Genomic DNA, 115343 nt, shown 5'->3' on the forward strand with positions numbered 1-115343 from the left:
ACCGCGCTGGCCGCCTCGTACGGCGCCGGTCAGCTCGGTGACGCCAACGCCCTGACCACCGGTGTGTCCGCCGCGTTCATCGGTGCCGCCGGCATCGCGATCGTGGGTGCGCTCATCGCTGCTGGGACGTTGCGCGGCAGCCGAGCGGCTGCCCCGGCCGCCGAGCGCGAGTCGGCCAACGTCTGAATGATCCACCTCGGTTGCCGCCCGCCTCGCCAAGGCGGGCGGCAACCCACCCGCTTCAGGAGTTCCACATGCGACGAATCCCCGCCCTCGCCCCAGCGGACGCCCCAGAGAAGTCTCGCGAACTGCTCACCGACATCATCACGCGACATGGTTCGGCCGGCGACATGGTGAGCACGATGGCTCATTCACCCGCACTGCTGCAGGGTTACCTGGACTTCTCGCGAGCGCTCAAGCGCGTCAAGCTGCCGCGCGCTCTCAGCGAGAAGATCTCCCTCGCAGCGCAGGAGTGGATCGGTTGCGGCACCTGCTTGGCAGCGCACACCGAGGCTGCCCGTGCGAACGGAGTCAGCGACAGCGATATCGTCCTCGCCCGCCAGGGCACCGCCGTCGATCCACGCGAGGCGGCACTGATCGCCTTCGCCGTGCGCGTTCTCGCGGAGCCGTCCGGCATCTCGGACCACTCGCTGCCCAGCACGTACCGAATAACTGTTGATATGTCCGTAGATCGCCGTCGTCCTGTCGGTGTGCACGATCTTCACCCACAGCCCGAAACCGCTGGCCGGCCCCGCTTCCGCCACGACACCGTCCATCACGGACACAACGGGCGTGCCGATGCGGTTGGCGATGTCGAGACCGTCGTGCATCGCGCCCCAACGCGGCCCGAAGTTCGATGTGACAACGCCCCGCGTCGGAGCGAACACCCTTGAACTTCCCGACCTCGCAGCACCACCGGAAACGGCCAGCTCTGGGCGGTTCGCCGCTTCCAATCCGAGCATGTCTCTCTGATCGGGAGTCATCCAGTCGAGCGCTGTGCGCACTTCTGTGAGCCGCTTCGCCAGTTCGTCGCGCCGGCGCCGCAGGTCTGCGGCGGCATCCTCAACTGCCTTGTCCGCGGCGTCGGACTTGCTACGTGCCGCGTTACGCGCCGTGCCTGCGGCCTCAAGGCTTCGGCTGCTCTCCGTAACCAAATCGGGTGCGACCACCTCTTCGCGATCGCTCGTACCGCTCACGTGCAGAAGCTCGGCTGTGAAGCCCTGCACAGCATTCGTGATCGCTTGGTTGAATCGAACAGCCTGATTCCGCCACTCCGCGTCTGCCGCGCGCTCGACCTCTGAGGCGCTGGTGGCGGCCGCCAACAATTCGGCGTGTGTGGACTCGGCTGCCGAGACCTTCTTGTGCGTCAGCTGGGCCTGTCTCCTGAGCTCCAGGTAGTTGACCATGATCCCGCCGAGCGACACCACGGGCTGAGCGACGGCAGGCGCCGTGCCCAGCAGGAGCAGTCCGGCGACGAACACCGCCAGGAACCGTCCGGCTCGAAACATGGTGACCACTCCGATCGGCGGAACGTCGCGACGGTGTTCCGCACGCTCAGTTGGTCGTTCTGCGGCAGCGATGCGTTTCCTCTGGCTACCAGTTTTCCGTTCAGGAGGCCATGACGGAGCGCACATCGAGGCAGAACGTGGGGCAGGAAGGAGCGCAATCAACACGCACAGCATCGGCCAAGCCACGGTCCGTCACGGTCGATAGAGGCTTCTGCCCCGTTCCATGCCTGCGCGGCCACCTGGACTACGTGCACTCGGCACAGGTCCCGGTGATGGTCACGCGCACGACCACATCGGTGAAACCCGTTGCCTCCTCGGTGACCCAAGCCGGCAGAGGTGACGAGTGAGCAGGGATCTCGACCGTTGAGTGGCACATCGAGCAGACGAGGTGGTGGTGCGGTCGGCTGGAGCAGCGGCGGTACCACCGCTGGCTGTGCTCGCCGACCATCACATCGACGAGTTCCCGCTTCACCAGGTCCCTGAGCGCGCGGTACACAGTGGACATTCCTATCGGTCGACCAAGGTCGTGGATCCGCCGATGAAGCTCGTGTGCCCTGATGAACGCGCCGTCGCGCCCGAGGACGGCCAGCACGAACCGCATGTTGATGATCTGCTGGCTCTGGTTCATCTGATGGAACTCCGTAGCTTGCGGGAAAGCCGTAGTGCCACTGCTGTGGTCCTGCTCCTCGTCGGCGGAGTCGCCGTGTTGCCGCCGACCGGCCTGCTCCAACGACTGAGCCTGTGGCCATCAAACGACTTACGGCCGCGCTGCTGACTGCGCCCAGAGGCCGCGAAGCCGGTATTGAAAATCAATTTCATAACCGTTAGCGTATGCGGTCCGATGCGCATAGACGATCTCGCGGAAGGGGACCGATGGAGATCGATCACGTGGTACTGGCCGCCCGGACCAAAGCCGATGCCGAGGAGGTGCTCAGCCAGGCCGGACTGGGTATCGCCCGCGGCCGAGTCATTCCGGGCCTCGGACTGTCCAACCTCGTCGTACCACTGGGGCAGGGACTGCTGGAGATCCACTACCCGAACGGTGAGCCTCTCTCGCCAGGATCCCCGCCACTGCTCGACTTCGACAAGGAAGCTCTCGCCACACACTCATCGGCAGCGTTGGTCCCGATGGCGTGGCTGGTGTTGATGGAGGACGAGCGGCGCCTGCGCGAGCTCGCCGCCACGAACGACATGTCCGTGCTCGAGGTGTCCGCTGAAGGCCCCGGTTTCCCGCCATACGCGCTCGCGGGCTTCGGTGCGAACTTCGACCGGCGATGGTTGCCGTGCCTCATCCATTGGCCAGAAGGACCGCCGGCACTCAGCGCCGCACACCGACGTCAACCCGTTGGTATCACTCGTATCGACGTGGCAGGTCCGGCGGGCGACATTCGAGGTTGGTGCGGAGGAACGCCCCGTGGCCTGAACGCCGTGCCCGGCACCGCGGGTCCGCTGCGGGTCGAGATCGGCTTCGCCGACGGAACGACCCTCACCCTGGGCCTCGACGACTAGGTTCCGGCCTTTCCTCGCTTTCAGCGGCAGAACTCACCCATTCGAGGCGCAAATACCGTGCTGTGTGGTGTATTTGCGCGCGCCACCCGCCCTCCGCGAGTTATCCGCACAAAGGGGGCCCACGATGGCTGGACCGGTCAGACGAAATATCGCCCACCTCACGCCAGCCGAGCGGCAGGCGTTCATCGACGCGCTGCTGCAGGCCGACCTGCACGCCTTCCCCGGAGGAGTGTCCTACTGGGACAAGCAGGACGAGATCCACCAGTCGACCCACAACCACGGCGGCAACTCCTTCCTGCCGTGGCACCGCGAGCTCTGCAACCGGTTCGAGGCGCTGCTGCAGCAGTCGAACCCTGATGTCGCCCTGCACTACTGGGACTGGACCCAGGACCCGCGCGCCGCCTCCGACGGTCAGGGCGGCACCGTCGACCTCTCCTCCAGCACCCTCTACGGCACGATGAACGGAATGGTCGACGGACCGCTCGCCGCGCTGCACAACGGTGGCGTGCTCGCGGGCAGCCGCGAACAGACCGGAAACCCGGCCGATCCACCGCAATCCGTCCAGCGCAACGCAGGCGCCGGAGCACCGGAGATCAACTCCGACGCGTCGATCATCGGCAGCGCCGACGCCCTGGCCCAAGCCCAGCAGTGGGAAGCGTTCCGGAACGAGCTGGAGGGGTGGCACGGCACCGCGCACGGTTACGTCGGCGGCGACATCGGTGGCCAGCACCAGGCATTCGAGGATCCGTTCGTGTTCCTGTTGCACAGCAACGTGGACCGGTTGTTCGCGATGTGGCAGGCGCAGCCGGGGCAGGACTGGCGGCTCGATCCGGACCAGGTGTACGGCGACCAGTCGAACACCACCGGACCCGGCAGCATCCTGGACCCGATGCAGCCCTGGAACGGCACCGTCCAGTTCGGCTCGCCGCTCGACCCGTGGGTCGGCGCATCGCCCGCCGTCGAGAGCAAGAACTGCCGCCACCCGTCCGTGGTGCGCCCGCCCTGCTACGACACCCTCCCGCTGACCGTGGAACAGCTCTCGCCCGTGGCCGGCGACCCGATCCGGTTCCTCGACGTCATCGAGCACCTGCCGACCGCCCGCGCGTTGCGGCTGCGTGTCCGCGGCTGTACCGAGGTGACCGCCACCGCGTCGGTGACCGCCCCGTTCACCGTCCTGTCCGCCTCGGTCACCTCGCCGCACCCCAACGGCTTCGAGGCCACCGACCTGCTGGTCTGGGTGCTCTACACGCCGGGCACTGCGGGCTCTGCGGATTCCGGCACGCTGACCGTCACCATCACCGAGACAGGCGACGTGTTCGCGGTCCCGGTGACCGCGACCGTCGTGCCGAACCCGACCGTCGGCACGTCGCTGGTCCTGGATCAGTCCGGCAGCATGAGTCTCCCCTCGGGCCTGCTTGGCAAGACCCGTATGGATGTGCTGCACAGCTCCGCGCCGCTGTTCGTCACGCTGCTCGATGACAACGACGGCATCGGCGTCGTCCGCTTCGACACCGACGCAGCCGAAGCCGCCCCGGTCGACGATGCCGGTCCCATGATCGGCGGAACAGGCAGGCTCGCCGCTTCCACCGCGATCACCGGAACGCTTACCAACCCCGCCGGCCTCACCGCCATCGGCGACGGCCTGGAGAGCGCCGCCGCCCAGCTTGCACCGATCACGATGGACTACGACCACACCGCCACCGTGGTGTTCACCGACGGCCACGAAACGGCCGACAAGACCATCGCCGCCGCCGCGTCCTCCGTGCACAGCCGCGTCTTCGCCATCGGCCTCGGAACCGCCGACCAGCTCAACCCCGGCGCCCTGGCCGACATCGCCAACGGCACCGGCGGCTACCTCCTGCTCACCGGCAACCCCGGCGTGGACGACCAGCTCCTGCTGCAGAAGTACTTCGCCCAGGTGCTGGCCGGAGCGACGAACGCCGCCATCGTGGTCGACCCCGACGGCTTCGTCCCGGTCGGCGGCAAGGTCGTCGTCCCGTTCCTGCTCACCGCCGCCGACATCCGCGCGGACGTGCTGGTGCTCGGTGAGACCGCAGGGGCTCTGCGCGTGGAGCTCATCGCACCGGACGGCTCCACCGCGAGTCCGGTGGAGGTCGTCGGCGAGGCCTACCGCGTGCTGCGCGTGGCAGGTCAGGCGGGGGAGTGGCAGGCGGTGCTGTCCGTCGACGACCGCCAGCTCAGCAAGTGGATCACCGAACTGCGCAAGCGCCTCGCTGACCGCAAACGCGGCGGGCAGCTGTTCGAGCGGATCGTGACGGGGATCAAGGCGCACGGCGTGCCGTTCACGTTGTCGGTTCAGGCCCGCAGCGCACTGCGGCTCGGCGCGGCGCTGAGCCAGGGCTCCCGGCTGCCCGGCACCCCAGCACACCTGACGGCGACGCTGACGGACAGCGGGATCCCGTTGTCCTCCGCGGCCGTGAGTGCCGTAGTGACCGGTCCCAGCGGAGGTCAGGCGGTCATGCCACTGTCCGGGCAGGAACCTGGGATGTTCGCTGTCTCGATTCCCACCGCGGAGCCGGGGGTGTACCGGGTGCTGGTCCGTGCGAGAGGCGCGGATCTGCGCGGCACGGCGTTCACACGCGAGGAGCTCCGCACTTTCGCCGTCTGGTCGCGAGGTGACCAGGCGCCTCCGCTGGTGATCGACCCCCGTCCGCGGCCGGGCCGCGATCTGGACGGCTGCGCGTTCCTGCTCTGCCTGCTGGAGAACGACGGCGTGCGCCGGCTCCTGGAACGGAACAAGATCGACCCCGACCGCGTCGCCGCCTGCGTCAAGTCCGCTTGTCGTTAGGTGACGGCGTTGCTGATCACCTGAACAGGCCACCGTGCTCGACGACACGGTCGACCGCGGTGGCCTCACTGGTTGCATCGTCGAACCATCTGGTTGTACGGTCGAACCATGCAGAGCGGGGAGACGGACGCGGCGCAGGAAGCCCTGATGCGGTTCGTCCGCAACTTCGGCCTCCATCAGCCCGACCGCACGCCATGCGGACAGCCGCTTCCGGTCTCGGAGGCACACGCCATGGTGGAAGTCGCCCGAGAGGGACGGATCCGTCAGGTGGAGCTGGCTCGCCGGTTGCGGTTGGAGAAGAGCACCGTCCATCGACACCGGCACCGTCCGACCGGCAGACCGATGTCGCCGAACGGGGCGCGTCGGTCATGCCGTTCGACCTGGAGCGCACCACCCACCAGTTCACCAAGACCGACACCGGCGGCGTGCAGACCGTCATCGCCGACGACCCGCAGGACACCACCCAGATCACTCTGATCCAGCAACACCTGACCGCGGAGGCCGACCGCTTCCGGCGCGGCGACTTCACCGATCCCGCCCGTATCCACGGCAACGAGATGCCCGGCCTGGAAACGCTCCGCGCCCACGACGGACGAATCACCATCGACTACGAGAACACCCGTGACGGAGCACGCGTCACCTACACCACGACAGGCACCGACCTTCGCAACGCCCTGCACGCCTGGTTCGACGCCCAAAGCGGCGACCACGGCCCGCACGCCACCCGCTGACACGACAGCTCGGGGCGGTGTCCAGCACCGAGCAGTTCCGCGCAAGCTCAGCACCGGCACACTGCCCTCCTGACCATGACCGAAGCATCACCGACACAGCGGTCATGATCGCGAGAACCCTGACGCCGCGGAGGAAGGTGTTGGTGCGCTCAAAGTCTGTGCCAGCACGGTTCCGGCGGTCTCGACGGAGGCCATGAGGACACCCAGCAGTGACTTCGGGATTGATCCGGCGTCGAGGCCAGCTCGGTCCATCAGGCCCTGCAACGTTCCGGCCTGGCCTGCTGTCATTCTCGTGCGGCATGTCGCGTGGTTCAGTAGTTCACGGGCGGCGTAGGCATCGGTGGAACGTTCGGCGTCCTCGATCAGCTCGGCGCACAGGGGGTCCGTTTCGACTTGCTGCGCCGCCATACAAAGGTCCAGCGCGGTGAGGCCGAGACGAATGCAGAACAGCGTTGTTGACCTGTCGGTGGGCTTTCGGGCGAGCCTGACCGCGGCGAGCGTGGCGGCAACGTCGTCGACGCTCAAGCGTCCGTCCTTCAGATGCGCATAGCTGCGAAGACAAGCCGCCAGTGCGTACTCGTGCGGCTCGGTCATCACGCTGCTGTCGATGAGCCTTAGTGCGTCGTCGACACGTCCGTTGGAGGCGTACGCGATGACGCGCGTCTGGCGGGATTCACGGAGCATCTCTTCGGCTTCGTCGTGTTGTTCCGCGTGTTCTGTGGCTTCTGTCCATTTGCCCGCGGCGGCCAGAGCTCGGGTGCCGTCCTCGCGCAGCAGTACCTGAAGCCAGCGATCGAGTTCGGATCGATCGCCGTCGGTGGCGATGAACTCGTCGAAGGGGATCGACGTGCCGTGGATCGTGGCGTTGCCGCCGTGGCGGGCGGCTTGGTCGATCGCGTGAAGGGCACGGTAGGCGCCTTCGGGGTCGCCTGCCCGGCTGGTGAGGCGGGCGAGGTTGACCAGTGGCTGGAGCGAGGCGATGGCCGTGCGACCGGATACGGGCCAGGCGGCGTGGAAGATCTGAAACTGCCGCTCGCACAGTTCGACCGCTAGGTCGGGCAAACCGCAGTCGGCGGCGATCAATGCTGCCAGGTTCCAGACTGAACAGGCTCTGTCGATCCGGTCCTCGGGTTCGGCGGGGTTCTGGCAGGTATCGGCGAACTGGCGTACTTCGCGCACCCGTGCTTCCAGGTCGGCGCAGCGCCGACGGCCCTGAAGTACCAGCGGGAACCTCCTCATCGCCAAATCCGCGGCGGCTTCGGCTGCTGCGGTGAGAGTCACCTGTTGTGCCGAGCCCGCAGGTGGTGAAGCCGCTGGACCGGCGGTCGCTGCGGGGGTGTCCAGGATGGCGGAGCGAGCCGCCCAGGCGAGGATGCTCTGCGTCCTGGCGGGTAGTCCCAGGCGGTTCCAGTGAAAGATCACCAGATAGCTCACGACCTCGCGCAGTCCGCGCCGCAGCGTTCCTCTGCGAGCGGCGGACCCCAGGGTTCGGCCGGCCTGACGGAAGGCGTCCGCCCACTCGGCGGCGGAGGCCAGGGGGCCGTTCGTGCCCAGTAGCGGTCCGTCCGGCGAGACGTCGGCGAGCATCAACTGTTTGAGGTCGCCGGCCATCGCGGTCACCTTCGAGACCGGGACGTCAGCGGGGAGGTGCCGTTCCTGTGCGACTCGGTGCCAGACGTCGCCTTGCTCGTACCACTCCAGCCCGGCGGCGCGCATCAGGGTGGTGCACAGCAGAAGGGACAGCTCGCGGCGGCCGAGCCCGATTCCGCCGTCCCGGAGGAGATTTACGACGGCGCGGCTGTCGGCGCAGAACAGTTCGTGGGCGAGATCCATGCCCACCTGGCCACCGAACGCCATGGTCTCAGCCTCGTAGATGCCTGGCCGCCACCCGGTGATCTGGCCGTTGGCCGTGAGGTCGTCGAGCGCCGTACCGAAGCGGTGTCTCATGGTGCGCCCGGCCGATCCTGGTTGCAGGCGCAGTCGCCAACAAGGGTGTTTGCGCATGAACCACCACGCGGTGATCACGCCCTCGTCTTCGGCACTGTGGAGTAGGGGTGCGAGGTGATCGGCGACGGCGCGTTCCGCGTCGTGCCAGTCGGTGAACTGGATGTAGAGCTGCCACCAGCCGGAGGCGATCTGTTGTTCGAGGGCGTGCTGTCCGGCGCGCCGGTAGACCTCGGCGGCCTCTGCGAGATCCGCCGAGTCGAGGGTCTCGGCGCGGGCGGCCTCGGCCAGCGGTGTCCCGGTCAACACGGTGAGCACGGCGCGTTCGGTGGTGCGTACGACAGCCGACTCGTCCGTCGCACCGGCGGCTTGTGTCGAGGCTTGCGGAGCTAGTCGATCAGCAGACATGCGTCCCATCCGGAGATCGGCGCGACATTGTGCGCAGCGGTGTGCAGGGCCAGGGCGGTTCCTGTCTCACCCTCAAGAAGCCCTGTTCCGGCCTTAGCGATGGATCGCGTGTAAGGGATCAGGTTCTCGGCCAGACGCGGCAGGTGGTCGGTGAGCGCCGGGGTTCGGCTGTCCTGGGTGGCCCGCCACACGGTCTGATAGATCCCGGCCCAGCCGTGGCACAACCCAGGGTCGGTGATTCGGGCCTGCTGTGCGGGGTCGTCGAGGCACCGGACCAGTGCTTGTTCGTACTCCTGCTGGAGACGCACGTCGTTGGTTGCGATTCCGGCTAATTGCCCGGCACGGGCGATCCCCGGCGTGCCGTAGCACCAACTGGGGCGAGCCGGGCCAGGCTGGCTGGGGTGACCGCTGCGCAGGTCGGCCAGGGTGATCCATTCCGGCCACCACGGTCCGGCCTCGCCGTCCTGTTGCCAGGCATCGAGCCATCCGCAGATCGTGGCGATCGCCTCGTGGTGCCCGTCCACGGTGACCCCGCGCCGCATCGCCTGGCTCAGCAACGCCAGAGGGCCGCCGACCCCGTGTGCTGCGCCCAGGTTTCCGTGGCCGTCGCGGTAGGCGCTAGAGGACCGGCGGTGCGGATCGTGACCCACCCACCACCCAGGCAGTGCGTGGCTGTCGATCTGCAGTGGCAGAGTCAGCGCTACGAGGTAGTCCAGCACTCGCTGCATCGCGCTGCCGCCGGGATCGCGGCGCAGCAGCAGCGCACCGAGCCCGCTCAAGCCGAAAAACACGTCATACTCGCGGAACCCAGGAAGTTCGCCTGCGCTGATACGTGCCATCGCGGACTCGACTCGCCGGTGCGCAAGCGCGGCCACGTGCACATCGACGTCCGCGAGGGCCTCGCGGTAGCGGCTGGTGGCGCCCGCTGCCGCCGCGTCGAGCATGAGCGTGACCGCCGGTGCGCCCAGGTACAGGCCGGTGGTGTTCGTGGCGCTGACCTGACCGGCCACCGCGTTCACGATCCAGCGATGGGCTTGCTGCCACGTCCCTGTCCCGGCGTGAGCGCGTTCGATGTGCAGCAGCGCGATCCCGGCAGCGCCTCTCGTGAGGGACTGAGCTACCCAGGGCTCGTTCTCGGGAGGCGGCCCCGGCAGCGCGAGTTGCTCGGCGTAGCGCTCGGCCGCTTCCGCGAGGGTGGCTGCGGGGTTCGTCAGGGCGGCCAACTCAATGTGCTCCGCGGCGTGCGGTGTGGCGCAAAACGCATGCCCGCGCGAGCCGGCCTGTGACCCGTTCGATGGCCGGGTCGACGCCGACTGCGCGAATGTGGTGCAGGTGCAGCAGTGATCCCAGGACGGACAGAGGGTTTCGCTGTTGCACCAAGTCTTCCCGATAGGCGGTCAGCGCCTCGGCGCGCGCCTGCCACGCGGCCACGACGTGTTCTCCGCCGGGTAGAGAACGCAATGTCGTCCACGCGCCGTCCGGATCAGCCAGCTCCAGTGCCTGGTTGCGCAGTGCCGGATCGACCCGTCCGTGCTCTTGCCGAAGTTCACTGATCAGCCAGCCCAGTCCGTCGTGGGTTGTTCGCGCGAAGCGCACGGTGAGGTCGACCATGCTGGCGGCGGCGAGGGCCTGTGGATGGCCCCCGGTTTTGACCGCAGCGCTGATCTGGGCGAGTGCTGCGACCGAGTCGGTGGCGAAGACGTCCTGTGCGCGGTCCAGCGCGGAACCGTGGCCGTAGCGGCCGGTCTGGGGTTCGTGGGTGGCGAGAGTGAGATGTGAAAGCAGTCGGTCTCGGTGCAGGCTGTCCGCCCACGTGGCGACCCGTTCGGCGGCCGAGCCATACGCGGATGCGTCGGACAGACGCAGGTATACGGCGAGGTACTGGTCGACTTCGGGGCGGCGCATCTCGCGATGCCGGCGGAACCACCAGGGCGGCGCTTGATCGCCGAAGGCGTCGATCAGGCCCGGCACACGCTCGATCAGAATCTCGTCGAAGCGTGCCGGATGCCCGTAGATCTGTGCACAGAGGACCGTGGAATTCCCAGGAAGGTGGCCCGCGGTCCGAGTGACGGCGCGGGCCACACTCGCGACGAACGAGGGGACTTCGGGCGAGGGCGCGTCCAGAACCAGGGGCATGAGCACCTCATGAGCGCGGCCCAACCAGGCGAGGTCCTTGGGTGCCGACGTTTCGCGGAGTTCGAGGCGGTCGGCGCGCTCCAGGCGGGTGCGCAGCAGAAGCCGGTGAAGTGGGTGACCGAGGTCCACCGGTTGCCGTCGGTCGTGGTCAACCAGCGCGACGCGCTCGGGTACGCGCCACCTGGCCCGCCAAGAATCCAGCCCAGCCTGCCACTCGGCCATCGAGGCGTCATGGCCCGGAAGATCACCAGAGGCGAGCAGCCACCGTGCCGGGGACAGAATGGTTCGCCGGTATCGAATCCGCGGAAGGTACGGGAGTTGGGCAGCGGCGCCGAAATGGAACGCCTTGTAGACCGCGGACCGTGCGGTGGTGATCTCGGCGAGGAACCTCGCCAACGGCGGCGTCTGAACCCCAGCCTCCAGGGCGTGGGTGACCCGCGGCTCGACCCGACGACCGGTGGACAACTCGATGAGGTGGAACCGGCTCTCGTCCGTGGTGATCGCGAGGCCCGCCAACGGGATCAGGTGCTCGTCCGTTCCGCGGTGTTCGGCCACGGGGATCACGTGCGGCAGCAGCTGCCCGGTGCGGGCCACGTTCTCATTGCGGCGCCGGCGCGGGGCAAAGGACAGTTGGGCGGCAATCGTGCCGGGCCCGGCCGCGGTGTAGGTACCCGCGAGAATCTCCCGGCCTTCGTCGGGCAGCAGGTAGGCGTGGCGACCGGCCATGCTGCTGCCAGGCCTGGGTGTTCCGGTCATCGCCAACCCGAAACGCCCGCGCGCCAGCGCCTCGACGGACTCCGCCCGAACTTCCACGGCCACTTCGACACGAGGCGGAAGGTGCACCAGATCCGCACGGTCGCCGGCCGTCAGGTCCTCGATCACCTGATCGGTCAGCACGATCTCACCGCTACCGTCCATTATGGCCCGCTGGATCAATGCCAGGAGCTTCTCGTCGCGTTCACTCACCTTGCGCGCCGCACGCCCGTGTGCGGAGCCGAGATACTCGGCCGGAAGGCCGAGCCCGCTGTCGGCGACCAGCTCCAGCACCGGCACGAGCGCGCCGGTTCCGTAACGGGAACGAAACCGTGTGTGGTAGTCGCGCCACGCTGGATATCCGAACGCGTACGGGGAAAGGCGAAGCAGGACGCGGACGGCATCGGAGGCTTCCTGAGCCACCTGTTCGGGGATCAGAACGTCACAATCCAAGATCGTGTCGACGACCAGTGGCACCTTCGCGGCGGTGCTCAACGCCCTCATCCGATCGGCCACAGCCGACGTCGGCGCCACAGCTGATCCGCCGGTGGACAGGTCCCGGTGAATCGCGGTCAGTTCGTGCACCGTGCCCCTGATCTCGGCGATGGTGAGGGCGTCGGCGGCCTTCAACACCGCGCAGGCGTGGCCGAGCGCGTCCAGACCCGTCATCGGCGCCCACAGGCTGCTGATCAGTAGTCCTTCGTCGAGCAAACCGCGAAGCACGCGGTCGATCTGGTGCTCACTGGCAGTGGCGAACTGGCTCAGGAGCACAGCGCGCAGCGCGGCGAAAGGTATAGGTGCACGGGCGGCTTCCAGTGCGGCGCGAACCGGGCGGCTGTGGCGCACGGACACCTCGACGGGGGCCAACGTTGTGGCAGCTCCGACCGGTGGTGACCCTGGTGCTGCGAATCGGTCACCTCGCACGGTTCCGGCGTCGTTGACGACCACGGGCAGCCGGTCCAGTAGCCCTTGGCATCGGTGCAAGCGGGTGAGAATGTCGCCGAGCCAGCTTGCGTCCGCTCGGACTGCGACTGAGTGCTCGCGGCCCCACTGAACCTTGGCCCCGGTCCCGATCCGGGCCATGCCGACCCCTGCGAACAGACCGAACGGGGTGGGGCGCTGTTGCCACCGCACCAGATAGGACGCCAGCGAGAGCACGGCGCGGTGCATCGTCCGAGCATCGCGGCTCGGGGCGGACAGCAGGTCGTCAATCTGCCGGGACAAGGCGGGGCTGGCATGGACAACCGCGGCGCGAACATCCTCGCGCTGCCACACCTGCGACAACCACGTCTGGCATTGCTTCGCGGCGTCCTCGCCGGGCAAGTCCAGGGTCGTGGGCAGGTCCAGTCCGCCTGGATCAGTGCTGGCACGTAGTAGTGCCACGCCGGACCATCGATATACCGGTGATGCAGATGTGGCGGCCACGTCGTGTCTCCCCCTCGGAGCTCTTACCGGACCCCTGCTGCTGCCGGTGCACAGTGGCACCGGCAGCAGCAGCAGCCGTCAGGACGGGTCGTCTGCGAACGAACCGCAGCTACTGGCGTCGCCCTCGCAGGTGTTGCCGCAGCCATCGTCAGTGGGGCAGTCCCCCATGACCGGGCCGTAGGCCACGACGACCCGCACATCCAATGCGAACTCGTCGTCCTCGGCTGGCCGTTCGGCCAGCGCGGTCGCGCCGCCCGAAAACTGAACCTCCGACATCTAGGCCACTCTCCTCACTCGGTTGGGTGTTGCAGGGCACCCTGACCTGCTGCGGTGATCGCCGCCTGCGGCCAGGAGATCGTGACCCGGCTGTGCTTCTTGTCGATGACACGTCCCTCGGACAACTGGTCGTCGGGGGTGCCAACCGGGTAGACGCGGAACTGCGGGCCGGGTCCACCTCGGTGCTCCCTGCCCCAGATCCGGAGCAGTTCGGCTACTTCCTCGCCGAGATCGTCGGCGTCGGGGCCGAAGGCGTGCACGCCCCACTCGAGGTTCTCCTCGTCGGCGCGACGGGTCGTCACGTAGGCGAAGCTGCCGCCGGCAACGACGGCCGACGCCCCTGACTGCCGCCCCGGTGGGGTGATCACACCGGAATCGAGCTTGCGATCCAGCACGACGCGGCAGAAACCGGGCAGTGCCGACGCCAGCCACATGTGCGCGTCGGCCCACAACTCGAACCGCCCGATGGTCGCCCCGCTCCAGACCTCCACCCGCGGCGTGTCGAACAGACCCTGCAGCGCGGTCGCGTCGACAGGGAACTCGTCGTCGAAGCGCAAGGTGACCTCGCCCCCGCGCATCACCAACTGCTTGCCCTGGTGTGCTCCGGCGCCCTGCATCGGCACGAAGCCGAACAACCGCGACGACCTGCTGATCAGGAAACCATCGGCACGCTCAAACGCGAGCGTGCGTGACAGACCCCTTACCTGCAACGGAACCAGCAGGCGACCACCCTCGGCCAGCTGCGCGATCCAGGCAGGCGGGATATCCCACGTACCCACCGTGACCAAGATCCGGTCGTAGGGCGCGTACTCGGGCACACCACCCTCGGCGTCGACGAGGACGACATTCACCTGCGAGTAGCCGGCTTCCGCGAGCTGGCGCTCGGCGCGGTCGGTCACGTCTTTGTCGATGTCGACCGTGGTGACCTGACCGGACGGACCGACGAGCTCGGCCAGCAGCGCGGCGTTGTAGCCGCCCGAGCCGATCTCCAGGATCCTCATGCCGGTGGTGATTTCCGCTTGCTCCAACATGTGCGCCTGGACCTGCGGCGCGGAGATGGAACTGGTCGCGTTCCCCTCCGCGTCCCGCTTGGTGACGAAGCCGTTGTAGCAGTGGTAAATCTCGTCCAGGTCCCCGCCTGGAGCGAACAACTCCCGGCGGACCTTGCGCATCGCCTCTTCAACCGGTCCCGAGACGATCGTGCCCTCGGCGATGAGGTCATCGACCACCTGCTTCCGAAGTTGCGCGGCGCGATCCGAGTTCGCAACCTCGCTAGCCGTGTCTTCGTGAGTCGTCCTGTCGGTCACTAAGGGCTTCCTTGTCCTGGTGCGGTGCGGACGGTGAGAGGGGACGCCCTCGCGGTGCGTTCGAGGGCGGCAAGTCGTATCCGTGAGATTACTCTCAGCAACCGTTTGCGCCGGTTCGATCTGGGCGTGTCGGTCAACCATCGCGTCGCTTCTGGTCGAACCACCCGTCCCGAGCCTGGGGTGGTGGTCGGTGGGTCAAATGCCGGAGACGCTCGTGTAGGTCCGGAGGTACGAGATCGTCAAGCCGCAGTCCGATGGCTTGCGCGCGCTGCGCTGCGTCGCCGAACTGCGCGCAGGGCCAGGGTTGAACAGAGCAAAGCGGACATGTATGGGGCGTCTCTGGAGCTGGCAGATGCGCAGCGACGTCATCGACCGCTCGAGCAGCCCGCCCGAGTCGGCTGTCCGCTGCGACGATCACAGCTATGACGTTCCGTATCGCGCCCATGCGTCACACCGCCGCCGCATGCCCGGCATCCACCGGCTGAATGAATCCCGCGAACGAATCTGACGTGCCATCTCCAGCATCGACAATCGCGAACCTCGGCGACCACGACCAACGTGGCCGGACGCATCGGATGTTCGGCACATCCCTCCTTCCGTCACAGCACGTGGTTCTCCCGAGGCAGAAAGTCAACACCCCAAGATCGTGACTAGATACCGTCCACGGCCCGTCCATCCACCATCCGGTGTGCCCTCCCGAACGCCGTGCACTGTCGTCCGGCACCATGGGGGGAGAGCAGCACATCGTGCGGGGGAGGAACTCCGGGTGGCAAGGATCGAAGCGGTCTTCTTCGACGTCGGCGAGGTACTGATCGACGAGACCCGCGAATACGGAACCTGGGCAGACTGGCTCGGAGTTCCGCGCCACACGTTCTCCGCCGTGTTCGGCGCCGTGATCGCCCAAGGGAAGGACTACCGCGAGACCTTCCAGGTGTTCAGGCCGGGGTTCGACCTCGCTGTAGAACGCGAACTCAGGGCTGCAGCAGGGCAGCCGGAGAGCTTTTCCGAGGAGAACCTGTACAGCGATGCGAGGCCCTGCTTCCAGGCCCTTCAGAGTTCCGGCCTGCGCGTCGGTCTCGCCGGAAACCAGACCGCACGGGCAGAACAGATTCTCAAGGCACTCGAGTTGCCGGTCGACGTGATCGGCACATCCGACGGCTGGGGAGTCGAAAAGCCGTCACCGGAGTTCTTCGATCGGGTGGTCGAAGAGGCCGGCGTTCCCGCGAGTTCGGTGCTGTACGTCGGAGACCGGCTGGACAACGACATCAGTCCGGCTCAGGACGCTGGCATCGCAACGGCTCTCGTCCGCCGTGGGCCATGGGGACACATCCTCCGCAAGCCCGAAGTCGAAGAGCGGTGCCTGTTCCTCCTCGACAGCTTGGCCGAGTTGCCTGCTCGGGTGGCGGCTCATAACGCCGACCACAGCTGAGTCAGGCTCTCTCGCCCACGCTGGCCAGCGCGCGGACCTGCTCGTCCAGCAGTTCGACGTGGTGCGCTGTGCTCAGGGCGGCACGCAACTCGGGTACACGCTGGAGCGCGGTGGCGTAGTGGGTACGGCCGACCACGTCGCACGCCTGCTGCGCCGTGGCGAGCGCTCGGTCAGCGTCGAGTGGCGCCTGCGCTGCAGCGAGGTCGAACAGTAGGACGGCTTGTTGCTTGCCGGCGGTCTCGGCGAGGGTGTCGACCGCCTGTTCCAGCCTGCATGCGGCACCGCGGTTCTGGCCCGCCAACAGCAATGCGTTGCCGGCAAAACCGTCGAGTCGAGAAGCATCGAAGTAGTCGAGCCAGACCGGATCGGTTCCGGCCGTCGTCAGCGCGTCCTCGGCCGAGCGAATACGTGCAAGGCTCGCTTTCGGCTGGCCGGTGCGGGCGGATACCTCGGCATCAACGCAGTGCAGCCACGAGCGCAACAACGGCCCGGTGCCGTAGCGCGCGTGCGCATGCGCGGCCTTGAGAAAGCCGCGCGCAGGTTGTTCCTGCCCGGCGAAGCCAGGGACGAACGCTCGATGGGCCAGCACCGCGACCGCCAGAGCGTGATCTTGTGACGCAAAGGCGGCGTCCTCTGCCAGCTGAAAGAACGGTCCTGCGGCATCGGCACGGTTCAGATCGAAGAAGTTGAGACGTGAGGCGAGAAGGGAAGACTCCGCCACAGCGGCGGCCAGTCGCCTAGGCAACGGTCCATCGACGTCCGACACCGACTCGAGCATGCCGGCGCCGAGCTGAACGTGCGCAGCGACGGACTGCAAGAGATCCGATGCCGGGGTGGTCCAGTAGAGCTCACGGTGCGAGGCGGTGATCGCGGAGTACGCCTCGATTGACTGCGGGTCCAGCCGAGTCCGCTGTTCCTTGGCCAGAGCATCGACGCCGTCGGGAATCGCGAGTCCGTTCGACAGCAACGCACCCAAGCTCAAACCGAGCAGCCCCTTCAGGAACACGTGTCGGCCAAACTCGGGTTTGCCGCCCAGCAGCACCAGGATCACCTTCTCCGCCACCGCATCGACGAGCTGCTCGCTCATGGGTATGTAGGTCGCTGCACTCGGGCCAGGTCGGTGCGTCGGACACATCGCCGACTCCTCCTCGGACAGCAGACCGAGTTCGTCGGCGAGCATTCCGAAGACCAACACGAGGTGCTTCCGGTACCGCGGCTCAGGCTTGCGGTCCCCGGTTTCCCATCGCCGAACGACATCCGCGTTGAGGCCCGGCCCCGCCTCGTCGCACTGCTTCATGCTCCGCTTGATCTGCTCCACCAGCTCCTCGCGACTCCACCCACGCTGGAGGCGTTGCCAGGTCAACCGGGTGTTCGGCGGGTGCTTGGGGGCAGACGTCCGACGTGATCCCACCTCATGTCCCTTCGGTCGACTTGACGATGTCTCACCGTGCCCGAGCGTAGGAGCCGACACCGCCATTTCGCGACGCTGGTCGAGCCATGGACGGGCAACGGACGGTTCGTGGACGGTAGTCAAACGCAGCGTCTGGAGGTTTGATCAACGGTGGACAACTACCAGGCGCGAACCTCGGGGGCGTTGACGATCGTGGGCGAGGAGCTGCAGGTGCCGACATGCGGGCAGCGAGTCTTTCGCCGCCCGGTCGCTCTACTGCGGCAGTCGGAAGCTTCCCCGCCTTACTCCGCCACAGAACGCCTCCCACTCGCCGTGGTCGAAGACCAGGACGGCTCCGTCCGGGTTCCGGCTGTCCCTGAGACCGACGGCGTCGCAGGTGAAGGAGACCTCGACACACTGGTTGTCCGGCGGGCCGCTGAGGGGCGACTTCTGCCAGTCGACGAAGTTGGTGTCGAGGTGGCTCTTGTGGGTGTCCTGGATGTACATCAGTGGCCGTACTCCTCCCGATCTCCAGCCGCGCCAGCGGCTACAACGACGCGGCGATGTCGAGCAACATGCGCCGGGTCTGTTCGGGCCCACTGGCCACGGCCTTCTGGTAATCCCAGAGCGTCAGGTACCGCGCCGTGCGCTTGCTGTTGTCGACGTACTCACCGCCGTCATGCTGCTCAAGGTAAATGATGTCAACCAAGGGCTTCGTGTCATAGCCGAAGATCGTGTAGTCATGCCCTTGGCCCATGTAGTAGCCGACATCGAACGGCACGACCTGCAGCTCGACGTTCGGCCGGTCGATGGCCTCGACCAGCTTCATGATCTGCTTCTTCGTGACCTGGCCACCCTCGGTTCGGCGTAGCGCCGCCTCGTCGATGATGAACCAGAACTGCTGGTCGAGGTTGTCCAACACCTGCTGTCGTCCCAGTCGATTGGCTGTCGACTGGTCGATCTCCTCGACCGTCAACGATGGCCGCCACGCGCGGGCGTTCGACCGCATGTACTCCTCGGCCTGCAGCAAGCCGGGGATCATGAGGGCCTGGTACGAGAAGTACCGGTTGCAGCTGGGCTCCATGTCGACCAGCAACTGAAGATACTGGCGAAACCGCGTGCTGAACGCTCCGCGCTTGGTGCGGCGGTTGCTCTCTGCCTGCAGGTCTCGCGTATACGCCCGGTCGGCTTCGTTGGCGCCGACGTGATCGAGCAGCGCATTCAGCTCGATCAACTTGATCCCGCTTCCGGCTTCGATGTGGGCGATCTTCTGCTGGGTGCAGCCGAGCACCGCTGCGATGTCGTCCTGGGTCACGCCGACGGCTTCGCGCAGCCGAGCGAGCTGGTTGCCGAGGACGACCTTCATCACAGGCGGCGGCAACTGCAGGTGCTGCGTCACAGAGTCGTTCACCTCCACAGGGTGTCCGGTTGCGGAACGTGCACGCAATTCACCCAATCGGCGACAACCTTAATCTGTGTACACAAGTTATGGTTGGTTGCGCGGTAGCAGGTCCATAACCACGAGAGACCGGTGAACATGAGTACACAGATTACCGTCGCTGCGATGATCACCGTAGTCGCCACAGCGGTTGATGGACGTCGTGAGCGTCCATCGCGCAGGCGGCGCACCGTCGCTGGTATCGATCTCCGTGTCACCGGTCGATCGGATCGACGGGTTCCGACGCATGACACCACTTGAGGCCACAGTTCCGGTTGTCGTGAACCTGACCCTGTTGCAAGCCGCAGTGCTCGCCAGGGCAGCGGTGGTGGTCACTTCCGCACTGGACTGCAAGGACGCGAACGCCGCCGCACAAGGGCTGCTCATGTTCCGCCAAGCCGTCGCGCATGCCGTATCGAACGACACGACGCACCACTCGACCGAACAGCTGCGGCCGGTCAATCGGCCTCGCCGCCGTGCCGGCTAGCCATCGAAAGGCTGGAGGCCATGAGCAACCTGGTCTTGTTCGCGGGACTTCGTCAAAGTCTCGACGATCACCTTGAGCGGGTATCGCGTGTCGCCGTCGATGGTGATGCCGGATCTGCGCTGGCGGTGATGCGGCAGGACGTTCCAGGTCTGGTGGCCGCGCTGCGGGTGCTGGCCGACGAGCATCAGCCGGATGAGAACGGCTGCTGCAGGAAGTGCCGCAGCGGACCGTTCTGGCGCAGGGTGGCGGCGCCGTGCCGGATGCTGCTCAACGTGCACATCGCCGTCGGGGCGGCGATGGCGACAACACGCGCCTGCTCCAGTTCGCCGCGGCGGCACAGGTTACGAACGTCCTCATTGGACTGAAGTAGGTCGCCCTCGAAATCTTCTTACCAGTGCAAGGAACTCGGATATGCCAAAGAGGCTCTCGACCGCACGTGGTCGCGAATTCGGTGAGGGTATGCGAAAGGCGATCGCGAACGCTGGCCTGAGCGCACGCGAGGTCGCCGAGCTGCTGGACTGGGACGAGGCCAAAGTCTCGAACGTGTTGACCGGGAAGGGTGGCGTCAGCAAGCTCGAAGTCGCGTTGTTGCTGGGTGTGTGCAGGGTCGAGGCCGCTGAGCGCGATCGCCTCCTCGCGTTGTTCCCAGTGAGGCAAATTCAGGGCTGGTGGCAGCAACACGGAGCGTGCGCACCGATCCGGCCGAGCACTGCGCACGCGCACGTCGCCAAGGCGAAGACTCTGGTCTGCTGGCAGCCGCATGTGGTGCCGATCTTCCTCCGGACGGACGCCTACATGCGTGAACTGCTGGTCGCGTCCGCCACTGCGCCGGCGGATGAGCTTGAGGATCGCTTGCATGCGCAGTCCGAGTTGAGGGCACTGCTCGGCAACCGGCTGGCCTGCACCTTCTTCATCCACGAGTTCGCTCTCCAGCTTCAAGTCGGCGGACCTGCGGCACATGCCGACCAGATACATCACCTGATGTTCATGGCGAACTGGAAGAACATCGAGATCCGCGTCGTGCCCGCCGAGGTCGGGGCCCACGCGGGCGTCGCCGGTCCGTTCTGGCACTTGAAGTCCACGAAGTACGAGCCTGTGGTCTGGGTGGAGGCCGAGAACTCCAGCCTCTTCATCGAGAAGAAGGAGTCGATCACAGGCTACGAGGCGGTGGCTCGCGAACTCGACAGAGTGAGCCTGGACAGGCAGAAGTCGATCAAGTTCATCGACCGCCTGCACACAAGTTTGCGAGAACCGGCAGGACAAAGCGAACCAGGTTGTGACGAGGAGACAGAACAATGACCGAGACTGGAGTGCACCTGTTCGATGTCGCCGCGGTGAAGGCTGTGGCCGCGCAACTCAACGAAGCAACAGAGAGAGGGCGGCGGCAGGACCGTCGGCTGAGGCAAGGAGTTCGAGGTGAGGTCGATCAACTGATCCGCTTTGGACCGTCGCGTTTGCCTCAGACGTCGGTAGTCGTGGTTCTGCTTGCGCTCGCGGCGTGCGGAGCCTGGGGCTTCCTGTGGGGGGCCACAACGGGAAGTTGGGTGGCTGCGGCTCTCTTCGTTGTTCTTCTGACGTTGGGAGTCTTCCTCCTCGACCAGGTGTGGCTGATGCAGAAGCGTGAGGACGCACTGAAGGTCGGCCTCTACGTCGCAGCCACGAACCAAGACTGAGATCCCCTATGCCCAAAGACTTCCGGGCCACCACGCTCGAGCGTGCTATCGGGCGGCAGCTGGCCGCGTGGCGCGACGAGCGCGAGCTGAGCCTCAGCGAAGCTGGCCAGCGTGTGGGCTTCAGCAGCGCGAAGCTGTCCATGATGGAAAACGCGGTGCAGCCCTCGGCGCCTGTGGACGTCATGGCGCTCGGGTATGTCTACAAGGTGCCCACTCCGGAATGGCAAGCCGTGGTGCTTCGCGCGCAGCACGCGGCACGAGTCCGTACGAGCACGCTCAATAACGCGCTGCACCTTGATCCGGCCGCGGACTTCGCGAACCTCGTGTTCGAGGCGTCAAGGCTGCGTGCGTTCACGACCGATCTCGTTCCCACGGTCCTTCAAACTCCCCAGTACACGAACGCCGTGATGCACCACGATGACCCGGTACGCAGCGCGCGGCTGGCCACGGTGCGCGAGGCGTGGGCAACACGCCCTAACGGCAAAGATCCACTTGTAGTCGAGGCGGTCTTTTCCGAGTCCGTGCTGAGACGGGTGGTCGGCGGGCCACGAGCGATGAAGGCCCAGCTGTTGCACCTGATGGAGATCAGCGAGCATCCGACGGTGAGCGTCCAGGTCTTGCCACACAGTACTGGGGCCTACCCGGCGATGGGCTCGCCCTTCACCTTGCTCGACTTCCCACACCGCCAACACAACGACGTCGCGTACCTGGAGACGTTCATCAAGGCCGAGTACGTCGAGGACCCGGTGCTGACCGAGCAATGTGCTCAGCGGTTCACGAGCCTGCAGCAGCTTGCGCTCGACCCCGGCGAATCGCTGGAACTCATCGCCGAAGCCGCCGCTGAGCCGTGGTGGACAGGCATGCGTCGAGATTCTCCGACCACTGGCTGCTGAACGCCTCGCCACGGTAGTGAACACGTTGACTTGCTGTTGAAGGCAACAAAGGATGATTGAACGGGTCGGCGACCTGGAAGAGGCGGCGCAGATGAAGATGGTGCCCTCCTTGGGTGACGTTGGTCTGCCCGCGGAAGTCACCTGTTCGAGCGGCTGGTCACACGCGAAACCTTCTGGCCGCTGATCTTTCGTAACGTCGGTGAAAGATGACGTCACCTGCCTGACGTGAAATGGCCGACGCCCCATCCTCGGGTGGCGTGAAGGGCCTGCGGACCACCCGGCTGCGCTACTTGATCTCAGCTTGGCATGCGCCGGTGTCGCTCTTGTTGATGACCAAGTGGTCTGTCTCATCCGCGATCCAGCAACTAGGTGGGAGATACGCATCGTTTCCAGAAGCCTGAACCCTTACGACCGTTCCAACCGGAACGGTAAGCTTCTTGGTCCACACACCGCTGACGCTCTCGGGACCGCAAGTGGCAATCTTGTCGCTCTGGATGCACGTGTATCGGACCTGAACACCCACGAATGAGGTTGCTGCCCCGATCGTGATGGTCATCATTGGTGTCGGAGGTGCCGTAGAAGACGCCGCAACCGGCGAAGGTCCGCCGTTGGAACACGCGGCAGCGGCCAGCGCGATCACAGCAAAGGAGATCCCGGCTTGGGCTGTCGACTTGAACATGCGATCTCCTCACCAGGGGACTCGTGAGCCCCGTTGCTTGTCCTCCTGCCATCGCGCCAAGTCCTCTGGGCGTTATCTGCTGTGGCTGACTCGTCGTCGCGGTGTCACGCTCGCGCCATGAACGAGAGCTTGTACTTCCTGCTCCGAGGCGGACCGCATGACGGCAAGTTCTGGCCTATCGGAGAGGCTTCAGCGGACGGCAATTTGCTTCCCAGGAAGCAGATTCGGGACCAAACCCGCCTCGTTCTACGAACGCACGGAGGAGGCGCCGATGCTGGCGACGTCCAAGCCAGCACCGAGCAGTTCACGCCGGCGGAGCGCGCTCGCGTCACGATGTTGTGCGCGGACGCCTCCTCGACGGCGCGCACGCTAAGCAACCGCAGCCTTGGTGAGATCTCTGCGCCCAGATCTAGCGCCGCTGGCAGCGATCCCGCACCTCGGCGATGACTACCTTCTCTTGCGTATTGAGATCTCCGTCGACGGTGCCGACCCGTTCGGCGGCGTGGACAACGTCACTGAGATCCCCAGGCTCGGCGTCGACGCGGTGCCATACCTCGTCCGCGTCGATGTTGACGACATTGGCGAGTTGCTCGTCGTCGACCTGATGCCGTTCCCGGGCAAGCCTCGTCAGCTGGCGGAACAGCAGGCGCTCGGCATCAGTGATCTTGCCGTCTGAGTTGATCACCAGCCACGCGATCCACAGCATCAGCTGCGGATGCTGCGTACGTCGGATCAGAGTGTCAGCGAGTTCGATCACCTCTGCGTCGTCACGAAACACGGACTTGGCATGGCGTCCCGCCGCCAAGGTCGTGTAGCGGTTCATCAGGATGGTGAGAGGGATCCCGACGCCGGGAATGGCGAATTTGATGACGTTGCGTTGCAGGAGATGTCGTCCGACGAACGGAAGACTTCTCGCGGCGGCAAGCACCGGGCCGGAGTAGTACTTCTTGAGGACCTGCCGGACCACGCCAGGTACGAACTTGAGACTGCTGCGAGCGGCTTCTCCCGCCTTGATGCCGAATGCCACCCGGACGAGTTTCATCATGTCCTCGGGGTCGTCCAAGTCCAGGGGAATCCGGTAGATCACCGCGACGTCGTAGGCCAGGCGCATCTGCAGCTGGCTGATGTACGTCAGGTCAACCATGAAGGTGATGACGCCTGCCGGCACGGTGGCGGGACTGGCCCCACCTAACGTCCCGATGGTGGCGGCGACCGTCCCGGCATAGAGGCTGGAACTGATCCCGCCTGCGATCATGGCGTACTTTGCCGCCAGCTTGATCTGCTGCCCGGCGATACCGTCCGCGGGCACGCCCTCGTACTTCTGCTGAAAGTACTCCCACGTGGCTTTCTCGGTGTATGACCGTAGTGCCTGGCCGCAGAGTCTCGTGAACCAGCCACCCGACTTGATGTCGTCCGCGCTCAGCCCTGTGACAAACTCCCGCAGCTCGGCGCGCTCCTTGTCGACAGCTTCGCGGTCGTCATCGTTGACGGAGATGGGCGGTACTTCGGTCACAGCGGGTCTCCCAGATAGTTCAGCGACCTGGCAAGGTTGCAGATATGGGCAGAGGAGCCGTGGCACCCGCCCGATCCCGTCGCTCCTGGTTGGACGGAGGCAGGTTCGACATCGTCGGTGAGGTCGCGGACTGCCGTGTTCGCGAGCTGCAACAGGATTCTGTCCGGCGATCTACCTCGGCAGGGTGAGCGAGGTCTTTATGTCGGCAGCAAGGCGTTGCAACCTACGCTGGTAGAAGTGCATAAGGGCGCCTTCACGCTTGTCCGAGCGAGAGACAAACGCTTGATTTCCCAGGACCACTGGCCGACGCTGGCTCTTGCCGGTACCGACGTTGACAGAGAGCCGCTGCGCGATGTCGTCGACCGCAGCATCGACCATGCCTACCAACACGGCTGGCTCCGCCATCTTGACCTCCTCATCCATGACGAACGGCTGACCGTCTGGGGTTCGGGCGATGAGTTCGAGAACCTTGATCAGACTCTCGCGGTCTGGAATCAACTCGTTGTTCACAGGTGTCCTCCGTAGTAGGGGCCATATCGGCTGTACGGCGTGCAGACCGTAACAACTGTCCAGATTGGACAGCGTGGAGCGAACACCTCTCATGTTCACCACGACGCGGCGGCTGGCGCGTCGACCCAGTGCTTGAACCTCTAGTTGTCCTGACTGGCGATGTGTACGAACGTGACGCGTTCGTCGATCAGGTTGACGTGTGTGGCCTTCCAGCCGGCGTCGCGGATGGCTCGTCCGAGGGCGGTGCCGTCGTAGCCGTACCAGTGCGGGAGGTGGTTGCGTGCCGATGGAGGCAAGGGCCCGTCGAGGATCTGCTCGACCTGAGCGAAACTGAGTGAGACGTCCTCGCTCGGCTGCTGTCTCAGCCAACGCCACAGCGCTCGATACTTGCCGGTATGTGCCCCAGCTACTGCACCATTCAGCTCATCATCGCCGATATGGGCAACGAAGTCAGCGATAGCGCTTATTGACGACGCCTGTGGTCGAACCGCCTCTACAGGCCGGGACCAGATCGTAGCGATGCGGCCGACGAGCTCGCTGGCGCGATCGAGGATATCTTGCTCTGTCCAGGTGGCGTGGTGTTGTGCGACGAGGGTGGCGTTGAGTTTCAGCTGGCTGTGTCGGAGCAGATAGTCGCGTTTGCCTCCGCTGGCCAGTCCTCGCGCCGCGGTGTCCTCGTCGGTCCATGGCCGGTTCGACAGGGTGGGGTTGAGCTTGCCGTTGACGAGGGTGAGGTTCCCCAGTGAGTGCACGAGCTGATCACGCTGTGCTCCGGCGTTGTGGTCGCCGTCGATGTCGGCACCCCAGTGTTCGCGCCATGCTTGGGGCATGACGTGTTCGACGGTCAGGTTTCGTGGGCATGTCTGGCCTTCGCCGAGCGGTCCGCGAAGCGAGTCCTCTAGTGCCTCTAGCAGCATGCGCATGCGGGGCCTGGTCAGAATCTTGTAGATCGGTTGGGTGTCGAGCACGCGGTGCAGGGCGTGGTCGTCGGGCCAGTGCCGGGATTCCGCGTGTTGTGTGGCGAGGACTGTTTCGACGGTGTCACCGGCTCGTGCTGGCCCGTCGTTGTCCAATGCCCGCAGCAGATCGAGGATCATGCGGTTGAGGTCCTTGGCGGTGGCTCTGGTCAGGGCACGCCGGACCATCCAGCTCTCCAGCGCCGTGATCGCCTTGGTGCGCTGCTGAGCCGACATGGCGTCCGCGGGCCAGCGCAGAATCCACAACAGGAAAGGGCTGACCACAGCGGAGTCGAGCGCGCGGATGACCCGGTAGTGGAACACGCCTTCGATGCTGTCCGGCGCGAGGTTCTCCATCTGCTGGTACACCTGCGCGTCGGCCGCGAGTTCGGCGAGCAGGTCGGCGATGGCTGGATGGTGGGTGAACACGTGGTCGCGGAAGTCGGCGAAGACGCGGTCGCCCGCGACCTCACGCAGCAGCTTCATCGTGAGCCAGTGGTTGAGGAACAGATCAATCCTGGGCCTGTAGCGGCGGCCTTGGGCGACGGGCTGGCGCCAGTAGTCGCCGTCAAGGGGTTTCCAGTAGGTCTTGTAGAGGTGGGGGACGTCTGCGCCCTCGGCCTGCGCGAGCTGAAAGATCAGGTTCTTGATGAGGTCGGCCGCTAGCAGTGGACTGCCGCGATGGTTGAGTGTTTCGAAGATGACCTGCGCGTTGTCTCCTGGCTCCAGGTCGATCACGACGATCTTGAGGTGATCACGCAGAGCTCTGACAAGAGCGTTGAGCCGCTGGGCAACCTTGTCTGGGTCGCCGGTCACGTCGGCCCACTCGGTGATTTGGCCGGCGAAGAACATGTGTGCTTGGGCGATCTTTGATGTGGCCAGACTTGGTGGCAGCTGGGTGGCGTTGTCCATGACGGCGCGGAAGGAGTCCTGGTCGCGATCGGTCGGCCAGACCTTGAACACGTGGTCGGAGTGCTCGGCGAGGTTGGCACCGTTGAGGACCAGCGTCTTCAGTGCCTGGGCATCCATGTCAGCGCCGTGCTGTTCAACGACCCACTGGGCGGCGTCGAGCAGTAGTTGCAGCGTGGTCAGGCGTTGCTGTCCGTCGATGATGTGGCGCGTGGCGATGAATCCAGACGGGGTGGTTTGCTGGTCCAGCACGATGGCGCCTAGGAAGTGCGGAGGCAGAGGCGGCGCACCATACGCAGTTGGTGGAGCGTCGAGCAGGCGCTCGGTCAGGGTGCGTATGTCTTCCCACAGCGGCTGCCACTGGTCGTCCTCGGTCCAGACATACGGCCGCTGAAATAGCGGTACCACATATCGGATGTGATGGCCGAAGATGATCGCCGGCGTGTGGGTGTGTGCCTGCACCGAGCCTCCAGTGCTGCTTGTGAAGCCAGCGGCAGCTGGCTCACGAGTTTCTCAACGATGGTCGCCCACGTTGCGGGTCTGCAGCCCCAGGCACGACTCGGGTTGACGAGTCGGCGTGAACGTCCCCACAACAGGACCAGCACCGCGGACGCGGACCACCAGCCGCCGAAATGTGAGCTGCCGGTGTTCATGCTCAGCAGATCGACACCCGCATCACGATCGTTACGGGAGGACGAACCCCAGCGACAAGGTCGCCCGGAGCCGCTCCTCGTGTTACGGCCCAACGTTAGTTTCGAGCAGTGCCTGGGTGATGGACTCACACGGCTCAGCCACCTCCTTGGGCATCGTTGTGGCCGCGTCCTTCATCGCTTCGAATGGACGTGTGCACCAATGCGAGTGCGAGTGGCCAACCCTCGATGCATTCCATTCCGCATCGACCCGGCCGACGTCAGCTCACTCATCGAGGCAAACCGCCGCAGGTGGTCGTCGCGATCTTTCCTGGCCTGTTTGAGCCTGGAGGCGTTCGCAGATGCTGCACCAAGACGCGCTCATGGATCTTGCCGCGCCCATGCGGCCAGCAGCAGGCCTGGGCCAGCAACACGTTCAGGTCGGGACGTCCTAGACAGCGGAGCGCAGAGGTAGCTCATCGGTGCCGCGGGTTCTGGTCGCATCCGCAGAGTGTCCGCGGGCATCTCGGGTCGAACCCCACTGCACGGCTGGCGCGAGTTCCGCCAGCAGTGTTGCAGCCAACGGGGTCAGTTCGTACATAGTCGACTTCGGAAACCGTGCCGGTTGCTCGTGCCGCACGACGAGCTTCTTGTCCTCCATGCTGCGCAGGGTCCGAGTCAGGATGCTGTCGTGCAACCACCGATCCGAGTCGGGTTGCCCAATCGCGGTGTTGTGAATGGTCGCCAAGATCTCGCAGAAGTGCTGAGGGCCGTCAGCGAGTGCGCCGAGGATGGCCGGCACCCATTCGCCTTTCAGCAGCTGGAGCAGCTTGTACAGGCCGAACCAGTACGTCGGTTCTCGAGCTGGAACGACTGTGCGGCAGGTCATGCACGGCGTCGGTCGCTGCAGAGGCACGTAGTCGTGCCGAGACGATCCGGATTTGCTGTGCAACTCGTCGAGTTCGGTATCGAGTGCTGGCGAGGCGATGCGGATCGTGTTACGTCCTACGCGCTTGGCGCGCCGAAGGGCAGCATCGGCCTCGAACAGCAGCTTGTCGACGTCGACATCATCCGCACCTGGTGCGTGAACGGTGATGCCGATGGATGCACTGAATCCGCTGAGGCCCGCATTGATACCAGTGGCAGCGGCGGGGGCGAGGCTGATCGCGGCGATATCTGCATGGATGCGTCGCCCTACGGCGAAGGCATGTTCGGTGTCTGCGCCAGGTACCAGGACGACGAACTCGTCGCCACCGAAGCGCCCCACCAGGTCGGAGTCGCGCACGGCGTCTCGTAGCACCTGGGCGGTTGCACGCAGGACGGCGTCACCAGCCGGGTGACCGAATTCGTCGTTGACGGGTTTGAAGTGGTCGAGGTCGATGATGAGCAGCGTGACCGGCCGACCACGGCGTATGGCCTCGTCGAGGGCGTGTGGGGCGTGAACGTCCCAGCCCCACCGATTGAGCAAGCCTGTCAGTCGGTCCCGGTCCCAGCTCCCGTGCGGCTGCCCGCACGATGCGCACTGCCGGGGTGGCGTTTCACACGGTCGTGACGATGTGGCTATGGCTGTAGTTGGCGCAGTCATCCTGACGGTCCCCCGAACGGTTCTACCCGGCGTCACCCACCGGATTTGTACTGGATTGCTGATTCAGGTTTGTCACCCTTCAGGGCGGTTGAAGGCGAGTGCTCGTGACATTAGGCTGACAAGAGCAAGACTTCAACCAGAATGCGCCGATCTGGTGAAGGAGCAGCAATCCGGTACAAGCTTGGCGGGGTGGGGCGTATGGACGCAGCGACATGGCCTTCGTTCGCCGATGTCCTTGGCCAGCTGTGTTCCACTCAACGAGCCGACACCGGTCGGGCGTACTCCAACGTCGAACTTGGGCAAACCATCGGCGTCACCCATAGCTACATCGCGCATCTGCGCAAAGGACGCCGCGAGCCCACATTGCAGACCGTCCTCGCCTTGTCTGAGGCGTTAGACGTGCACCCGGCGTTCTTCGTCGGAGGCCGCCGTGATCGAACGCCAGACCTGCCTGGCCGTCCGTTCGCAGTCAAGCTCAACCGCTTGTTCTCGCTGGTGCATCCGCCTGGCCAGGGCGAGATCACGCCTGAGGCCGTGGCGACCGCGGTGCGCCGGAGGGCGGAGGCCATTGGCGACGACGGTTGGACGATCGCACCGAACACCATTCGCGACCTGCGCAGCGGCAAGAACCCCAGCCCAAAGCTCAAGCACGTGATCGCCCTCGCTGTCGCCTTCGGTGCGGAGCCCGCCTACTTCTTCGACGAGGAGCTGGCGTCCCGTGTGGAGGAGCAGTTGGAGACCCATCAAACGATGGAGCGCCTAGGAGTCAACGAAGTCATCCTGAGGGCGACAGCGACATCCCATTCGGCCGAGGTGCGGACCAAGGTGGTGCTCGCGCTGGTGCGCGCGTTGCGGCCAGAGGTCGAGTCCGAGGAGTTACGACGGCTGCTGGAGCAGCCCGCTCTTGACCCGTTCGGCGCTCGTGGCGAAGGCAAGCCTGAGGTGATTCGTGATGAAGCGGCCGACTGATGCCTGCGATCTCGCTGTGGCGCCGCGCCAGAGCTGGGGAGGGTGGTGATGCGGCTATGAAAGCTCGGCACCTGCGAGGTTTGCGCGACGAGTTGATCCGCGATTTGGATCTTGCACCCTCGGCGACGACCGAGACCGTGTGTCTCCGCCTGTGTGAGGTGATGGCTCAGCGCCTGCAGCGCGAGGTCAGACTGCGGTTCGACGATCTTGGCGCCGGTGTGAGCGGCCTGTGGGCGATCACCGATGACGATGTTCACGTGGTCATCGTGACCACCGCGCGCAGCTGGGTGCACCGGCTGCTGATTCTGTTGCACGAGATAGCGCACATGCTCTGCGATCACCGACCCATGCAGCTGACCGCGGAGGAAGCTCGTGCGTTGTTCTATCCCGATTTGTCTCCGGACATGCTTCGCATCCTCGCCGGGCGCACCACGCTTTCACGTGCCGAGGAACGTGAGGCTGACCAGGTCGCCGGCGCACTGACGCAAGGACTGATCGACTGGGCCCAGCGGCAGGACACCCCTCCATTCGAACCTGGCCGCGACGACCTGGCCACCAGGGCTTGGTACACACTCGGTTACTCCCCGCGAGGTCGCCATGGTTGACGGGCTCTTCTTGGTGGCAGCGCTGGGCATCGCAGCGTTGGGCTTGTACAAGTACCAAGCGCTGCGCCACGCTCCGGCCGATCGCAAACCGGCTATCCGGCCCGTCTGTGTTTCCTGCCTGTTTGCCGTTCCCGCAGTGCTGCTGGCCGCACCAGCGATCGGTGTAAACCTCGACCGAGTGACCGGTGTCCACAGCCTCTCGATCTTGCTGGGGTTCTGCTTTGCCCTGGGGTTTGTGTGTTCGGTACAAACCATGCTCGTCTACTGGCTGCATCCACCGGCGGCAGCGTGGCGGACCTCGCGGTGGTTGGTGCTGACCTACACGAGCGTTGCGGGCGCGATCATCGTGCTCTTCTTCCTCGGCGACCGTCCTGCCGAGCGTCACCTCGACTTCGCTGCCGCCTATGCACGCGAGCCCTACCTGGCAGAACTGCTGGTTCTGTACTTCCTGTCCTATGCAGTAGGCGTGGCCAACGTCGTCCGCCTGTGCTGGCAGTGGTCCCATCATCCTGAAACCACCGACCGACCTTGGTTGCGTCGAGGACTGCGCCTGACGGCAGTGGGCATCCTGTTCCCGGTCGCCTATGGCGTCATCAGCTTGGCCGCGGTGATCGGCAGCTGGTTCGGTGCCGAGTTGGACTCCTGGAGCAGCGAGATCGCGCCGGCGCTCTCCGTCCTTGGTGTGCCTTTGGTGATAGTCGGCAACAGCATCGCCGCCTGGGGCCCCGGCCTATCGTCGGTATGGGGTCGCGTCACACACCTCAGTGCCGACCTTCGCGACTACCGTGCGCTCGCCGACCTGTGGCGGGCCCTGCGGAGCGTCGAGCCGGAGATGGTGCACACGCCCGGTTCGCTGGCCGATCGGTTCAGCCTTCGAAGGCGACTGTTCTGGCGCGTCATCGAGATCAACGACTGGCTCCACCAGCTCTACTCGCAACGCGATGCCAATCTGACGGCAGCTGCTCGACAGGTAGCACGCCAAGCTGACCTTGACGAGGTGCAAACCGCGGCACTGGAGGAAGCCGTCCATCTCAAGACCGCGTTGGGCCGAACGGCTGGCGGCAGCAGCACCGAATGTCCAAATCAGACTCAGGTTGACGGCACCGATGACGCCGGACATGCCTTCGCCGGCGAGCGTCGACGACTCGTTCTCATCGCCCGTGCCTTCACCAGTCCGCTGAGCGACGAGGCCGTCCTGGCCGCGTCCCAGACAACTCAGTCCCTGCGCGCACAGTCGCATCCCTAAGCCCTGGCAGCCATTCGGGAAGGACGCTCGCCCATGCCCACCGGAGAGCCATTGCACGCAGTCGTCCTGGGAGGCGGGCTCGCGGGCACCCTTGCTGCGACTGTGCTGGCCCGTCATGCCGACGTGGTCACCATCATCGAGCGCGATCGACTGCCCGAAGGACCTGTCCACCGCGGTGGCACACCACAAGCCCACCACACCCACGTACTGGTCTCTGGTGGCGCCCGCGCGTTGGATGAGCTGTTGCCTGGCACTACCCGAGAACTGCTTGATCACGGTGCGCAGCACATCGGCGCGCCCAACCGCCTGCTCGCGTTGGTCTCGAGCGGATGGTACGAGCGCTTCGGGGAGATGCAGTTTCTTATCGCCTGCAGCCGCAGCCTGCTCGACTGGATCGTCCGCCGCCGCGTCCTTTCCGACCCCTGCATCAACGTTCGCCAAGCCACCGATGCCGTCGGTCTGCTCGGGGGTCCGAAGCAAGTCACCGGAGTGCGCGTTCGGGACAGGCCGACCGGGCAGACGAGCGAGATCGAAGCCGACTTCGTCGTCGATGCCACCGGCCATGGTTCCGCCGTCATGCAGTGGCTCGCTGCGCTCGGGGTACCGGCACCGGCCGAGGTGCACATCGATCCGCAGGTCTTCTACAGCACCCGCCTGTACCAAGCACCAGATACCGCCAGGGACGAATTCCCTGAAATCAACATCATGTCCGACCCGGCCCGCACCGACTACGTCAAAGCCGGGGTGCTGGTACCCATCGAAGACGGTCAATGGATCGTCACCCTCGTCGGCACCCGCGACCACCAACCGCCCACCGACGAGACCGGGTTCGCTGCGTACGCCCGAAGCCTGCGCCACCCCATCATCGCCGACCTCATCGGCACGGCCCGACCACTCACCTCACCTCGCGGCTTCCGCATCCCAGGCAACCGGCGCCGCCACTTCCACGATCTACCGGACTGGCCGAACGGACTTGTCGTACTCGGCGACGCCGCCTGCACTTTCAACCCCATCTACGGACACGGCATGGCGATCGCCGCCCGCGGCGCACTCGCCCTCGACGCCGGACTTCAACGGCACGGCATCGGGAACGGCGCTCATGACATCCAACGCGACATCGCCGACGAAGCCGACCTCGCTTGGGAGATGGCCACCCGCCAGGACCTGCGTTACCCGACAACTCTCGGGCCGCGTCCCGGCCCCGTGGCCCGCCTGCAACAACGGTTCCTGGATCGCGTGATGTCGGCAGCAACCGCGCGCCCGGCCGTCGCTGCCGCGCAACTGGATGTCTACACCCTTTCGGGACCTCCCAGCCGTCTGCTGGCTCCTCGCGTCCTTTTGGGCACCTTGCTAGGCCCGCGACGGCGTGCGCGGATCGAACCTCCTCTGACCGCCGACGAACGGCCCGCGTCCTCGCGACCGAGTTCGTAGCCGGCGGCAGGAACTAGGTAGGGCGCTACCACGGTGGTGCCGCTGTCCTGTCCCGAACAGCTCAGCGTTAACCCGAACGAGTGATCGCTCCTCCTGGACTCTCATACTGACTTCAAAGTCAGCGCCTTACGCACGTTGAAGCACGTAGGGGGTCACGGTGTAGACCTTGGAGACAGCTCCAAGTCTCAGATCCCAGAAGCAGGAGGAGGTGTCCCGTGTGGACGTTGACATCGCCGGAAGGCAGCATGTCGATCTTCCTGTTCTGTGGCTTGCTCGGAGCAGTCGCAGGGCCTACGGCCTTGATCCTCAGCCAGTCGATAGCACGCGACAAACCGCTGTCGTGGGATCTCGTTGCGATGATCGGCTGGGTGCCGCTTCTCTCGGCGGGAGCATTTCTCAGCGCCACGTTGATCTACGTGATTCGGGTGGTGCCTCCCGCGGCAGTGGCGGTCGTAGCCTGGCTGGTGATCCTCGGCTTCCTGCTTGCGTTGATCGATTGGAGTTGCCACCAGTTGCCACACCGCGTCGTCGCGGTACTGCTTGCTGGCGGACTTGTCCAGTTCAGCCTCCTTGGAGTCGCGGAGCGCAGTGTGGGACCGCTTGCTCGTGCAGGTGCGGCCGCGGTGGTGGTGTTCGTGGTGTGGTTTGTGATCTACCTTCGGCTTCGTGCGGACCTTGGGTTCGGCGATGTCACACTCGCAGCGACGTGTGCGGCTTTCCTCGGATGGTTCGGATGGCCGTACGTCCTATTCGGACTCACGGCAGGCCTCGTTCTCGCGGCGATCTCGAACCTGGCTCTGCTCGCTTCGAGGCGCATCGAGTCCCGCGACCGCACTGCTCTTGGGCCTGCGCTGATCGTGGGGTCCATTTACACGATTCTTCACGCGTGATGGAGGTGGCGTGATGTGTCTGCTGCTCAAAGGCGACAACCCCGTCACCGCGTACGAAGCACTGCGGGTGCTGCACCGCGCGACCACGATCTTCATGTCGACCGTGGAGGTTGCCCTCGCCGACTACCTCCGCCCGGACATCAGCGTCACGCCTGGTGTGCCGGTCGAGGTGGCCCCGCGCCCTCTCGAGGGCCACCTCGACACCACCTCTCACGTATCCCGTTTGGAGGCCACGATGAAAAGGGCTGTAAGCCTTCTCATTCTGGGAGGCGTGGTGAGCGCACTGACGGCATGCGATCAACGCGCCGCCGACCGTGCAAACGATGGTTCGGTGCCTCGGCCACCGTCGTCATCAACGGGAATTCCTGCTGTCGTCGCTCGAGATCACGCGGTATCGGCCTATCGGGAGATGTGGTCTGCCTTCGCCACGGCGGGGAAGACGTCTGATTGGCAGTCTCCCGCGTTGGGGCAGCACGCAACAGGAATCGCACTGGACAAGCTGACGCGCAGCTTGCGCGCGGATCAGGACAAGGGTCTGGTCACCAAGGGAAGTCCAACCCTCAGTCCTCAAGTGTCCGCTGTGGACCCAGCGAGTGATCCTCTGAAAGTGACGATCACCGACTGCGGCGATTCGACAAACGCGCTCAAGTACCGCAAGGACAACGGTCAGCTTGCCAACGACGTGCCAGGTGGCAGGCGGCTCATCAACGCCATCGTGGAGAAACAAGCGGACGGGAAGTGGAAGGTTACCGACTTCGGCGTCCATGACCTGGGGACGTGTAAGTGATGCGACGAACTACAACAGTGGCAGTGCTAGCAACGATAGGACTGTGCACGGGAACAGTGACGGCACTCGCCGACGACATCTGGGGCGGCACGAACTGCAACCAGTCGCCATCTCCGGTATGCGAAGTCTCGGCAGGTACTCGCCCCGACCACTCAACGAGCCACGGGCACAACAACACCAGCGGCAACGATGCCTCTGGCGACGAAGGTTTCGGCTGCCGCTATGTACCAGTCGACGGTCAGCCGCCGGAGGGTCAGCAGAAGGAGTCTGGTGCTTGGTTCATGGTGCTTTGCTCGCCGGATGGCAAAGATCCTGACTCGCACGGTCCGGTCTGGATTCCTGCTGGCGCACAGCGTCCCGCGACACTCTCACCTGAGCAGGTCGCACAGATCGCCCGGAAGCGGTTGCAGATGCCGCGGCCCACTATCTCGGCAAGTCCGGGCGGAACCCAATTGGTGAACCTCCCGACGTGGTTGTGGCTCTCAGGCGGATGGACGCCGGTCTCGGCCACTGCGTCTGTGCCGGGCGTGTCCGTGACCGCTGTGGCCAAGCCCGTCTCGGTGACCTGGTCCATGGGGGATGGCGGCTCGACCACCTGCAGCGCCTCAGGCACTCCCTACACCGCAGATCGCGATCCGAAGAGCACGTCGCCCGACTGTGGTTACACCTACCGGAAGTCTTCGGCAGGGCAACCTGCCGACGCATTTTCTGTCACCGCAACGGTGAACTGGACCGTGACGTGGTCCGGTGCAGGACAGGCCGGGACGTTCCCGAACATGACGACCTCAGCCGTAGTGGCCCTGCGAGTGGCCGAAAGCCAGGGGATCGCGGCCGGCTGAACGACGCCCCCGCCTGACGACGGCGGGCGCACGCAACGAATACCCGGTTGGAAACAAGGCACGTTTGACACCTCAGTCGACGCGCCGCGATGGCGTCATGCCTGAAGGAGGTAGGCGGTGACAACAACCGCAGCTTCGACCAGCACAGATACGGCGACGCGGAAGGCATCGTCGAACGCGTGGGCTGGCCGTGATGGCAAGGCTTCCTCGCGTCTGACCGGCGGTGCTCGGCGCCGCAGCGTGCCGTATCTCTTGCTTGGTGTCCTCCTGGTTCTCGTGTGCGCGGCCGGAGGCGTCTTCACCGGCATGCAGCTGGGTGACCGCGAGACCGTACTTGCACTGGCCCGCCCCGTTGCCGTAGGCCAGATCCTGTCTGCGCAGGACCTCGAGCAAATCGGCATGCCGAGGAATAGCGGCATGGACCTCGTGCCCGCAGCGGCTACGTCCGCAGTGGTGGGACAGCCCATGGCATTCAGCCTGCCCGCCGGTTCTCTGCTAAGCCGTTCCGTTCTCGGCGCACCGCTGATTCCCGTACTTGGCAAGGCCATCGCCGCTGTGGGACTCAAGCCGGGCCAGTTTCCACCTGACCTGTCACCCGGAACCACGGTGACGGTGCTGACCACGCAGGGGCAGAACACGACACCCGGAACGGCAACGGGAACCGGGCAGACATCGTCATGGACCGCAGTGGTGGCTGGCGTCGCGACGCGCGAGACAGAACAGACCACCGTGGTGTCCCTGCATCTGTCCGAATCGGACGCACGCGCCCTGGCTGCTGCCCCAGCAGGTCAGCTGAGTCTGGTCGTGATCGCAGGAGGAGTCCGCTAATGCTCATCGCCGTTTGCTCACTGAAAGGGGCGCCAGGCGTGACCACCCTGGCCACGGCGCTCGGCGCCCGCTGGCCGGGCCAGGAGAGCCCCATCGTGGTCGAAGTCGACCCAGCCGGCGGTGACCTCATGGCCCGCTTCCGACTGCGGGACACACCTGGTCTGGTCAGCCTGGCTGCAGCAACCCGTCGCCGCGGCGGTACCGAGCCCAACCTGGTTGCCCAGCACACCCAGCTCCTGCCTGGGGGACTGCGAGTGGTGCTCGGACCTGTTGGTGCTGAACAAGCTCGCGCGGCCCTCGGCGTCCTGGCGTCGGGTCCGTCGTCACCGCTGCGCCGCGCCGCTGACCAACCTGGCAGCACGGTCATCGCCGACTGCGGCCGGGTAGACCCAGACTCCCCGGTGCTCGCGATCATCCGCAGCGCTGACGTGATGCTGCTCGTCGCTCGTCCTCACGACGACGAGCTCGCACACGTCGCACTCAAGTTGCAGACTGCCCAGCAGTGGTCGCGCCGCCCGTGCTTCGTCCTGGTTGGAGACGGCTACCCAACCGCAGAGGTGTCCCAGACCCTCCGCATCCCCGTGATGGCTCGTGTGCCTCGCGATATCAAGGGTGCGGCTGCGTTGTGTGGTCAGAGCATTAGCGGCCGTGCCCCCAGCAGGTCCGCGCTCGGCCGTGCCGCCGCCAAGATCGCGCTTAACGTCCACGTGACCTCACAACAGCCGATCCACAACGGTACCTACGCATCGCACCTGCGGCCGGCACGTCCAGGGGAAGTCGCCTTGAGTGTCGCCCCGCAGTCGCTCGCGCCGAGCTCCGGCAACGGGGTGGTGGCACCATGACCCGCTCCGAGCTCGGCGACCCGCGCCTGACCACATCGGCCAGCGGCGCCGGCCCGAACCTGCTCGCGACACAACACATGCCAGGGCCCGCGCAGATTCCCTACCAGTCGGTCGACGAGACCGCGGCCATCGAACGACTGCGCCAGCACCTGCGTCATGAGCTGTCCGCCCAGCTCACTCAACGCATTCGTGCTGACGAGTCCGCCGGCCGGCCACCGATCGATGGTCCGCATCGCCGTCAGCTCGCCCAGGCAATCCTGACCGATGCTGCTGAGGCGCACGCTCAGGCCGAGCTCCGCAACTCCGCTACCGGCGGAATGCTCGTGCCGCCCGACGTCGAACAACGGCTGATCCATCAGGTTCTCGACGAAGTCTTCGGTCTGGCTGGACTGGAACCTCTGCTGGCCGACACCGACATCGAGAACATCAACATCAACGGCGACCGAGTCTTCATCAAGCGCGCTGACGGAAGCCGCCGCCGATTGCCACCGGTGGTCGGATCCGATACAGAGCTGATCGAGCTCATCCGCGACCTGGCCACCCGCAGCGGCGTGGAGGAACGGCGCTTCGATCGCGGCAGCCCGATCGTGAACTTCCAACTTCCCGGCGGAGAGCGCGTCTCGGCCGTCATGGCGGTGACCACACGGCCGTCGGTAAGCATCCGCCGTCACCGGTTCACCACGGTCACGCTCGCCGAGCTGCGGGGGAACGGCACCATCGACCTCGCCCTGGAGAGTTTCCTGGCGGCACTCGTGCGAGCCAAGCGCAACATCCTGGTCACCGGCGGTACGGCCATCGGCAAGACCACCTTGCTACGCGGCCTCGCATCGGCCATCCCACCGTGGGAGCGATTGATCACCATCGAGGACGTCTTCGAACTCGGCCTCGACGAAGACGCCGATGCGCATCCCGACGTAGTGGCGCTGCAGGCACGTGAGCCGAACATCGAAGGCCAGGGCGCGATCTCGCTGTCCGACCTGGTGTGGCAGTCCCTGCGGATGTCGCCGGACCGGGTCATCGTCGGCGAGGTCCGCGGCCCTGAGGTCATCCCGCTGACCAACGCGATGTCCATGGGCAACGACGGCAGCATGGGCACCCTGCACAGCAGCTCAAGCCAGGGCGCCTTCACCAAGCTCGCCGCCTACGCGGTGCAAGGACCTGAACGGCTGCCGATGGAGGCGACCAACCTGCTGGTGGCCGCCGCACTGCACTTCGTGGTGCACCTCGAGAAGCCGCGCGACGACTCGAGCAAACGCGTCGTCTCCTCCGTTCGCGAAGTCGTCGGAGCCGACGGCGCACAGATCATCAGCAACGAGGTCTGGCGACCAGGCCCAGATCTGCGCGCAGTGCCAGGTGCTCCACTGCGCACCGCCACCCTCGACGTGCTCATCGAGCTCGGCTACGACCCAGACTTGTTCGAGCGGCGCGACGGGTGGTGGACACCGTGACCGCGACCGCTGCCCTGTTTGGCTTGCTCGGCGCCGGCGCAGCCGCAGGTGTCTTGCTCATCGTGGCAGGGCTGAGTGGCCGCGCTGTGGGCCCGGCTACCTCGTCGCGGCTGAGCGTCTGGCTCGCTGCGCGCCCCGACCGCAAGCAAGTCGGCTGGCTGGTCGTGGCTGTCCTCGCCAGCCTGGCTGTCGGCGCGGTCACCGGGTGGGTGATCGGTGCTGTCCTGACCGCGTTCGCAGTCGTCGGCCTACCGCGGATCCTCGGCTCGGACATCGACCACAAGCACCACCTCGAACGCATCGAGGCGATCGCCGGGTGGACCGAGATGCTGCGCGACACCCTTGTGGCCGCTGCAGGTCTGGAACAGGCCATCCTCGCCACCGCCCCAGCCTGTCCCGTGGCCATCCGCGACGAGATCACCGAGCTCGCCGTCCGGCTGGAGCGCGGCGAACGCCTCGCACCCTCCCTGCGCCATCTCGCCGACCAGCTGCACGATCCAACGGCCGACCTGGTGATCTCCGCGCTCGTTCTCGCCGCAGAGCATCAGGCCCGCCAGCTGGCCGATCTGCTTGGTGAACTCGCGAGCGAGGCACGCGAACAAGCGTCGATGCGGATGCGCGTCGAAGCCGGCCGCGCCCGCACTCGAACCAGTGTGCGCGTCATCGTGATCACCACGCTGTCCTTCGCCGTCGGCTTGGTGCTGCTCAACCGTGGCTATCTCGCGCCGTACGACTCCGCGTTCGGGCAAATCATGTTGCTGCTCGTAGGCGCGCTGTTCGCTACCGCTTTCGCTTGGCTGGCAAGGATTGCGCGCCTGCGCGGATCCGAGAGGTTCCTGACCGAGCTGGGAGCGATCCGACAGCACGACACCGAGGTGGACGTCGACGACCTGCTCATCGGCAAGGGGGCGCCGTCATGATCAGCACGTTGCTGTGGGGAGCTGGGCTTGGTGTCGGATTGTGGGCGTTGGCGATCTATGCCTTCCCGCCGCGGCCGCCGCTGCGAGCGCTGGTCGACCGGTTGCACACGATGCCCGCGCCGCCACCGATCCTTACCGCGGACTCCGCCGGATGGGCTCTGCGCGTTGGCCGCCCGTTCGTCAAGCCGTTGGGCATGCTCGGATTGCCCAACCGCAAGCTGCGCAACGACCTAGCGGTCACCGGAAAGGGCATTGAGCACCATCTCGCCGAGAAGGCTGTGTTGGCGCTGACGGGGCTGCTGCTGCCGACTCTGGTCTACCTGATCTTCACCGTGGCTGACGTAGGGCTCGATTGGGAGATGCCGGCCATCGCGAGCCTCGTTCTCGCCCTTGGCGGATTCCTGTTTCCAGACCTCAGCGTTCGGCAGGAAGCCGAGCGACGCCGCTCCACCTTCCGCCACGCACTTTCGGCCTACCTCAACCTGATCCGAGTCCTGCTGGCCGGTGGCGCGGGAGTCGACGGTGCGTTGTCCGATGCGGTCGGCATCGGTAAGGGATGGGCATTCCAGCAGCTTCGCCGCGCGCTGATCACGGCCAAGCTGACCCGAACTACGCCTTGGTCCGTGCTCGGTCAGCTCGGCACTGAACTCGATGTGCACCAGCTGTCGGAGCTGGCTGCGTCGGTGAGCCTCGCCGGGACCGAAGGAGCTCGCGTGCGCTTAAGCCTCACAGCCAAGGCGGCCGCGCTCCGCACGCGTGAACTCACTGACGCTGAAGGAGAAGGCCAAGCCGCTACCGAGCGGATGAGCCTGCCCGTAGTGGTCCTTTTCGGGGCCTTCTTGATCTTCATTGGATTCCCAGCACTGGCAAGCGTGCTGGGAGGGCTTTGACGCGGTGATCTGTCGAGATAGGACTTTCTAGGGAGAAGAAGATGTTTACAGAGGTTCAAATCCTAGTCGCGCACATCCGCGTCGAACTGGAGCGGCTACGGAACGACGACCGAGGCTACTCGACCGAAGCCGTTGTAGTGACCGCACTGCTGGTCTCACTTGCTCTCGCCGCCGTCGCCGTCCTGGCGGTGAAGGCCATCCAGAAAGCCAACAGCATCAACCTTTAGGTCGGTGACCACCATGCCTCACGGAAACCGCCGAATCGACCAAAGGACGCCGCGCGTGCGTTCAGCCTGGATCTACGCGCGACGCGGCTTACATCGACTGCGGGCCGATCAGTGTGGGACCGGCACGGTAGAACTCGTCATCGCCATGCCGCTGCTGCTCCTGATGCTCCTGCTTGGCGCACAGTTCGCGCTCTACATGCACGCCACGCATATTGCCCAAGCCGCTGCCGCACAAGCTCTGTCCATGACGCGCGTCTCAGGCGGTAGCACTGCAGCTGGGTACACCAAGGGACAGCAGATTCTTTCCCAACTGGGGAGCGGTCCCTTGAGGGAGACATCGATGGAGATCCAACGTGGACCGGCCCGAGCGTCCGTGACAGTGACTGGAACGGTGATCGCCTTGATCCCGCTCACCACCTTCTCGGTGCAAGCCGAAGCTGTTGGTCCCGTGGAGAAATTCACTCCACCGACCGGTGACGAGGTGTCAGCACCATGACCGAACTCGTTTACCAATCAGCGTTCGCCCGTGTAACACATACCAGGTTCGTAGTGCTTCGGCGGGACGTGCGAGGCTCCGCCGCAGTTGAGCTCACTCTCGTGGCGCCACTGCTGATCCTGCTGTTGTTGCTCGTCGTGCTCTGCGGTCGACTGGCTGAGACCAAACTGCGGATCAACGATGTCGCGCACCAAGCGGCTCGTGCCGCAACCCTTGCTCGAACATCATCGCAAGCAGTCGCCAACGCCGAAGCCACTGCCAACGCAGCGCTGGCCTCCGCAGGGATCAGCTGTCAGGCGCTGTCGGTGTTCACTGACGTGAATGGCTTCAAGCCTGGATCCACGGTTACCGTCACCGTGTCCTGCAGCGTCGGCCTCAGTGACCTCACAGCGCTGGGCGTGCCGGGCACCAGGACCTTCCACTCCCGCTTCTCCTCCCCAGTCGATGTCTGGCGCGGTACGTCGTCACTCAACCGCACTGGAGACGTCTGATGAAGCCAGTCATGTTGGTGCGCAATGGAATGGACCGGCTGCGCGAAGACGAGCACGGCAGGGTGACAGCTTTCGTCGTCATCATCGCCGTCGCGGCACTCTTGTTCGCCGGCCTCGTACTCGACGGCGGACTTGCTTTGGCAGCAAAGGTTCGAGCGATCGGTGAGGCCCAGGAGGCCGCACGGGCAGGGGCTCAAGAGATCGACTTGGCCGCCTACCGCGCGGACGGAAGTCTGCGATTGGCACCGCAACAGGCCAGCGCAGCTGCCCGCAACTATCTCGCCGCCGCTGGGCACAGCGGCACTGTGTCGGTCAATGGCAACACGATCAACGTCACCGTCACCATCAACGAGCGAACCCGACTTCTCGGACTCGCTGGCATCGGATCGATCACGGTCACCGGAGCCGGGCAAGCACAACCGCAACGCGGTATATCCGGAGTTCTCCCATAACCCGGCTCGCTGCTCGAACCAAGCGCAAGCATCAACGCAGAAGGAGGCCACAATGCCTACTACAGAGGAGATCCAGCGTCGCGTCGAGGAAGCTGATGCCGCCCGCGGCGCCAAGCGGTCTGCAACAGCTGCGAGGGTCGGCGACCTCGCCAAGCGACGGGCCGCCGTCGCCGAGCAGTTGGCTGGCATCGACCGAGAACTCGGCGACGTAATCGCCGAGTCCAGCGATGTCATCGAGATCGACGAGCTGGCACGGTTCACTGACGTTTCGGCCGCGGATCTCACGCAGTGGCTCAACAGCCGGAAGGCGACTCGTCCGAAGCGCAAGCGGGCGACCACCGGCACATCCACCGCGAAGAGCGATGCGCGCCAGGGCGTTACCACGACGGACACTCCGCCGACGAGCCAACTGCCCACGTCGACAGAGCGCGCGCCAAGGCAGGCCGACGCCCTGCAAGCCTCCGCGCGTGTCCCCGCAGAGGTGGCATGACAGACGCCTCCGCTCCTTGTGGCGCACAGCTTTGAACGTACCCACACGGAAGTGATCGGCGAGCGATAGAACCCTTTCCTACCGAGGAATCGAGCACGTCGTGACCGCACACGCCACTCGTCGGAAGCCGACTCGGCACCACAACACTGGCCGCCGGGCTGGCTGGACACCGGCTGCGGCGTGGCAGTCTGTCGTCCGGATCATCCGCGGAATCCTTGCGGCTCTCGTCCTCGCGGCTCTCGTCATCGGCCTTCCGTGGGTTCTCGCGCACGTCGTGGGCTGGCCGTTGCCCGACCACATGCCGACCTGGGACGAAATCCAGGCGACACTGCTCAACTCGATGAGCCCCCAGCTCCTCCTCAATTGCCTCGCGGTGCTGTGCTGGATCGTCTGGTTCTTCTTCACACTCGACGTCCTCCGCTGTGCAATCGACGCCGCGCGAGGCGTCACCTGGCCACAAGTCCGTCCGCCGGGTCCGCTGCACGGGGTTGCCGCCGCGTTGATCGGCAGCATCGTGCTCACTCTGCTCGGCAACCGCACCCCCTACACCGCGACGGCGCCAGCGGTGGTCACCCTGACGAATGGGCTCGCGCCGGTCGCTGTCACTGCACCGCTGACTCCAGGCGTGACTGCCACCTCCGCCGAGACAGCGGCGGCCATGACGGCGCAGACGACCCTGGTGATCGACCGAGCAGCACCGGCACCGCCAGGCATGGTTCAGGCCAGTGAGGAAGTCCGGCTCCCGCGGTGTGGGATCTACGACAGCCTGTGGCGCGTCGCTGAACGCATCTACGGCCCCGGAGACGGCCCCCGCTGGCCCGAGCTGTTCCAACTCAACCGCGGTGTCGAGCAGTCGGACGGCCGTGCACTGGCCAACCCCAACCTCGTACGCCCCGGCTGGAAGATCACCGCCTACATCCCAGCACCGCCCGACGTACATCAACCGGACGAACACCAGCCGCAGGTTCCAACCGAGCAGCCGGCACCGCCGACGAGTACGCCACGTTCAACGCAGTCCCCACCGACACCGGGCGAGGCTGATCGGGCAGACGAACACGGTGCTGGCCAAGCGGAACCAGGGCTGAACTTGACTACTGGCGCCTTCGTCAGTCTCGGCCTGGCTGCGGCGATCACCGCAGCTGTCACGGCTGCCCGTCTGTGGCGCCGACGCCGCTACCGCATCGGCAGTGGCGACCGCGCCGACCTGGAGCGCACCATCGCGCCCGTGGTGCGCGCCCTACACGCCGCACATCAACCCGACGGCGAGGGGCACGCCTCAGGACCGATTGACGACATGGAGGTCGTCGACCTCGCGCCCGTTCCGCCACGCATCCACATCACCGCTGCCGGAGGCGTCGAACCCGTCGATGAACCGGCACCAGTTTCGGCACGGGCCGGCGTGCGCGGCGGACGCGAGCTCGCACTCAACCTCGCCAGCGCCCACGGACTTGGCCTGACCGGGCCTGGCGCGATGGCCGCTGCCCGCGCGCTGCTGCTGCACCTGCTCACCGCACCTGGACAACCAACCAGCGCTCACTGCGTGATCGTTCCGACCAGTGATCTGCTGCTCGTCTTCGATGGCACAAGCGTCGAGAAGCTTCCATCCACTGTTCTGGTGGTCGACTCCCTCGACGCCGCCCTCGAAGAGATGGAAACTGCTCTGCTCACCCGGACCCGCCACGTCATCGACGAGGCCGCCTCGCTGACCACCTTCGGCTCGCTCGTGCTACTCGCCAACCCTGCCCCGCACGCTGAGCGCCGCCTGCAGGCGGTCCTGGACAACGGCTCCGCCCTCGGTTTGGCCGGCATCCTGCTCGGCCAGTGGAGGCCAGGTGCGACCGTCCGGACTCGCCATGACGGCACCGTCAGCGCGACCAGTCCCGGCCTCGGCACCGCCCTTGCCGACACACGGCTCTTCACCCTGCCAGCCACCGACGCGAACGACTTGCTCCGAGTCCTCCGCGACGCTGAAGGCCCCGATCCTCGGGTGGCGAGCCACGATCGCGGGATGGTGAAAGACGAGATCCATCGCCCGGACGCCGTCCACAACACCACAATGTCAGCATCAGAGCAGGACGACCTCCAGGCTGCGCCTGACCCTCTCGATCAGGCACCGACAGCCGCGCCGATCGGATGCGAATTCGACCTGGGCACCGAAGACCAGGATGCGGGGACTGCAAGGGCCTCGTCATCACGGGCCGACGAACATCACCAAACCGTCAACGACGAGCTGGCATCACCGCGGCTGCCGCTCGCTGTTCGTGTCCTGGGTCGTGTCCAGCTCGTCCTGCATGACTACGGCGAGCGCGAGCTCGACAGCGCGCTCACCCCCAAGCAGCGCGAAGTGCTTCTCTACCTCGCCCTGCACCCTGAGGGCGTGCGGCGCGAAGCTCTCAACGACGCCGTATGGCCCGACAGCAAGCCGCCACGGCCGTACAACAGCTTCCACAACACACTCTCGCTCCTACGTCGCGCCCTGGGCAGCGCCACCGACGGCGCGTTGACCGATGTCGTCGTAAACGACGATGGCCGTTACCAACTCAATGCCGAGCTGGTCGCGGTCGACCTCTGGCAACTCCAGGATGCCCTTCAGGCTCCCCGACCTGCCGGCCGCGAAGCCAAGGCTCGACTAACCAAGGCAGTCGAGCTCTACCTAGGCGACCTCGCCGAAGACCTGACAGCGTCCTGGGTCGAGCCCTTCCGGGAATCCGTCCGCCGCGACGTACTTGACGCCCTCGGCGCCTTGATCCGCGCCTTGAGCGACAGCGAGCCGGAAACCGCACTCGCATTGCTCGAGCGCACTCGCAAGCTCGATCGCTACAACGAGAGCATCTACCGCGACATCATCCGGATCCAGGCCCGGCTCGGTCAGCACGCCGCCATCCCGCGCACCCTCGCACTGCTGACCACCACCCTTGAGGACATTGGCCAGTGCCCAGGTAGCGACACCCTCAACCTCGCTGAGTTCCTCCAACGCCGGAGCAATACTCGACGGCCGGCCTCTCGCGGCAACGCCGCGGCCAGCTGATCTCCGCGCGAGGGATCGGCAGACGGCGGCCCCTCGGCCGACGAACCGTCGTCGTCGCTCGGCCTCGGCTGCTCACCATGTCTCTGCGCGCTTTGCGTGCGCTCGATCGAGGCGAGGTATCCCTCCACTCAGTTGATGCGGCGCCGAGGTCTGGACGGCAGTTCCGTCGCCAAAGTAAGCAATTGGTGGCCGACCGCGGTAATGTCTTTTCGTGATCCTGCCCAACGGGCCTGCCCACGTCCACTCGCTGCAACGTCCGAACCAAAGCCTGGCTTTGAATCCTTCGCTCGTTGCCCGTTTACGGGTCGATCGTGGTCGAGCCTAGAGCGGTGGGTATGGAGCCCGCTATATTTCAGCGGACCGCACTCAATGCCACAGAATTTGCATCAGTCACTCACGTGTCAGCCAGGTGACGGATCCCGTGACCGCTGCGGGCTAGTAGATCAACAGCGCGCCTTGTGCGCCTCACGGAGCGTCGTGTCGAGCTACCGATACACGGTCCGATCTACCTACCTGTTAGATCGGTAGCCCATTGAGCTGGAGAATTGCCTGCTCAACAGGTCTGATACCCCTACCGATGCAACGCCCGACTCGGTCGCCGGCAGGCATATGAACAGTCGACTTGGGTGGGTGGTCGCCTGCCGTTCCTCTTGACTCCGTGGTCGCCTTGGCTGCGATGGTCACCATCTTCCGCGTACCCCACTTTCCGCCCTGTCGAGCCTTGCTCGCGCGCCTCCCTCGCTCATTCGGCTCGCTCACGCTTCGGCCTCTGCCTATCCATGATCAAATGTGCCCGAAATGCCGTCGAGTTTCAATCTGATTTCGATTGCGTGAGCGTATTGACAAGTGCGATTTCAATGTTCCTCAACCGCCCTCATTTTGCGGTTTCACGGATGAATTGTGTCGACCGAGATTCGATCCTATCGAATTCCGCGCAAGTCCAGAGCTAGGCGATTCTGCCAACTGAAATCCGAAAGACTCTTGGATCGAACGAGCTGCTGGTCGGTGGTCGCGTCGCTGGGCTCCGTCGTGCCGGTCGGTGGTCGCGTCGCTGGGCTCCGTCGTGCCGGTCGGTGGTCGCGTCGCTGGGCCCGCAGGTGGACAAGGCGTAGCCCTCGTACGCGCATGTCGGTTGAGCTGCACAGATCCAAGATCAGGTCACGGCAAGGTCACGACAAGGGGTGTCCCTCTTGCGGAGTGTCCTACTCAGATGTCTAATAGACATGTCAGCAGGACAGTTACCGAGGAGGCGACGTGGACCAGGGCACGGCGCCCTGCGAGTCGATCTCCACGGTGTCTTTCCTGATGGCAACAACAATAAGTCCCGCATAGCGCGGGCAGCGGCTTGGGCCGCGCGGACAGCAGCGAATCCGTGCAGAGCAGCGTGAAGAACGACGCGTAGCCAAACGCGCATTTCTAGTCTGGAATGCGTAGCAACTGCGCTTGCAGCTTCACTACTTAAAGCTCTTGCTATAGAGCGGAGTAGCGCGCATAAATGGCACGCCTGCCATAGGTGTGTCCCCAAGATAAGTCAATGGTGGTCTAGCACCGACAAACGTCGCAGTGCCTGGGCGTTCGGGGTTGTATTAGGCGGTTGCCGACATTGGGTTTTCTCTGGTCGGAGAGCATCGCTCTCGCCTGCCAATAGCACGCTAAACCCTTACGGGCATGGTTCCCTGCATTGCGCACTAGACGTAACGGCCTATTTCAACAGAGATCAAAAGATTTATGGAATGTATCGAGACGCGCAACCCGCGCCACGTGAGCAGTGCCGTATTGCCCGGATACAGGATGTGTCCCCTTTGCGGAGATCTCACAACGGTGAGGGTTGCGCGTTTCGGTACCAGCCCACAACTGGCCTGAATCACTGTCTGTCGACCACTTTTTGTACACGAAACGGAGTACCGCCATGACTATGACTCTGATCGATTGGTCCGCCCGGATTAGCGCCATGGCGGACGCTCTGTCCGTTCCGGACGGCGGGTTTTCTGTCGACCCTAGCGACGGTTCTGACGTTCGCGCCGGCTACGCCGTAGCCGTACACCCGGAACACGAACACGTTTTCGACGGTCGTGTCACTAGTAATGACCTTCACGAATACATCGTGCGTGCAAAAGATGCTCTTACGCTACCCGGTCGGGTTCTAGGGGGTTGGTGTGACCCTGACACCGGCCGTGTCTATCTAGACGTTTCCATCGTCACTGCCGACTTGTCCGAAGCAATGACGCTCGCGCGAGCAACGGCGCAGGTCGCGATTTTCGACTTTTCCGCGATGGTATCCGTTCCGGTCGCGGTTCCCGCGTGAATCGAGGGGAATCGTGAGTGCAGTCATCGTAATGATCAGCGACGGCCAAGCGCGACGTATCGCGTCCGATTGGCATGGCGGTATGTCATCCGCGCTGTATTCCCTGGCCTCATCCGGGACGGTTGACCTTGACCGCGTCCGAGACGAGATCTCACGCGAATTGCAGAATCTGGACGTCGGAGAGATTTGGCGCGAGTTGCTCGCGCTCGACAAATACGTACGAACGGTCGGCGAACGTACCGCCGTAGCGGAATGGTTCCGCTTGTGGGACGACTCGCCGGTGAGCGTGAATCACACGTAAGGACCTGATAGCAATGCTCACCCCCAGTGATCACCCATGGTTCCAGGTTCACCCCGTGAGCCACGAAAACATCGTGTGGCACTGGGAACAGGCCACACCCGACGAAACAATCCAAGGCATGCGTTGGTATATCGACGCGCACCACGTGGCAACCGTCATCGCCAACGGCAACGCCCATCTCGGTGCCGGAATGCTCGCGATCTACTCGCCACAACAGGGATGGATCGGAAACATTCTCAATGCCGCTCGCGTGCTCCGCGAGGGGCAGGGGATTGGCGGACCGGGATCCGGCGTATTCGCGTCCACGTCGCAGAAACACGCGGCCACTCGGTTGCTGTCCGGCGAACGATACGAAGACATTCTCGCCGGTCCGAAGATCCGCGATTTCGCTCACCTGATTGAACACGGCGGAGACAAAGACCCCGGAGACCCGCGCGTTGTCATCGATCGGCACGCGCTGTCGGTCGCGCACGGTCGCGCACTCAGTTCGGACGAGTACGGCTCGGCACCCCTGAAAGGGTTCAAGCGCCAAGACGGTTCGATCAGTCGCCGGCACTACGACTATGTGGTGAATCAGTACCACCGTGCTGCGGAAATGATCTCCGCGATCTCTGGTGACCGGGTTTCGGCACATCAGGTACAGGCGGTGACGTGGCTTGTCCGCCAACGACTGAACCAGCAAGCCGAACAGCAGCGCGGCCCCAACCGCCTTGACAAGGGCCGCAACCGGGCGCGCGCAAATTCGGAACAAGCCTGGCAAGCCTTCCGAACCAACCACTTTCCCGAGCTGGCGACATGCCCCGGCACCGGCTACCAGGCGGCTGCCTAATGGCTGGTCTCGCTACGAAAGGCGCATTCATGGAAACCGTTGTGAAACACACGTGCGGCGGACCTGTCTTCGGGCGAAAGACGCCCGGATGCCCCCGCTGTGATCAGCTTCTCGCTGGTGCCCAGCCTGTCGAACGGGCAGGAACGCGCAGCAGGAAAGACCGCGCGCGATACGAACAGCAAGACCGACTCGCGCGCCGCACGCATTTCGCACCTGGCGGACCACATGCTACCGGCAAATGTGGGTCAGTCTGCACCTTCGGAGACTGGTGACCAGTCGCAACCGGCTCATTGGTGTCGCGCGATCAGCGACCTACCCACAGGCTCGCGAAATGAGGACCTGAGAAGTGAGCAAAACGCAAACCAGTCGTGGCCGAATGACCGTAATTCGACCGGAAGACCTCGTCCTCATTGACTCGACGCCATACGCGCGAACACCGACGTCGGCTACTTCCTTCACGAGCTCGACCGTGTGCTCGCCGAACAGTGACTGGCCTCGTCAACACCTCCGGAATTCATCACCCGCCCGACGAAAGCGAATACAGGCATGACCGACGACCACTCGACCACCGTCGACACGCTGCGCGCGGAGCTCGAACGGGAACGCGCACGCGCCGATTCCTTCGAAGCGATCAACCGGGTGCAGGCTGCCAGCCTCGCCGAGTTGGCCAAGCGCGCGGCGAACCTCCGGTGCCAGGTTGCCGACCTGGCCGACGACGCCCTGAGCTCGAAACCCATGTCGGTACAGGGTTTGCGCAATGTCACCGGCCGGATGAACGGCTTGGCGGAGGCCCTGAGCAGTTCGGCACACGGCTACGCGAGCGCACGCACGACGGACATGCTGTACCCGACCGTTGATGATGATCTCCGCGCGCACAAGTGGACGCCTCGCCCCGTCCGGGGCCTGGACGGCACGTTGCCGCCGATTCCGATCACCGGGATGGGCGACAATCGGGGTTGCGCCCGCGGCTGGCACCGGGGCCCGCAGTGGATCACGTTGTGGTTCACCGGACCGCCTGCCTTGGCGTACGGGGACAGCAGCGACCACGGCCGGCTCACCAGCGTCGACGCCATGCGCGCCGTGATCACCTCCTCTCGATCGTTGTCCGCTTCGGCGCTGGCCGAGTGGGTCTCTGCCCGGCAGGAAGCGCACACCGTGCCGTTCGACGCCCCGTATGGCCGTGTGTTCGCACACCTCCAGGCGGGTCCGTGGTCCGCGATCGACGTTGACCGATGCGACGAATTCGGCATCCGCACGCCCACCGGCACCGGCAACACGTCCGTCTGGATCTGCCCGAGCGACGCCGATTTCCGGCTCTACGTCTGGGGAATCGGCAACGAACCGGCCCACGTCCGCTACTGGGCCGGCCCTGTGGTCGACATGGCCCACCTCGTCCAGATCACCGGTCAGTACCGCTGACAGGTGATCACCGGATCCGCCCCCCACGAGGTCCAACGGCGGGTGTCGGCTGCGCGCTAGCCGACACCCGCCGAATCCACCGACGCGTTCATCACGTCCCGAAGGAGACGTCGTCCCATGACCGACACCACGCACACCCACACCACCACTGTCGTGACATTGCCGGTCAACGGACGAGACTCCCGCGACGGCGTGGCGACCCTGACTCAGATCGTGGACGCGACCGGTGGCCACACCGTCCACATCGTCACGATCGACGAACGCGCCGCAGAGTGTTATGGCATTCAGCAGCCGGTCAGCGTCGTCGGTGGCCTCGTCCGGACGCGCGGCAGATGGTTACCCACCGCCTACCGCGACCGTGCGCACCTCCTCAACGGAGGTGGACTCGTCTACTTCCTGCCGAACGCCTCGAGCCGAGTCCGCGCGGTTCGCGCGTTGCTGCGCTGGTGGTTCGTGGTCGCCCGTCGCGCCCGCGATGGCGCCGATCCGCGCCATCTCGACCCGTGCCAGGAGTCGCCTGCGTCTCGCCGATGGCTGCTGGCCTAACCGCATCACCCTGTCCCATCTCGCTCACCGCGACGGTCGACGTCCCTTGATTCGGTCTGCCAGCTCAAGGTGGCTGGCTTACTGGCCGCGATCGCCGACGACTACCCACCGACCGCCTTGACCGCGCTGCTGGCCGACAGCCTCACCAAGGTGCTCGACCTGTGGACCGGCGCCCGCCGCAACGGCCGGCCCACGATCGATATCCGCCACCTCGACCGCGCCATCACCAGCGAACTCGCCGCCGTCATCAGCACATGGCGCACCGGCGACGCCTTCCCGCGCCCACGCCTGGCCGGCAAAGCCTGGCCCGAACCCGTTCCGAGGTGAACACCATGCCCATCAACGACCCCACGACCGCAACCCCGTCCGAGATCGACGAAGAGCTCAACAGGCTCGACATCGAGCACGCCAAGGCCAACGACACCCTCAGCAGGCTCACTACCCGCGCCCAGCGCCTCGTGAACGACGGCATGGCCGAGTACGCAACCGAGTTGCGGCCCCAGATCGAACAGGCCCGCCAGGCCATTGCCGAGTGCGAGGCAACGGAACGACCTCTTGAAGCAGAGTTCGAACGCCGTGGCGGCTGGACCCGCGCCTGGTTGGTCCTCAACACCGGTGGCCACGTGCACCGCACCACTGCCTGCCGCACCTGCTTCCCGTCCACGCGGTTCGCTTGGCTCACTCAGTTCTCCGGTCACGATGAGACCGAGATCGTCGAGCAGGCCGGCAAGGCCGCGTGCACCGAGTGCTACCCCAGCGCACCGGTCGACGTCCGCAACCGGCCCAGCCGGATCAAGACCCCCGAGCAACTCGCGCGGGAAGCGGAGAAAGCCGAAGGCGCTAAGGCCAAAGCCGCAAAGGCGATCACCGCACCGGACGGAACACCGCTGCGTACCAAGCAATACGGGCAGATCGAGACCGAGTTCACCGCGCGGCGCTCCTACATCGAGGCGCTGTCCTACGCCCGGCTCCTTACGAAGCGCAACGTGGCGTTTCACCGCAACACCATCGCCGAGTACCACGAGGATGCGCGGCTCATCCTGGCCGCGCTCGCCGCCAAACACAGCCGGACCGTGGACGACCTGCGCGCTGAACTGGCGCCCAAGGTCGAAGCCAAGTGGAACCGCGAACACAGCAACTGGGGCTAATCGCTCCCGTCAGGCAACCCGCTCACGAAAGGGCTTCAACCGATGATTTTGGTCGAAACGCTGGAAGACCTGGTCTGCAACTACCTCGAAGATTCCGCCCGGCCCGGTTCGGCCGTCGGCAAGGTCAACGCGCAAGACCTGGTCAGCCACGTCGTGCAGCATCTTGCCGAGCGTGGGGTCGACGTGGGTTTTCGGGACGGCTCGCGCCTTACGTTGCCAGGCAACACGCCCCGACAACCGGAACCCGAACGGCACCGCCTTCCCTTGGTACTCCAGGAAAACGGCGACGGATACGTTCGCATCTACTGCGACGGCCGCGGCTGCGTCTGGTCCTGGCCGCTCTACCAGCACGCGAGCACGCAGACCAACGGCGACACGATTACCAACGCCGTCGAACACGCCATCGGGCGACACCGTCACTCCTGACCGCTCCGTCAACCCGCGACGCTCAACGCGCTGACCGAAGTCAGTTGGCTCGTCGGCATCGCGGTGAAGAAGAACGAGGAGATCGTCGGAGCGCCATCGCCGTTGCGCAGCAAGCACTTATCGAAAGCCGTGGTCGCAGCAACGCGGCCTGAACGACTTACCGAAATTCCGCTTCTCTTGAAGGGATACCGCCATGGCTCGGTTCGACCTGCACCCTGCGCACATCGACGGACTCGTCAACGCCGGACTGCAATTCGGCGTGATCGGCGTCTTCGACGATCCCATGCCGATCGGCCAGATGCTGCTTCAGCAGCATCGACCCCATCGCGACATGGAGCAGAAGGACGGTGGGCCGCCGGACTACGTCGCGACGGTGACAGACCGCGCGCTGCATCCAGTCGCCGTACTGCGCCTGCTGGACTGCTACGAGTACCAGACCAGCGGCACGATCGGCTGGCATGTCAGCGAGGCGCACGCCTGGACAAACCGTATGCGCGAGAAGGTACTCACCCGGCTGCCCGCCGAGGCCGAAGCCAGTGTGCGCCACGGTGCCGACTATGTCCCGGCCTACCGGCTTCTCGCTGCCTATACCGAAACACCCTGGGGTATCACGGAACTTGACCAGATTCCCGAACTCGGGGACGGCGTCATCGAAGTGCCGGTCGTCCGGAAAGTACTGCGCGCGGAGATCCTGACCGGCCCGTTCCACAGCCCGAACAAGGGACTGTCCTCCCGCGTCCGCCACGTGACGGTCATCGGCGTAGGGGAGGAACGGACGCTGCCCGCGTTCGCCCAGATCTTCGAACCCTCCGACAACGCGCCGGGCGTCTACCTGCTGTTCGAGCACGGCCGCTACGTCGCACGCCCCGCTGACGCCCCGCCCGGCAAGTGGTTCATGGCCTCCGGGGCTCACCTTCACACCAGTGATTCCCGTTGGCACGAGCTGATCGGTCACAGCCTGCCCATCCCGCTGCACGACCGCACCGAGCCCTAGCCGGACCAGCGCCGCAGGCGCGGAACCACTTCCGAACCGCCAAACCGACCCTTCCAGGAGTTTGACCATGCCTTCACGCGATGAACTGCACGCCAGGCTGTTCCTGCTGCGAGCAGCCGAACCACCAGCACCCGCCATCCACCAGTACGTCGCCGTCCACGGACCGGTCGAAGCCGTCGCACAGATCCGGCACGGCACCGCTCCCGCAGCCGTCGTCAGCGAGATCACCCGGCCCGAAGCCCGGATCGACGACGACCTGCGCACCCTCGACGACGGCACGGCGTGCTTGCTCACGCCCGAAGACGACGAGTGGCCGCTCGGCCGGCTCACCAGCCTGGCGGCCCGTCACGGAGCTCCGCTCGCGCTGTGGGTGCGCGGCAGCGGCTCGTTGGCCGAGCTCACCAGTCCCGCGGTCACGGTCACGGGCGCCCGTGCGTCCTCGGCGTACGGAAACACCGTGGCCGGGGACATCAGCTACGAGCTCGCTCGCGCCGAGGTGACAGTCGTCAGCGGCGGCGGTCTCGGGGTGGACGAGGCGGCGCACCGTGGCGTGCTGGCCGCCGAGGGCAGGACGATCGTCGTGCTCGCGAACGGTGTCGACGGGACCTATCCGCACCAGCACGCCCGGCTCTACCAAACGGTGATCGACCAGGGCGGATTGCTCGTCAGCGAGTACCCCATCGGCACACCGCCGACTCGCATCCGGTTCCACGCGCGATGCCGGTTGCTGGCTGCGCTCAGCGCGGCGACCGTGATCGTCGAAGCCGGGCAGCGCAGCGGCGCACTTGCCGTTGCCCGCGCCGCTGGAGAGCTCGGCCGTCGGATCTACGGCGTGCCCGGTCCGATCCACTCCGTCACCTCGAAGGGCGTCAACGAGCTGCTGCGCGCCGGCGCCGCCACGGTAGCCACTTCCGTCGAGCACATCGCCTATCGGGAGGGACTGCGATGAACGGCCCAGACCGCTACCAGGCCGGCCTGGCCGGTCTACAGCTCCCGGACGAATGGCAGGTCGACGTAGCGATCCGTCCGCGGCGTCGCAGCGTCGGTATCGAGGTCAAGCCTGGCGGCACCGTCACCGTCCTGATTCCGCCCACGGCAGACCCGGACCAGGTCGTTCGCTTCGTCCGCAGCCGACGCCGCTGGATCACCGACAAGGTCGATACAGCCGCACGACTGGCACCCGAACACCCGGTCAAAGCACTGGTCGACGGCGCGGAGTTCGACCTGCTCGGCCGGCGCTACCGGCTCCAGCTCGTCACCACCCCGCCCGCGGGCACCGGGCAGCTGCCCGCAGCAACGGCGGACCGGATCCTCTACGTGCGTGCAGAGCCACCGGGACAGGTCCGCAGGACGATCATCGACTGGTACCGGGAGGTCGGACTCGCCTGGGTGAAGCGCGAAGGACGCCCCTACGAGCTGGACGGCCGGATTGAGGGCCTGCGCTACGAGGTACGAGATCTCGGCAGGCGTCACTGGGGGCTCTACCGCGGCATGCCCCAGCACATCACCGCTCTGCACTGGGCGGTCTTCGGCCTGCGCGTGCACCTGGTCGAGTACGTGCTCGTTCACGAGCAGGCCCACGCGACGAGGCCAGGCGGTCGTTCTCACGGATCCGCCTGGCAACGGCGCATGAACCTGTGGATGCCCGAGTGGCGGCAGCGCCAGGCCGAACTCGCCGAAGTAGGCCGTCACTGCTGGCTCGGGGACCACCAGGAGCGCGCCGGTCGTCAGCCAGCCGCTCAGTGAGACATCAAGCCAGTCGCAGCACTGGCGAGGGTGACGTCAGCCTGATCCGACGTCGCCCTCGCCATGTCCTAACAAAGGGAGTGATAGACATGTGTGATAGACGTACGCAGACCACGATGTGTCGTCGCGTACGACACTGCGCCCGGCAAGAGAGGCTCCCTGATGAGCGACCCCGAGGAAGTCCTTCAACTTCGGGCCAGCAGAGCTGAGGTCGAGGGGATCAAGAAGGAACTCGAAGCGGCCCGAACTCGGCAGGCCGAACTCGAAGAGAAGATCAACGGGTTGCTCGCGAAGCAGCGAGAGGCTCGCAAGAAGCGCCGCACGGCGGTGCTCGCCGCGGACGCTGCTGGAGTACCCCGTTTGAGGATCTCCAAGGAAGTCGGCATGCAGCGCAGCAACGTGTACAAACTCCTCGAAGGCGAGGACAGCGACTAATCCTCGGTGCCGTCGTAGCCGGTCGAATCTCTTGGCGAGCTGACGACTGCGAGCAGCGGTTCTGTTGGCTCAGCTGCAGAGCTCGATGCCGTTCTGGCGGTAGAAGGTGACGGGGTCGATGGCTTCGCCGCCGACTTCGATCTGGAAGTGCAGGTGAGGTCCGGTTGATTGACCTCGGTTGCCGACTTCGGCGATGGGTTGGCCCGCGAAGACTGCTTGTCCTGTGTGGACGTGGTTGCGGTTGTTGTGTCCGTAGGTGGTGATGGTTCCGCCGCGGTGTTGGATGCGGATCCAGAGGCCGTATCCGCTGGCGGGTCCGGCGTCGATCACCAGGCCGTCGCTGGCTGCGACGATGGCGGTGCCGAGGGGTGCGGCGATGTCCAGCCCGTGGTGGAACACTCCTTCTCGCGGCCCGAATCCGGAGCTGCAATGCCCCAGTGCGGGAACGGTCCATTCTCCAGCAGTGGTGGAGCAGGTGGCGTTGTGGACGGCAGCGACGATGATCCGTGCGGCGTGCTCGTGCCGGGCGTAGGCGTTGGGGAAACCGGAGCGTTGCACGGTTTGCGCGGCGTTGGTCAGGCTCATCGCCTGCCATCCAGGCACCGCGAGCAGATGCTTGTAGAACTGGGTGGCGCTGTAGGTGGGGTTCATGATCTGAGCGGGGGTGCCCCATCCCTGAGACGGACGTTGCTGGAAGAGCCCGAGGCTGTCGCGGTCGCCGTAGCCGAGGTTGCGTAGCCCGGATTCCTGCATCGCGGTAGCGATGGCGATCACCCAGCCTCGGGTTGGGACGATCATCTGCTTGCCGACTGCAACGATCGTGGCGGCGTTGGCCATCTGATCGGAGTCGTAGCCGGCGACACCGGTCGTTGTGGAGCCGACCGCGGAGCAGTCCGTGCGGCTGCTGTCGCCGAACAAGCCTGCGATGCCGCCGACCGCAGCAGCGACGAGCACGACAGACAGCAGGAACGCGACCGCGGCGATGATGGTGATCTTCTTTGTGGACAATGATCGACCTCCCCGTGTGGACGACAGCAAGGGATGCTCATGGAGGTGAGCAGAGCGGGCGTGCCGGCGCCGTCGATGCAGTGCGGAAGGTGAGCGGTGGTGAAGCTGCCTCAGCGGCGGCCTTGCCAGGTGTTCGAGGGCGTCGGGGGAAGCGGCTTTGGCGCGGTTAGCTCGGTCGCCGATGGTTGCTGCGCCTGCGGTAACGGCGAGAACGGCGTGGCGAGCGTTTCCAGCTGCGGCCAGACTTGGACCAGCTCAGCGAGCCGTAGTCGGCCGGGTGCGTGAGCCGGCCTATCGACGACCGGCAGCCACCGGCGAACGGCGGGATTGCCCGCGTGCGCGACGCCGGTGAGGTCTGCGGCACTCGTCGCGACCGGCACGAGCGCTGGACGGTCCAACTGGAGCAGAGCGCCAGCGAGCGCTCGGCGTGCACCGGTTTCTCGGCGGTTGCTTGGCAGCCACACGAGGACGGGCGTGGTGATTCCTGTTGCAGTGGCGAGCTTTTCGTAGCCGTAGAGCTTGCTGGCAAGTCGGCCGAGGTCCTCGGTGCCGAAGTCGAACTCGAGGAAGAACTCAATCTGGTGGCTGTCTTCGTGCCAGCGGCCGTAGGCGTCAGGGCGGACCATGTCACCGAAGAGGCGGCCACAGCGCAGTTCGGACCACCATGCAGTCAGCCGCCCGCGGGCGGCTGACTGACGGCTGAGTGCCACGAGCGCTGTGAAGAAGCCATTGACACCCACGGTGTGGGCCAGGCGCAGAGAATGGGCGATCCCGATGGCGTCCTCGTGGCGGTAGCCGAGTTGCCTGGGATCCAAGCCGTCCTCGTAGGCGAGGGCGACCGCTCCGGCGACGTCGAGCACGTAGTGCATGGGTGCGGTGCCGGAGCTGACGAACGGCTGGAAGCGGTCGACAACCCGCCACTTGAACAGATCGAGCAGGCGATGGTTGGCCGCGCGCATGGTCGGATAGCAGAGCTCGACGATCTGTGAGGTAGTGAAGACCTTGTGCTCGTACAGCATCCGGGCCAGCCACCTGTCCCGGACGGTGAGTCGGCTGGCGAGCTGGGCGTGGTGCTCGCCGGTGGCCGCAGCCCTCGGAGTCGGGCGCTGAGGCATGTGACCGCGCAGCTGCCGCTGAGGTGTGGGATTCGAGATCATGGGCAGGCACCTCCCAATTGCGGAGCGAATCAGGCCAGCACAGGTGGTTAACAGGAGCCAGCACGCGACCCGAGAAGCCCGCATCTGTTGCGGAGGAAGGCATTCGATCGATCAGGCAGCCCGCCTCGGATCTACAGATGGCTGGCCGGACCGGTCAGCGACGATGGTCGGGTCCGCGGTGGGTGGGCGAGTATTGACCTTGGCGGCTTTGCGGATGGCCTTGGCGCGTCCGGGAATTGCGGGCGGCAGCTTTTCGGTGACCGCGGTGAACGGCGGTGCTTCCTCGCCGCCCAGGACGAGGCGGGCGGCGACGTGGTAGACGCCGAGGTTGGACAGGTCGTGATCGGATAGCCGTGGCAGGGTGTGCCGCGCGAGCCGTTTGGCGTCCTCGGGCGAGGCGTTGAAGAAGATCTTCGATCGGGCGTTGGTGCTGATGCCCTCTTCCAGCTCTTTCGGCAACTGGCCGAGGTATTGGTGGGCCAGAGTCATCGAGAGCCGATAGCCGCGAGCCTCGGCCAGCATGTCCTCCATCGGGTAGGCCAAGTTCAAGAAGTTGTGGCACTCGTCGATGTACAGGCTGCAGTCGCGGCGCTTGCGCTGTGGGACACGGGCGCGGCGGGTGGCGGCCTGCCAGGTGCGTGCCACAACGATCGAGCCGACGAGACGCGCGGTCTCCATGCCCAGCGCGTCGCGAGCGATGCGAACCAAGCAGATGCCCCCGGTGTTGAGCACCTCGTCCATGTCCACTGTGGATTCTCCGCCTGCGATGGCGGCGCGGACGAAGGGCCGCAACAGGAATCCGCGGACCTTGTTCATCAGCGGCGCGATCACCTGTGCGCGGCTGGCTTCGGACAGGTCGTCGTACCAGGACCAGAAGCCCTTGAGCACCTCGTCGTCGATCTGGTCGCAGGCCCGAGCTCGGTACGCGGGCACGGTCAGCAGCTTGGGCAGGTCGACCAACGTGGGGGTGCCAGACATCCCGGTCAGAGTGAGCAGGCCGGCGCGCAGGATGTCGTCGGTGCGTGGCCCCCACGAGGAGGCGTAGATCCGGGAGAAGATGCTGACGAGGTTGTCGACCGCGCGGGCCTTGTCCGCTCCTTCCAACGGGTTGAGCACCGGTGGACGGGCTCGGGAGTCGGCATCGAAGAGCACGACCTTCTCGCCGAGCTGCGCGGGTAGACGCATCAGGATGTCCGAGACGAGGTCACCCTTCGGGTCGACGACGACCACGCCACGCCCGGCATCGGCGTCGGCCAGGATCATGCGTGCCATCAGCTCGGACTTGCCGGAGCCGGTGGCGCCGAGGATGTGCATATGGTGACGGGCGTCGGCGATGTGGAGGCCGACCGGGCGGGCGTGGCCGGAGTCGGACAGCCCGATGGGCCTGATCTGTTCGCCGGTCGTGGCGATGCCTGGTGGGGGTGGCACGGCCTTGGCGCCGGCTCGCTGCAGGCCAGGCGTGGAGTCGTCGATCGGCAGGTGCGCGATCGCGGCCAACTCCGGGATGGACAGCAGGTCACCCTTGCCCAGCCGCCGGTCGGCCAGCGCAGGGACCGGGTGGCGGAGCCGAATCCGCCGGTAGCGGTTGTGCTCGGAGTAGGCGGCGAAGGCCGATGCGATCGCGTGTCCTCGGCCCCGCAACACTTCCCGCACTGCGCGGACTTCGCCGGGGGCCGCGTTCTCGGAGACGGTGGTGGCCACGACGTAGCGGATGCGGGTCTCGAACTGGTTTCCCCTCAGCTTCTCGACGATGGCGCGGTCCTGGGCTGAGTAGGCCAGGCTGGTCTGCCGATCCAGCCCTGGTGTCCGCGTGCCGGTCGATGGCTTCGGCGTCTTGCCGGGTGTGATGACGTCGAGCAGTCGGCCGAGCAGGTGGACCGAGCTACCGCTGTGTACGCGACGGGCGGCCCGGCGGGCTTTGGTCACCCGGTGGCCGGCGACCGGCCGGGCGAGGATCTGCACGCAGGCCCGCTCATGCGGGCCGAGCCCGACCGGTGCACCGAGCAGAGCGCGGATCGGGTCGGCGGGGTGCTCGGTGCGGATCGGCAGCGCCTCGGGCAGTGCCAGGCGTAGCTCGCCTCCGACTGCTTCGATCCGTCGGCCAGCGGGAGCCCTGGTCGGGATCGGGGGTTTGGCGGGGTTGGTGCGGGTGTGTGCGCCGGGCCAGGCGGCCTCGATGGCGCGTTCGACCATGCCCGGTGGCACGAGGCCGGGGACCCAGAAACGGATCTGCACGCCGGCACCGGTGAACGTCAGCTCGAACGCCAGGTGCGGCTGACCGCCGAACCGGCGCAACCAGCCGGGTCGCAGCAGGCCGATCAGGTTGGACCACACGGTGATCGCACCCGTTGGATCGACTGTCGGCGGTGCCAGCACAGTGATCAGTCGGGCGTCGGTGATCAGGCGCTCGTGGTAGCGGCGGCGCCACCGCGACCGCGCGATCACTGCGGCGGTCGCTGCGATTGTGAGCATTGGCCCGGCGATCGGGCCCCACAGGAGGGCGAGGTCGCGCAGGGAGGCCAGCACGTGCTGGAAGGCGCCAAGCGGGTCGCGTAGGTAGTCGGTCACCGGCGAGGCGTACATCCCCACCGTCTGCGCACCGCGCGAAGGGGCGAGGGATGTTGCGGTGATTATCCAAGACATTGGGTTCCTCCCAATGGAAGAAGCGACAATGGACGGCCTGCGCGGCGACACGTCAGGCGGCGTGCGACTGGTCGACCTGGACCGCGGAGCCTTGCGAGTCGGGGCGCGTGTTGTCGACGGCGAGGCGCAGGTGCCGACGATCCCGGCGTGCGTTGCGCTCGGCGTCGATCTCGGCCTGCCATTCGGAGAACCGGCGCCCCGCCAACCGCTTGAGGTACGTGGGAATGCGGTTGGCCGGAACACCCACCAGCCGTGGTCCGAGCACCGCGAGCAGATCGCTGGCCTCCTGGGAGGCCCATCCAGCCGCCGCGATAGCGGCCTCGTTCGGGAACACATCCGCCAGGCGATCGGCAGCCGGATTCAGGGCAGCATCCTGTGTCCCGCCATACGAAAAGACCCACAGGAAGTTCGGCGGTGGATTTGGCTCGACGAGCCTGCGAAATCTCTCGACCTCCTTGCTGTAGGCGTAGAAGTTGGTGTCTGACCGAGCTCGGCAGATGCGCATCCACGCCTCGAGATACGCGTCGGAGAAGAAGTCGCCTGCGTCGTGGATCCTGATCCAGGCGCCGCGGAACTTGGCTGCGCCCAGTTCAGAGACCATGGCGGTCTCCCAGCCAGCCATGTCATCGAGGACGAAGGCGAGGTTCGAGTGGTGTTTGGCGCGCACGACCGGCCATGTGTAGGTGCCATGGCGGGCGTAGCAAGCCTGCGCGCAGACTCCCGCGCTCGGACAGGTGTTGTAGGTGCGGCCGTCCGGCAGGCGCCCAGCCCAGGCGGGCAACGACCAGTTCCACACGCCGATCTGGCGCATCTCGCGGTTCTGTGTGAGAAGCCGGCTCGGGCGGCGATTCGTTGCAGGAATGGGCAGTGGTGCAGACATGGGTGTCCCCTGGGTGCGATTCGGTGGATGCGGCTTGGCGCGGTGCTGTCAGGCGGCGTCGAGTTCGACGAAGGCGTTCGCGATTCCTGACGATTCGTCGGAATACTCGACGGTTTCTGAGGGACTAGACGTCACCAGGTAGTGCTCGGCGGGGGATGCGATGGCCTGGAAGGCCACACGCTGGGTCCCGGTCGACAACAGCCCCTGACCGCGGTCGGCGGAGAGCAGGAACTGCCTCTCGCCCATGGACAGGTCGAAGGTGCGGGTGATCTCGTCGATCGCTTGCGAGGCTTGCCGTAGCAGAATCTGCGTAGCGGCGTTGGCCACCACGGCTTTGCCGAGATCCGAGCCCAGCACGTCGGCGGTGTCCTGCGTGGCGACAGTGAGGCCGGCCCAGTGCTTCCTCGAGGCCTTGGCCATGCGGAACAGGAACTCGGCTCCGGCGGGCTCCTTCATGAGCAGCCACGCTTCGTCGACCACAACGAGACGTGGTCGACGGATGGCGGGATTGCTGACCTGCCGCCACACCGCATCCAGCGTGAGCAGGGTGCCGATGGGCTTGAGCTCGTCGGCGAGGTCCCTCAGTGAGAACACCACCAGGTGCCCCTCGGGATGCGTCGAGGTCGGTCCCGAGAACAGGCTGGAGAACGCGCCGGTGACATACGGGTGCAGCCGGGCCGCCAGCTCGACCCCAGCCGCGTTCCCGGTCTCGGCAAGGATCTCGGTTAGGTTGGCGAGCAGCGGCGCCGGGCGGGTCCACGTGCGTGGGTCGGAGGTAATGCCGACCCTCTGGTAGGTTGCGGTGATGGCTCGGTCCAGCGCTCCCCGTTCAGTCGCAGCGAGCTCGCTGCCCAGCAACACTGAGATGACGGTGTGCAGGAACAGTGATCGGCGGACGAGGGCGTCACGGGGCGCGGTGCGACGACCGTCCGGGCGGGTGTGGATCGGCAGATCCATCGGGTTGAGCCGGACGTGCTCGGCGCCGAGGTGGACGTAGGTGCCGCCGACCGCGTTGGCGAGGCGGGCGTACTCGTCTTCCGGGTCGATGACTTGGATCTCGATTCCGCGGTACAGCGACCGCAGCAGCTCGAGCTTGACCAAGTACGACTTGCCCGCGCCGGAGCGGCCGAGGATCACCGAGTTGTGGTTGTCCAAGGCGAACCGGTCGTGGTGCACGAGCCCTTGGGAACCGACGTTGAAGCCGTAGAGCACCCCGCTGGGGGCGCCGACGGAAGTCGGGTCCGGTGGTGGCAAATCCGGCGAGGTGAACGGGAACGCCGCGCTCAACGCCGAAGTGTCGAATGTGCGGCGCATCCCGACCAAATCCAGGCCCATCGGCAGGGTAGTGATCCAGCCTTGCAGGCTGCGGTACGTGGTCGGCTTGGCGTCCAGCAGCAGCGACGCCGCCAACGCCCGGACCGCAGCGACCTCGTCACCAAGAGCCTCTTCGGTCGGAGCGTGGACCGTGAGATAGAGGCCGAATCGGTAGAGCTTGCCTTCGCCACGGGCGACCCGAGCGGACAGGTCGTAGGCATCCTCGGTAGCGGCTTCGACTTGTGGGTCGAGCAGCCGGCCCTTGTCACTTGTGTGGCGCCGTCCGGACTCCAGTTTGGACAGTTGCTTCTTCAGGCGGCTCGCTGCCGTGACCGGGTCGATCGGCTCGACGTGTAGCGACACGTCGACCCTGCCTGGGTAGGTGAGCAGGGGCTGGAGCCACCCCGGATGCACCTCGCGGGGGTAGCCGGTAATCGCGAACGAGGCGACCCAGTCACCCCCGACCTCCAGTGATCGAGGACGGATCGAGATGGCGTCCGGAGTGAACGCTCCAGCTCGTCCGGGCACCGGTCCGGCAGGCGAGCGACGTGCGCGGCGCGTGGACTTGCTCATCATCGGCCGTACCTCCCCTCGAAGTCGTCGCGGTCGTCCGTGTCGTCCCACTCGTCATCTACTTCGTCCGGGGCATGCTCTGTGGCGGCGGGGACGGGGCGGCCGAACGCGCTGGGGTTCCAGGTCTCCTCGGGTGCAGTGGTGATGACTTCGTCCGACGCGGCCAGTGCCCTGGACGGTGGGATCAGTGAGTCGGGGTTGCAGGCAGCGGCCAGCACTGCGGTGGCCTGCCCGGCATCCAGGGGAGTCACGGTGATCCCGGTCGGGGACAGCAGCTCGACTGCTTCCCCGAGCCGTCGCACCAGTCGTGCTTCGGCAGCGCGCCGCGCGGCGTCGTCGACCGGACTCGCTTGCTTGGCGGCTTTACGCCGCGAAGTGAAGGCGGTCAGCGGCGAGGCACCGCCAAGCCCGTCGGTCGGCGTGGTGGCGTGCAGCGGTTCGCGGAGGATGAGCAGCACCTGGCGACGCAGTAGATCGGTCGCCCGGCGGAGCTGATCGAGGTAGTCGGCGTGCTCGCGTGCCGCCGCCTCGAGCGCCGGGTGTGGCAGGCCGCCGGCCTGCTCGCGGAGTTCGGCGATCTGCCCGGACAGGTCGAGTCGTTCGGTGCGCACCAGCACCTGTACCGGGGCGGTGAGGCTGTGCAGGTACCGGCCGAACGAGGCCACGAGACTCTCTTGCTCGGTGGGCGTGCGCAGCCCGAAGTTGACCGTCGAGCAGACGGCGACTACGGCAACGCCGTCGTTGCCGAGGTCGATGACGCCCGTCGTGCTGACCGCCTCGGCCGGCAGTCGCAACGCGGTCGGCGAGACCGATGCCGCAGCACCCAGGCCGCCACGATCCGTGCTGTTGACGGCGTGGGTGGTGAGCCACTCCGGGGCGGGCTGGATCCCTTCCGGCGCGGCCACCCGGTGCTTCGGGCTCAGCTGCTGGCGCAGCGCCGCGAGGGCCAGCTGGTCCAGCGACAGCCCGTCACGCTGCCCGAGGGCGAGCACGGCGGCCGATGCGCCAACCGGGATCGCGATGGCTAGAAACACCGGCAGCGGAACGAATGACCGCGTGGCAAGGTAGACGCCGTAGAGCACCAGCCCGACGACAGCGAGGATGGCCACCTGGCGCGCCGTGAGGTTGCCCAGCACGCGGTCCTCGCGATCGACGTCGGCGGGAATCCGGACAGGTTGGCTCATGGCCGCCCACCCCTTTCGGATGTGTCGTTACCTGGTGTGGGCGGCCGCGAGGGCGCCTGGAACTGCACGGGTGCTGGGGTGTGGGACCGAGCTCGTCGACCGTGGCCGCCGAGATCGGGAACGGCCTGCCGGAACACCGTCGGCGCGGGCGCACCGGTGGCCCGCATTGGCGCCACCTGCGGCGTGGGGGCAGCTGGACGGAACTGCAACTCGGCAGGAACGGCCGCGATGCGTAGCCGGGGCGGTGCAGTAGCGGCGGAGCCGGCCGCCCGCTTGGCAGACCGGAACGCAGGCACGCTGGGACGGCCTATCGGTCGCGCCAGCGGTTCGGCCCGGCCGGACACAGGAGTTGGCGGGCGGAACTCTGGTTCCACCGTGCTGCCCAACGGGTTCCAGCTCGCGATGTCGTGAGTGGGTGTCTGTGGCGCGGCCTGCTGGAAGCGCAAGTGCTGCTGGCCGGACACGGTGTGTCGCTGTGCAAGCTCGCGTGCCCGCTGTTGCTGGAGGCGCCTTGCGATCGCCTCGGGGGTGTAGATGCCTCCGACGCCGCCCCACTCCCGGATCGGCGCGGGCCACCGCGGCTCGGACGCTGACCGGCCACCAGCGCCACCAGATGCGGTTGCCACAGCGGTCCGCGTGGCGAGCCGGCGTCCACCGAGCAGGCCCATGGTCTTGCCGAAGACGAACGCAGACGCCAGACCGCCCACGAACGATCGCCGCCCGCCACCGATCCGGACCTGGTGCATAACCCAGGTCGGGATCTTCACCAGAATCCACACCAGGGCGATCAGGACGATGAGATTGATGAACCCGTCCGGACTGGGCATGCCGAAGAACGTGAAACCGCCAGGCTGCAGGAAGACCTTCAGGGCACAGATCAGCGCCAGGCTCTGTCCAATCTGGATGCCGAGCACGCCCGCACCGGCACGCCAGAACCACTGTGCAACGCCTTCGGTCTGCGGCAGACCATGACACATCAGCGCAAGGGGTGCGCCGGCGAGCAGAAGCACTGTGAGCGCGACCCGCACGACGTAGCCGATGAGCAGTCCGACCAGCAGGATGGTCAGCACCAGCGACAGGAACCCGGCAAACATGCCGCCGTCGAGCAGAGATCGCGCCACCATGGCGACGAACAGCTCGCTGATCGCTTGGCCGGAGGTCTGCGGGTCGAGGCTGTCGCCGAGGACTGCGACCGAGGCGGCGTTGGCGAAGCGGATGGCCTGGTCGCCGAGGAACAGGCTCAGGTTCGCGGCCAGAAATCCGATGACGATGCGGGGCACGATCTCCCGGATCGAGTAGTGAGACTGCACGCTCCCGTGACTCATCACGACGATTCCGGCGACGAGGACGAGCAGCGAGTAGACAGCCACCATGAACAGTCGGGATTGCTCCCAGATCTCGCCGATCCGCGGTAGCTGGTCCAACGTCGGTGTGGACAGCAACGTGCTGCCGACGAAGCGCAACAGCATGTTGAGCGACTCGCCCACCAGGCGGTTGATGAACGCGTTGATGCCTTCGCCGACACATGCTGTCGGGTTGGTGAAACCGCACTCCCCACCGGACGATCCGGTCGAAGGAAGACTCGGGGGAGGTGCCGTCGGCGACGTCGACGGCGAGGCGGTCGGTTGCGGCAGGCAACCCGGCGGGACTGGCTGGCCGGACTGCGGTGGTGGGCATACCAGAGACGTGGTCGGAGTTGGTGTGCTCGGCCGACACGGCGCAGGAGGCTGGGTACCCGAGCACGGGTCAACCGTCGTCGACGGCGTGGGCGCGCTCGGAGTGGTCGGTTGCGCCGACGCGGTCAGCGTGAACGCGCAGCCAAGGACGACCAGCAGTCCGGCGAGCAGCATCCACACCGCACGCTGCCGACGACGACCAGACCGATCGGCGGTCCGCCGATCGGCGACGGCCGACGCACCCTGCGACACAGGGCTCGTGCCCGACAGGGTGTGCTCGGCGCTGGGGATGGTGCGGTGGATGCCCGTCATCGCTAGGCCCCCACGAATCCTTTGAGGACCTCGATGACGAGCGGCGTCAGCAGCGCGCCCAGGTAGCCCCAGCAGGCTGACCGGAACGCCGTCTTCGCCTTCTCGATCTCGCCCGGGTCCCCGGCCCCGGTCATCCGCCGCACGAACGCGATGGACAGAAAGACCGTCGCGAGGGCTGCCAGGATGCCCATGATCCAGTTCCGGATGTTGGCCAGCACCTGGTCCACAGACGCGACCAGTGCCACCGTGTGAATGGTCTCGGCTTGTGCGGAGGACGCCGCCAGCAGGAACGCGAGAACCAGCAACTGGCTGGCGAACAGAAGAAGCCGGGACCGGCGCGGACGCTGACCGCGATGGTCAGACATCGGAGTGCTGTCTGGCGATGTGCACTCGACCTCAGTGACCGCGGTCGGTGCGACGGCCATCGTCGGCGAGATCGAGCAACAACTGGTTCGGCGTGCGTGTGGCCGGTCGGCCACGTTGGCCGTGAGCGAAATCAGGCGCATGGGGTCACCTCGGAGGGTCGGGCTGAACGCGGGTGTGTCCCGCAGCTCTGAACTCCGGATTTCGCGTCCGTTTTGGACACGCGACCCTGAACTTTCTCCGCGAATTCGACGTCAGACATGGATACGGATAGTGACGATCGCGGCGTGTCACGGTTGGGCGTGACCGGGCGCGCTAGTGCCACCGCGGTCGCCACCTGGTCGGTCAGCGGGTCGGTTGGATCGCTGTCGATGGCGCAGTCGCGCAGGTAGGCCGCGAGCCGGAGCTCAGCGCGTTTGCGCGTCTTGTAGACCGCCCACTCGTTGAGCTGGTGCTGCGCGGCCCAGTCCGCGACCGGCACCTCGTCCAGCCGCGTCGCGCCGATCAACGCGGCCTCGGTCTGGGTCAGGACTCCGTCCGCGACCGCGCGCGCAAGGACGAGATCGGGGTGACCCCACGGCGCGTGCGGCGGGGTAGAACGGAAGCCAGGCGCGACCGGAGTCGGACCCGACAACGCCTCCGTGAGCGCGTCGTAGCCGGACCGATACGCGGCCCACCGCAGCCGGAGCATGATCCGCGGCGGACGCAGATCGATCGTCGACAATGCGGTGAGGAAGCCGCGCAGAACCTCGGCGTGTACATCGGCTGGATCACCGGCGAAGCGGTTGGACAGCATCGCCGCGACGGACGTCAGCGCTGGCAGCGCTACCCCGACTGCGGCGACCGTCCAGGTCGCTCCTTCAGTGCGGGAGCGCAGTACCAGATGCGCCCACACCGCGTCCCGCGTCGCCTGCGGGCACCGGCGCGCCAGCAGCCGGTCGCGCACCTCGTCCAGCGGGATGTATCGATCAGGCAGACCCGGAAAGAGCCTTCCGTTCAGCGACACCGGATGTGGCCCGGTCACCAGCCAGGTAAAGGTGTCCCGTGCAATATCGAGCGAGTTCGGCGCGGCGTCGTCGCCGCGGTGGCGGAAAACGGGTTGTGCTGCCATGACGTGTCTCCTGGAGCGTTGATAGGAACAACGTCCCCAGGAAGCCACACCGGATACCACGGAAATACCACGCCACTACTAGGTTTCAACTAGAAAGGGCTCCAGAAGCTACTACGTCACTACTATTTTGGTCCGCGCGGGCAGCTTGCCAAGATCCACAAAACGATCGTCCCTTCCAACAATGTCGCGACGTTCTAGTAGTCTCTGATCTGCCGTTATATGCGTGGCCTAGTAGCGGCCTGGTAGGCCGATGGCGGTACGGGTGCTCGCCACTCAAGATCCACTGCAAGTCGACGGAAAAATCTTGAAGAAATCTGACCACAGTGGGCACATGAGATGGTCATGCGTAGGCCGGCAGCACATCGCCGTCATGGTGTGGATGTCGCCGGGAAGAAGAGTTCAAAGAAGTGAGATACGCATGTCCAAAACCGGGTCGAAAAACGGAGTTAAGGGGTGTCAGAACACGCAGCATCGACCAGTCAGAGGAGACCTGCGATGCCCCCGACAAACGGTGCCGACTCCACGGGAGATCAGTCCCAAGCGCAGGACTCGATCGACACGCCGACCGTGCCGATCGCGCTGCCGCGGAAGCGGCGAGCCGACCATCGACGGCGCCTGCACCTCACCCTCCGCCGCCCCCGGCCGAGCACCGTTTGGCCGTGTGCTCAAGATGAGTTGCGCGAAGGTACCGGGCTGATCGCCCAGTGGCTCCTGACCGTGGTCATCAAGATCGTCACCACCTACAGCCAACCCGGCCACCGTGTGCTGCTGCTCGACCCGGCACCGTTCTCCGCCCCGCCCGCCTCGGCGTCCGCGACCGGCGTCCTCAACCGGTCTCACCGCGGTTCCTATGTCGGTCTCCTCGAAGCCTGCTGGCCCGTGGTCCGACTCGGCCGCAGCGTGCAGAGCCACGCCGTCGTCACACACCCGAACCGCATCGACGACACCCCCGTCGACACCCCGGCCGAGTCGGAGTCCGGACCCCGACTACCCGCCGTCGGTCCGTCCACCGACCACTCCGCCACACCGCCGTCCGACCATCGCCTCGGTTCGGACCCGGAGGCGACCGGACACCAGTCGGACCGCTTCGACCTCATCATCACCGCGGCCGAGCCGGGCACTCTGGACTACCTCCGCCCTACGGACTGGGCCAGTCTGCTAACCCCGACCGGCACTCTCGCTGTCATCACCCATGGTGACCGTTCCACCGGTCTGCTCAACGACCCCGCCGGACCACTCGTGCGCGCCGCACGTCATGCCGGGCTCAGCTACACCGACCGCATCGCAGTGCTGCGCGTGCCCGTGCGCGACGGCGCGTTGACCGTCGCAAGCCCGGCCGTGCACGACCGCTCGCAGGCCTCGACGAGGCCGCCGACAGTCCCCATCCGGCACATCCAGGTACACGACGACCTGCTTGTCTTCAGTCGCCACGCCGCCCCGCGCGATGCCGCCGACGGCGAGGAGACCTCCGATGCCTGAGCGTCCCGCAACGCCGTCGTGGTTCCCGTCGACGCCGGGGGAGGAGCCGCCGGACCCGCCGCTGTCCGTCTGGCCAACCGGCCAGCGTGACCTCGCCACACAGCTGCGCGACGCCGACTGTGTGCGCGGCACGGACATCGACACCGACCTGATCCCACCCGCGATCGCCGCCCACGCGATCGCCACCTATACCCGCCCCGGCGACCTCGTCCTGGACCCCGACTGCGGAGCGGGATCCGTCCTCGTGGCGGCGTTGCAGTCTGGCCGCCACGCGCTTGGCCTGACGGCCAACTCCCGGTGGTGGAAGCTCGCCCGAGCCAACATCACCGCCGCCAAGGCCGCTGGCGCCTGGCGTGACGGGTCCGTCCTTGACGCCCATCCGAAGGTGCTGGCGACCATCCACGCCGCCGGACTCATCGGGCGAGTCGGACTTGTCCTGACCGCCGTGCGCACCGCGACCGACGACTCCGGCGAGCACGCGACCGGTCCGGACCACGACCCCATCGCGGCCGTCGAAGAACTCGCCGCGACGCTGGCCTACTGCGAGCCGCTGCTGCGTTCCGGCGGTCATCTCGTCGTCGTCGCCCGACCCCACCGACAGCCGGACGGCTCCCTGGTCGATCTGACCACCGCACTGATCGCGGCCGGCACCTCCGCTGGGCTGGCCCCGGTCGACCGATGCGTCGCGCTCACCGCAGGACTTCGCGGCAACCGGCTCGTCACGCGCGCCTCGCTCGCCGACCGGCGCGCCGTCGCTCGAGCCACCGGAGCGGCCCTCGCACTCACCGCGCACCACGAGGCGCTCGTGTTCCAGCTCGCTCACGACGCCGAACTCGCCGCCGCGGCAGCCGACAGTCACTGGCCGACCGAGGACGAGATCGCTACCCGACCCGCCGTCAACGGCGTCGATTACCCCGGCTGGAGGCGAGCGGCATGACCACTCGCCTGTACTGCCGCGAGTGCGGCTGGCACCCCACATTCCGCCGCAAGCGCACGGCACTGCGCGCCGCGGCCCGTCACAATTGCGTCGGTACACCGGTGGCCGAGACCATCCGCCCCTGGTGGACACAACTGTGGACAACCTTGTGGACAGGTCGGCCGGACGACGCTCCCGAGACTATCGACGACTCGACGGACAACGGCGCGCCCGGTACCGGCGAGCTGCGTGATGCCCTCGGCAACCGCATCCACTGGGCCGTACTCGCCGCGCACCACGCCGAGACCACCCGCCGGTCAAGGCAGGCGATGGTCGAACTGGTCCGTGCCGGCTACCAGATCGGACCACCGCCCTACGGCTACCGCGCCCTGCGCATCCGAGTCACCGACCCAACTGGGCACAGCAAGCTGCGTGCGGTTCTCGTTCCGGACTGGCGGACCGCCGCAGTCGTCAAGCAGATCTTCAGCTGGCGCACAGACCACGGACTGAAGTTCGCCGCCATCGCTGAGCGGCTCAACCACGACCTATGCCAGTACCCGGCGCCGGTGCCCAACGGGCGGTGGAGTGTGAAGGCCGTCCGGCGCATCGTCACCAACGTCAAGTACACCGGGCGCCAGGTCTGGGCCCGCACGGCCGCTGGTCGCCCGCTGCCTGTGGAGCAGTGGGTCACGTCGGCGCCGAAGGTGCACGAGCCGCTGGTCGACGAGCGCATCTTCCGCCGGGCGCAGCCAGGCGCTGCCGAATCCTCGACGAGCGTTGTCGACCCGGCCGATAGCCGGCGGAGTGCGGCATGACCATCCACCGGTGGAGCATTGCCGCTGAGGCCTCGTTCACCGGCTACGCGGTGACGATCGCGTCTCGCCGCGGGACTTGGTGTCGTCCAGTTCGGCGAGCGAGACGTCGTGCGGTATGTCGATCCCGAACAGTTCGTTCGGCGTGCACTGCAACGTCGTGCACAGCGCCTCTAGCGTTGCCACCTTCACCTGGACCGGCTGCTTCTTGACGAGGTCGGAAACCGACTGGAGCGAGATCTCGAACCCGGCGCGCTCGATGAGGAGCTCGCGAAGCGCCGTTGCGGTCCAGACATCGCGGGTGGCCATGACCTTCCGCAGCCGCCACTCGATCTGCACCTGCTGCCGCCCCATGTTCGTCGCCCGCCGGCTCTCGGCATCGCCTTCAACGTTGTCCAGTCTCCCTGACGGCTGAACGAGGTTGATCGCCGTATGCCCGGCGTGTTTGACGGTCGATGCACGCGAACAGGTAGCGCTTGACCAGCTCAAGCAAAACTAGAGCTGCTAAGGTGCTACCTTATCTCTGGAGTTGCGAGGCCCGCCTGCGGCGAATGGAGTTGAGATGAACCGAGCCATCGGCTCAGAACTTGCCGGCATGCGCCTCGCCTTCTGGGGTTACACCAACAGGCTGGATGCCTGTGCAACCTTGGACCTGGCGCGACAGTTGCGCCGATGCGAAGACGCTCTCAGCGGGCGTGCCAACATCAATAGGTTCTTCTACGAGATGCCCGTAGCGGTTGACGGCCGAGTGGCTCAAGCCGTCCGCGACGTTGGTGGTCCTTCGCACTGCGACGGCGGTTGGGATGCTCTAGCGGCCGCGCTGCCTGCCGTCGGCCGCGGCTTCGAGGCGATCATCTGCACGAGCGTGGACCGCATCAGTCGCAGCGCCAGCCGATTCTTCTTGAGGGAGCAACTCGCCTCAGCTCACGACGTCGCGCTTCTTACAGCTGACGAATCAACGCTCGAACTCTGCTTCGCGCCCGTTTCGGACGTCGCGACCTTCTGCCGAGCAGTGCGGTGCACCAGTGGATGACGCAAGCGAACAGGATCAGAAGTCCGGGCGCTTCAGCTCGGACGAGGTGCCCGAGATGGTCTTCGAGATCCGACTTGCCGACGGCGCTGAAGCGGAACAGCTCCGATTGGAACAAGCGCGAGTGCTGCGGGAGGTGACCGAGTGGGTGGCCCAGAAGCGATCCGAGAATGGGCAGGGTCGCGCCGCGTAGATCGCGCCCATCCGCTCTCGGATCCAGCCGCGCACGCTGAACCCTCGTTCATTCGCGTTGCATTCGTCGGGCGGACCTCGACTTACGACCAGCAGGACCCGACCCTGTCGATCCCTCGGCAACTGCGGACGTGCCACGGCGCGCTGCCGGACAACGCGGTAATCGTCGCGCACTTCTACGACATCGAGTCCGGTCGCAAGGACCTCGCCGACCGCGGGCGCGGCAACGCGCACGAGCTGTTCCAGATTCCGGTCCCTCGGGACGGAGGTATTCAGGACCTGCTCGACGAGGCTGTTCGGCCAGACCGTCGCTTCGACGTTGTGATCGCCGAGGACATCTCTCGTGTGAGTCGCCGGTCGTACACCTCGACGGAGATCGAGCACCGGCTGGAAACGGCCGGCGTCATGCTCGTCTGCGCCGACGAACCGTTCCGCCTCGACGCCAAGGGACGCCGCGCCAAGACCTCGACCCAGGTCCTGACGCGGAGGGTCAAACAGGGTGTGGCCGAGTGGTACGTCATCGAGATGCTCGGCAAGGCGTGGGACGGCTTCGAGACCCACACCGAGCAGGGCTACAACGTCGGCAAGGCCTGCTACGGCTACCTCGCGAACAAGATCCCGCACCCTGTACCCGCCAAGCGGGCCAAAGGCCTCAAGAAGACTCGGCTGGAGCTTCACCCGGTCGAAGGCCCGGTCGTCCGGAAGTCCTTCGGCTGGCGGGTCGCGGAACGGCTCGGCTACCAAGCCATCGCCGACCGCCTCAACGAGGACCTCGTCACGAATCCTCCGCCGACCCCGGTCGACCCGGACAACGCCGTCGGCATGTGGACCTACTCGAACGTCCGCGACATGCTGACCAATCCGAAGCACACCGGGCACATGGTCTGGAACCGCCGGGCTCGGAAGGGTGGCGGCAAGAACCGGATGAACCCAGTCTCCGAATGGGTCTGGTCGCCCGACCCGACTCACGAGGCGAACATCGACCTGGAGACCTTCGTTCAAGCTCAGCAGGTCGCTGAACAACGAGAGCGGTCACGCACCGCGAGTAAGAACCGTGATCCGCAGGCCAAGCGGACATACAGGCTGCGCAGCTACATCTTCTGCGTGCTCTGCAAGCGTCGCCTCTACGGCAAGACGAAGCACCAGCACGCTTATTACGTCTGCGCGCCGAAGAAGGCTTGGGTCCCGGAGGGGCACCCTCCCTCGACCTACTGGGTTCGCGAGGAAAGCATGTTGGACGGGCTCACGGCTTTCCTCGCGAACCAGGTCTTCGGTCGGTACCGGCGCCAACTGCTGTCCGCCAGCCTCAAGGAGCTCGACGAGAACGCGAAGAAGGATCGCAAGACCAAGATCACCGCGCTGCGCCGAGCGATCACCGAGGCTGAGACCAAGCGGAAGAACCTCGTCCGCAACCTGGAGCTGACCGATGTCGACCAGGACTTCGTTCGAGACGTCAACGAGCGAAGAGCAGAGCTTCAAGGCGAGATCGAGGGGCTGCGTGCCCAGCTGGCCAAGGCGGAGGACGAGGTGCAGCAGGCGTCCAACCCAGGTCTGGTCGACTTCCTGCCCGTCACGCAGGTCGAGCTGACAGAGCTGCCGGACGAACTCTCGCGGAAGCTGTTCGAGGCACTCCGGCTGGAGATCCACTACGACTACGTGTCCCGTAGCGCCACCTGCCGGGTGACGCTCCTCGGCGACACGATCGAGGCCGTCTCGAAGACCACTCAAGAGGCGGTCGTCATCCCGTTCCCAAAGCAGAAAGGTCCCACCATGGATGATCTCCACGGCGGGACCGTCTGTGTAGTGCCCCCGGCAGGATTCGAACCTGCGCTCCCGCCTCCGGAGGGCGGTGCTCTATCCCCTGAGCTACGGGGGCCGTAGCTATGTGGAAGATCCTAGCGCACTCGCGCGACCAAGTTTCACACCTACCCCCGGTAGTACCCGGAGCGTGGCCTCCGTCACCAAGACCCCTGGTGAGGAATACTTCGGATTGCACTCATGCGCATGTCGCTATATGTTCCGAAGCATGGGTCATGGCCACGGACACGGATCGGCGTCGGCGAGCGGGCAGCACGCCGGCAAGCTGTGGATCGCGTTCGGCATCGGCGCGGTCTTCATGGTGGTGGAGTTCGTCGTCGGGTTCGCGACGTCCTCGCTCGCCTTGATCTCCGATGCCGCGCACATGCTCACCGACGTGCTCGGGGTCGGTATGGCCCTGGCCGCGATCATGGTCGCCCGGAGGGCCAAGGCCGGGAAGAACCGCACGTTCGGCTTCTACCGGGCCGAGGTGCTGGCCGCGCTGGCCAACGCCGTGCTGCTCTTCGGGGTGGCCGGGTACGTGATCTTCGAGGCGGTCGGCCGGTTCCAGGACCCGCCCAGCGTGCCGGGGTGGCCGGTCCTCATCGCCGCGACGCTGGGGCTTGCTGCGAACCTCGTGTCCTTCAGCGTCCTCAAGGAGGGCGCGAAGGACAGCATCAACGTCCGGGGCGCGTACCTCGAGGTGCTGGCCGACCTCATCGGGTCGGTGGGTGTGCTCATCTCCGCGGTGGTCACGATCACCACGAGCTGGAAGTATGCGGACCCGATCATGGGTGTGCTGATCGGTGTGTGGGTGCTGCCGCGGACGTACAGCCTCGCCAAGAACGCGCTGCACATCCTGTTCCAGCACGCGCCGGAGCGGCTGGACGTGACGGAGATGCAGGCGGCCCTTACGCAGATTCCCGGTGTGGCCGAGGCGCACGACCTGCATGTTTGGACGCTCACCAGCGGTATGGAGGTGGCTTCGGCTCACCTCACGACCGCGGAGGAGGCCGATCACGAGAACGTGCTCAAGGCCGCGCAGTCGTTGCTGGCGACCAAGTACCACATCGAGCACGCGACGCTGCAGGTCGAGGGCGGCACGTCAGCGCAGCGGTGCCGGGAGCTTTCGTGGTGAGCCGGGCAGGTCGCGGATACCGTCCTTAGTGGACTGCGCGCCGGTCCGTGACGGAACGATCGGGCGCCTGGGCTGCGGTACCGCCACCCACACACGGCCTCGTTCGAACGGCACCACAACAGCCTCCCCAGTCACCGCGTGCGAACTGCCAAGATTTCATCGAAGTATGTCTGAAAGGGATAGATCCTTTCAGGTGAACGGGAAAGGCCGCGTTCCGTGACGGAACGCGGCCCTTCTCGTCTGCATGAAGGTCAGTTAGGCATTACAGCCCAGCGCACTGTCCTGCCTTCGGACCCTTCACGTCGTTCGCGAAGCCGTTGTTCGACGGCGCCGGGTCGTTGCCCGTGCAGGACAGCGGCCCGCCGACCGAGGTGGCCGCCACGACCGACCTGGTCTTGTTCGACGTCAGTGACACAGGGCCACCGACCACGGAGTTCTCCACCGCGACTTCCGACGAAGAACCGTGCACCGTCACCGGGCCGCCGACCTTCGCGCCGACCAGCACGACGGAGGCCGCGTCCGTCGCCGACAGCGGGCCCTTGATCTCGCCGCCGAAGACGAACAGCGTCGCACCGCGAGCAACGGTCACCGGGCCGCTGATCGTGGCACCGTCCACATAGGTCACGCCCTTGACCTCCAGCGGACCGTTGACCGTGCCTGTCACCGTGGTGGTGGCGGCCGGCAGCGGCTTCGACATCAGCTCGAACTCGGCCAGCGTCACGTCGCCGGAGAACTCCAGCCGGTAGAAGCTGTACCGGCCCGGCGAGGCGATCTTGAACGACCGGGTGTACTGCTGCCACTGGAAGTTCTCACCGGAGCGCTTGTCGACCGTCGACCACGTCTTGCCGTCGTAGGAGCCCTTCAGCTCCCACGCCGACGGCGAGGTGCCCGTCTTGCCGTTGGTCAGCGTGTAGAACTCCGCTTTCTCCTTGGCGTCCGCGGCCTTGAAGTCGAACGAGCGAACCACCGCGGAGGTCGAGGAGTTGTTGTCCACCAAAGCACCAACTGCAACGCCCGAGGCCACATCCCGCAGAGGGGTCGGGACCGCGTCACCGGTGGTGATCGACTCCGGCACGTCGTTGACGCCCGTGCCCCAGGCGGAAGGCTTGGGGCCCATGTCGAAGTCGATCGTGGCGCCGGCCGAGAGCAGGTCGTGCGGCAGCGACGTCTTGTTCCACGCCTTGCCGTTGACCTTCACGCCCTGCACGTAGATGTTCTTGGCGTTGTTCTTCGGCGCGTTGATGACGAGCTTTTTGCCGTTCTCCAGCTTCACGGTCGCCTTGGTGAACAGCGGCGAACCGATCGCGTAGGCCGGCTTGCCCATCTGCAGCGGGTAGAAGCCCAGCGACGAGAACAGGTGCCACGCGGACATCTCGCCGTTGTCCTCGTCACCGGCGTAGCCCTGGCCCTGCTCCGAGCCCACGTACAGGCGTGACAGGATCTCGCGCACCTTCTCCTGCGTGCGCGAGGGCTTGCCCGCGTAGTTGTACATGTAGGCGATGTGGTGCGACGGCTGGTTGGAGTGGCCGTACTGGCCCATCCGCACGTCCCGCGCCTCGATCATCTCGTGGATCACGCCGCCGTAGCCGCCGGGGAACTTCGCGGTCTCCGGCAGGGTGAAGAACGAGTCGAGCTTCTGCGCCAGCTTGTCCCGCCCGCCGTACAGGTTCGCGAGACCCTGCCCGTCGTGCGGCACCGTGAACGCCATGTTCCAGCCGTTCGTCTCGGTGTAGTCGTAACGCCAGTCCTGCGGGTTGTACTTCGCCGGGTCCTCGACGCGCCACGAGCCGTCGACGTTGCGTCCCTGGAAGAAGTCGATCCGCTTGTCGAACGTCAGCACGTAGTTCTGGGCACGGTTGAGGAAGTACTCGTGTTCGTCCAAGTACCGCTTCTCGCCGGTCTTCTCGTGCAACGCCTTCGCCATCGACGCGATGCCGAAGTCGTTGAGGTAGCCCTCGATCGCCCACGACCACGCCTCGTGCAGCTGGTCGTTGCCGGTCCAGCCGAGGAAGATCGACCGGTCCATGCCCTTGCGGCCGACGTTGTTGCTCGGCGGCACGACGGACGCGTTCTTCACCGCGGCGTCGTAGGCCGCCTTGATGTCGAAGTTCGAGACGCCCTTCAGGTACGCGTCCGCGAACGCCACGTCGGAGCTCGTGCCGGTCATCAGATCCGCGTAGCCGGGGGAGGACCAGCGCGAGATCCAGCCGCCGTCCTTGTACTGCTGGACGAAGCCCTCGGCCATCTCGCCCGCCTTGGACGGCGTGAAGAGGCTGTAGGCGGGCCAGGTCGTGCGGTAGGTGTCCCAGAACCCGTTGTTGACGTAGACCTTGCCGTCGACGATCTTCGCGCCGGTCTTCGTCGGCGTGCTCTCACCGACCGGCGGCGACACCGGGGACGCGTACTGGATCTTGTCGCCGACCTTCTCGAAGCCCGAGTTCGGGTAGAGGTAGAGCCGGTACATGTTGGAGTACAGCGTGATCAGCTGCTCTTCGGACGCGCCCTCGACCGAGATGATGCCGAGGATCTTGTCCCACTCGGCCTGCGCGCGGTCGCGCACCGAGTCGAACGTGTCGGAGCCGCTGACCTCCTGCGCGAGGTTGGCGCGAGCCTGGTCGACCGAGATCAGCGAGGTGGCGATCCGCAGCTCGACGGTCTTGTCGCCGAACGAGAAGTAGCCACCCACGTTGTCACGGCCCGCGCCGGTGAGCCGGCCGCTCGCCGTGACCGCCTTGTCGACCTTGCCGTAGACGAACAGGCGGGTCGCGCCGGTGGAGAGGCCGCTCTTGACGTCCGAGTAGCCCGTGACCACACCGCTGGCGGCGTCGAGGGTGACACCACCGAGGTTGTTCACGTTGTCGAACACGAGGTTCTTCTGGCCCTCGTCGGTGAACGTGAACCGGAAGACCGCCGCGTGGTCTGTCGGCGCGATCTCGGTCTTCATGCCGTTCTCGAAGGTCACGCCGTAGTAGTGCGCCTTCGCGACCTCGTTGTCGTGCCTGAACGGCAGTGCCCGTAGCGCCCGGTCCTGGGTCGGTGCCTTGTCCGACGGCATGACCTGGAACGTCTGGCGGTCACCCATCCACGGGCTGGGCTCGTGGGACGTCGTGAACGCCTGCAGCGTCGGCAGGTTCTGCGCGTTGTTGCGCTGCTGGTACTCGTACAGCCAGCTCTGCGAACCCGCGTTGGTCATCGGGGTCCAGAAGTTGAAGCCGTGCGGCACCGCGGTCGCCGGGAAGTTGTTGCCACGCGAGAACGAGCCGTTCGAGTTCGTGCCACGCGTGGTCAGCACGTAGTCGGAAGGCTTCGCGTACTGCTTCGTGACGACGTCGCCGATGCGGATGTCGTCGTACCAGGCACCGAACTCCGTCGGGCCCTTGGGACCGTCGTAGGCGACCAGGATCCGCTTGATCGTCTTGCCGGCCGCGACGGCGCCGATCGTGGACGCCACCTTGTTCCATTGGTTGGCGTACAGGAACTTGCCCGCGCCCTGGCCCTGCGGCGACAGCGTCGCGCCGTGCTGGTCGGCCGCCTTGAGGTCGCTCAGGTACGTGCCGTCGGAGAACGCGAGGTCCACCGACGAGTACGTGCTCGGGTAGTTCAGGTTGTCGGTCACGAAGTCGGGGAAGATCATGTACGACAGCTCGGTCTTGGCGTTGACCGGGACGTCGACGTCGAAGACCTTGTTGTAGCTGTACGCGCGGCCCTCGGTCGTGTGCTTGCCCTGGGCGCGGAACGCCTTCACGCCCGTCCAGCCGGCACGGCCCTTGGCGGTGTAACCACCCGTGGGGCCGGCGCCGACGACGCTGCGCATGTTCGGCGCGGGCGGGTTCGTGGAACCGTCGGAGAGCTGGACCTCGGCGAGCTGCACGATGTTCGTGGAGCCGTTGTTCAGCGTGATGTCGAGCTTGTACCAGGTGAACGCCGCCGGCGAGGCGATGTCGTAGGTCTTGGTCTGGAAGCGCTCGGGGAACGTCTCACCGGTCCGGGTGTCGAGCACGGTCCAGTCGGTGCCGTTGTTCGAGCCCTGCAGCGTCCAGTTCTTCGGGTCGCGCTCCGGGGAGTCGTTGGCCGAGGAGAGCGCGTACTTCTTGATCGTCTTGGCGCCCGCCTTGGTGAAGTCGAACGTCGCCCAGCCCGTGGTGGCGAAGACCAGCCACTTGGAGTTCACGTTGAGGTCGTTGAGATTGGCCGCGACCTCGTTCGACCCGGCGTTCTCGCCGTTCGCCTGCACCTCGGCCAGGTCGGCGACGTTGCCGGGGATGCCGCTCGAGCCGTCCGAGCCGATCACGCCCGCGGACTTCGGGTTGCCCGCCGCGTCGGTCTCGACGGTGTTGGACCACGACGGTTGAGGTTGACCGTCCTCAAAGGACGACGAAAAACCCACTCCTGGCTCCTCTGGTGCGGCGGCCGCGTAGCCGTTGGTGACGCCACACACCAGTGTCGCAGTGATCGCGACGCTCAACAGAGTTCTGGTTCGTCTCTTCCCCAGTTGCCTCATTGCAACCCTTCCGCCGCCTGGCCTGGCCCTTTGGGAGGGGACTTTTTCTGGCACGTGACATCGTTGTCAAGGGAGCGGACGGGAATTGTCGCGCAACCTGTCTCCTCGACAGTTGCGCGCGACATGAGCCGAGCAAGATCTGGAGCCGGGAGGTGAGTGGGCGCAAGCCGCCAGAGGTGCACCGGCGGCTGGGATCGCTCTCACGGATGTCGGCTTCCTGCTGTCCGTGAATTGGTCTTCAAAGTTACTCTCTGAGAGTAGTTGAGTACCACTCACCTGGTAGTTCACTCAATTGTCGTAACTGTTAACGGCGTTTTGTGGCTTAGCGTTACCGGAACCTCCACCTGGAGGGGTTGTGTCCTTCCGTTGCAAGGGGAGTCGGTAGGGGGATGCGGGGGACGTAGCCCCCTACCGGCCGTGCACTGGGCAGGTGCCGCGCCCGCACCACCATCAGCCTGCCCAGTGCAGCAACGGGCTATCGAGGTGTCGGCCGGTGGACGTTGTCCGCCGTCGACTCGTGGTGCGTGGAGTCCGCGATCCAGCTTCCCGGGATCGACGAGTCGACCACGCCCTCCTCGAGCCACGCGTAGTCGCCGTCGAGGACCTGCTTCGCCAGCACCTGGTCGCTGTCGTCGGTGTTCGTCCAGAGCTTCTCGAACAGCTCGTCGACCCGGATCCGTGCCTGCTTGGCGAACGCGTCCGCGAGCATCTGCGCGTTGGGGTTCTTGTCCTGCGCGGCCCGCACGCACGCGGCGCTGATCGCGAACAGCTCGGCCCCGATGTCCACGATCCGGCTCAGGAACCGCTGCTTGCGCTCCATCTTCCCCTGCCACCGCGACATGGCGTAGAACGTCTGCCGCGCGAGCTTGCGCGCCGACCGTTCGACGAACCGCAGGTGCTTGGCGAGTGGCCCGAACTCCGTGTAGCCGGCCGGGGTCTGGCCCTTGCCGACGACGAGCGTGGGCAGCCACTTCGCGTAGAAGCCACCGGCTTTGGCGGCGGCCTTCATCTTGGCCTGGCGGTCGGCGTCGGGGTCGATGATGTCGCCGGCGACGCTGAGGTGCGCGTCCACCGCCTCGCGGGCGATCAGCAGGTGCATGATCTCCGTCGAGCCCTCGAAGATGCGGTTGATGCGGAGGTCGCGGAGGACCTGCTCGGCCGCGATGCCGCGTTCTCCGCGCGCCGCCTGGCTTTCCGCCGTCTCGTAACCCCGGCCGCCGCGGATCTGGACCAGTTCGTCGGCCACCAGCCAGGCCTTCTCGGACGCGTAGAGCTTCGCGAGGGCGGCCTCGATGCGGATGTCGTGGCTACCGGCGTCCGCGAGCTCGGAACTGAGGTCCAGCACGGCTTCCAGCGCGTAGGCCGTGGCGGCGATGTAGGCGATCTTGCCGGCGACCGCCTCGTGCTTGCCGACCGGCAGACCCCACTGGATGCGTTCGGTCGACCATTCGCGCGCGATCTTGAGGCACCACTTGGCGCTGCCCGCGCAGAGGGCGGGCAGGCTGAGCCGGCCCGTGTTCAGGGTGGCCAGAGCGATCTTGAGCCCGGCGCCTTCCCTGCCGATGACGTTCTTCTTCGGCACGCGCACCTGGTGGAACCTCGTCACGCCGTTCTCCAGACCCCTCAGGCCCATGAACGCGTTGCGGTTCTCGACGGTGATGCCCTCGGCATCCGCTTCCACGACGAACGCCGTGATGCCCTTGTCCGGCACCTGGGCCATGACGACGAGGAGGTCGGCCACGACACCGTTGGTGGTCCAGAGCTTCACGCCGTCGAGGACGTAGTCGTCGCCGTCCGGCGTGGCGATGGTGCCGAGCCTCGCCGGGTCACTGCCGACGTCCGGTTCGGTGAGCAGGAACGCGGTGATCTCGCCCTTGGCGCACCTGGGCAGGAACTCCTGCTTCTGCTCAGGGCTGCCGAACATCGCGACCGGCTGCGGGACGCCGATGGACTGGTGGGCGGAGAGCATCGCGCCGAGCGCGGGGCTGGCGCTGCCCACCAGCATGAGGGCCTTGTTGTAGTAGACCTGCGTGAGGCCGATGCCGCCGTACTCGGGCTTGATCTTCATGCCGAACGCGCCGAGGTCCTTGAGACCCTTCAGCACGTCGTCGGGGATCTGCGCGTCGCGTTCGATGACGGCGTTGTCGATGTTGGACTCGGTGAACTTCCGGAGCTTTTCGAGGAACGCCTCGCCGCGTTCGCGGTCCTCGGCGGTGCCACTCGGGTGCGGGTGGATGAGGTCGATGCGGAAGTGACCGAGGAAGAGCTCCTTGCCGAAACTCGGTCGCTGCCAGCGGGTTTCCCGTGCTTGTTCGGCGACCTGCCTGGCCGCGCGCTCGTCGACGGTCATGGTTACCTCCGAGTAGGGGTGTGACCTACGTTACTCGGGGGTAGGCGCTTGTCCATGGCCTGAACAAGCGAAAAGGCCGCCCGAACGGACGGCCTTCCCACAGTGACAAGCGGTACCGGGCTACGGCAGCGGGGCGGCTCCGCGCTTCGCCAGGTAGTCCTTCATCAGCTCGGTCTCGGCGGACTGCGACTTCAGCATGTTGTCGGCCAGCGTCCGCACGAACGTCTGACCGCCGGCGGTCGCGGCGTACTCGGCCATCGGGGCCCCGCCCACGTGGTGGCGGAGCATCAGCTGCAGCCAGTACACGTCGAACTCGCGGCCCGCGGGCCCCGTGCGCAGCTTGGTCAGCTCGTCGGTCGTGGCCATGCCGGGCATCAGCGGCTTGCCGGCCTCGGGCGTGGTCGCGCCGTGGCCGTGGACGCCGGCGGCGTCCATCCACTTCATGTAGACGCCCGAGAGGTTCTGCTCGTGCTCGTTCCACATCATCAGCCAGCCCTTCATCCGCCCCACCTGTTCGAGCTGGGTGGAGGAGATGTCGAAGGCGAGCTGGCGGATCTCCGGGTCCGTCGAGCGGTCCCTGGCGATGTTCGCCATCTGGATGCCCTGCAGGTGGTGCATGGACATGTCCTGGCAGAAGCCGACGTCCACGGAACCGGAGGCCGGGACCGCGGTGGACGAACTGGAGCCGGGGAGCTTCACGAGCAGGCCCACCGCCGCGCCCAGCAGGAGCACGGCGAGGACCGCTGCGCCGATGACGAGGGCCCGGACCACCCCGGAGGGGCGGCCGGACACCTCGTCGGTTTCGGGAACCGACATCAGCTCGACGGCGGCGTCGAGGCGGAGCCCGACGCGGGCGGCGTGCTGGGGTTCTGCGGCTGGCCCTCGGTCACGGAGTCGTCCTTGCCGCCGTCCATCGGCACGGCGTCGGCGCCCGGCTTCTCGGCCACGAACGGCGCCGGGTTCGACAGGAACGCCGTGTTCTCGCAGGACGCGCCGACCTCGGGGTACGTGTTCGGGTTGCGCAGCAGCGACGAGATGAACTGGTCGACGCGCTCGTCGTCGGCCTTCTCGATCTTCAGCTGGTGGCCCCAGGACTGCAGCGCGATCGGCTTGTCGAGGCCGGGGTACGGCGACAGCATCATGTACGGGATGCCCTCGACCTTGGCCTTCAGCTTGGTGAGCGCGTCGTCCTTGACCTGGTCAGGGTTGTACGCGATCCACACGGCGCCGTGCTCCAGGCCGTGGACCATGTTCTCGGTGCGCACGGCCTTGTCGTAGACGACGCCGGTGCAGTCGGCCCACTGGGCGTCGTGCGGGCCACCGAAGGCGGGGGTCTGGTCGTACGCGACACGCTGGGTCGGCTCGACGTGCCGGGAGCCCTTGTACTCCTTGGTCACGATGCCCGCGAGCGCGGTCGACGGGTCCTTGTTCGTGTCCGAGGGCTTCCACTTGGCCAGGGCGGCCTCTTTGACGTTGTTCTCGTGGATCTGCATGTACGCATATCCGAAAACACCGCCCGCGAGGGCCAGCACCGCGATCACCGCGAGGATCGTGCCCCACGGCTTCGGCTTGCTCGCCACCACCGAGGAACGGGCTGCGGCCACGCTGTTGCGTGTGGCCTTCGTCTTCTTGCCGCTGGTCATGTCCGCCTCAGATGTCGTCCTGGTCAACCGGCGCCAGTGTAGGGACATCGTGTCTGATCACTGTCAGCGCAGTGCGATACCACGTGCGCGTTAACACTTGCCGTCTCACCCTCCGAGACCCGGTAACCCAGTCGAGACCTGCGACAACGCTTCTCTAGACTCTCTGGGCGTGACTCCTGAAGTGCTCGCCGATCTGGTCCGGACCACGGTTGCCCGCTTGCTGGCCGACCGACGTCTGGACGCCTCTGCTCTGCCCGAGCAGGTGACGGTCGAGCGACCCAGGAACCCCGAGCACGGCGACTACGCCACGAACATCGCGCTCCAGCTCGCCAGGAAGGCGGGCGTCGCGCCCCGCGAGTTCGCGACGTGGCTTGCCGAGGCCCTGCTGGCCCAGGACGCCATCGCCAAGGCCGATGTGGCCGGTCCCGGCTTCCTGAACCTCACCATCGCCACCGAGGCGCAGGGGGCGATCGTTCGTGCGGCCCTGGAGGCCGGTTACGGCACCGCCGCCGAGCTCGGCGGCAAGCGGATCAACCTGGAGTTCGTCTCCGCGAACCCCACCGGTCCCATCCACCTCGGTGGCGCCCGCTGGGCGGCCGTCGGTGACGCGCTGGGCAAGGTCCTGCAGGCCCGCGGCGCCGAGGTCACCCGCGAGTACTACTTCAACGACGCCGGCGCGCAGATCGACAGGTTCGTCCGGTCGCTGATCGCCGCCGCGAAGGGCGAGCCCGCCCCCGAGGACGGCTACGCGGGCACGTACGTCAGCGACATCGCCGCCGAGGTGCTGCGTCGCGAGCCGGGAGCGTTGAGCGACCCGGAGACGGTGCGTCGGGTCGGCGTCGGGCTGATGTTCGAAGAGATCAAGAGCAGCCTGCACGACTTCGGCACCGACTTCGACGTCTACTTCCACGAGGACTCGCTGCACCAGAGCGGCCGTGTGGAAGAGGCGATCGCGAAGCTCAAGGCGAACGGCTCGCTGTACGAGAAGGACGGCGCCTGGTGGCTGCGGTCCACGGACTTCGGTGACGACAAGGACCGCGTCGTCATCAAGAGCGACGGAAACCCGGCGTACATCGCGGGCGACATCGCGTACCTCGTCGACAAGCGCGGCCGCGGCTTCGACCTGTGCATCTACATGCTCGGCGCGGACCACCACGGCTACATCGCGCGTCTCAAGGCCGCCGCGTCCGCACTGGGCGACGACCCGGACAGCGTCGAGGTGCTGATCGGCCAGCTCGTGAACCTCGTCAGCGACGGTCAGCCCGTCCGGATGAGCAAACGCGCGGGCACCGTCATCACGATGGAGGACCTGGTCGACGTGGTCGGTGTGGACGCCGCCCGCTACGCCATGATCCGGTCGAGCGTCGACTCCGGCCTCGACATCGACCTCGACCTGCTGCGCAAACACAGCAACGAGAACCCGGTCTACTACGTGCAGTACGCCCACGCGCGCACGTCGTCGATCCTGCGCAACGCCGCTGATCTCGGCATCACCCCAGGTGAGGACTTCGCGCTGCTCACCCACGAGCGCGAGGGCGACCTCATCCGCACCATCGGCGAGTTCCCGCGAGTGGTGGCCACCGCCGCCGAGCTGCGTGAACCGCACCGCGTCGCCCGCTACCTCGAAGAGCTCGCGGGCACGTACCACCGCTTCCAGCAGGACTGCCGCGTCCTTCCGCGCGGCGATGAGGAGACGACTCCGTTGCACCAGGTCAGGCTTCAGCTCGTCAACGCGACCAGGCGCGTGTTCGCCGCGGGCCTCGGCCTGCTCGGCGTGACCGCCCCGGAGCGCATGTGATGCGCGCGCATCCGGCCGGACCCCGGCACGCCGACGTCATGGCCTCCGGCACCACCGCCGGCGACCGCCCTTCCAACGCCGACCAGCTCGACTACCTGCACCCGAACGTGTGGCCGCGCAACGCCAAGCGCACCGACGCGGGCGTCGTGGAGCTGGCGGGCGTGGACGTGCGCGGGCTCGCCGAGCAGTACGGCACCCCGTTGTTCGTCATGGACGAGCAGGACTTCCGCGCGCGCTGCCGCGAGCACGCCGAGGCGTTCGGCGACCCGACGCTCGTGCACTACGCCTCCAAGGCGTTCCTGAGCGTGCAGGTCGCGAAGTGGGTGGCCGAAGAGGGCCTCTCGATCGACGTCTGCAGCGGCGGCGAACTCGCCATCGCGCTGCGCGCCGACTTCCCGGCCGAGCGCATCGCGTTGCACGGCAACAACAAGAGCGTTCCCGAACTGATCGCGGCCGTCGAGGCCGGCGTCGGCGGGATCGTGCTCGACTCGTACCACGAGATCGCGCGCCTCGACCAGATCGCGCGCGACCGCGGTGTGGTGCAGAAGGTGCTGATCCGCGTGACGGTCGGCGTCGAGGCACACACGCACGAGTTCATCGCGACCGCACACGAGGACCAGAAGTTCGGCTTCTCGCTGTCCTCCGGCGACGCGGCCGAGGCCGTGCGCCGCGTGCTGAAGGCCAGTGGGCTCGAACTCGTCGGCCTGCACAGCCACATCGGCTCACAGATCTTCGACGCGTCCGGCTTCGAGGTCGCCGCGCGCCGCGTGATCGGCCTGCTCGCCGAGATCCGCGCCGAGCACGGCGAGGTCCCGTCGCTGGACGTCGTCGACCTCGGCGGCGGTCTCGGCATCGCCTACACGCCGGACGACGACCCGCCCCCGCCCGCCGAGCTCGCGCGGCAGCTGCACAACATCGTGCAGAAGGAGTGCGAGCACAACGGCCTGAGCATGCCTCGCATCGCGGTGGAGCCCGGCCGCGCGATCGTCGGTCCCGGCACGGTCACCGTGTACGAGGTCGGCACGATCAAGGACATCGAGCTCGACGGTGGCGCGCGGCGCCGGTACGTCAGCGTCGACGGCGGCATGAGCGACAACATCCGCACCGCCCTGTACGACGCGGTCTACGACTGCAAGCTCGTTTCGCGCGCCTCCGAGCCCGAGTCGAGGGCCGTGCTGTGTCGTGTGGTGGGCAAGCACTGCGAGTCCGGCGACATCGTGGTGCGCGACTGCTGGCTGCCCGACGACCTGGCGCCGGGGGACCTGGTTGCGATCGCTGCCACAGGGGCCTACTGCTACTCGATGGCGAGCGGGTACAACCGACTTCCACGGCCCGCGCTCGCCGCGGTGACCGATGGAGAGGCGCGGCTGCTGCTGCGTCGCGAGACCGAGGACGACCTGTTCCGTCTGGAGGTATGAAAGCCGTGAAACCGATTCGGGTCGCCTTGCTGGGATGTGGCACGGTGGGCACGGAGGTAGTCCGGCTGCTGACGGACCAGGCCGATGACCTCACCCAGCGCATCGGTGCGCCGGTTGAGCTCGTGGGCATCGCCGTGCGCAGGCCGAACAAACACCGTGAAGTACCGGAGCACCTGCTCACCACGGACGCCGAGGCGCTCGTGAAGTCGGACGACGTGGACGTCATCGTCGAGGTCATCGGCGGTATCGACCCCACGCGCGGCCTGTTGCTGGAGGCGTTGCAGCGCGGCAAGTCCGTCGTGACGGCGAACAAGGCACTGCTCGCCGAGCACGGCCCCGACCTGTTCGAGGCAGCCGACGCGTCCGGTGCGGACCTCTACTTCGAGGCCGCCGTCGCCGGGGCGATCCCGTTGCTGCGCCCGTTGCGGGAATCCCTTGCGGGAGACCGGATCACGCGCGTCATGGGCATCGTGAACGGCACGACGAACTTCATCCTGTCCGCGATGGACGCCACGGGTGCCGGGTACAGCGAGACGCTCGAAGAGGCCTCGCGTCTCGGTTACGCCGAGGCCGACCCGACCGCGGACGTCGACGGGTTCGACGCCGCGTCGAAGGCCGCGATCCTTGCGTCCCTTGCGTTCCACACGCGTGTGACGGCGTCGGACGTGTACCGCGAGGGCATCCGCGCGGTGTCCGCGGCGGACATCGCGGCGGCCAAGGGCCTCGGCCGCACGGTGAAGCTGCTCGCGATCTGCGAGCGCGTGACCAGTCCGTCCGGTCAGGAGTCAGTCGCCGTTCGAGTGCACCCGGCGATGATCCCCAGGACGCATCCGCTGGCGAGCGTCAACGGCGCGTTCAACGCGGTGTTCGTCGAGGCCGACGCGGCGGGGGAGATGATGTTCTACGGGCAGGGTGCCGGTGGCGCCCCCACGGCGAGCGCGGTCGTCGGCGACCTGGTCGCCGTGGCGCGCAACATGGTCGCGAGCGGGCACGGTCCGCGCGAGTCCGCCTACGCCGCGCTTTCCGCGCAGCCCATGGGGAACACGCCCACCCGCTACCACATCAGCCTCGACGTGGCGGACAAGCCCGGTGTCCTCTCGCAGGTCGCCGCGGTGTTCGCCGAGCACGACGTGAGCATCGCCGCGGTGCGCCAGGAGGGCCGCGTCGAGGACGCCAGCCTGGTGATCGTCACGCACGCGGCTACCGACGCCGCGTTGCGGTCCACTGTGGACAAAATCGGTGGCCTCCCCGTGGTGCGGGACGTCGTCAGCGTCATGAGGGTGGAGGGCGAAGAGTGAGCGGCAGCCCTGAAAAATTGAACACTGTCAGGCCCGGTTGGCCCGGTCTCATCAACGCCTACCGGGACCGCATCGAGATCCCCGAGGGTGCCGAGGTCGTGACGCTGCACGAGGGCGGCACGCCGCTGGTGCACGCTCGGAGGCTCTCCGCGGCGACCGGGTCCGACGTCTGGGTCAAGGTCGAGGGCGCGAACCCGACCGGCTCCTTCAAGGACCGCGGCATGACCGTGGCCATGACGTACGCGCTCGCCTCCGGACTGAAGGCGGTCATCTGCGCCTCGACCGGCAACACGTCGGCGTCCGCCGCGGCCTACGCGGCCAAGGCGGGCCTGACGGCGGCCGTGCTGGTGCCCAGCGGCAAGATCGCGATGGGCAAGCTCGCGCAGGCCGTCATGCACGGCGCGAGGATCCTGCAGATCGACGGCAACTTCGACGACTGCCTGGAGCTGGCGTCGAAGACCGCGGCCGAGTACCCGGTCACGCTGGTGAACTCGGTCAACCCGGTGCGCCTCGTCGGTCAGCAGACCGCCGCGTGGGAGGTCTGCGACGTGCTCGGCCAGGCGCCGGACGTGCACTGCCTGCCCGTCGGCAACGCGGGCAACATCACCGCGTACTGGAAGGGCTACACGTCGTACGACAAGGGCCTGCCGCGCATGTTCGGCTTCCAGGCCGCAGGCGCCGCTCCGCTGGTCAGCGGTCAGCCGGTGCCGAACCCGGAGACCATCGCGACCGCGATCCGCATCGGTTCGCCGGCGTCGTGGACGGGCGCGGTCAACGCCCGTGACTCCTCCGGCGGCCTGATCGACGCCGTCACCGACGAGCAGATCCTCACCGCGTACCGGCTGCTGGCCTCGTCCGAGGGCATCTTCGTCGAGCCCGCGTCGGCCGCTTCCATCGCCGGTCTGCTGAAGACCGCCGAGGACGGCAGGCTGCCGAAGGGCTCCACCGTTGTGTGCACCGTCACGGGCCACGGTCTGAAGGACCCCGACACGGCACTGCTCGGCACCACCGAGGTCGAGCCGGTCCCGGTCGACCCCGGTGCCGTCGCGCACGCGCTGGAGCTGGCGTGAGGTTCCTCGTCTCCGTCCCCGCGTCGACCGCGAACCTCGGCTCGGGGTTCGACGCGCTGGGCATGGCGCTCGGCATGTACGACGACGTGGAGGTGGCCGGCGGCGAAGGTGTCGACGGCCTCTCCATCACCGTGGACGGTGCCGGAGCAGGTGACGTCCCGCTCGACGAGACCCATCTCGTCGTGCGGGCCGTCCGCGCCACCGGCTACACCGGTGGCCTGGCCCTGAGGTGCCGCAACACCATCCCGCACGCGCGGGGACTGGGCTCGTCGGCCGCCGCGATCGTGGCGGGTGTCGTAGCCGGGTTCACCCTGCAGGGTCGCGAGCCGGACACGGCCGCGTTGCAAATCGCCGCCGAGTTCGAGGGGCACGCGGACAACGCGGCCGCCTCCCTGTTCGGCGGCGTCGTCGTCGCGTGGTCCGAAGGAGAGCGGTACCGCGCTGTCCGGATGGACGCGGACGCACGCGTGCGCCCGGTCGTCCTGATCCCGTCGCAGGAGTCGTCCACCAAGACGACGCGCGGCCTCCTCCCGGCCGAAGTCCCGCACGCGGACGCCGCGCACGCCGCAGGGCGGGCCGCCCTCGCGGTGCACGCGCTGACGTCCGATCCGACGGTTCTCCTTGCGGCGACTGAGGATCGACTCCACCAGAACTACCGCGAGCCCGCATGGCCGGACACCGTTCGGGTGATCAACGATCTTCGCAAGCTGGGAGTTCCCGCCTGCGTGAGCGGAGCGGGACCCACCGTGATCGCCTTCGGTGATCTTCCGGCCGAGGTCGACACGCACGGCTTCGACGTGCGCAGACTCGACGTCGACACCGCCGGCGTGCGCGTTCGTCCATTGGACTGACACACCCGACCCCGGTTGTTGCATGCCGGGGGACCGGCGTCTACCCTCGGGGGCGATCAGTCACTGCGCGCACGGGCGCCGGTGTCGCGCTCGGACATTCGTTCCGGGTCGCAATCCTTTTGTGTTCCGGCTCTGTGCCGTGCGGGCGGGGCGGACGCAAAGAGGCACCCGATCGCCGTGTGATCTGAGCAAAGTCCCGTGCTTGAGGGAAGCCGTCGTGCTTCCGTCTTCATCGGACTTGACCGCCGTTCCCCGCTGAAGTGGGAAGGCGGGTCCGCTGGGCCGCGTAGGAGGCGGGGCCTGGTCAGGAAGGACTTGTGTGACCAACACCGATTTGCTGAGCAGCGAAGTCGCAGCTGCCGCTGGTTCTGGAGCCGAGGAGAACGCTCTGTCCACCCCATCGAACGGCACGACGCCGCGCCGCCGCGCGGGTCTGTCCGGCATGGTGCTCGCTGAGTTGCGCGAGCTCGCCGGTCAAATGGGCATCACCGGAACCGCAGGCCTGCGCAAGGGCGACCTGATCGCGGCCATCAAGGAGAAGCAGGGCTCCGGAGCCCCGGCGAAGACCGAGAAGCCCGCGAAGACCGAGAAGGTCGCCGCGAAGGCCGAGGCACCCGCGGAGAAGCCCGCCGTTGCCAAGGTGACCGAGAAGGTCACCGAAAAGCCTGTTCAGCAGCAGCTCGAGGTAGCGGAGAAGCCCGCTGCCGCCGAGTCCGGCGCGTCTGACGACTCCCGCTCGTCCGAGGACGGGGGGCGCCGTGGAAACCGTCGCCGCCGTTCCGGCCGTGGCGGTGGCAACGCCGAGGGCGAGAGCCAGCCGCAGCAGGAGCAGCGTTCCGAGCGTCCTGAGCGGACCGATCGCCCCGAGCGCACGGACCGTGCCGAGCGCACCGACCGTGCCGAGCGCACCGACCGGCCGGAGCGTGCTGAGCGCCCCGAGCGCGGCGAGCGTCAGGACCGGGGAGAGCGCCAGGACCGTGGCGAGCGCAGCGAGCGTTCCGACCGCGGTGACCGCAACGAGCGCGGCGGCCGTGACCGCAACCGCGACCGCGGCGAGCGTTCCGACCGCGGTGACCGTGGCGACCGCCAGAGTGGCGGCCAGCCCGACGGTGACGACGACGGTGGTCGCCGTGGCCGCTTCCGTGACCGCCGCCGTCGCGGTGGTCGTGGTGACGAGCAGGGTGGCGGCGGTCGTGTCGACCGTGAGACCGAGGTCCGCGACGACGACGTCCTGCTGCCGGTCGCAGGCATCCTGGACGTGCTGGAGAACTACGCGTTCGTCCGCACCTCCGGCTACCTCGCCGGCTCGAACGACGTCTACGTCTCGCTCTCGCTCGTCCGCAAGTACGGCCTGCGCCGTGGCGACGCCCTCACCGGCGCCGTCCGCCAGCCGCGCGACGGGGAGCAGCAGCGCCAGAAGTTCAACCCGCTGGTCCGCGTCGACAAGATCAACGGCCTGGACCCGGAAGAGGCGCGCAACCGCCCGGACTTCACCAAGCTGACGCCGCTCTACCCGAACGAGCGTCTGCGCCTGGAGACCGAGCCGCACATCCTCACCACCCGTGTCATCGACCTGGTGATGCCGATCGGCAAGGGCCAGCGCGCCCTCGTCGTGTCGCCTCCGAAGGCCGGTAAGACCTCGGTGCTGCAGTCGATCGCGAACGCGATCACGACGAACAACCCCGAGTGCCACCTCATGGTGGTGCTGGTGGACGAGCGTCCGGAAGAGGTCACCGACATGCAGCGCTCGGTGAAGGGTGAGGTCATCGCCTCCACCTTCGACCGGCCGCCGTCGGATCACACGACCATCTCCGAGCTCGCGATCGAGCGGGCGAAGCGCCTGGTCGAGATGGGCCACGACGTCGTCGTGCTGCTCGACTCGATCACGCGTCTGGGTCGTGCGTACAACCTGGCGGCACCGGCCTCCGGCCGCATCCTGTCCGGTGGTGTCGACTCGACGGCGCTGTACCCGCCGAAGCGCTTCCTCGGTGCCGCTCGCAACATCGAGGGCGGCGGCTCGCTGACCGTCATCGCGACGGCGCTGGTCGAGACCGGCTCCGCCGGTGACTCGGTGATCTTCGAAGAGTTCAAGGGCACGGGTAACGCCGAGCTCAAGCTCGACCGGAAGATCGCGGACAAGCGGACGTTCCCGGCCGTGGACGTCGACTCGTCGGGCACCCGTAAGGAAGAGCTGCTGCTCTCGCCGGACGAGATGGCCGTCACGCACAAGCTGCGCCGGGTGCTCCACGCGCTCGACGGTCAGCAGGCGATCGACCTGCTGCTGGACCGGCTGCGGAAGTCGCGTACCAACATCGAGTTCCTGATGCAGGTCGCGAAGACGACGCCCGGTGCCGAGCAGGACTGACGCCGTGTGAGTTTCACGTGAAAAAGCCCCCGCTGCAGGTCAGCGGGGGCTTTTTCACGCTCTTCACTCGAATGCCGCGGCCTCAGCGGCAGCCGGCGGCCTGACGGTTCTCGTCGCTCTGCGCCAGCAGCTGGAACACCAGCACCAGCAGCACCGGTACCCCCACGGCCATCGCGGCCAGCGCGGGTACCTCCACCGCGCCCACCACGACTCCCAGCGCCAGCACTGCGGCCAGGTAGGGCCACCGCAGCCAGATCCGCTGCCACCGCCGCCTCCACCGCACCCCGCCGGAGACGGCGGCGGCCACGGCCACCCCGGCCCCCGACACGACCGGTGACAGCGGCACCGTGGTCCAGGAAGCAGTGAGCAGCCCTGCCGACCCCATCAGGCCGAACACGGCGGCGGAGAAGAGGAACGGCACTGCCAGCCACATGTGCTGGTTCATCGGCCGCTCAGCGGTGCAGAACACGGCACACAGTCTGATGGACACCGACCAACAACACGGAGCCGTATCTGGTCGAGCGGCGACACCTTGCGCCGAACGGCGTATCGCGGAGGTTAAGCGGTTGTGACTTAAGCCACCGATCAGCCTCGGGAACAACCGCGTTTTTGCACGTGTTGAAGGGTCTGGCAAACTAAATGGTCGAGTCCGGCTCCGGTTCACCCGTTCATCAACAGGGACCCGGCGGCCATCCTTGAAAGGGACAAGATCTTGAAGACTGGCATCCACCCCGAGTACACCCCCACCGAAGTGACCTGCAGCTGCGGGAACACGTTCACGACGCGCAGCACCTCGGCTTCCGAGGTTCGCGTCGAAATGTGCTCCAACTGCCACCCGTTCTACACGGGCAAGCAGCGCATCCTGGACACCGGCGGTCGCGTGGCGCGCTTCGAGGCGCGTTACGGCAAGCGCAACAAGTAGCTGCTTTCACGGCGCCTGACCTCGGCCTTCCGGCCGGGGCGGGCGCCGTCGCCGTTTCCAGGGAAACCCAACGAAAGCAGGAGACGTGTCGCAGTCGCTGGCCAGCTTGCTCGCCGAGTACGACGAGCTGGAGAAGAAGCTCGCCGATCCCTCCGTGCACGCTGACCAGACGGGGGCGCGCAAGCTCGGCAAGCGGTACGCCGCGCTCGGGCCCATCGTGCAGACGGCGCGGAAGATCGAGCAGGCCAAGAGCGATCTGGAGGCGGCCAGGGAACTCGCCGCCGAGGACCGGTCCTTCCAGGAGGAGGTCGAGCAGATCGAGGAGCAGCTTCCCAAGCTGGAGGAGAAGCTCAACGAGCTGCTGCTGCCGCGTGACCCGCACGACGGCGACGACGTGCTGCTGGAGATCAAGTCCGGTGAGGGTGGCGAGGAGTCCGCGCTGTTCGCCGGGGACCTGCTGCGCATGTACACGCGCTACGCGGAGCGACAGGGGTGGAAGGTCGAGCTGCTCGACGGCACCGACTCCGACCTGGGCGGGTTCAAGGACGTCACCGTCTCCATCAAGGCCAAGACCGCGGTGCCGGACGGGGTGTGGAGCCGGCTGAAGTGGGAGGGCGGCGTGCACCGCGTGCAGCGCGTGCCCGTCACCGAGTCGCAGGGGCGCATCCACACGTCGGCCGCCGGTGTCCTCGTGTTCCCGGAGACCGAGGAGACCGCCGCGGTCGAGATCGACGAGAAGGACCTGCGGATCGACGTCTACCGGTCGTCCGGCAAGGGCGGTCAGTCGGTCAACACCACCGACTCCGCGGTCCGCATCACGCACCTGCCGACGGGCATCGTCACGTCCTGCCAGAACGAGCGCAGCCAGCTGCAGAACAAGGCTCGCGCCATGCAGGTGCTGCAGAGCCGTCTGGTCGCCCTCGCCGAGGAGCAGAAGGCGCAGGAGCAGTCGGACGCGCGGCGCACCCAGATCCGCACCGTCGACCGCAGTGAACGGGTGAGGACCTACAACTTCCCCGAATCACGCATCTCCGATCACCGGGTTGGGTACAAAGCGCATAACCTGGACCAGGTGCTCGACGGTGACCTGGACGCGGTGGTGGACGCACTGGCCGCCGCTGACCGGGCAGAACGGCTCGCAGGCGGGTAATCCGACGTGAGAGGGGCGCGTTGTGGCCGAGATCCTGGTTAGTCCGCAGACAGCGCCCCTCGACCAGCCGGTCGACGTGATCGTCGCCGGGCTGAAACCCGGCCAATCGATCACCGTGCAGCTTTCCACCGGTGATCGCGCCTCTCGTGCGGTGTTCGAGGCTGACGACCGTGGAGTCGTAGACCTCACGCGGCACGCACCAGCCGATGGCAGCTATCGCGGCGTCGACCCGATGGGGCTGTTCTGGTCGTTGGAACGCACCGGCGGCAAGGCGGGCCCCACCGTGCTCTCGGTCGAGGGCGTGGGGGACCGCGTGCTCGAACGGCAGTCCGTCCCCGAGGGCGTCGAGCGGTTAGAGGTCCGGGAGAACGGTCTGGTCGGCACGCTGTTCGCCCCTGAGGACGACGGAGCCGACCTACCGGGCGTCATCGTGCTCGGCGGGTCCGAGGGCGGGCTTCAGGAGACTGACGCGGCGTTGCTGGCCGCGCACGGGTTCGTCACGTTCGCGCTCGGCTACTTCGGACTGAAGGGCCTGCCGGAGTACCTCGTCGACGTGCCGCTCGAGTACTTCGGCAAGGCCATCGACTACCTGTCCGAACGCGTGGGCGAGATCGGTGTCGTCGGTGGATCGCGCGGCGGTGAGCTGGCGTTGCTCGTCGGCGCCACGTTTTCTCAGGTCAGCGCGGTGGTGAGCGTGGTGGGCAGCGGCGTGGTGACGCAGGGCATCGGGCCCGGCGGCAACCTGCTGCAGAAGCTCTCGTACGAGGCGGCGTCGTGGACCCTCAAGGGCGAGCCGCTGCCCTATCTGCCCTACGAGATCGGCGACGAGCTGCGCGCGCGGATCGTCAACGGCGAACCGGTGCCGCTCAGGCTCGCGTTCAGCACGGAGGACGGCATCCCGGAGGACACCGAGATCGGAGTCGAACGGATCGTCGGGGGTGTGTTGCTCATCTCGTCCGGACAGGACGACGGGTGGCCCAGCGCCGAGCTCAGCGAGGTCGCGTTACGGCGGCTGAAGGACCACGAGCACCCGTTCCCGTACGAGCACGTCGTGTATCCCGAGGCAGGACACCTGATCGCGGGTCCACCGCACCGGCCGGCCACCGACGTGACCTATCCGGGGCCTGGCGTCACCTTCTCGGGTGGTGGTGCTCCACAGGCCACCGCACGTGCTCGCGCGAACGCCTGGAAACGGACGGTTGAGTTCTTGCGAGAGCAGCTCGGGAGCTAGGTTGTGTGCTTATGAGCGCACACTTTGATGTCGTCGTCGTGGGTGCGGGTCCGGGCGGCTACGTCGCCGCGATCCGTGCGGCTCAGCTCGGGCTGAAGACCGCCATTGTGGAGGAGAAGTACTGGGGCGGTGTCTGCCTGAACGTGGGCTGTATCCCGTCGAAGGCTCTTCTGCGCAACGCTGAGCTGGCGCACCTCTTCACGCACGAGCAGAAGACGTTCGGCATCAAGGTCGACGGCACCGTCAGCTTCGACTACAGCGCGGCGTGGCAGCGCAGCCGCAAGGTCGCGGACGGGCGCGTCAAGGGCGTGCACTTCCTCATGAAGAAGAACGGCATCACCGAGTACAACGGGTGGGCCAATTTCACTGACGACCACACGCTGACCGTCGGGGACGAGACGCTCACGTTCGGCCACGCGATCATCGCCGTGGGCGCCACGACCCGGATGCTGCCGAACACGCAGAAGTCCGATCGCGTCGTGACCTACGAAGAGCAGATCATGACCGAGGACCTGCCCGAGTCGATCATCATCGCCGGTGCGGGTGCGATCGGTGTCGAGTTCGCCTACGTCATGCACAACTACGGCGTGAAGGTCACCATCGTCGAGTTCCTCGACCGGATGGTGCCGCTCGAGGACGAAGAGGTGTCCGCCGAGCTCTTCAAGCGCTACAAGAAGCTGGGCGTCGACGTGCGCCTCGGCACGCGTGTCGAGTCGATCGACGAGTCGGGCCCGAAGGTCCGCGTCACCGTGTCGAAGAACGGCGCCGAGGAAGTCCTCGAGGCCGACAAGGTCATGCAGGCCATCGGGTTCGTGCCGCGCGTCGAGGGCTACGGCCTCGAGAAGACCGGCGTGAAGCTGACCGAGCGCGGCGCGATCGACATCGACGGCCGTGGCCGCACCAACGTGCCGCACATCTTCGCCATCGGTGACGTCACCGCGAAGCTGATGCTCGCGCACACCGCCGAGGCCATGGGCGTCATCGCCTCGGAGACCATCGCGGGTGCCGAGACGATGGAGCTCGACTACGTGATGATCCCGCGGGCGACGTTCTGCCAGCCGCAGATCGCCTCCTTCGGCTACACCGAGAAGCAGGCGCGCGAGAAGGGCTACGACGTCCAGGTCGCGAAGTTCCCGTTCACCGCGAACGGCAAGGCGCACGGCCTCGCCGAGCCGGGCGGGTTCGTGAAGCTGATCAGCGACGGCAAGCACGGCGAGCTGCTCGGTGGCCACATCATCGGCCCCGAGGCGACCGAACTGCTGCCCGAGCTCACGCTGGCGCAGCAGTGGGACCTCACCGTCCACGAGGTCGCGCGCAACGTCCACGCTCACCCGACCCTGAGCGAGGCCGTCAAGGAAGCGGTGCACGGCCTGGCCGGGCACATGATCAACTTCTGAGGTAGTTTTCTCATCTGATGATGAACCGGCAACCGCTCCGCCTCGCCGTCTCCGAGGCGGCCAAGATCCTCGCCGAGGCGGGTGTGGACAGTCCGCGCGTCGACGCGGAGTACCTGGCCGCGCACGTGCTCGGGGTCGAGCGCGGGCGGTTGCCGCTCATCCCGCTGGTCGATCCGTCGGTGATCGACCAGCTGCACAAGCTCGTGCGGGTGCGCGCCTCGCGCATCCCGTTGCAGCACATCCTCGGCTGGGCCCCGATGGGCACCATCTCCGTGGAGGTCGGGCCGGGGGTGTTCGTGCCGCGGCCCGAGACCGAGCTGCTGATGGAGTGGGGCCTGAAGTCCTTGGCCGGCGTTTCTTCGCCCGTTGTCGTGGATCTCTGCACGGGAACGGGCGCGCTGGCGTTGTCGATCGCGGCCGCCCGCCCGGACGCGGTGGTGCACGCGGTGGAGATCGACCCGCAGGCGCTGTCGTGGACGCGGCGCAACGCCGACGCGCGCGTGGCCGCCGGGGACACGCCGATCCGGCTGCACTCGGGTGACGCCACCGATCCGTCGCTGCTGTCCGATCTGGACGGTCTGGTGGATCTCGTGGTGTGCAACCCGCCTTACGTGCCGGAAGGAACTCCGGTGCAGCCCGAGGTGGGCGTGCACGATCCGCACCACGCCGTGTTCTCGGGCGCCGACGGGCTGGACGTGATCCGGCACGTCGTGCGGGCTGCCGCGCGGTGGCTGAAGCCCGGTGGGTCCGTCGGGATCGAGCACGACGACACGCACGGGGAGTCCGTACCGGCGCTGCTGGCCGCGCGCCGGGTGCTCACGGAGGTGACCGGCCACGCCGACCTCGCGGGACGGCCACGGTTCGCGACCGCCCGCAAGGTCGGTTAGCGGGTCAGAACAGGGCGTCGAAGGCCTTCGAGAGGTCCTTCACCTGCTCGCCCAGGCCGCGATCTGACAGCTTGTCCATCAGGTGGCCCGCGACGTCCTTGCTGGGCCGGGGTTTGCGGGCTTCGGCGCGGAGGTCGTCCACCGCCTCGATCGTGGACGTGGGCGCCTGGGCCTTGTTCAGGTCCTCGCGCAGTTCGTCGAGCAGCCGCAGCACGGTGCTCACGTCCTTGATGTGTCCGATGTGGACGTCCCCGGTCCTGGCATGTCCGCTGGTGCCGACGTTGCTGCCGATCACCGGCCCTTGGATCTCGAAGTCGCGGTCGTTCATGAGTTTCCCTTGCCGACGCTCGCCTTGCCCGTGCGTGCCTTGCCCGACGTGCCGATGTTGCTGGAGATCACCGGGCCGGTGATGTGCACGTTATTGCTCGTCACCTGCATGGCCTGCTCCATGAACTCGGTGACCGAGATGCCCTTGCTCTCCAGGAACTCGCCGAGCGTGCGCAGCAGCCGTGACTCCAGCACCTTGATGTAGCGCTCGACGTCGGTGAGCTGGAAGTAGTTGTCGACCTGGCTCCTGCTTGCGAGTTCGCGCAGACTGTTGCTGGCGCCGTAGCGTTCCGCGACGTACGTGCCCTCAGCTTGATGAATCGGGTTCATCCAGCCGACCGCCGTGGCGAACCGCTTCGGTATCGACGCCGGGAACTTCAGCAGGTCCACGATCGCCTCCGCGAACGGCCGCAGGGACTGCGCCGACAGCACGTCGATCTTGCGGTGCTCGGAGTTGATCGGATGCAGGATGCACGGCGTCCACTCGACGTAGAGCATCTCGTCGTCGAGCCCGAACGTCAGGTACGCGGAGATCACGACGTCGCGGTCCCACGTTTCGACCTGGAACGAGCGGAAGTAGCGCATCCACTCCATCGGCCTGGCGATCAGCTCGTCCACAACGGACCGGCTGACCGTGTCCTGGGGTGAATAATCCTTGTCGGGCAACACGATCCGTGCTTCGGCGTCGTCGATGTGGTCGATCAGCTCGACCGAGGAGATGACGACGCGGTCGCCGGTCCTGAGGCCGCGCAGCCGATGGCCGGGCGAGAGCGACGGCGAACGGCCCGTCTTGACCAGCTCGCTCGTGATGCGTTCGTACAGCTCCTGGAGGGCGAATCCGGGCAGCGGCGCGTCCATCTTCTCCTCGGCGGGCTTCAGGGGCAGCGCCATGGACCACGGTTCGAACATCGTGCCGGAGCCGACGAACGGCCGATAACCGTGGTAGACGATCACCTGCGCGCCGTCCGCGTCGTCAGACTCGTCGTTCTCCTCGACCGGGTAGAGCGCGAGCGCTTCGGCGTAGCTCGCGTGCCCAAGCCCCCGGAACGCCCATTCGTTGCGCCACAGCTCTTCCTCGCCCTTGCTGGTGCGGAAACCGGCGCGCCGGAAGCTCTTCGTGACCAGCAGCCACGTCACGACCCGATCCGCGAGCAGCACCGCGAAGATCAGCGCGATCGCGATGATCAACGCCGCGACCGCGCCGCCGCTGCTCTCCGTCCCGCACTCCTCGTACCTGGGCCTGCAGTACTCGCTGGAGGCGGCGAGCTCGTCCATGAGCTTGTACAGCACGAAGAAGAGCGCGATCACGCTGACGATCGAGCCGAGCACGGCCGGCCCGCGCTCCGTGACCACCCGCCGCGGCCGCGTGAACGCCACGCGCGCCCCGGTCCCCATCGCCGCGATCGCCGCGACCACCAGCCACCCCGTGAGCAACGTCCCGCCGGCGGCGAACAGCGCCACCAGCGCCAGCACCAGCAGCACCCCGTCGCGCACCTTGCGCCGCGTACGTGCCGCCACCGCCTCCCGCAACACCGCGCCGGAGTTGACGCCTGGCGAACGCGGAATCGACCGCGTGGCCTCCACGAGGTACTCGCGAATGGCTGAATCCGCGAACTCCTCGTCGCGGTGAGCGGCTCCGCAGAGGAAGCGGGTCGTGTCGTCGCGCAACTTCGGAGAATCGTTTCCCGTCGCCGACGCGGGAGTTGACATCGTCCTGTCCACTTTCTGTCATTGAATCGAGTGCTCTGTGTTTGTGCTGGTCAGGGGCATGATAAGACAACAACGGCACGTAATTGAACTCTGATGGTGGAACAATAGTCGTTCCTGATCGGAATGGAGTGAAGACGACGGAAACACGCATTGTCAATGCGCCGAACGAGGGCAAATTACTCGCTTGCCGGGCGCGCCACCACTCGCCGTGGAGTCGGGGGCGGAGTGGCCAAATCCTGGCCAAAAACACGACGTTTGGTCACGTTGGGGCCAAATGGTCGTATGTTCGCCGCGGGGAGGGCACGCGGTCACGCGCTACGAGGATCCGCCGCCTCGCGCGTGACCGCGTGTGCGCCTACTCCTGCTCTTCTGCCGGCACGGGTGAGCGGACCGGGAACCAGGCGACGAGGAAGATGAACGCCGCGTTCATGAGCAGGGCGAGGCTGTGCCCCAGCCCGACCTTGTCGGGTTCGAGGTTGGGGACGAACCCGCTCTTGTCGACGACGATGTCCATCTCCGCGCCGACTTCGTGCACCTCGCGGTACATGCTGGGCAGGTACGTCACCTTCCGGTCACCGCACTGCAGCTCGTTGCTGTAGGTGTTCGGACTGCGTCGGTGCACGTGCGTCTCGACGCTGGTGACGGTGCGGTGCAGGGTCCCCCGTAGGCGGTGAGCCAGAGGGAGTGACTGCCGATGTTCGCGGGAAAAATGGTGACGATGCCGAGCGCCATGGCGGGCAGACCGGCCCACCTCGACGGCTTGGGCCGGTAGCCCCCCAGGTCGAGGACGTAGAAGATCAAGCATACGACCATGGCCAACGCCACGACGATGAAAGCCTTGCCGACCGCCATGAGCAGGAAGCTGCCCACGATGATTCCCAAGGCGAGCAGGCTGCCGCGACAAGAACCTTCGGCGCTGCTTGATCCTTTCCCTGCTACTCCAGGGTTCCTCGTACTTGTCCTTCCAGACGTTGCCCGCGTCCCCGTAGCCGTCCTTGAACTCGCGACCGGCCTGCTTGAGCTTGTCACCGGCGTCGCTGAGCGACGGGCGCGTGTTGCCCCAGTTCCTCCAGTCGCTTGAGTGCGTCGCCCAGTTGTCCGAAGAGCCCTTTGACGCGGCTCATGATGCGCATGACGAGCTTGACCAGCTTGGCCAGCTGTTGCGTGATCTTGCCGAGTACCACCGCACCGCGGCCGACAGCCATACTGAGAACGTCGCGACCGAGCTGCCCGAAATCCCCTTCCCCCAGGCGCTTCGCGGAGTCGATGGTCTGGGCCATCGACTCGACAGGGCCAGCACCCGGGTAGTTGTCGGGGTTTCCGAGGCTGTCGCCGAAACCGGTCCAGCTCTAAGCGGCCGTGGTCGACCTGGGCGGCGACACGTTCGGCCAGTTGCTGTCCTTCTTCGCTGCGAACGCACAGGAGTGGGCGCAGGGCACCACTGCCGCGATCAGGGAGCTCGCCACCGCCGTCGGCAACCTGCGCAGCTTCATCCCGCAGCCGGAGGAAGAGGACCCGCCACCACCGCCTGAAGAGGGTCAGGTCATGAAATCCATCGCCTCGGTGCCGCCGAACTCGGGCTCCACAATGGACGCGATCTGCTCGGCGGCCTGGATCTGGGCCTTCTGTACGGTGTGCATCACGAGCTGGCCCAGTTGCACGTGCGTCAGGCGCATCGCGGCAGGTGAGAACTCGATGTGCTGCAACGCGCCGTTCGGTGCGATCTTGACTGTCACCGCCTCGTTGGGGGAGGTGATGGTGCTGCCGGCGTGCTGGATCTGTTCCTGCATCTGCTGCGAGCGTTGCTGGAGCTGCTGGCCTTGGACTCCAGGTCCGCGATCATCTGTTCCGGATTCATCGCTCGCTCGTCATCGCCAGAACCTGTCCGAGGTGTCGTGCCAGACCCACGTTGTCGGCGGGGCTGATCGTGAACCAGCCCTTGCGGGTCTCGACGTTGGCGTAGCGGCCCTGGTTGGTGTCGATCCACGTGACGGGCGGGAAGTCACGGGTGGTGCGGCCCTGTCCCAGCTGAACGAGGAAGTGGCCGTTACCAATGGCGGGGCCGGTCAGCATCTGCTTGGCGATGCGGACCTCGTCGTTCTCCGCCGTGCGGACCGACTGCCGGAAGCCTTCTTGTTGCTGCGGCTGGTTTTCGAACGCCTGCGCCGGCACGGTCACGAGCTTGCCCGGCCCCGGCCTGCCTCGCGGCATGGCGTTCGCGAGGCAGGTGGCGATCTCGTTGGGCTGCACCAGACTCAACGTGATGCCGGTGTCCTCCTGGGTCACCAGCACCGCGTAACCGCCGCGCGCCACCACACTGGCGCGGACGAGTTTCTGCTGGTTCATGTCCGGGATGCAGAGCGCGATGACACGGAGTTCGGGCCGCGCCAACAGGTTCAGCGCGTCCTCGAGATCAGGCTCCGGCCTGCCGCGCCGCACCAGGTTCCGGCGTTCGAGATCGGCGTGCACGGCGGCCTTGATGCGGGCGCGCTCGTCGAGCGTCTCGCCGTGCTGGCTGATGTCGAACGGGTACGGGATGCTCCCCGCCCGCAGGTCCTCCCAGAGGACCTCGAACGCGGGCAGGGAGAGCTGGGCGATCTGCTTCATCCGCCGATCACCGGCGGCGCGACCATGCGATCGTCGTCGAAGAACTCGTCGGTCGGGAGGAGGTAGTTGGACTTGTGCTCCTTGTCCTCCTCGCCACCCTTGCCCGCACCGGCGCCGGCACCCATGCCGCCGGCACCAGCCGCGCCACGTCCCGCGGCACCCGCACCCGCGCCTGCTCCGGCTCCGCCTGGGCCGTTGCCCATGACTCCGGCGCTGCCGCCGGGGTTGGCGGGGCCGAAGCTGCCCATGCCACGCCCGGAGGCCGCGCCACCCATGCCTCCCGGACCCATGCCGCGACCACCTGCGCCACCACCGGAACCGCCGCCTCCGGGGCCGCCGGGACGCATGCCCGGGCCGCTACCGGGAGGTCGTCCTTGCAGACCGCCGCCGGGCGGACGCATACCGGGAGGCGGCAGCATGCCGGGCGGGGTGAACGGCGGCCGGTTCTGGCCACCGGGGTTGTTCTGGTTGTTGCCGGGCTGCAGGGACGGGTCCTTGACCTGAGGCGCGGTCCACGCGGTGTTGGTCGTGCCGTTGTTGGAGCCCGGAGGCATCGATGGCATGCCGGTGTTGCTGCTGTTGCTGAACCGCTGATTGGCGTTGACGTTGCTCAGGCTGCTCGTGCTCGAGCTGCTGCTGGTCTGCGTGACGCCTTGGTCCTGCGTGACCTGCGGAGTGGATTGCATGGTGGGCATGGACATCGCCGCGGACATCATCGTGTTGTCACGCGTCTGCATGACCTGAACGGCTTCGGCCTTCGCCTCTTGCTGTTCGTTGTGCTTGGAGAGCATTTCGAACGGTGCGCCCGCCATGGCGGGCGGGAAGATGATCGAAGGCGCGGCGTACTTCTTCATGATGTCCATCGGGCTGAAGCTGACCGGTTCGGGCATGCTGCGGTTCGCCTGCACCGCCGCGTCCCGTTGCTGCGCGATGGCACTGGAGGTGCGCACGAAACCCTCGCCGGTGTTGTCCGCGAACGTCCCCACCTTGTTGAGCGCAGCCCGAACCCCCTCGGCAGCCTTGCCCGTCCACGCCGACTGCGAGCCGTTGACCAGAATGCTGAAGTCGGTAGCCAGTTCCTTGAACCGCGACCCTAGTGCTCCCCAGGCATCGATCACCTGGTTCGCGGCGCTGGGGTCGTACTTCTCGGTGACCAGCTTCTTCATTTCTTCGTGCTGCTGGCCGGGATAGTTCGCGTTCGGATGTGGGACGGTAGGTTTGACGGGTGCCATGAGATTCCCCCCTCGGGCGGCGTTACGGGAGTTTCGGTGCGATCAGTTCGGCGGCCTTTGAGGACCGTTCGCAGGCGGCAGCGGTGTCCTCAGAGGTAAGGCCGATGTTGCCAATCACCACAACGGACGATGACTCGCTTACTGAGATTGCGATCGTGCAAAGGTGCTTTGCGCGGTCTGCAGCCTCAACCTTCTTCGCGTCATATTTGCCGACCTTGATGTCAGTGATCTTTTCACCGTCGAGACTCAGGTCTGCGACGCCGGTCTTAGTCCGGATGCCCGTACGAAGACCGCCAGCGCCGCTCTTGGTCCAGTTACAGCCGTCTGAGCTGGCGACTTGCTCCGCCTTGCCTGGGGAGTTCAGTCCCAGGCTGGTGACTTCGGCTTCAGTGAGCAGATCGCAGGGCTTGACCGCTTCCAGACCTGATGCCGAACCTGAGCCACTGGTCGGAGTTGCTTCGCCGGTCGTCGAAGTCGGCTTGGCGTCGCCTGCTGTGCCGGTGCATCCGGCAGTGAGGGCCACGAGGCCGATCGCTGTGGCAATTAGGATGCGCTTCATTACTTCCCGTCGAGTTTCTTCAGTGCATCGGCGCTTGATTGATCAACGGCCTTGTAGGACGCTCGACTCTTCTCAATCTGCGTCTTCAGGCTCTCAATCGCCTTGGCCATGTCTACGAGTGTCTTTTGGGCCGCTTGGCCGAAAGTGCGATTTCCCTGACTGATCGCTTCTGCGTAGCCGCCACCGAGCTTGGTGTCCATGCTGAGGTCGCCGGCGTTCATTGCGACGTTCTCGAGAGCGTCGCTCATCTCGGTCAGCTTTTTGATCATGGCGTCGACCAGTTGCGGGTCGACGGACAGTTGCTGGGTCTCCACGGCTGCCGCTACGGCCCGGCCGGCATCCATGACGGCGCTCAAGCCGCCACCGAAGATGCTGTCCCACGCGCTGCCTGCGACTTTGCCGCTTGTCACCACTTCTTCAGACACAGAAGCTCGACCCTCCCCGATTGCGCTCTGTGGTCGGCTCATGACCATACCGAAGCGCGTCCGTTCGGGGGATGCGTTGAACTACTTAACCCTGTTTGGATTAAAACTTTGCCTGGTCAGGAAGCGCTTGAACGCGCTAAGTGAGAACGTAAGCGCAGGTCCGGAAGGCGTTTGGAGTCGCGGACGCCTGCGCGGGTGGTGGTCAGCACCACCTCGACGCAGTTCTCCTGGCTGCCGCTTGGAGCAGGCCGGGGATGTTCGTGCACTCGTCATTGACCCTTGCGCACGCTCGCCCGCGAAGTGCACCGGCGCGGCTGGTGGCAACGCACCAAGCCGTCGTTCGACGAACGCATCCGCGCCCTCCTCAACCTGGAGAAGCACCCCCTGCGACATCGCCGGCACTGAGGCGTTCTACAAGTCTTTCCCCTCAAGGCATTCAGCGGCGGCGGTGAAGACCCAGTTCCACCCCAACCTGGCGCAGGTCGAGCCGCGACGCGGTGAGGCTCGTTGCTCAGTCGTCCTTAGCGGACGGAAGTGCGGTGCCGGGATCGCGGGCGAACTCGCCGACCTTGTCCAGGCCGGTACCGAGCCACGCGGTGGAAAGCTCGATGATCTCCTCGCTGAGCTTGACGAGATCGGGATCGGGGAACGCCGCGGTCACGGGATGTGGGCAAAGCACTCGCCAAGAAAGCCACCCGCCCGGCCCACGGGGAGGGTTTGCCCCTCGGGCAAAACCGACCAGGCCGGATGCGACGAGATCGGCGGGGCTGGCTAGGCTCACCGAGGTGAGCACGGTCTACGACTGCAGCGAACCGGGCAATCGCGCGGCGGGACTCGCCGCTGCCGCCGGCGCGGTGCGGAGCGGGCGCCTTGTCGTCCTTCCCACCGACACCGTCTACGGGCTCGGCTGCGACGCGTTCGACGCCGAAGCCGTCCGGAGTCTTCTCGACGCCAAGGGGCGCGGGCCCGACATGCCCGTGCCCGTGCTGGTCGGGTCCTGGACCACCATCGACGGGCTGGTTCTCAGCGTGCCGCGGCAGGCGCGGGCGCTCATCGAGGCGTTCTGGCCGGGCGGGCTGAGCCTTGTGCTGCCCCACGCGCCGAGCCTGGCGTGGGATCTGGGGCAGACGCGCGGCACGGTCATGCTGCGTATGCCGTTGCACCCCGTTGCCCTGGAGTTGTTGCGCGACGTCGGGCCGATGGCCGTGTCCAGCGCCAACAGGACCGGGCACGCGCCGGCGTCCAGTGCGCAGGAGGCTCGTGACCAGCTCGGTGACGCGGTGCCCGTGTACCTCGACGGTGGGCTGAGTGGCGAGAACGTCGCGTCGACCATCGTCGACCTCACCGGGCCCGACGCGCTGATCCTTCGCGAGGGTGCGGTCACCAAAGAAGACGTCAACGAGGTGCTCGGCATCGAGGTCGAGGTCGCTCGGTAGCGAGCGGCTGCCAGAATTGATCATGGTCGCCGCGAGTACCGTGGCGAGCACCCCGAACACCCCCGATTGATTGGTAGGCCCGTGGGGCCCGCATCCTCGTTCGTCCTTCCCGTGCGCGAGTACCTGCTCGTCGCGTTGATCGCTGCCGTCGTGACGTTCCTGCTCGTCGGCCTGGTGCGCGCGATGGCGTTCCGGCTCGGGGCGGTGGCCTATCCGCGGCAACGAGACGTGCACGTGCAGCCGATGCCGCGCATGGGTGGTGTCGCCATCTATGGCGGCGTGCTCGCCGGCATGTTCGTGGCGCACCAGTTGCCGGTGCTGCGGGCAGCGTTCGACTTCTCCAACGACCCGTGGGGCGTCATCGTCGCGGGCGGCGTCATCGTGCTCGTGGGTGCGATCGACGACAGGTTCGAGCTCGACTCGCTCACCAAGCTCGCAGGTCAGGTCACGGCGGCGGGCATCCTCGTGCTGTTCGGCCTGCAGTGGATGATCGCGTGGGTGCCGTGGGACGGCGGCGCGACCATCTCGCTCGACCAGAACCAGGGCGCGTTGCTGACCGTGCTGCTCGCGGTCACCATGATCAACGCGATGAACTTCGTCGACGGCCTCGACGGACTCGCCGCCGGCATCGGCCTCATCGCCGCCGCCGCGACGGCCGCGTTCTCGATCGGTCTGCTGGTCGAACGCCAGGGTGCCGTCGAGGCCTATCCGCCGGCCCTGATCGCCGCCGTGCTGGCGGGTGCGTGTCTGGGCTTCTTGCCGCACAACTTCAATCCCGCGCGCATCTTCATGGGTGACTCGGGCTCCATGCTCATCGGCCTCATGCTCGCCGCCGCCACCACCAGCGCGTCGGGCAAGATCAACCAGGCCACCGGCAGCGCGGCCGACCTGCTCGGTCTGCTCTCGCCGCTGATCGTGGTCGCCGCGGTGCTGTTCGTGCCGTTGCTCGACCTGCTGATGGCGATCATTCGTCGCACGCGGCGCGGCGAGAGCCCGTTCTCCCCGGACAAGATGCACCTGCACCACCGGTTGCTGGAGATCGGGCACTCGCAGCGCCGCGCAGTGCTGCTTATCTACTTGTGGGCCGGCGTCCTGGCCTTCGGCGCGGTGGCGCTGACGTTGTTCGACCCGATCATCGTGGCCACGTGCTTCGTCATCGGGCTGATCGTGACGTTCGTGGTCTCCGTGATCCCACGGCTGCGGGATGCCCGCAAGTAGGCGGAATTTGGTACGGCATCTTGTTTGGGGCCGCTTAACCGGCGTTAACGAGGGCTGCCCGCAGGTGCTGGAATGCGGGTTCCTAGACTTCGGGACATGAGCGACGCGGACAAGGCCGTCACGCATGAGCTGACCGTCCAGCGACTCGCCGGGGAAATGTTCCGCGAGGCCGCGTGGGCCGCGCTCGGCACGTTTGTCCTCGGCGTCGTCGTGTCAACTGTGATCTGGGGGACCGCTGGTCTCTTCGGGGCATTGATCGGTGGTGCGATCGCCATCGGTTCGAGCCTTGCCACGTTGTTGTTGATGCGCAAGACGGCGGCACTCGATCCGATGTTCGTGATGGTCGCCGCACTCGGCGGATTCATGGGCAAGCTGATCGTGCTGCTACTCGCGGTGATCCTGCTGCGCAACCAGTCGTGGCTCGAACCCAAGGCGCTGGGAATCACCCTGGTGGCGACGGTGCTCGTGACGTCGTTCCTGGAGGCCAGAGCCTCCAAGCGCAGCCGTAGTCAGATGGTGGTCCCCGCCTCCGAAGGCACCTGAGACCTGCTGATATGGTCCGCGCAGACCAGGGACACCCGATAGCAGGGGTGCCTCTGGCAGTCGCTTGCGAACCGTAAGGTACGTTAAGTCCAGATCGTGACGATTCCCCCGGCGGAGTGAACGCCGGCCGGGAGAACCGGAAGGAACACAGTGACCAAGTTGCTGGCTTCGGGGGGCGAGTTCGTCGCTCCCGGTGTGAAGGACTTCTTCCTCCCGCCGATCTTCGGCTCGGTCACGAAGCCGATGGTCCTGCTGGTGCTGTCGATCGTGATCATCGCCGTCTTCTTCATTGCGGCGACCCGTAACCTCAAGGTCGTTCCCGGCAAGTTCCAGTTCGCCGCCGAGTCGCTTTACGACTTCGGGCGCAACAACATTGCCCGGGAACAGATCGGCGCGAAGGACTTCAAGCCGTTCGTCCCGCTGGTCCTCACGATCTTCTGCTTCATCCTGGTGAACAACCTGTTCGGGCTCATCCCGATCGTCCAGTTCCCCACGATGTCGCACATCGGCTTCCCGCTGGCCGTTTCGTTGCTCGTTGTTTACCCGGTGTACCACTTCGTCGGGTTCAAACGGCACGGCTTCGTGGGTTACTTGAAGCACCAGACGGTTCCGCCGGGCGCGCCGTGGTTCGTGCTCCCGCTGCTGATCCCGATCGAGTTCTTCCAGAAGTTCATCCTGAACCCGCTCACGCTGGCGATCCGAGTGTTCGCCGCAATGTTCGCGGGTCACCTTCTGCTGCTGGTGTTCACCCTGGCCGGTGAGTTCCTGCTGCTCAATGGCGGACTGACCGTCATCGTGGCGCCGGTGTCCTTCGCCTTCGCCATCGCGCTGACCTTCCTGGAGGCACTGATCATGTGCCTGCAGGCCTACATCTTCGCGCTGCTGTCTGCCAGCTACATCGGCATGGCGCTGGCAGAAGAGCACTGAGTAACAGCACACAGCCTCCGATCCGCGAACACTCGCGGGCCGAGTTGGAAAGGGAACAGCAACAGTGAGCGCTCTCCAGATCGCCCAGGCCTTCGACGGAAACATCAACCCGGGTCTTGCGGCCATCGGTTACGGCCTCGCCGCGATCGGCCCCGGCATCGGTGTGGGTCTGATCTTCTCCTCGGTCATCAGCGGCACCGCCCGCCAGCCCGAGGCCCGCGGCGTGCTGCTCGGCCTCGCGTGGACCACCTTCGCCATCGTCGAGGTCCTCGCGCTGATCGGCTTCGTCGTTTACTTCATCGCGACCGCGGTCTGACCTAACCCTTCAACGCGTTAGGAGAACCCGCGTGATGGACACCCTCATCCTGGCTGCGGAGGGACCGATCAACCCGGTCATTCCGCATACCTCGGAGATCATCCTCGGTCTCGTCGCGTTCCTGCTCCTCCTCTTCGTCATCAAGAAGTTCGTCTCACCGCGCTTCGAGGCGTTGTACGAGGAGCGGACGGCCAAGATCGAGGGTGGCATCGAGAAGGCTGAGCAGGCTCAGGCCGAGGCCCAGCGTGCTCTCGAGCAGTACAAGGAGCAGCTGGCCGAGGCTCGCGCCGAGGCCGCACGCATCCGCGACGACGCACGGGCCGAGGGCCTGCAGATCGTCGAGGAGATGCGTGAGCAGGCGCAGGCCGAGTCGGCGCGCATCGTCGCGCAGGGCCAGCACCAGCTGGACGCTCAGCGCGCCCAGATCGTCGCGGAGCTGCGTGCCGACCTCGGCCGCACCGCTGTCGAACTGGCGAGCAAGGTCGTGGGCGAGTCCCTCGAGGACGACTCCCGTCGCCGCGGCACCGTCGACCGCTTCCTCAACGAGCTGGACGCCGTCGCGGCGCCCGCGAGCAAGTAGAGGCTGCCGATGACGTTGCATGCCGCAAGTCGTGAAGCTCTGGCAGCCGCAGAACTGCGGCTGCTGGAGCTGGCCGACGCCACCACGTCGACGGACGACCTCGCCAAGCTCGGCGAGGAGCTCTTCGCCGTGCTCGACCTGCTGATCGGTCAGCGGTCGCTGCGTGGCGCGCTCGCCGACGCCTCGTCCGAGGCCGCCGGTCGTGAGCAGCTGGTTCGCGGCCTGTTCGCGGGCAAGGTGAGCGACGCGACCCTGCAGATCGTGGTCGCCGTCGTGACCTCGCGCTGGTCCAGCCCGCGCGAGCTCGTGGACGGTGTCGAGTCGCTCGCCCGCACCACGCTGCTGGTGCGTGCCGAGCGAGACGGCCAGCTGGACTCGACCGAGGACGAGCTGTTCCGGCTCGGCCGCATCGTGGCTGGTTCGAACGAGCTCGAGCTGTTGCTGGCGGACCCCGCCGGTGACGCCTCCGGCAAGGTCGCGCTGGTCGACTCCCTGATCGAGGGGAAGGTCAGCCCGGTCACCAAGACGCTGGTGGACCAGCTGGTTCGCAACCCGCGCGGAGTGCGTGTGGCGGACGGGCTCTCCGAGCTCGCCGACCTGGCGGCCAAGCGCCGTCAGCGTTCCGTCGCGCACGTCCGGTCCGCCGTGGCGCTGACCGCGGAGCAGGTCGACCGCCTGACCGCGACGCTGACCACGATCTACTCGCGTCCGATCGCTCTGCACGTCGAGGTCGACCCCGCACTGCGCGGCGGCCTCACGATCAAGATCGGCGACGAGATCATCGACGGAAGCATCGCCGGCCGGTTGGCGGCACTGCGCCGCAATCTCGCCAGCTAGCCCCCGAGCCCTTTCCCAAGAACGAAGAAGTGAGAGCAGGAACGACATGGCGGAGCTGACGATCTCGTCGGACGAGATCCGCAGTGCGATCGAGAAGTACGTCTCGAGCTACTCCCCGGAGGTCAGCCGGGAAGAGGTCGGTACCGTCGCCGAGACCTACGACGGCATCGCCATCGTCGAGGGCCTTCCTGGCGCGATGACCAACGAGCTGCTCGAGTTCCCCGGTGGCGTCCTCGGTGTCGCCCTGAACCTCGAGGTCCGCAACATCGGTGCGGTCATCCTCGGTGACTTCGACAAGATCGAAGAGGGCCAGGAGGTCCGCCGGACGGGCAAGGTCCTGTCCGTGCCGGTCGGCGACGGCTTCCTCGGTCGTGTCGTCAACCCGCTGGGCACGCCGATCGACGGCCTCGGTGACATCGTCGCCGACGACACCCGCGCCCTGGAACTGCAGGCGGCTTCCGTGCTGCAGCGTCAGCCGGTGTCCGAGCCGATGCAGACCGGCATCAAGGCCATCGACGCGATGACGCCGATCGGTCGCGGTCAGCGTCAGCTGATCATCGGTGACCGCAAGACCGGCAAGACCGCGGTCTGCATCGACACGATCATCAACCAGAAGAAGGCCTGGGAGTCGGGCGACCCGAAGCAGCAGGTCCGCTGCGTCTACGTCGCCATCGGCCAGAAGGGCTCCACCATCGCGGGCGTCAAGGCCGCGCTGGAGGAGGCGGGCGCACTCGAGTACACGACGATCGTCGCCGCCCCCGCTTCTGACTCCGCCGGCTTCAAGTGGCTGGCGCCGTACACCGGCTCCTCCATCGGCCAGCACTGGATGTACCAGGGCAAGCACGTCCTGATCATCTTCGACGACCTGACCAAGCAGGCTGAGGCGTACCGCGCGATCTCGCTGCTGCTGCGCCGCCCGCCGGGCCGCGAGGCCTACCCCGGCGACGTCTTCTACTTGCACTCGCGTCTCCTCGAGCGTTGCGCGAAGCTCTCGGACGACCTCGGCGGCGGTTCGATGACGGGTCTCCCGATCATCGAGACCAAGGCGAACGACGTGTCGGCGTACATCCCGACCAACGTCATCTCGATCACCGACGGTCAGTGCTTCCTCGAGTCCGACCTGTTCAACGCCGGTGTGCGCCCGGCCGTCAACGTGGGTATCTCCGTTTCCCGCGTCGGTGGCGCCGCGCAGATCAAGGCGATGAAGGACGTCGCGGGCTCGCTGCGCCTCGACCTGTCGCAGTTCCGCGAGCTGGAGGCCTTCTCCGCGTTCGCGTCCGACCTCGACGCCGCGTCGCGCGCCCAGCTGGACCGCGGTGCCCGTCTGGTCGAGCTGCTCAAGCAGGGCCAGTACTCCCCGGTGCCCGTCGAGGAGCAGGTCGTCGAGATCTTCGCCGCGACCAAGGGTCACCTGGACGACGTTCCCGTCGCCGACATCCGCCGGTTCGTCGCGGACTTCAAGGACTCGCTGCGCCGCAACCACGCGGACGTTCTGAGTAGCATCGTCGAGACCAAGAAGTTCCCCGAGGACTCGCAGAAGCGCGTTGCCGCCGCCGTGTCCGAGTTCAAGAAGCAGTTCACCGCTTCGGACGGCACGACGATCGTCAACGAGGCGCCCGAGAAGGCGATGGACGCCGACAAGGTCGCCCAGGAATCGGTGAAGGTCCACAAGCCCGAGCCCACCAAGAAGTGATCTGAGCCATGGGCGCACAGATTCGGGAGCTCCGCCAGCGGATCCGAACGGTCAACTCGACCAAGAAGATCACGAAGGCGTACGAGCTCATCGCCACGTCTCGCCTCGCCAAGGCGCAGACCAGGGTCGCGGCCTCGCGCCCCTACGCGGACGAGATCACTAACGTGCTCTCCGCGTTGGCCGAGGCCTCGGCGAACCTCGACCATCCGTTGCTGTCGGAACGCGAGAACCCCAAACGTGCCGCCGTCCTGGTCGTGACCAGTGACAAGGGCATGTGCGGTGGTTACAACTCGAACGTGCTCAAGGCCGCTGAGCAGCTGATCCAGCTGCTCAAGTCCGAGGGCAAGGAGCCGGTGCTGTTCGCGACCGGCCGCAAGGCGGTCGGGTACTTCAACTTCCGCCGTCGCGAGGTCACCGCGTCGTGGAGCGGGTTCTCCCAGACCCCGCACTACGTCAACGCCGTCGAGGCGGGTGACGCGCTGGTGGAGGCGTTCCTGGAGGGCACGGAGAACGGTGCGCAGGGCGTGGACGAGATCCACGTCGTGTACACCGAGTTCAAGTCCATGCTGAGCCAGACGCCGACCGCCAGGCGGGTCGCGCCGATGGACGTCGAGTACACCGGTGAGACCCCCAAGGGCCCGCGCGCGGTGTACGACTTCGAGCCCAGCGCGGAAGCGCTGCTCGGAGCGATGCTGCCCAAGTACGTGAAGACGCGGCTGTTCTCCGCCATGCTGGAGGCGGCGGCTTCGGAGTCGGCGGCTCGTCGTACGGCCATGAAGGCGGCGACGGACAACGCGACGGAGCTCGTGCGCAACCTCAGCCGGGCGGCGAACTCGGCCCGTCAGGCCCAGATCACCCAGGAGATCAGCGAGATCGTCGGTGGCGCCTCCGCGCTTACCGGTGGCGCAGGAAGTGATGACTGACATGAGTGCTACTGCCACCACCACCCGCACCGGCCGTGTGGTCCGGGTGATCGGTGCGGTCGTCGACGTGGAGTTCCCGCGCGACGCCGTGCCGGAGCTCTTCAACGCTTGCCACGCCGAGATCACCTTCGAGGCGGTCGCCAAGACGCTGACCCTCGAGGTCGCGCAGCACCTCGGCGACAACCTGGTCCGCACCATCTCGATGCAGCCGACCGACGGTCTGGTGCGCGGTACGACCGTGACCGACACCGGCAAGGCCATCTCGGTCCCCGTCGGCGACGTCGTCAAGGGCCACGTCTTCAACGCTCTCGGTGACTGCCTCGACGTGCCCGGCCTCGGCCGGGACGGCGAGCAGTGGGGCATCCACCGCAAGGCGCCCGCCTTCGACCAGCTCGAGGGCAAGACCGAGATCCTCGAGACCGGCATCAAGGTCATCGACCTGCTCACCCCGTACGTCAAGGGCGGCAAGATCGGCCTGTTCGGCGGCGCGGGTGTCGGCAAGACCGTGCTCATCCAGGAGATGATCACGCGTATCGCGCGTGAGTTCTCCGGTACGTCGGTGTTCGCCGGCGTCGGTGAGCGCACCCGTGAGGGCACCGACCTCCTCCTCGAGATGGAGGAGATGGGTGTTCTCGCCGACACCGCCCTGGTGTTCGGTCAGATGGACGAGCCGCCCGGCACGCGTATGCGCGTCGCGCTGTCCGCTCTCACGATGGCGGAGTACTTCCGCGACGTGCAGAACCAGGACGTGCTGCTCTTCATCGACAACATCTTCCGGTTCACCCAGGCCGGTTCCGAGGTGTCGACCCTGCTGGGCCGTATGCCTTCGGCCGTGGGTTACCAGCCGACGCTGGCGGACGAGATGGGTGAGCTCCAGGAGCGCATCACCTCGACGCGCGGTAGGTCGATCACGTCGCTGCAGGCCATCTACGTGCCCGCGGACGACTACACCGACCCCGCCCCGGCGACGACCTTCGCCCACCTGGACGCGACGACGGAGCTTTCCCGTCCGATCTCCCAGAAGGGCATCTACCCGGCCGTCGACCCGCTGTCGTCGTCGTCTCGAATCCTCGAGCCGTCGATCGTCGGCGAGGAGCACTACCGGGTCGCCCAGGAGGTGAAGCGAATCCTGCAGAAGTACAAGGAGCTGCAGGACATCATCGCCATCCTCGGTATGGACGAGCTCTCCGAGGAGGACAAGGTCCTCGTCGGTCGCGCGCGTCGTCTCGAGCGCTTCCTCGGCCAGAACTTCATCGTGGCCGAGAAGTTCACCGGTCAGCCCGGTTCGTTCGTGCCCATCAAGGACACGATCGAGGCGTTCGACCGCGTGTGCAAGGGCGAGTTCGACCACTTCCCGGAGCAGGCGTTCTTCTCCTGCGGCGGGTTGGACGACGTCGAGGCCAACGCCAAGAAGCTGGCCGGCAACTGAGCTAGGTTCTTCTCGAAGGGCCGTTCCTCCTTTGTGGAGGGACGGCCCTTTCGGCGTTCCTGGACCACATGACGTTTCCGTTGGACGGAAACCGCCCTCCCGGTCGCGGGCCCTGACGTCGCACGATGCTCGGCATCACAGGGCCCTCGACGAGGAGGAAGAGCGCGTGAACAAATGGGTGTTGCCGCTG

The 115343-nt window shown here is 66.4% G+C and carries 108 protein-coding genes, 1 tRNA gene and 5 pseudogenes (1 of these 114 running past the window's edge); 71 read left to right on the top strand and 43 right to left on the bottom strand.

The genetic code is table 11. From position 1 onward, the window contains the following. Together IG04_RS47340 and IG04_RS48330 are read left to right on the top strand one after the other, a co-directional pair. Window positions 1–186, top strand: a pseudogene (locus IG04_RS47340) (MFS transporter); the annotation flags it as partial. 176 nt (window positions 187–362) lie between these two features. Further along, window positions 363–536 (top strand): annotated as a pseudogene (locus tag IG04_RS48330) (carboxymuconolactone decarboxylase family protein); the annotation flags it as partial. Window positions 537–698: 162 nt separating this feature from the next. Here the strand turns inward: IG04_RS48330 and IG04_RS48820 are convergent. Both IG04_RS48820 and IG04_RS0131370 read right to left on the bottom strand, forming a co-directional pair. Then, window positions 699–1682, bottom strand: a pseudogene (locus IG04_RS48820) (M23 family metallopeptidase); the annotation flags it as partial. 70 nt (window positions 1683–1752) lie between these two features. Further along, window positions 1753–2136 carry a Fur family transcriptional regulator gene (locus tag IG04_RS0131370; protein WP_051771108.1) on the bottom strand — a complete coding sequence of 128 codons (384 nt, stop codon included), beginning with the start codon at window positions 2134–2136 and terminating at the stop codon, window positions 1753–1755. A 245-nt stretch (window positions 2137–2381) separates the two neighbouring features. On the opposite strand from IG04_RS0131370, the gene IG04_RS0131375 reads away from it, so the two are divergent. The 3 genes from IG04_RS0131375 to IG04_RS0131385 all read left to right on the top strand — a co-directional run bounded on the left by IG04_RS0131375 (window position 2382) and on the right by IG04_RS0131385 (window position 6557). Then, window positions 2382–3017, top strand: a complete 636-nt coding sequence (locus IG04_RS0131375; RefSeq protein ID WP_030480355.1) for a VOC family protein — start codon at window positions 2382–2384, stop codon at window positions 3015–3017. Window positions 3018–3141: 124 nt separating this feature from the next. Then, window positions 3142–5826, top strand: a complete 2685-nt coding sequence (locus tag IG04_RS0131380) for a tyrosinase family protein (protein WP_030480356.1) — start codon at window positions 3142–3144, stop codon at window positions 5824–5826. 368 nt (window positions 5827–6194) lie between these two features. Beyond that, a complete protein-coding gene (locus IG04_RS0131385; RefSeq protein WP_051771054.1) occupies window positions 6195–6557 on the top strand; it encodes a hypothetical protein in 363 nt (120 codons plus the stop codon). Between the two features lie 102 nt (window positions 6558–6659). Here the strand turns inward: IG04_RS0131385 and IG04_RS44780 are convergent, their stop codons facing one another. Continuing rightward, entirely contained in the window at window positions 6660–8693 is a 2034-nt protein-coding gene (locus IG04_RS44780) for a thiopeptide-type bacteriocin biosynthesis protein (protein ID WP_245816723.1), read from the bottom strand. Here IG04_RS44780 and IG04_RS48340 point away from each other — a divergent pair. Further along, window positions 8619–8894 (top strand): hypothetical protein, encoded by a 276-nt coding sequence (locus tag IG04_RS48340; RefSeq protein WP_245816726.1) that lies wholly within the window; start codon window positions 8619–8621, stop codon window positions 8892–8894. The two genes, IG04_RS44780 and IG04_RS48340, sit on opposite strands and share 75 nt — an antisense overlap. Here the strand turns inward: IG04_RS48340 and IG04_RS0131395 are convergent. From IG04_RS0131395 to fxlM, 4 genes are all read right to left on the bottom strand, one after another. Continuing rightward, window positions 8891–10132: a lanthionine synthetase C family protein gene (locus IG04_RS0131395; RefSeq protein ID WP_051771055.1), complete on the bottom strand. Its 1242-nt coding sequence runs from the start codon at window positions 10130–10132 to the stop codon at window positions 8891–8893. The genes IG04_RS48340 and IG04_RS0131395 overlap by 4 nt on opposite strands. Before the next feature lies 1 nt (window position 10133). Beyond that, the gene (locus IG04_RS0131400) at window positions 10134–13121 is read right to left on the bottom strand and encodes a lantibiotic dehydratase (RefSeq protein WP_211257846.1); all 2988 of its coding nucleotides are present in this window, start codon (window positions 13119–13121) and stop codon (window positions 10134–10136) included. A gap of 180 nt (window positions 13122–13301) precedes the next feature. Continuing rightward, the gene (locus tag IG04_RS0131405; protein WP_030480361.1) at window positions 13302–13499 is read right to left on the bottom strand and encodes an FxLD family lanthipeptide; all 198 of its coding nucleotides are present in this window, start codon (window positions 13497–13499) and stop codon (window positions 13302–13304) included. A gap of 14 nt (window positions 13500–13513) precedes the next feature. Further along, window positions 13514–14947: a methyltransferase, FxLD system gene (gene fxlM / locus IG04_RS0131410; protein ID WP_084402169.1), complete on the bottom strand. Its 1434-nt coding sequence runs from the start codon at window positions 14945–14947 to the stop codon at window positions 13514–13516. Between the two features lie 211 nt (window positions 14948–15158). Between fxlM and IG04_RS46765 the strand changes: the two genes are divergently transcribed. Next, window positions 15159–15314 (top strand): hypothetical protein, encoded by a 156-nt coding sequence (locus tag IG04_RS46765; protein WP_157513030.1) that lies wholly within the window; start codon window positions 15159–15161, stop codon window positions 15312–15314. Between the two features lie 258 nt (window positions 15315–15572). Continuing rightward, window positions 15573–16235, top strand: a complete 663-nt coding sequence (locus IG04_RS0131415; RefSeq protein ID WP_030480363.1) for an HAD family hydrolase — start codon at window positions 15573–15575, stop codon at window positions 16233–16235. A 1-nt stretch (window position 16236) separates the two neighbouring features. Here IG04_RS0131415 and IG04_RS0131420 read toward each other — a convergent pair whose 3' ends face one another. The 3 genes from IG04_RS0131420 to IG04_RS0131430 all read right to left on the bottom strand — a co-directional run bounded on the left by IG04_RS0131420 (window position 16237) and on the right by IG04_RS0131430 (window position 19036). After that, a complete protein-coding gene (locus IG04_RS0131420) occupies window positions 16237–17553 on the bottom strand; it encodes an NsdA family TPR-like regulatory protein (RefSeq protein ID WP_051771057.1) in 1317 nt (438 codons plus the stop codon). Window positions 17554–17898: 345 nt separating this feature from the next. Continuing rightward, on the bottom strand, window positions 17899–18132 hold the full coding sequence (locus IG04_RS43105) for a DUF397 domain-containing protein (protein ID WP_036016373.1): 234 nt from the start codon (window positions 18130–18132) through the stop codon (window positions 17899–17901). Window positions 18133–18172: 40 nt separating this feature from the next. After that, on the bottom strand, window positions 18173–19036 hold the full coding sequence (locus IG04_RS0131430; protein ID WP_245816713.1) for a helix-turn-helix domain-containing protein: 864 nt from the start codon (window positions 19034–19036) through the stop codon (window positions 18173–18175). Window positions 19037–19226: 190 nt separating this feature from the next. Here IG04_RS0131430 and IG04_RS0131435 point away from each other — a divergent pair, with 190 nt between their 5' ends. The 5 genes from IG04_RS0131435 to IG04_RS44385 are packed head-to-tail and all read left to right on the top strand — an operon-like array spanning window position 19227 to window position 22116. Continuing rightward, window positions 19227–19550 carry a hypothetical protein gene (locus tag IG04_RS0131435; RefSeq protein ID WP_143028092.1) on the top strand — a complete coding sequence of 108 codons (324 nt, stop codon included), beginning with the start codon at window positions 19227–19229 and terminating at the stop codon, window positions 19548–19550. A 20-nt stretch (window positions 19551–19570) separates the two neighbouring features. Next, a complete protein-coding gene (locus IG04_RS47345) occupies window positions 19571–19915 on the top strand; it encodes a hypothetical protein (protein WP_159460521.1) in 345 nt (114 codons plus the stop codon). Window positions 19916–19961: 46 nt separating this feature from the next. Beyond that, window positions 19962–20849, top strand: a complete 888-nt coding sequence (locus IG04_RS0131450) for a helix-turn-helix domain-containing protein (protein WP_169746022.1) — start codon at window positions 19962–19964, stop codon at window positions 20847–20849. Continuing rightward, window positions 20846–21223, top strand: coding sequence for a hypothetical protein (locus IG04_RS0131455; protein WP_030480370.1), 378 nt, complete (start codon window positions 20846–20848; stop codon window positions 21221–21223). The genes IG04_RS0131450 and IG04_RS0131455 overlap by 4 nt, the downstream gene beginning before the upstream one ends. A gap of 8 nt (window positions 21224–21231) precedes the next feature. Then, window positions 21232–22116, top strand: a complete 885-nt coding sequence (locus IG04_RS44385) for a helix-turn-helix domain-containing protein (protein WP_030480371.1) — start codon at window positions 21232–21234, stop codon at window positions 22114–22116. A 286-nt stretch (window positions 22117–22402) separates the two neighbouring features. On the opposite strand, the gene IG04_RS46770 is transcribed toward IG04_RS44385, so the two are convergent. The 5 genes from IG04_RS46770 to IG04_RS45670 form a co-directional block, all read right to left on the bottom strand. Then, a complete protein-coding gene (locus IG04_RS46770; RefSeq protein WP_144065703.1) occupies window positions 22403–22795 on the bottom strand; it encodes a hypothetical protein in 393 nt (130 codons plus the stop codon). A gap of 409 nt (window positions 22796–23204) precedes the next feature. Beyond that, complete coding sequence (locus tag IG04_RS0131465; RefSeq protein ID WP_030480372.1) at window positions 23205–24308, bottom strand: tellurite resistance TerB family protein; 1104 nt, start codon at window positions 24306–24308, stop codon at window positions 23205–23207. 171 nt (window positions 24309–24479) lie between these two features. Continuing rightward, a complete protein-coding gene (locus IG04_RS0131470; RefSeq protein WP_030480373.1) occupies window positions 24480–24818 on the bottom strand; it encodes a hypothetical protein in 339 nt (112 codons plus the stop codon). A gap of 140 nt (window positions 24819–24958) precedes the next feature. Continuing rightward, on the bottom strand, window positions 24959–27145 hold the full coding sequence (locus tag IG04_RS0131475; protein WP_051771058.1) for a DUF262 domain-containing protein: 2187 nt from the start codon (window positions 27143–27145) through the stop codon (window positions 24959–24961). A 618-nt stretch (window positions 27146–27763) separates the two neighbouring features. Then, window positions 27764–28897: a diguanylate cyclase gene (locus tag IG04_RS45670; protein ID WP_084402170.1), complete on the bottom strand. Its 1134-nt coding sequence runs from the start codon at window positions 28895–28897 to the stop codon at window positions 27764–27766. A 198-nt stretch (window positions 28898–29095) separates the two neighbouring features. On the opposite strand from IG04_RS45670, the gene IG04_RS44395 reads away from it, so the two are divergent. The 29 genes from IG04_RS44395 to IG04_RS0131630 all read left to right on the top strand — a co-directional run bounded on the left by IG04_RS44395 (window position 29096) and on the right by IG04_RS0131630 (window position 55925). Then, on the top strand, window positions 29096–29866 hold the full coding sequence (locus IG04_RS44395; protein WP_159460523.1) for a helix-turn-helix domain-containing protein: 771 nt from the start codon (window positions 29096–29098) through the stop codon (window positions 29864–29866). Window positions 29867–29922: 56 nt separating this feature from the next. Next, window positions 29923–30471 carry a hypothetical protein gene (locus tag IG04_RS44400; protein WP_144065704.1) on the top strand — a complete coding sequence of 183 codons (549 nt, stop codon included), beginning with the start codon at window positions 29923–29925 and terminating at the stop codon, window positions 30469–30471. After that, entirely contained in the window at window positions 30464–31717 is a 1254-nt protein-coding gene (locus IG04_RS44405) for an MAB_1171c family putative transporter (protein ID WP_051771067.1), read from the top strand. The genes IG04_RS44400 and IG04_RS44405 overlap by 8 nt, the downstream gene beginning before the upstream one ends. A 33-nt stretch (window positions 31718–31750) precedes the next feature. Then, window positions 31751–33148 carry an NAD(P)/FAD-dependent oxidoreductase gene (locus IG04_RS0131505; RefSeq protein WP_030480380.1) on the top strand — a complete coding sequence of 466 codons (1398 nt, stop codon included), beginning with the start codon at window positions 31751–31753 and terminating at the stop codon, window positions 33146–33148. Between the two features lie 245 nt (window positions 33149–33393). After that, window positions 33394–34038, top strand: a complete 645-nt coding sequence (locus tag IG04_RS44410; protein ID WP_144065705.1) for a prepilin peptidase — start codon at window positions 33394–33396, stop codon at window positions 34036–34038. A gap of 10 nt (window positions 34039–34048) precedes the next feature. Continuing rightward, window positions 34049–34825: a hypothetical protein gene (locus IG04_RS48345; protein WP_245816714.1), complete on the top strand. Its 777-nt coding sequence runs from the start codon at window positions 34049–34051 to the stop codon at window positions 34823–34825. A gap of 56 nt (window positions 34826–34881) precedes the next feature. Beyond that, a complete protein-coding gene (locus IG04_RS45675; protein ID WP_245816715.1) occupies window positions 34882–35664 on the top strand; it encodes a hypothetical protein in 783 nt (260 codons plus the stop codon). A 117-nt stretch (window positions 35665–35781) separates the two neighbouring features. Next, entirely contained in the window at window positions 35782–36492 is a 711-nt protein-coding gene (locus IG04_RS0131520) for an SAF domain-containing protein (protein WP_030480383.1), read from the top strand. Continuing rightward, window positions 36492–37334, top strand: coding sequence for a CpaE/TadZ family protein (locus tag IG04_RS0131525; RefSeq protein WP_030480384.1), 843 nt, complete (start codon window positions 36492–36494; stop codon window positions 37332–37334). The genes IG04_RS0131520 and IG04_RS0131525 overlap by 1 nt, the downstream gene beginning before the upstream one ends. Continuing rightward, window positions 37331–38782 (top strand): TadA family conjugal transfer-associated ATPase, encoded by a 1452-nt coding sequence (locus tag IG04_RS0131530; RefSeq protein WP_030480385.1) that lies wholly within the window; start codon window positions 37331–37333, stop codon window positions 38780–38782. The genes IG04_RS0131525 and IG04_RS0131530 overlap by 4 nt, the downstream gene beginning before the upstream one ends. Next, window positions 38779–39702, top strand: a complete 924-nt coding sequence (locus IG04_RS0131535; protein WP_144065706.1) for a type II secretion system F family protein — start codon at window positions 38779–38781, stop codon at window positions 39700–39702. Before IG04_RS0131530 ends, IG04_RS0131535 begins: the two co-directional genes overlap by 4 nt. Beyond that, the gene (locus IG04_RS0131540; protein WP_030480387.1) at window positions 39699–40592 is read left to right on the top strand and encodes a type II secretion system F family protein; all 894 of its coding nucleotides are present in this window, start codon (window positions 39699–39701) and stop codon (window positions 40590–40592) included. Before IG04_RS0131535 ends, IG04_RS0131540 begins: the two co-directional genes overlap by 4 nt. Before the next feature lie 41 nt (window positions 40593–40633). Beyond that, on the top strand, window positions 40634–40819 hold the full coding sequence (locus IG04_RS45680) for a hypothetical protein (protein ID WP_084402173.1): 186 nt from the start codon (window positions 40634–40636) through the stop codon (window positions 40817–40819). A gap of 55 nt (window positions 40820–40874) precedes the next feature. Continuing rightward, window positions 40875–41315 carry a TadE/TadG family type IV pilus assembly protein gene (locus IG04_RS45685; protein ID WP_245816716.1) on the top strand — a complete coding sequence of 147 codons (441 nt, stop codon included), beginning with the start codon at window positions 40875–40877 and terminating at the stop codon, window positions 41313–41315. Then, entirely contained in the window at window positions 41312–41806 is a 495-nt protein-coding gene (locus tag IG04_RS45690) for a TadE/TadG family type IV pilus assembly protein (protein WP_084402174.1), read from the top strand. Before IG04_RS45685 ends, IG04_RS45690 begins: the two co-directional genes overlap by 4 nt. Then, complete coding sequence (locus IG04_RS45695) at window positions 41806–42258, top strand: pilus assembly protein TadG-related protein (protein WP_245816718.1); 453 nt, start codon at window positions 41806–41808, stop codon at window positions 42256–42258. Before IG04_RS45690 ends, IG04_RS45695 begins: the two co-directional genes overlap by 1 nt. A gap of 52 nt (window positions 42259–42310) precedes the next feature. Then, window positions 42311–42748, top strand: coding sequence for a hypothetical protein (locus IG04_RS43125; protein ID WP_036016375.1), 438 nt, complete (start codon window positions 42311–42313; stop codon window positions 42746–42748). Window positions 42749–43046: 298 nt separating this feature from the next. After that, a complete protein-coding gene (locus tag IG04_RS0131570; RefSeq protein WP_144065707.1) occupies window positions 43047–45776 on the top strand; it encodes an AfsR/SARP family transcriptional regulator in 2730 nt (909 codons plus the stop codon). A gap of 2318 nt (window positions 45777–48094) precedes the next feature. Beyond that, window positions 48095–48382 carry a hypothetical protein gene (locus IG04_RS0131575; RefSeq protein ID WP_144065708.1) on the top strand — a complete coding sequence of 96 codons (288 nt, stop codon included), beginning with the start codon at window positions 48095–48097 and terminating at the stop codon, window positions 48380–48382. A 55-nt stretch (window positions 48383–48437) separates the two neighbouring features. Beyond that, window positions 48438–49211, top strand: coding sequence for a DUF7178 family protein (locus IG04_RS0131580; RefSeq protein WP_144065709.1), 774 nt, complete (start codon window positions 48438–48440; stop codon window positions 49209–49211). Window positions 49212–49757: 546 nt separating this feature from the next. Next, window positions 49758–50630, top strand: a complete 873-nt coding sequence (locus IG04_RS0131585; RefSeq protein WP_030480393.1) for a hypothetical protein — start codon at window positions 49758–49760, stop codon at window positions 50628–50630. 117 nt (window positions 50631–50747) lie between these two features. Then, window positions 50748–51176 (top strand): hypothetical protein, encoded by a 429-nt coding sequence (locus IG04_RS0131590; protein ID WP_030480394.1) that lies wholly within the window; start codon window positions 50748–50750, stop codon window positions 51174–51176. 69 nt (window positions 51177–51245) lie between these two features. Further along, on the top strand, window positions 51246–51503 hold the full coding sequence (locus IG04_RS0131595) for a hypothetical protein (protein ID WP_030480395.1): 258 nt from the start codon (window positions 51246–51248) through the stop codon (window positions 51501–51503). 5 nt (window positions 51504–51508) lie between these two features. Further along, a complete protein-coding gene (locus IG04_RS44415; protein ID WP_144065710.1) occupies window positions 51509–52324 on the top strand; it encodes a hypothetical protein in 816 nt (271 codons plus the stop codon). 42 nt (window positions 52325–52366) lie between these two features. Beyond that, window positions 52367–52750: a hypothetical protein gene (locus IG04_RS0131605; protein WP_030480397.1), complete on the top strand. Its 384-nt coding sequence runs from the start codon at window positions 52367–52369 to the stop codon at window positions 52748–52750. A gap of 193 nt (window positions 52751–52943) precedes the next feature. Beyond that, on the top strand, window positions 52944–53744 hold the full coding sequence (locus IG04_RS0131615; RefSeq protein ID WP_030480398.1) for a hypothetical protein: 801 nt from the start codon (window positions 52944–52946) through the stop codon (window positions 53742–53744). 67 nt (window positions 53745–53811) lie between these two features. After that, window positions 53812–54693, top strand: coding sequence for a DNA-processing protein DprA (gene dprA, locus IG04_RS0131620; RefSeq protein ID WP_051771080.1), 882 nt, complete (start codon window positions 53812–53814; stop codon window positions 54691–54693). Further along, entirely contained in the window at window positions 54690–55490 is an 801-nt protein-coding gene (locus IG04_RS0131625; protein WP_030480400.1) for a YgjP-like metallopeptidase domain-containing protein, read from the top strand. The genes dprA and IG04_RS0131625 overlap by 4 nt, the downstream gene beginning before the upstream one ends. A 162-nt stretch (window positions 55491–55652) precedes the next feature. Then, window positions 55653–55925 (top strand): hypothetical protein, encoded by a 273-nt coding sequence (locus tag IG04_RS0131630; RefSeq protein WP_030480401.1) that lies wholly within the window; start codon window positions 55653–55655, stop codon window positions 55923–55925. 69 nt (window positions 55926–55994) lie between these two features. Here the strand turns inward: IG04_RS0131630 and IG04_RS0131635 are convergent, their stop codons facing one another. The 9 genes from IG04_RS0131635 to IG04_RS0131675 form a co-directional block, all read right to left on the bottom strand. Then, on the bottom strand, window positions 55995–56852 hold the full coding sequence (locus IG04_RS0131635) for a M23 family metallopeptidase (protein WP_420843997.1): 858 nt from the start codon (window positions 56850–56852) through the stop codon (window positions 55995–55997). A gap of 191 nt (window positions 56853–57043) precedes the next feature. Next, entirely contained in the window at window positions 57044–58090 is a 1047-nt protein-coding gene (locus tag IG04_RS0131640) for a replication-relaxation family protein (RefSeq protein ID WP_030480403.1), read from the bottom strand. A gap of 111 nt (window positions 58091–58201) precedes the next feature. Then, window positions 58202–60673: a helicase HerA domain-containing protein gene (locus IG04_RS0131645; RefSeq protein WP_245816724.1), complete on the bottom strand. Its 2472-nt coding sequence runs from the start codon at window positions 60671–60673 to the stop codon at window positions 58202–58204. 112 nt (window positions 60674–60785) lie between these two features. Further along, window positions 60786–61613 carry a GP88 family protein gene (locus IG04_RS0131650; RefSeq protein WP_030480405.1) on the bottom strand — a complete coding sequence of 276 codons (828 nt, stop codon included), beginning with the start codon at window positions 61611–61613 and terminating at the stop codon, window positions 60786–60788. Window positions 61614–61661: 48 nt separating this feature from the next. Continuing rightward, complete coding sequence (locus IG04_RS0131655; RefSeq protein ID WP_051771083.1) at window positions 61662–63500, bottom strand: VirB4 family type IV secretion system protein; 1839 nt, start codon at window positions 63498–63500, stop codon at window positions 61662–61664. After that, window positions 63500–64684, bottom strand: a complete 1185-nt coding sequence (locus tag IG04_RS0131660; RefSeq protein ID WP_030480407.1) for a PrgI family protein — start codon at window positions 64682–64684, stop codon at window positions 63500–63502. The genes IG04_RS0131655 and IG04_RS0131660 overlap by 1 nt, the downstream gene beginning before the upstream one ends. Beyond that, window positions 64681–66171 carry a TrbL/VirB6 family protein gene (locus IG04_RS44785; RefSeq protein ID WP_063758342.1) on the bottom strand — a complete coding sequence of 497 codons (1491 nt, stop codon included), beginning with the start codon at window positions 66169–66171 and terminating at the stop codon, window positions 64681–64683. The genes IG04_RS0131660 and IG04_RS44785 overlap by 4 nt, the downstream gene beginning before the upstream one ends. 503 nt (window positions 66172–66674) lie before the next feature. Further along, complete coding sequence (locus tag IG04_RS0131670; protein WP_030480409.1) at window positions 66675–67037, bottom strand: pilin; 363 nt, start codon at window positions 67035–67037, stop codon at window positions 66675–66677. A gap of 131 nt (window positions 67038–67168) precedes the next feature. Further along, entirely contained in the window at window positions 67169–68146 is a 978-nt protein-coding gene (locus IG04_RS0131675) for a hypothetical protein (RefSeq protein ID WP_030480410.1), read from the bottom strand. A gap of 495 nt (window positions 68147–68641) precedes the next feature. Between IG04_RS0131675 and IG04_RS0131680 the strand changes: the two genes are divergently transcribed. The 3 genes from IG04_RS0131680 to IG04_RS45700 are packed head-to-tail and all read left to right on the top strand — an operon-like array spanning window position 68642 to window position 71356. Further along, on the top strand, window positions 68642–69625 hold the full coding sequence (locus IG04_RS0131680) for a hypothetical protein (protein ID WP_084402175.1): 984 nt from the start codon (window positions 68642–68644) through the stop codon (window positions 69623–69625). Further along, complete coding sequence (locus IG04_RS0131685; protein WP_051771084.1) at window positions 69618–70562, top strand: DNA methyltransferase; 945 nt, start codon at window positions 69618–69620, stop codon at window positions 70560–70562. The genes IG04_RS0131680 and IG04_RS0131685 overlap by 8 nt, the downstream gene beginning before the upstream one ends. Continuing rightward, entirely contained in the window at window positions 70559–71356 is a 798-nt protein-coding gene (locus IG04_RS45700; RefSeq protein WP_159460524.1) for a recombinase family protein, read from the top strand. The genes IG04_RS0131685 and IG04_RS45700 overlap by 4 nt, the downstream gene beginning before the upstream one ends. A 36-nt stretch (window positions 71357–71392) precedes the next feature. On the opposite strand, the gene IG04_RS0131695 is transcribed toward IG04_RS45700, so the two are convergent. After that, complete coding sequence (locus IG04_RS0131695; protein ID WP_245816721.1) at window positions 71393–71707, bottom strand: helix-turn-helix domain-containing protein; 315 nt, start codon at window positions 71705–71707, stop codon at window positions 71393–71395. A 208-nt stretch (window positions 71708–71915) separates the two neighbouring features. On the opposite strand from IG04_RS0131695, the gene IG04_RS0131700 reads away from it, so the two are divergent. Next, entirely contained in the window at window positions 71916–72386 is a 471-nt protein-coding gene (locus tag IG04_RS0131700; RefSeq protein WP_144065713.1) for a hypothetical protein, read from the top strand. 141 nt (window positions 72387–72527) lie between these two features. Continuing rightward, window positions 72528–73541, top strand: a pseudogene (locus IG04_RS49005) (recombinase family protein); the annotation flags it as partial. A gap of 66 nt (window positions 73542–73607) precedes the next feature. Here the strand turns inward: IG04_RS49005 and IG04_RS44790 are convergent. Together IG04_RS44790 and IG04_RS0131715 are read right to left on the bottom strand one after the other, a co-directional pair. After that, on the bottom strand, window positions 73608–74360 hold the full coding sequence (locus IG04_RS44790) for a hypothetical protein (RefSeq protein ID WP_084402178.1): 753 nt from the start codon (window positions 74358–74360) through the stop codon (window positions 73608–73610). Window positions 74361–74379: 19 nt separating this feature from the next. Further along, window positions 74380–74451 (bottom strand) — tRNA-Arg (locus IG04_RS0131715). Between the two features lie 150 nt (window positions 74452–74601). Here IG04_RS0131715 and IG04_RS0131720 point away from each other — a divergent pair. Further along, the gene (locus tag IG04_RS0131720) at window positions 74602–75510 is read left to right on the top strand and encodes a cation diffusion facilitator family transporter (protein ID WP_030480418.1); all 909 of its coding nucleotides are present in this window, start codon (window positions 74602–74604) and stop codon (window positions 75508–75510) included. 262 nt (window positions 75511–75772) lie between these two features. Here the strand turns inward: IG04_RS0131720 and IG04_RS0131725 are convergent, their stop codons facing one another. From IG04_RS0131725 to IG04_RS0131740, 4 genes are all read right to left on the bottom strand, one after another. Beyond that, window positions 75773–80011, bottom strand: coding sequence for a GH92 family glycosyl hydrolase (locus IG04_RS0131725; protein ID WP_030480419.1), 4239 nt, complete (start codon window positions 80009–80011; stop codon window positions 75773–75775). A gap of 475 nt (window positions 80012–80486) precedes the next feature. After that, the gene (locus IG04_RS0131730) at window positions 80487–82361 is read right to left on the bottom strand and encodes an acyl-CoA dehydrogenase family protein (RefSeq protein ID WP_030480420.1); all 1875 of its coding nucleotides are present in this window, start codon (window positions 82359–82361) and stop codon (window positions 80487–80489) included. Between the two features lie 120 nt (window positions 82362–82481). Further along, window positions 82482–83177 (bottom strand): DUF305 domain-containing protein, encoded by a 696-nt coding sequence (locus tag IG04_RS0131735; RefSeq protein WP_030480421.1) that lies wholly within the window; start codon window positions 83175–83177, stop codon window positions 82482–82484. After that, a complete protein-coding gene (locus IG04_RS0131740; protein WP_030480422.1) occupies window positions 83177–84004 on the bottom strand; it encodes a DUF3105 domain-containing protein in 828 nt (275 codons plus the stop codon). The genes IG04_RS0131735 and IG04_RS0131740 overlap by 1 nt, the downstream gene beginning before the upstream one ends. A gap of 169 nt (window positions 84005–84173) precedes the next feature. Between IG04_RS0131740 and argS the strand changes: the two genes are divergently transcribed. The 6 genes from argS to rho all read left to right on the top strand — a co-directional run bounded on the left by argS (window position 84174) and on the right by rho (window position 92804). Then, window positions 84174–85802: an arginine--tRNA ligase gene (gene argS / locus IG04_RS0131745; protein WP_030480423.1), complete on the top strand. Its 1629-nt coding sequence runs from the start codon at window positions 84174–84176 to the stop codon at window positions 85800–85802. Next, entirely contained in the window at window positions 85802–87220 is a 1419-nt protein-coding gene (lysA, locus tag IG04_RS0131750) for a diaminopimelate decarboxylase (protein ID WP_030480424.1), read from the top strand. Before argS ends, lysA begins: the two co-directional genes overlap by 1 nt. Beyond that, on the top strand, window positions 87217–88518 hold the full coding sequence (locus IG04_RS0131755) for a homoserine dehydrogenase (protein WP_030480425.1): 1302 nt from the start codon (window positions 87217–87219) through the stop codon (window positions 88516–88518). The genes lysA and IG04_RS0131755 overlap by 4 nt, the downstream gene beginning before the upstream one ends. Window positions 88519–88535: 17 nt before the next feature. Further along, a complete protein-coding gene (gene thrC, locus IG04_RS0131760; protein WP_030480426.1) occupies window positions 88536–89588 on the top strand; it encodes a threonine synthase in 1053 nt (350 codons plus the stop codon). Further along, entirely contained in the window at window positions 89585–90439 is an 855-nt protein-coding gene (gene thrB / locus IG04_RS0131765) for a homoserine kinase (RefSeq protein WP_030480427.1), read from the top strand. The genes thrC and thrB overlap by 4 nt, the downstream gene beginning before the upstream one ends. Before the next feature lie 319 nt (window positions 90440–90758). Continuing rightward, a complete protein-coding gene (gene rho / locus IG04_RS0131770) occupies window positions 90759–92804 on the top strand; it encodes a transcription termination factor Rho (protein WP_030480428.1) in 2046 nt (681 codons plus the stop codon). An 82-nt stretch (window positions 92805–92886) separates the two neighbouring features. Here rho and IG04_RS0131775 read toward each other — a convergent pair whose 3' ends face one another. Then, on the bottom strand, window positions 92887–93273 hold the full coding sequence (locus IG04_RS0131775; RefSeq protein ID WP_063758344.1) for a hypothetical protein: 387 nt from the start codon (window positions 93271–93273) through the stop codon (window positions 92887–92889). A gap of 243 nt (window positions 93274–93516) precedes the next feature. Here IG04_RS0131775 and rpmE point away from each other — a divergent pair, with 243 nt between their 5' ends. From rpmE to prmC, 5 genes are all read left to right on the top strand, one after another. After that, window positions 93517–93726 (top strand): 50S ribosomal protein L31, encoded by a 210-nt coding sequence (gene rpmE / locus IG04_RS0131780; protein WP_030480430.1) that lies wholly within the window; start codon window positions 93517–93519, stop codon window positions 93724–93726. Window positions 93727–93811: 85 nt separating this feature from the next. Further along, window positions 93812–94876, top strand: coding sequence for a peptide chain release factor 1 (gene prfA, locus IG04_RS0131785; RefSeq protein WP_030480431.1), 1065 nt, complete (start codon window positions 93812–93814; stop codon window positions 94874–94876). Between the two features lie 22 nt (window positions 94877–94898). Beyond that, window positions 94899–96107 carry an acyl-CoA thioester hydrolase/BAAT C-terminal domain-containing protein gene (locus tag IG04_RS0131790; RefSeq protein WP_051771090.1) on the top strand — a complete coding sequence of 403 codons (1209 nt, stop codon included), beginning with the start codon at window positions 94899–94901 and terminating at the stop codon, window positions 96105–96107. A gap of 11 nt (window positions 96108–96118) precedes the next feature. Further along, on the top strand, window positions 96119–97504 hold the full coding sequence (gene lpdA / locus IG04_RS0131795) for a dihydrolipoyl dehydrogenase (RefSeq protein ID WP_030480433.1): 1386 nt from the start codon (window positions 96119–96121) through the stop codon (window positions 97502–97504). Between the two features lie 20 nt (window positions 97505–97524). Continuing rightward, window positions 97525–98391 (top strand): peptide chain release factor N(5)-glutamine methyltransferase, encoded by an 867-nt coding sequence (prmC, locus tag IG04_RS0131800; protein WP_030480434.1) that lies wholly within the window; start codon window positions 97525–97527, stop codon window positions 98389–98391. Window positions 98392–98395: 4 nt separating this feature from the next. Here the strand turns inward: prmC and IG04_RS0131805 are convergent, their stop codons facing one another. The 10 genes and pseudogenes from IG04_RS0131805 to IG04_RS49010 all read right to left on the bottom strand — a co-directional run bounded on the left by IG04_RS0131805 (window position 98396) and on the right by IG04_RS49010 (window position 105517). Continuing rightward, entirely contained in the window at window positions 98396–98719 is a 324-nt protein-coding gene (locus tag IG04_RS0131805; protein ID WP_030480435.1) for a hypothetical protein, read from the bottom strand. Continuing rightward, a complete protein-coding gene (locus tag IG04_RS0131810) occupies window positions 98716–100386 on the bottom strand; it encodes a hypothetical protein (protein ID WP_030480436.1) in 1671 nt (556 codons plus the stop codon). Before IG04_RS0131810 ends, IG04_RS0131805 begins: the two co-directional genes overlap by 4 nt. Window positions 100387–100783: 397 nt before the next feature. Continuing rightward, window positions 100784–101050 carry a hypothetical protein gene (locus tag IG04_RS0131815; protein WP_030480437.1) on the bottom strand — a complete coding sequence of 89 codons (267 nt, stop codon included), beginning with the start codon at window positions 101048–101050 and terminating at the stop codon, window positions 100784–100786. A gap of 403 nt (window positions 101051–101453) precedes the next feature. After that, window positions 101454–101708, bottom strand: a complete 255-nt coding sequence (locus IG04_RS0131820; protein WP_030480438.1) for a hypothetical protein — start codon at window positions 101706–101708, stop codon at window positions 101454–101456. 258 nt (window positions 101709–101966) lie between these two features. Next, window positions 101967–102239, bottom strand: a pseudogene (locus tag IG04_RS0131830) (YbaB/EbfC family nucleoid-associated protein); the annotation flags it as partial. Between the two features lie 43 nt (window positions 102240–102282). Beyond that, window positions 102283–103035: an ESX secretion-associated protein EspG gene (locus IG04_RS0131835; RefSeq protein ID WP_030480440.1), complete on the bottom strand. Its 753-nt coding sequence runs from the start codon at window positions 103033–103035 to the stop codon at window positions 102283–102285. Next, window positions 103032–104201 carry a hypothetical protein gene (locus IG04_RS44420; protein WP_051771095.1) on the bottom strand — a complete coding sequence of 390 codons (1170 nt, stop codon included), beginning with the start codon at window positions 104199–104201 and terminating at the stop codon, window positions 103032–103034. The genes IG04_RS0131835 and IG04_RS44420 overlap by 4 nt, the downstream gene beginning before the upstream one ends. A gap of 88 nt (window positions 104202–104289) precedes the next feature. Then, the gene (locus tag IG04_RS45710) at window positions 104290–104826 is read right to left on the bottom strand and encodes a DUF3558 family protein (protein WP_084402180.1); all 537 of its coding nucleotides are present in this window, start codon (window positions 104824–104826) and stop codon (window positions 104290–104292) included. Beyond that, on the bottom strand, window positions 104826–105251 hold the full coding sequence (locus IG04_RS0131845; protein WP_159460525.1) for a type VII secretion target: 426 nt from the start codon (window positions 105249–105251) through the stop codon (window positions 104826–104828). Before IG04_RS0131845 ends, IG04_RS45710 begins: the two co-directional genes overlap by 1 nt. 116 nt (window positions 105252–105367) lie before the next feature. Then, on the bottom strand, window positions 105368–105517 hold the full coding sequence (locus IG04_RS49010; RefSeq protein WP_084402182.1) for a DUF397 domain-containing protein: 150 nt from the start codon (window positions 105515–105517) through the stop codon (window positions 105368–105370). 13 nt (window positions 105518–105530) lie between these two features. Between IG04_RS49010 and IG04_RS48715 the strand changes: the two genes are divergently transcribed. After that, entirely contained in the window at window positions 105531–105656 is a 126-nt protein-coding gene (locus IG04_RS48715) for a hypothetical protein (RefSeq protein ID WP_276326721.1), read from the top strand. Between the two features lie 106 nt (window positions 105657–105762). Here the strand turns inward: IG04_RS48715 and IG04_RS46780 are convergent, their stop codons facing one another. Then, window positions 105763–105912: a hypothetical protein gene (locus IG04_RS46780; RefSeq protein ID WP_157513034.1), complete on the bottom strand. Its 150-nt coding sequence runs from the start codon at window positions 105910–105912 to the stop codon at window positions 105763–105765. Window positions 105913–106036: 124 nt separating this feature from the next. On the opposite strand from IG04_RS46780, the gene IG04_RS0131860 reads away from it, so the two are divergent. The 11 genes from IG04_RS0131860 to IG04_RS0131910 all read left to right on the top strand — a co-directional run. Beyond that, on the top strand, window positions 106037–106687 hold the full coding sequence (locus IG04_RS0131860; RefSeq protein WP_030480443.1) for an L-threonylcarbamoyladenylate synthase: 651 nt from the start codon (window positions 106037–106039) through the stop codon (window positions 106685–106687). Window positions 106688–106768: 81 nt separating this feature from the next. Then, window positions 106769–107905, top strand: coding sequence for a glycosyltransferase family 4 protein (locus IG04_RS0131865; RefSeq protein WP_030480444.1), 1137 nt, complete (start codon window positions 106769–106771; stop codon window positions 107903–107905). A gap of 96 nt (window positions 107906–108001) precedes the next feature. Next, window positions 108002–108448 carry a Cg1360 family ATP-synthase-associated protein gene (locus IG04_RS0131870; protein ID WP_030480445.1) on the top strand — a complete coding sequence of 149 codons (447 nt, stop codon included), beginning with the start codon at window positions 108002–108004 and terminating at the stop codon, window positions 108446–108448. A gap of 150 nt (window positions 108449–108598) precedes the next feature. Beyond that, on the top strand, window positions 108599–109375 hold the full coding sequence (gene atpB / locus IG04_RS0131875; RefSeq protein WP_036016379.1) for a F0F1 ATP synthase subunit A: 777 nt from the start codon (window positions 108599–108601) through the stop codon (window positions 109373–109375). 64 nt (window positions 109376–109439) lie between these two features. After that, window positions 109440–109691 carry an ATP synthase subunit c family protein gene (locus IG04_RS0131880; RefSeq protein WP_030480447.1) on the top strand — a complete coding sequence of 84 codons (252 nt, stop codon included), beginning with the start codon at window positions 109440–109442 and terminating at the stop codon, window positions 109689–109691. A gap of 34 nt (window positions 109692–109725) precedes the next feature. Next, window positions 109726–110271 (top strand): F0F1 ATP synthase subunit B, encoded by a 546-nt coding sequence (locus tag IG04_RS0131885; protein WP_030480448.1) that lies wholly within the window; start codon window positions 109726–109728, stop codon window positions 110269–110271. 3 nt (window positions 110272–110274) lie between these two features. Then, window positions 110275–111108 carry a F0F1 ATP synthase subunit delta gene (locus IG04_RS0131890; RefSeq protein WP_173850031.1) on the top strand — a complete coding sequence of 278 codons (834 nt, stop codon included), beginning with the start codon at window positions 110275–110277 and terminating at the stop codon, window positions 111106–111108. 46 nt (window positions 111109–111154) lie between these two features. Continuing rightward, on the top strand, window positions 111155–112801 hold the full coding sequence (gene atpA / locus IG04_RS0131895) for a F0F1 ATP synthase subunit alpha (RefSeq protein ID WP_030480450.1): 1647 nt from the start codon (window positions 111155–111157) through the stop codon (window positions 112799–112801). Window positions 112802–112809: 8 nt separating this feature from the next. Further along, complete coding sequence (locus IG04_RS0131900; RefSeq protein ID WP_030480451.1) at window positions 112810–113724, top strand: F0F1 ATP synthase subunit gamma; 915 nt, start codon at window positions 112810–112812, stop codon at window positions 113722–113724. Continuing rightward, on the top strand, window positions 113717–115153 hold the full coding sequence (gene atpD, locus IG04_RS0131905; RefSeq protein ID WP_030480452.1) for a F0F1 ATP synthase subunit beta: 1437 nt from the start codon (window positions 113717–113719) through the stop codon (window positions 115151–115153). Before IG04_RS0131900 ends, atpD begins: the two co-directional genes overlap by 8 nt. Before the next feature lie 166 nt (window positions 115154–115319). Further along, window positions 115320–115343 carry the 5' end (the start) of an MFS transporter gene (locus tag IG04_RS0131910; protein ID WP_036016380.1) on the top strand. 1143 nt of this gene lie beyond the right edge of the window, so the window shows 24 of its 1167 coding nt (coding positions 1–24); the start codon lies at window positions 115320–115322; the stop codon falls past the right edge of the window.

It is taken from the genome of Lentzea albidocapillata, assembly GCF_000719115.1.
Taxonomy (GTDB): domain Bacteria; phylum Actinomycetota; class Actinomycetes; order Mycobacteriales; family Pseudonocardiaceae; genus Lentzea; species Lentzea albidocapillata.

Excerpts from the sequence above, each read along its gene's own strand:
- IG04_RS0131720 (WP_030480418.1), top strand. The coding sequence starts at position 74,602 with ATGGGTCATGGCCACGGACACGGATCGGCGTCGGCGAGCGGGCAGCAC.
- IG04_RS0131615 (WP_030480398.1), top strand. The coding sequence starts at position 52,944 with ATGGCTCGGTTCGACCTGCACCCTGCGCACATCGACGGACTCGTCAAC.
- IG04_RS0131660 (WP_030480407.1), bottom strand. The coding sequence starts at position 64,684 with ATGAGCCAACCTGTCCGGATTCCCGCCGACGTCGATCGCGAGGACCGC.
- IG04_RS45710 (WP_084402180.1), bottom strand. The coding sequence starts at position 104,826 with ATGAAGCGCATCCTAATTGCCACAGCGATCGGCCTCGTGGCCCTCACT.
- IG04_RS0131530 (WP_030480385.1), top strand. The coding sequence starts at position 37,331 with ATGACCCGCTCCGAGCTCGGCGACCCGCGCCTGACCACATCGGCCAGC.
- IG04_RS0131505 (WP_030480380.1), top strand. The coding sequence starts at position 31,751 with ATGCCCACCGGAGAGCCATTGCACGCAGTCGTCCTGGGAGGCGGGCTC.
- IG04_RS0131700 (WP_144065713.1), top strand. The coding sequence starts at position 71,916 with ATGAACCGAGCCATCGGCTCAGAACTTGCCGGCATGCGCCTCGCCTTC.
- IG04_RS44385 (WP_030480371.1), top strand. The coding sequence starts at position 21,232 with ATGCCCAAAGACTTCCGGGCCACCACGCTCGAGCGTGCTATCGGGCGG.
- IG04_RS0131870 (WP_030480445.1), top strand. The coding sequence starts at position 108,002 with ATGAGCGACGCGGACAAGGCCGTCACGCATGAGCTGACCGTCCAGCGA.
- IG04_RS0131380 (WP_030480356.1), top strand. The coding sequence starts at position 3,142 with ATGGCTGGACCGGTCAGACGAAATATCGCCCACCTCACGCCAGCCGAG.
- IG04_RS43105 (WP_036016373.1), bottom strand. The coding sequence starts at position 18,132 with ATGTACATCCAGGACACCCACAAGAGCCACCTCGACACCAACTTCGTC.
- lpdA (WP_030480433.1), top strand. The coding sequence starts at position 96,119 with ATGAGCGCACACTTTGATGTCGTCGTCGTGGGTGCGGGTCCGGGCGGC.
- IG04_RS0131835 (WP_030480440.1), bottom strand. The coding sequence starts at position 103,035 with ATGAAGCAGATCGCCCAGCTCTCCCTGCCCGCGTTCGAGGTCCTCTGG.
- IG04_RS0131645 (WP_245816724.1), bottom strand. The coding sequence starts at position 60,673 with ATGTACGCCTCGCCGGTGACCGACTACCTACGCGACCCGCTTGGCGCC.
- IG04_RS0131540 (WP_030480387.1), top strand. The coding sequence starts at position 39,699 with ATGATCAGCACGTTGCTGTGGGGAGCTGGGCTTGGTGTCGGATTGTGG.
- IG04_RS45670 (WP_084402170.1), bottom strand. The coding sequence starts at position 28,897 with ATGACTGCGCCAACTACAGCCATAGCCACATCGTCACGACCGTGTGAA.
- IG04_RS0131525 (WP_030480384.1), top strand. The coding sequence starts at position 36,492 with ATGCTCATCGCCGTTTGCTCACTGAAAGGGGCGCCAGGCGTGACCACC.
- IG04_RS0131675 (WP_030480410.1), bottom strand. The coding sequence starts at position 68,146 with ATGGCAGCACAACCCGTTTTCCGCCACCGCGGCGACGACGCCGCGCCG.
- IG04_RS44415 (WP_144065710.1), top strand. The coding sequence starts at position 51,509 with ATGCCCATCAACGACCCCACGACCGCAACCCCGTCCGAGATCGACGAA.
- IG04_RS0131680 (WP_084402175.1), top strand. The coding sequence starts at position 68,642 with ATGCCCCCGACAAACGGTGCCGACTCCACGGGAGATCAGTCCCAAGCG.
- IG04_RS0131685 (WP_051771084.1), top strand. The coding sequence starts at position 69,618 with ATGCCTGAGCGTCCCGCAACGCCGTCGTGGTTCCCGTCGACGCCGGGG.
- IG04_RS45690 (WP_084402174.1), top strand. The coding sequence starts at position 41,312 with ATGACCGAACTCGTTTACCAATCAGCGTTCGCCCGTGTAACACATACC.
- IG04_RS0131375 (WP_030480355.1), top strand. The coding sequence starts at position 2,382 with ATGGAGATCGATCACGTGGTACTGGCCGCCCGGACCAAAGCCGATGCC.
- IG04_RS0131885 (WP_030480448.1), top strand. The coding sequence starts at position 109,726 with ATGGACACCCTCATCCTGGCTGCGGAGGGACCGATCAACCCGGTCATT.
- IG04_RS45680 (WP_084402173.1), top strand. The coding sequence starts at position 40,634 with ATGTTTACAGAGGTTCAAATCCTAGTCGCGCACATCCGCGTCGAACTG.
- atpA (WP_030480450.1), top strand. The coding sequence starts at position 111,155 with ATGGCGGAGCTGACGATCTCGTCGGACGAGATCCGCAGTGCGATCGAG.
- IG04_RS0131725 (WP_030480419.1), bottom strand. The coding sequence starts at position 80,011 with ATGAGGCAACTGGGGAAGAGACGAACCAGAACTCTGTTGAGCGTCGCG.
- IG04_RS44410 (WP_144065705.1), top strand. The coding sequence starts at position 33,394 with ATGTCGATCTTCCTGTTCTGTGGCTTGCTCGGAGCAGTCGCAGGGCCT.
- IG04_RS0131730 (WP_030480420.1), bottom strand. The coding sequence starts at position 82,361 with ATGACCGTCGACGAGCGCGCGGCCAGGCAGGTCGCCGAACAAGCACGG.
- IG04_RS0131450 (WP_169746022.1), top strand. The coding sequence starts at position 19,962 with ATGCCAAAGAGGCTCTCGACCGCACGTGGTCGCGAATTCGGTGAGGGT.
- IG04_RS45700 (WP_159460524.1), top strand. The coding sequence starts at position 70,559 with ATGACCACTCGCCTGTACTGCCGCGAGTGCGGCTGGCACCCCACATTC.
- IG04_RS0131585 (WP_030480393.1), top strand. The coding sequence starts at position 49,758 with ATGACCGACGACCACTCGACCACCGTCGACACGCTGCGCGCGGAGCTC.
- IG04_RS0131640 (WP_030480403.1), bottom strand. The coding sequence starts at position 58,090 with ATGATCTCGAATCCCACACCTCAGCGGCAGCTGCGCGGTCACATGCCT.
- IG04_RS0131630 (WP_030480401.1), top strand. The coding sequence starts at position 55,653 with ATGAGCGACCCCGAGGAAGTCCTTCAACTTCGGGCCAGCAGAGCTGAG.
- fxlM (WP_084402169.1), bottom strand. The coding sequence starts at position 14,947 with ATGGTTGACCGACACGCCCAGATCGAACCGGCGCAAACGGTTGCTGAG.
- IG04_RS44395 (WP_159460523.1), top strand. The coding sequence starts at position 29,096 with ATGGACGCAGCGACATGGCCTTCGTTCGCCGATGTCCTTGGCCAGCTG.
- IG04_RS44400 (WP_144065704.1), top strand. The coding sequence starts at position 29,923 with ATGAAAGCTCGGCACCTGCGAGGTTTGCGCGACGAGTTGATCCGCGAT.
- IG04_RS46770 (WP_144065703.1), bottom strand. The coding sequence starts at position 22,795 with ATGTTCAAGTCGACAGCCCAAGCCGGGATCTCCTTTGCTGTGATCGCG.
- prmC (WP_030480434.1), top strand. The coding sequence starts at position 97,525 with ATGAACCGGCAACCGCTCCGCCTCGCCGTCTCCGAGGCGGCCAAGATC.
- IG04_RS0131735 (WP_030480421.1), bottom strand. The coding sequence starts at position 83,177 with ATGTCGGTTCCCGAAACCGACGAGGTGTCCGGCCGCCCCTCCGGGGTG.
- IG04_RS0131805 (WP_030480435.1), bottom strand. The coding sequence starts at position 98,719 with ATGAACGACCGCGACTTCGAGATCCAAGGGCCGGTGATCGGCAGCAAC.
- IG04_RS0131370 (WP_051771108.1), bottom strand. The coding sequence starts at position 2,136 with ATGAACCAGAGCCAGCAGATCATCAACATGCGGTTCGTGCTGGCCGTC.
- atpD (WP_030480452.1), top strand. The coding sequence starts at position 113,717 with ATGACTGACATGAGTGCTACTGCCACCACCACCCGCACCGGCCGTGTG.
- IG04_RS44405 (WP_051771067.1), top strand. The coding sequence starts at position 30,464 with ATGGTTGACGGGCTCTTCTTGGTGGCAGCGCTGGGCATCGCAGCGTTG.
- IG04_RS0131900 (WP_030480451.1), top strand. The coding sequence starts at position 112,810 with ATGGGCGCACAGATTCGGGAGCTCCGCCAGCGGATCCGAACGGTCAAC.
- IG04_RS0131455 (WP_030480370.1), top strand. The coding sequence starts at position 20,846 with ATGACCGAGACTGGAGTGCACCTGTTCGATGTCGCCGCGGTGAAGGCT.
- dprA (WP_051771080.1), top strand. The coding sequence starts at position 53,812 with ATGCCTTCACGCGATGAACTGCACGCCAGGCTGTTCCTGCTGCGAGCA.
- IG04_RS0131695 (WP_245816721.1), bottom strand. The coding sequence starts at position 71,707 with ATGGGGCGGCAGCAGGTGCAGATCGAGTGGCGGCTGCGGAAGGTCATG.
- IG04_RS0131650 (WP_030480405.1), bottom strand. The coding sequence starts at position 61,613 with ATGTCTGCACCACTGCCCATTCCTGCAACGAATCGCCGCCCGAGCCGG.
- IG04_RS0131655 (WP_051771083.1), bottom strand. The coding sequence starts at position 63,500 with ATGAGCAAGTCCACGCGCCGCGCACGTCGCTCGCCTGCCGGACCGGTG.
- IG04_RS0131570 (WP_144065707.1), top strand. The coding sequence starts at position 43,047 with ATGCCGACCTGGGACGAAATCCAGGCGACACTGCTCAACTCGATGAGC.
- lysA (WP_030480424.1), top strand. The coding sequence starts at position 85,802 with ATGCGCGCGCATCCGGCCGGACCCCGGCACGCCGACGTCATGGCCTCC.
- IG04_RS46765 (WP_157513030.1), top strand. The coding sequence starts at position 15,159 with ATGCGCAGCGACGTCATCGACCGCTCGAGCAGCCCGCCCGAGTCGGCT.
- IG04_RS0131740 (WP_030480422.1), bottom strand. The coding sequence starts at position 84,004 with ATGACCAGCGGCAAGAAGACGAAGGCCACACGCAACAGCGTGGCCGCA.
- IG04_RS0131820 (WP_030480438.1), bottom strand. The coding sequence starts at position 101,708 with ATGGCCCAGACCATCGACTCCGCGAAGCGCCTGGGGGAAGGGGATTTC.
- IG04_RS0131385 (WP_051771054.1), top strand. The coding sequence starts at position 6,195 with ATGCCGTTCGACCTGGAGCGCACCACCCACCAGTTCACCAAGACCGAC.
- IG04_RS45695 (WP_245816718.1), top strand. The coding sequence starts at position 41,806 with ATGAAGCCAGTCATGTTGGTGCGCAATGGAATGGACCGGCTGCGCGAA.
- IG04_RS0131755 (WP_030480425.1), top strand. The coding sequence starts at position 87,217 with ATGAAAGCCGTGAAACCGATTCGGGTCGCCTTGCTGGGATGTGGCACG.
- IG04_RS43125 (WP_036016375.1), top strand. The coding sequence starts at position 42,311 with ATGCCTACTACAGAGGAGATCCAGCGTCGCGTCGAGGAAGCTGATGCC.
- IG04_RS0131670 (WP_030480409.1), bottom strand. The coding sequence starts at position 67,037 with ATGTCTGACCATCGCGGTCAGCGTCCGCGCCGGTCCCGGCTTCTTCTG.
- IG04_RS0131405 (WP_030480361.1), bottom strand. The coding sequence starts at position 13,499 with ATGTCGGAGGTTCAGTTTTCGGGCGGCGCGACCGCGCTGGCCGAACGG.
- IG04_RS0131590 (WP_030480394.1), top strand. The coding sequence starts at position 50,748 with ATGACCGACACCACGCACACCCACACCACCACTGTCGTGACATTGCCG.
- IG04_RS47345 (WP_159460521.1), top strand. The coding sequence starts at position 19,571 with ATGAGCAACCTGGTCTTGTTCGCGGGACTTCGTCAAAGTCTCGACGAT.
- IG04_RS0131625 (WP_030480400.1), top strand. The coding sequence starts at position 54,690 with ATGAACGGCCCAGACCGCTACCAGGCCGGCCTGGCCGGTCTACAGCTC.
- IG04_RS44420 (WP_051771095.1), bottom strand. The coding sequence starts at position 104,201 with ATGAAGAAGCTGGTCACCGAGAAGTACGACCCCAGCGCCGCGAACCAG.
- IG04_RS0131605 (WP_030480397.1), top strand. The coding sequence starts at position 52,367 with ATGATTTTGGTCGAAACGCTGGAAGACCTGGTCTGCAACTACCTCGAA.